The organism is Bradyrhizobium sp. ORS 111, from assembly GCF_045571485.1.
Lineage (GTDB): Bacteria > Pseudomonadota > Alphaproteobacteria > Rhizobiales > Xanthobacteraceae > Bradyrhizobium.
Genome location: NZ_CP120701.1, coordinates 3,812,995 through 3,924,611 on the forward strand (window position 1 = coordinate 3,812,995; position 111,617 = coordinate 3,924,611).

108 protein-coding genes (2 of these 108 only partly in view) are annotated in these 111,617 nt (G+C 64.2%); 64 read left to right on the forward strand and 44 right to left on the reverse strand.

Features of this window, described 5'->3' with window-relative positions; all coding sequences use genetic code 11:
- Positions 1 to 2,453, forward strand: partial view of an autotransporter domain-containing protein gene (locus P6U30_RS17780; RefSeq protein WP_407170179.1) — the 3' portion only. Its footprint begins 475 nt before the window's first position; the window shows 2,453 of its 2,928 coding nt (coding positions 476-2,928); the start codon falls outside the window, past its left edge; it ends in the stop codon at positions 2,451 to 2,453.
- A 251-nt stretch (positions 2,454 to 2,704) separates the two neighbouring features.
- Here P6U30_RS17780 and P6U30_RS17785 read toward each other — a convergent pair whose 3' ends face one another.
- The 6 genes from P6U30_RS17785 to P6U30_RS17810 all read right to left on the reverse strand — a co-directional run bounded on the left by P6U30_RS17785 (position 2,705) and on the right by P6U30_RS17810 (position 8,460).
- On the reverse strand, positions 2,705 to 3,190 hold the full coding sequence (locus P6U30_RS17785) for a transposase (protein WP_407170180.1): 486 nt from the start codon (positions 3,188 to 3,190) through the stop codon (positions 2,705 to 2,707).
- On the reverse strand, positions 3,085 to 3,948 hold the full coding sequence (locus P6U30_RS17790) for an IS4 family transposase (RefSeq protein ID WP_407170181.1): 864 nt from the start codon (positions 3,946 to 3,948) through the stop codon (positions 3,085 to 3,087). Before P6U30_RS17790 ends, P6U30_RS17785 begins: the two co-directional genes overlap by 106 nt.
- A gap of 403 nt (positions 3,949 to 4,351) precedes the next feature.
- The gene (locus P6U30_RS17795; RefSeq protein WP_407170182.1) at positions 4,352 to 5,386 is read right to left on the reverse strand and encodes an ABC transporter permease; all 1,035 of its coding nucleotides are present in this window, start codon (positions 5,384 to 5,386) and stop codon (positions 4,352 to 4,354) included.
- A 12-nt stretch (positions 5,387 to 5,398) separates the two neighbouring features.
- The gene (locus P6U30_RS17800; RefSeq protein WP_407170183.1) at positions 5,399 to 6,901 is read right to left on the reverse strand and encodes a sugar ABC transporter ATP-binding protein; all 1,503 of its coding nucleotides are present in this window, start codon (positions 6,899 to 6,901) and stop codon (positions 5,399 to 5,401) included.
- A 9-nt stretch (positions 6,902 to 6,910) separates the two neighbouring features.
- Positions 6,911 to 7,933, reverse strand: a complete 1,023-nt coding sequence (locus P6U30_RS17805; RefSeq protein WP_407170184.1) for a sugar ABC transporter substrate-binding protein — start codon at positions 7,931 to 7,933, stop codon at positions 6,911 to 6,913.
- A 119-nt stretch (positions 7,934 to 8,052) separates the two neighbouring features.
- The gene (locus P6U30_RS17810) at positions 8,053 to 8,460 is read right to left on the reverse strand and encodes a globin (protein WP_407170185.1); all 408 of its coding nucleotides are present in this window, start codon (positions 8,458 to 8,460) and stop codon (positions 8,053 to 8,055) included.
- Positions 8,461 to 8,915: 455 nt separating this feature from the next.
- On the opposite strand from P6U30_RS17810, the gene P6U30_RS17815 reads away from it, so the two are divergent.
- The 10 genes from P6U30_RS17815 to P6U30_RS17860 all read left to right on the forward strand — a co-directional run bounded on the left by P6U30_RS17815 (position 8,916) and on the right by P6U30_RS17860 (position 19,720).
- Positions 8,916 to 9,287, forward strand: coding sequence for a DUF2946 domain-containing protein (locus tag P6U30_RS17815; RefSeq protein WP_407170186.1), 372 nt, complete (start codon positions 8,916 to 8,918; stop codon positions 9,285 to 9,287).
- An 85-nt stretch (positions 9,288 to 9,372) separates the two neighbouring features.
- The gene (locus P6U30_RS17820; RefSeq protein ID WP_407170187.1) at positions 9,373 to 11,772 is read left to right on the forward strand and encodes a TonB-dependent receptor family protein; all 2,400 of its coding nucleotides are present in this window, start codon (positions 9,373 to 9,375) and stop codon (positions 11,770 to 11,772) included.
- Positions 11,769 to 13,010, forward strand: a complete 1,242-nt coding sequence (locus tag P6U30_RS17825) for an exo-alpha-sialidase (RefSeq protein WP_407170188.1) — start codon at positions 11,769 to 11,771, stop codon at positions 13,008 to 13,010. Before P6U30_RS17820 ends, P6U30_RS17825 begins: the two co-directional genes overlap by 4 nt.
- Positions 13,007 to 13,504 carry a TlpA family protein disulfide reductase gene (locus P6U30_RS17830; protein WP_407170478.1) on the forward strand — a complete coding sequence of 166 codons (498 nt, stop codon included), beginning with the start codon at positions 13,007 to 13,009 and terminating at the stop codon, positions 13,502 to 13,504. The genes P6U30_RS17825 and P6U30_RS17830 overlap by 4 nt, the downstream gene beginning before the upstream one ends.
- Before the next feature lie 37 nt (positions 13,505 to 13,541).
- Positions 13,542 to 14,069, forward strand: coding sequence for a copper chaperone PCu(A)C (locus P6U30_RS17835; protein ID WP_407170189.1), 528 nt, complete (start codon positions 13,542 to 13,544; stop codon positions 14,067 to 14,069).
- A gap of 8 nt (positions 14,070 to 14,077) precedes the next feature.
- Positions 14,078 to 14,602, forward strand: coding sequence for a YcnI family protein (locus tag P6U30_RS17840; protein ID WP_407170190.1), 525 nt, complete (start codon positions 14,078 to 14,080; stop codon positions 14,600 to 14,602).
- 4 nt (positions 14,603 to 14,606) lie between these two features.
- Positions 14,607 to 16,175 carry a copper resistance CopC/CopD family protein gene (locus P6U30_RS17845; protein WP_407170191.1) on the forward strand — a complete coding sequence of 523 codons (1,569 nt, stop codon included), beginning with the start codon at positions 14,607 to 14,609 and terminating at the stop codon, positions 16,173 to 16,175.
- Between the two features lie 166 nt (positions 16,176 to 16,341).
- Positions 16,342 to 17,661 (forward strand): proline--tRNA ligase, encoded by a 1,320-nt coding sequence (gene proS / locus P6U30_RS17850; RefSeq protein WP_407170192.1) that lies wholly within the window; start codon positions 16,342 to 16,344, stop codon positions 17,659 to 17,661.
- A 71-nt stretch (positions 17,662 to 17,732) separates the two neighbouring features.
- Complete coding sequence (locus tag P6U30_RS17855; protein WP_407170193.1) at positions 17,733 to 19,013, forward strand: lipoprotein-releasing ABC transporter permease subunit; 1,281 nt, start codon at positions 17,733 to 17,735, stop codon at positions 19,011 to 19,013.
- Positions 19,014 to 19,021: 8 nt separating this feature from the next.
- A complete protein-coding gene (locus P6U30_RS17860) occupies positions 19,022 to 19,720 on the forward strand; it encodes an ABC transporter ATP-binding protein (RefSeq protein ID WP_407170194.1) in 699 nt (232 codons plus the stop codon).
- 1 nt (position 19,721) lies between these two features.
- Here the strand turns inward: P6U30_RS17860 and P6U30_RS17865 are convergent, their stop codons facing one another.
- Positions 19,722 to 19,988, reverse strand: coding sequence for a DUF3551 domain-containing protein (locus tag P6U30_RS17865; protein ID WP_407170195.1), 267 nt, complete (start codon positions 19,986 to 19,988; stop codon positions 19,722 to 19,724).
- Between the two features lie 118 nt (positions 19,989 to 20,106).
- Entirely contained in the window at positions 20,107 to 20,400 is a 294-nt protein-coding gene (locus P6U30_RS17870) for a DUF3551 domain-containing protein (protein ID WP_407170196.1), read from the reverse strand.
- Between the two features lie 293 nt (positions 20,401 to 20,693).
- On the opposite strand from P6U30_RS17870, the gene P6U30_RS17875 reads away from it, so the two are divergent.
- Entirely contained in the window at positions 20,694 to 21,449 is a 756-nt protein-coding gene (locus P6U30_RS17875; RefSeq protein WP_407152306.1) for an outer membrane protein, read from the forward strand.
- 189 nt (positions 21,450 to 21,638) lie between these two features.
- Complete coding sequence (locus tag P6U30_RS17880; protein WP_407170197.1) at positions 21,639 to 21,845, forward strand: MJ0042-type zinc finger domain-containing protein; 207 nt, start codon at positions 21,639 to 21,641, stop codon at positions 21,843 to 21,845.
- Between the two features lie 208 nt (positions 21,846 to 22,053).
- Here the strand turns inward: P6U30_RS17880 and P6U30_RS17885 are convergent, their stop codons facing one another.
- Together P6U30_RS17885 and P6U30_RS17890 are read right to left on the reverse strand one after the other, a co-directional pair.
- Positions 22,054 to 22,536 carry a hypothetical protein gene (locus tag P6U30_RS17885; RefSeq protein ID WP_407170198.1) on the reverse strand — a complete coding sequence of 161 codons (483 nt, stop codon included), beginning with the start codon at positions 22,534 to 22,536 and terminating at the stop codon, positions 22,054 to 22,056.
- A gap of 18 nt (positions 22,537 to 22,554) precedes the next feature.
- The gene (locus P6U30_RS17890) at positions 22,555 to 23,691 is read right to left on the reverse strand and encodes a helix-turn-helix domain-containing protein (RefSeq protein WP_407170199.1); all 1,137 of its coding nucleotides are present in this window, start codon (positions 23,689 to 23,691) and stop codon (positions 22,555 to 22,557) included.
- 84 nt (positions 23,692 to 23,775) lie between these two features.
- On the opposite strand from P6U30_RS17890, the gene P6U30_RS17895 reads away from it, so the two are divergent.
- On the forward strand, positions 23,776 to 24,807 hold the full coding sequence (locus tag P6U30_RS17895) for an IS1 family transposase (RefSeq protein ID WP_407170200.1): 1,032 nt from the start codon (positions 23,776 to 23,778) through the stop codon (positions 24,805 to 24,807).
- A gap of 14 nt (positions 24,808 to 24,821) precedes the next feature.
- On the opposite strand, the gene P6U30_RS17900 is transcribed toward P6U30_RS17895, so the two are convergent.
- Together P6U30_RS17900 and P6U30_RS17905 are read right to left on the reverse strand one after the other, a co-directional pair.
- On the reverse strand, positions 24,822 to 25,055 hold the full coding sequence (locus P6U30_RS17900; RefSeq protein WP_407170201.1) for a glycine zipper domain-containing protein: 234 nt from the start codon (positions 25,053 to 25,055) through the stop codon (positions 24,822 to 24,824).
- Between the two features lie 12 nt (positions 25,056 to 25,067).
- Complete coding sequence (locus tag P6U30_RS17905; RefSeq protein WP_407170202.1) at positions 25,068 to 25,481, reverse strand: hypothetical protein; 414 nt, start codon at positions 25,479 to 25,481, stop codon at positions 25,068 to 25,070.
- 527 nt (positions 25,482 to 26,008) lie between these two features.
- Here P6U30_RS17905 and dnaE point away from each other — a divergent pair.
- The 12 genes from dnaE (at position 26,009) to fabZ (ending at position 41,593) form a co-directional block, all read left to right on the forward strand.
- A complete protein-coding gene (gene dnaE, locus P6U30_RS17910) occupies positions 26,009 to 29,527 on the forward strand; it encodes a DNA polymerase III subunit alpha (RefSeq protein WP_407170203.1) in 3,519 nt (1,172 codons plus the stop codon).
- A gap of 219 nt (positions 29,528 to 29,746) precedes the next feature.
- Positions 29,747 to 30,742, forward strand: a complete 996-nt coding sequence (locus P6U30_RS17915) for a 30S ribosomal protein S2 (RefSeq protein WP_407170204.1) — start codon at positions 29,747 to 29,749, stop codon at positions 30,740 to 30,742.
- Positions 30,743 to 30,867: 125 nt separating this feature from the next.
- A complete protein-coding gene (tsf, locus tag P6U30_RS17920) occupies positions 30,868 to 31,791 on the forward strand; it encodes a translation elongation factor Ts (protein ID WP_407170205.1) in 924 nt (307 codons plus the stop codon).
- A gap of 67 nt (positions 31,792 to 31,858) precedes the next feature.
- Positions 31,859 to 32,575: a UMP kinase gene (gene pyrH / locus P6U30_RS17925; protein WP_407152310.1), complete on the forward strand. Its 717-nt coding sequence runs from the start codon at positions 31,859 to 31,861 to the stop codon at positions 32,573 to 32,575.
- A gap of 51 nt (positions 32,576 to 32,626) precedes the next feature.
- Positions 32,627 to 33,190, forward strand: coding sequence for a ribosome recycling factor (gene frr / locus P6U30_RS17930; RefSeq protein ID WP_407152311.1), 564 nt, complete (start codon positions 32,627 to 32,629; stop codon positions 33,188 to 33,190).
- 78 nt (positions 33,191 to 33,268) lie between these two features.
- A complete protein-coding gene (locus P6U30_RS17935) occupies positions 33,269 to 34,027 on the forward strand; it encodes an isoprenyl transferase (RefSeq protein WP_407170206.1) in 759 nt (252 codons plus the stop codon).
- Positions 34,024 to 34,872 carry a phosphatidate cytidylyltransferase gene (locus P6U30_RS17940; RefSeq protein ID WP_407170207.1) on the forward strand — a complete coding sequence of 283 codons (849 nt, stop codon included), beginning with the start codon at positions 34,024 to 34,026 and terminating at the stop codon, positions 34,870 to 34,872. The genes P6U30_RS17935 and P6U30_RS17940 overlap by 4 nt, the downstream gene beginning before the upstream one ends.
- 4 nt (positions 34,873 to 34,876) lie before the next feature.
- Positions 34,877 to 36,100, forward strand: coding sequence for a 1-deoxy-D-xylulose-5-phosphate reductoisomerase (gene dxr / locus P6U30_RS17945; RefSeq protein WP_407170208.1), 1,224 nt, complete (start codon positions 34,877 to 34,879; stop codon positions 36,098 to 36,100).
- Between the two features lie 43 nt (positions 36,101 to 36,143).
- Positions 36,144 to 37,295: an RIP metalloprotease RseP gene (gene rseP, locus P6U30_RS17950; protein ID WP_407170209.1), complete on the forward strand. Its 1,152-nt coding sequence runs from the start codon at positions 36,144 to 36,146 to the stop codon at positions 37,293 to 37,295.
- Positions 37,296 to 37,470: 175 nt separating this feature from the next.
- Positions 37,471 to 40,038 carry an outer membrane protein assembly factor BamA gene (gene bamA / locus P6U30_RS17955; RefSeq protein ID WP_407170479.1) on the forward strand — a complete coding sequence of 856 codons (2,568 nt, stop codon included), beginning with the start codon at positions 37,471 to 37,473 and terminating at the stop codon, positions 40,036 to 40,038.
- Positions 40,039 to 40,073: 35 nt separating this feature from the next.
- Positions 40,074 to 41,135, forward strand: coding sequence for a UDP-3-O-(3-hydroxymyristoyl)glucosamine N-acyltransferase (lpxD, locus tag P6U30_RS17960; RefSeq protein WP_407170210.1), 1,062 nt, complete (start codon positions 40,074 to 40,076; stop codon positions 41,133 to 41,135).
- Positions 41,135 to 41,593 carry a 3-hydroxyacyl-ACP dehydratase FabZ gene (fabZ, locus tag P6U30_RS17965; protein ID WP_407152316.1) on the forward strand — a complete coding sequence of 153 codons (459 nt, stop codon included), beginning with the start codon at positions 41,135 to 41,137 and terminating at the stop codon, positions 41,591 to 41,593. Before lpxD ends, fabZ begins: the two co-directional genes overlap by 1 nt.
- A gap of 13 nt (positions 41,594 to 41,606) precedes the next feature.
- Here fabZ and P6U30_RS17970 read toward each other — a convergent pair whose 3' ends face one another.
- On the reverse strand, positions 41,607 to 41,927 hold the full coding sequence (locus P6U30_RS17970; protein WP_407170211.1) for a KTSC domain-containing protein: 321 nt from the start codon (positions 41,925 to 41,927) through the stop codon (positions 41,607 to 41,609).
- 137 nt (positions 41,928 to 42,064) lie between these two features.
- On the opposite strand from P6U30_RS17970, the gene lpxA reads away from it, so the two are divergent.
- From lpxA to P6U30_RS17995, 5 genes are all read left to right on the forward strand, one after another.
- The gene (gene lpxA / locus P6U30_RS17975; RefSeq protein WP_407170212.1) at positions 42,065 to 42,859 is read left to right on the forward strand and encodes an acyl-ACP--UDP-N-acetylglucosamine O-acyltransferase; all 795 of its coding nucleotides are present in this window, start codon (positions 42,065 to 42,067) and stop codon (positions 42,857 to 42,859) included.
- A 19-nt stretch (positions 42,860 to 42,878) separates the two neighbouring features.
- Positions 42,879 to 43,736, forward strand: a complete 858-nt coding sequence (locus P6U30_RS17980) for an LpxI family protein (protein WP_407170480.1) — start codon at positions 42,879 to 42,881, stop codon at positions 43,734 to 43,736.
- A gap of 2 nt (positions 43,737 to 43,738) precedes the next feature.
- Complete coding sequence (gene lpxB / locus P6U30_RS17985) at positions 43,739 to 44,917, forward strand: lipid-A-disaccharide synthase (RefSeq protein ID WP_407170481.1); 1,179 nt, start codon at positions 43,739 to 43,741, stop codon at positions 44,915 to 44,917.
- A gap of 111 nt (positions 44,918 to 45,028) precedes the next feature.
- On the forward strand, positions 45,029 to 45,595 hold the full coding sequence (locus P6U30_RS17990) for an SRPBCC family protein (protein WP_407170213.1): 567 nt from the start codon (positions 45,029 to 45,031) through the stop codon (positions 45,593 to 45,595).
- 94 nt (positions 45,596 to 45,689) lie between these two features.
- On the forward strand, positions 45,690 to 46,025 hold the full coding sequence (locus P6U30_RS17995) for an ArsR/SmtB family transcription factor (RefSeq protein ID WP_407170214.1): 336 nt from the start codon (positions 45,690 to 45,692) through the stop codon (positions 46,023 to 46,025).
- Between the two features lie 31 nt (positions 46,026 to 46,056).
- On the opposite strand, the gene gltA is transcribed toward P6U30_RS17995, so the two are convergent.
- Together gltA and gltX are read right to left on the reverse strand one after the other, a co-directional pair.
- Positions 46,057 to 47,358, reverse strand: a complete 1,302-nt coding sequence (gene gltA / locus P6U30_RS18000) for a citrate synthase (RefSeq protein WP_407170215.1) — start codon at positions 47,356 to 47,358, stop codon at positions 46,057 to 46,059.
- 161 nt (positions 47,359 to 47,519) lie between these two features.
- Positions 47,520 to 48,941 carry a glutamate--tRNA ligase gene (gltX, locus tag P6U30_RS18005; RefSeq protein ID WP_407170216.1) on the reverse strand — a complete coding sequence of 474 codons (1,422 nt, stop codon included), beginning with the start codon at positions 48,939 to 48,941 and terminating at the stop codon, positions 47,520 to 47,522.
- Positions 48,942 to 49,106: 165 nt separating this feature from the next.
- On the opposite strand from gltX, the gene P6U30_RS18010 reads away from it, so the two are divergent.
- Both P6U30_RS18010 and P6U30_RS18015 read left to right on the forward strand, forming a co-directional pair.
- Positions 49,107 to 50,789, forward strand: coding sequence for a glutamine--tRNA ligase/YqeY domain fusion protein (locus P6U30_RS18010; protein WP_407170217.1), 1,683 nt, complete (start codon positions 49,107 to 49,109; stop codon positions 50,787 to 50,789).
- Between the two features lie 119 nt (positions 50,790 to 50,908).
- Positions 50,909 to 53,194: a ComEC/Rec2 family competence protein gene (locus P6U30_RS18015; RefSeq protein ID WP_407170218.1), complete on the forward strand. Its 2,286-nt coding sequence runs from the start codon at positions 50,909 to 50,911 to the stop codon at positions 53,192 to 53,194.
- Here P6U30_RS18015 and P6U30_RS18020 read toward each other — a convergent pair.
- From P6U30_RS18020 to P6U30_RS18045, 6 genes are all read right to left on the reverse strand, one after another.
- Positions 53,191 to 53,421, reverse strand: a complete 231-nt coding sequence (locus tag P6U30_RS18020; RefSeq protein ID WP_407170219.1) for a hypothetical protein — start codon at positions 53,419 to 53,421, stop codon at positions 53,191 to 53,193. The two genes, P6U30_RS18015 and P6U30_RS18020, sit on opposite strands and share 4 nt — an antisense overlap.
- A gap of 146 nt (positions 53,422 to 53,567) precedes the next feature.
- Positions 53,568 to 53,996 carry a hypothetical protein gene (locus P6U30_RS18025; RefSeq protein WP_407152326.1) on the reverse strand — a complete coding sequence of 143 codons (429 nt, stop codon included), beginning with the start codon at positions 53,994 to 53,996 and terminating at the stop codon, positions 53,568 to 53,570.
- Positions 53,997 to 54,296: 300 nt separating this feature from the next.
- Complete coding sequence (lexA, locus tag P6U30_RS18030; protein ID WP_407170220.1) at positions 54,297 to 55,001, reverse strand: transcriptional repressor LexA; 705 nt, start codon at positions 54,999 to 55,001, stop codon at positions 54,297 to 54,299.
- Positions 55,002 to 55,224: 223 nt separating this feature from the next.
- Positions 55,225 to 56,436, reverse strand: coding sequence for a gephyrin-like molybdotransferase Glp (glp, locus tag P6U30_RS18035; RefSeq protein WP_407170221.1), 1,212 nt, complete (start codon positions 56,434 to 56,436; stop codon positions 55,225 to 55,227).
- Between the two features lie 28 nt (positions 56,437 to 56,464).
- Entirely contained in the window at positions 56,465 to 57,091 is a 627-nt protein-coding gene (locus P6U30_RS18040) for an HAD family hydrolase (RefSeq protein ID WP_407170222.1), read from the reverse strand.
- 526 nt (positions 57,092 to 57,617) lie between these two features.
- Entirely contained in the window at positions 57,618 to 58,682 is a 1,065-nt protein-coding gene (locus tag P6U30_RS18045; protein ID WP_407170223.1) for an ROK family protein, read from the reverse strand.
- 421 nt (positions 58,683 to 59,103) lie between these two features.
- Here P6U30_RS18045 and P6U30_RS18050 point away from each other — a divergent pair, with 421 nt between their 5' ends.
- Positions 59,104 to 59,784 carry a formate/nitrite transporter family protein gene (locus P6U30_RS18050; RefSeq protein ID WP_407170224.1) on the forward strand — a complete coding sequence of 227 codons (681 nt, stop codon included), beginning with the start codon at positions 59,104 to 59,106 and terminating at the stop codon, positions 59,782 to 59,784.
- A 231-nt stretch (positions 59,785 to 60,015) separates the two neighbouring features.
- On the opposite strand, the gene P6U30_RS18055 is transcribed toward P6U30_RS18050, so the two are convergent.
- A complete protein-coding gene (locus P6U30_RS18055; RefSeq protein ID WP_407170225.1) occupies positions 60,016 to 60,354 on the reverse strand; it encodes a DUF1236 domain-containing protein in 339 nt (112 codons plus the stop codon).
- 150 nt (positions 60,355 to 60,504) lie between these two features.
- Between P6U30_RS18055 and P6U30_RS18060 the strand changes: the two genes are divergently transcribed.
- Both P6U30_RS18060 and P6U30_RS18065 read left to right on the forward strand, forming a co-directional pair.
- Entirely contained in the window at positions 60,505 to 60,705 is a 201-nt protein-coding gene (locus P6U30_RS18060) for a CsbD family protein (protein WP_407168690.1), read from the forward strand.
- A gap of 223 nt (positions 60,706 to 60,928) precedes the next feature.
- Entirely contained in the window at positions 60,929 to 61,084 is a 156-nt protein-coding gene (locus P6U30_RS18065) for a DUF3309 family protein (RefSeq protein ID WP_407170226.1), read from the forward strand.
- 64 nt (positions 61,085 to 61,148) lie between these two features.
- Here P6U30_RS18065 and P6U30_RS18070 read toward each other — a convergent pair whose 3' ends face one another.
- The 6 genes from P6U30_RS18070 to P6U30_RS18095 form a co-directional block, all read right to left on the reverse strand.
- A complete protein-coding gene (locus P6U30_RS18070; RefSeq protein WP_407170227.1) occupies positions 61,149 to 61,622 on the reverse strand; it encodes a DUF3147 family protein in 474 nt (157 codons plus the stop codon).
- Positions 61,619 to 61,969, reverse strand: a complete 351-nt coding sequence (locus P6U30_RS18075) for a DUF3147 family protein (protein ID WP_407170228.1) — start codon at positions 61,967 to 61,969, stop codon at positions 61,619 to 61,621. Before P6U30_RS18075 ends, P6U30_RS18070 begins: the two co-directional genes overlap by 4 nt.
- Positions 61,966 to 62,583, reverse strand: coding sequence for a phosphatase PAP2 family protein (locus P6U30_RS18080; RefSeq protein WP_407170229.1), 618 nt, complete (start codon positions 62,581 to 62,583; stop codon positions 61,966 to 61,968). The genes P6U30_RS18075 and P6U30_RS18080 overlap by 4 nt, the downstream gene beginning before the upstream one ends.
- Positions 62,584 to 62,652: 69 nt before the next feature.
- Positions 62,653 to 63,072 (reverse strand): arsenate reductase (glutaredoxin), encoded by a 420-nt coding sequence (gene arsC / locus P6U30_RS18085; RefSeq protein WP_407170230.1) that lies wholly within the window; start codon positions 63,070 to 63,072, stop codon positions 62,653 to 62,655.
- Positions 63,069 to 64,124, reverse strand: a complete 1,056-nt coding sequence (gene arsB / locus P6U30_RS18090) for an ACR3 family arsenite efflux transporter (RefSeq protein ID WP_407170231.1) — start codon at positions 64,122 to 64,124, stop codon at positions 63,069 to 63,071. Before arsB ends, arsC begins: the two co-directional genes overlap by 4 nt.
- A gap of 40 nt (positions 64,125 to 64,164) precedes the next feature.
- Entirely contained in the window at positions 64,165 to 64,527 is a 363-nt protein-coding gene (locus tag P6U30_RS18095; protein WP_407170482.1) for an ArsR/SmtB family transcription factor, read from the reverse strand.
- 124 nt (positions 64,528 to 64,651) lie between these two features.
- Here P6U30_RS18095 and P6U30_RS18100 point away from each other — a divergent pair, with 124 nt between their 5' ends.
- The 4 genes from P6U30_RS18100 (at position 64,652) to P6U30_RS18115 (ending at position 68,631) form a co-directional block, all read left to right on the forward strand.
- Positions 64,652 to 64,969, forward strand: coding sequence for an ArsR/SmtB family transcription factor (locus tag P6U30_RS18100; RefSeq protein WP_407170232.1), 318 nt, complete (start codon positions 64,652 to 64,654; stop codon positions 64,967 to 64,969).
- A gap of 46 nt (positions 64,970 to 65,015) precedes the next feature.
- Complete coding sequence (locus P6U30_RS18105) at positions 65,016 to 66,383, forward strand: NAD(P)-binding domain-containing protein (RefSeq protein WP_407170233.1); 1,368 nt, start codon at positions 65,016 to 65,018, stop codon at positions 66,381 to 66,383.
- A 10-nt stretch (positions 66,384 to 66,393) separates the two neighbouring features.
- Positions 66,394 to 67,590 carry an MFS transporter gene (locus P6U30_RS18110; protein ID WP_407170234.1) on the forward strand — a complete coding sequence of 399 codons (1,197 nt, stop codon included), beginning with the start codon at positions 66,394 to 66,396 and terminating at the stop codon, positions 67,588 to 67,590.
- Positions 67,591 to 67,719: 129 nt separating this feature from the next.
- On the forward strand, positions 67,720 to 68,631 hold the full coding sequence (locus P6U30_RS18115; RefSeq protein ID WP_407170235.1) for an amino acid ABC transporter substrate-binding protein: 912 nt from the start codon (positions 67,720 to 67,722) through the stop codon (positions 68,629 to 68,631).
- A 91-nt stretch (positions 68,632 to 68,722) separates the two neighbouring features.
- Here the strand turns inward: P6U30_RS18115 and P6U30_RS18120 are convergent, their stop codons facing one another.
- Genes P6U30_RS18120 through P6U30_RS18130 form a run of 3 tightly spaced genes read right to left on the reverse strand, consistent with a single transcriptional unit; the run spans position 68,723 to position 72,968 of the window.
- Complete coding sequence (locus P6U30_RS18120; protein ID WP_407170236.1) at positions 68,723 to 70,219, reverse strand: efflux transporter outer membrane subunit; 1,497 nt, start codon at positions 70,217 to 70,219, stop codon at positions 68,723 to 68,725.
- Entirely contained in the window at positions 70,219 to 71,796 is a 1,578-nt protein-coding gene (locus tag P6U30_RS18125; protein ID WP_407170237.1) for a DHA2 family efflux MFS transporter permease subunit, read from the reverse strand. The genes P6U30_RS18120 and P6U30_RS18125 overlap by 1 nt, the downstream gene beginning before the upstream one ends.
- Positions 71,793 to 72,968: an efflux RND transporter periplasmic adaptor subunit gene (locus P6U30_RS18130; protein WP_407170238.1), complete on the reverse strand. Its 1,176-nt coding sequence runs from the start codon at positions 72,966 to 72,968 to the stop codon at positions 71,793 to 71,795. Before P6U30_RS18130 ends, P6U30_RS18125 begins: the two co-directional genes overlap by 4 nt.
- A gap of 178 nt (positions 72,969 to 73,146) precedes the next feature.
- Between P6U30_RS18130 and P6U30_RS18135 the strand changes: the two genes are divergently transcribed.
- The 3 genes from P6U30_RS18135 (at position 73,147) to P6U30_RS18145 (ending at position 76,619) form a co-directional block, all read left to right on the forward strand.
- A complete protein-coding gene (locus tag P6U30_RS18135) occupies positions 73,147 to 73,725 on the forward strand; it encodes a TetR/AcrR family transcriptional regulator (protein ID WP_407170239.1) in 579 nt (192 codons plus the stop codon).
- A 95-nt stretch (positions 73,726 to 73,820) separates the two neighbouring features.
- Entirely contained in the window at positions 73,821 to 74,993 is a 1,173-nt protein-coding gene (locus P6U30_RS18140) for an NADH:flavin oxidoreductase/NADH oxidase (protein ID WP_407170240.1), read from the forward strand.
- A 273-nt stretch (positions 74,994 to 75,266) separates the two neighbouring features.
- Positions 75,267 to 76,619 carry a S41 family peptidase gene (locus P6U30_RS18145; RefSeq protein WP_407170241.1) on the forward strand — a complete coding sequence of 451 codons (1,353 nt, stop codon included), beginning with the start codon at positions 75,267 to 75,269 and terminating at the stop codon, positions 76,617 to 76,619.
- A gap of 52 nt (positions 76,620 to 76,671) precedes the next feature.
- Here P6U30_RS18145 and moaC read toward each other — a convergent pair whose 3' ends face one another.
- The 4 genes from moaC to P6U30_RS18165 form a co-directional block, all read right to left on the reverse strand.
- Positions 76,672 to 77,190, reverse strand: coding sequence for a cyclic pyranopterin monophosphate synthase MoaC (gene moaC, locus P6U30_RS18150; RefSeq protein ID WP_407170242.1), 519 nt, complete (start codon positions 77,188 to 77,190; stop codon positions 76,672 to 76,674).
- 4 nt (positions 77,191 to 77,194) lie between these two features.
- Positions 77,195 to 78,013 carry an indole-3-glycerol phosphate synthase TrpC gene (trpC, locus tag P6U30_RS18155; protein WP_407170243.1) on the reverse strand — a complete coding sequence of 273 codons (819 nt, stop codon included), beginning with the start codon at positions 78,011 to 78,013 and terminating at the stop codon, positions 77,195 to 77,197.
- Positions 78,014 to 78,024: 11 nt separating this feature from the next.
- Positions 78,025 to 79,038 (reverse strand): anthranilate phosphoribosyltransferase, encoded by a 1,014-nt coding sequence (trpD, locus tag P6U30_RS18160; protein ID WP_407170244.1) that lies wholly within the window; start codon positions 79,036 to 79,038, stop codon positions 78,025 to 78,027.
- A 93-nt stretch (positions 79,039 to 79,131) separates the two neighbouring features.
- Positions 79,132 to 81,033 (reverse strand): SurA N-terminal domain-containing protein, encoded by a 1,902-nt coding sequence (locus P6U30_RS18165; RefSeq protein WP_407170245.1) that lies wholly within the window; start codon positions 81,031 to 81,033, stop codon positions 79,132 to 79,134.
- Between the two features lie 252 nt (positions 81,034 to 81,285).
- Here P6U30_RS18165 and tpiA point away from each other — a divergent pair, with 252 nt between their 5' ends.
- Complete coding sequence (gene tpiA, locus P6U30_RS18170) at positions 81,286 to 82,038, forward strand: triose-phosphate isomerase (RefSeq protein ID WP_407170246.1); 753 nt, start codon at positions 81,286 to 81,288, stop codon at positions 82,036 to 82,038.
- A gap of 162 nt (positions 82,039 to 82,200) precedes the next feature.
- On the opposite strand, the gene P6U30_RS18175 is transcribed toward tpiA, so the two are convergent.
- Both P6U30_RS18175 and P6U30_RS18180 read right to left on the reverse strand, forming a co-directional pair.
- Complete coding sequence (locus P6U30_RS18175) at positions 82,201 to 82,740, reverse strand: GNAT family N-acetyltransferase (protein WP_407170247.1); 540 nt, start codon at positions 82,738 to 82,740, stop codon at positions 82,201 to 82,203.
- A 3-nt stretch (positions 82,741 to 82,743) separates the two neighbouring features.
- Positions 82,744 to 83,310, reverse strand: a complete 567-nt coding sequence (locus tag P6U30_RS18180; RefSeq protein ID WP_407170248.1) for a helix-turn-helix domain-containing protein — start codon at positions 83,308 to 83,310, stop codon at positions 82,744 to 82,746.
- Between the two features lie 206 nt (positions 83,311 to 83,516).
- On the opposite strand from P6U30_RS18180, the gene secG reads away from it, so the two are divergent.
- The gene (gene secG, locus P6U30_RS18185) at positions 83,517 to 83,912 is read left to right on the forward strand and encodes a preprotein translocase subunit SecG (RefSeq protein ID WP_407152346.1); all 396 of its coding nucleotides are present in this window, start codon (positions 83,517 to 83,519) and stop codon (positions 83,910 to 83,912) included.
- A gap of 180 nt (positions 83,913 to 84,092) precedes the next feature.
- Positions 84,093 to 85,724 (forward strand): CTP synthase, encoded by a 1,632-nt coding sequence (locus tag P6U30_RS18190; protein ID WP_407152347.1) that lies wholly within the window; start codon positions 84,093 to 84,095, stop codon positions 85,722 to 85,724.
- Positions 85,725 to 85,753: 29 nt separating this feature from the next.
- Here the strand turns inward: P6U30_RS18190 and P6U30_RS18195 are convergent, their stop codons facing one another.
- The 3 genes from P6U30_RS18195 to P6U30_RS18205 all read right to left on the reverse strand — a co-directional run bounded on the left by P6U30_RS18195 (position 85,754) and on the right by P6U30_RS18205 (position 88,576).
- Entirely contained in the window at positions 85,754 to 86,422 is a 669-nt protein-coding gene (locus P6U30_RS18195; protein WP_407170249.1) for a class I SAM-dependent methyltransferase, read from the reverse strand.
- A 103-nt stretch (positions 86,423 to 86,525) separates the two neighbouring features.
- The gene (locus tag P6U30_RS18200; protein WP_407170250.1) at positions 86,526 to 87,905 is read right to left on the reverse strand and encodes a sensor histidine kinase; all 1,380 of its coding nucleotides are present in this window, start codon (positions 87,903 to 87,905) and stop codon (positions 86,526 to 86,528) included.
- Entirely contained in the window at positions 87,902 to 88,576 is a 675-nt protein-coding gene (locus P6U30_RS18205) for a response regulator transcription factor (protein WP_407170251.1), read from the reverse strand. Before P6U30_RS18205 ends, P6U30_RS18200 begins: the two co-directional genes overlap by 4 nt.
- 171 nt (positions 88,577 to 88,747) lie before the next feature.
- Between P6U30_RS18205 and P6U30_RS18210 the strand changes: the two genes are divergently transcribed.
- A complete protein-coding gene (locus tag P6U30_RS18210) occupies positions 88,748 to 89,074 on the forward strand; it encodes an NIPSNAP family protein (RefSeq protein ID WP_407152351.1) in 327 nt (108 codons plus the stop codon).
- A 67-nt stretch (positions 89,075 to 89,141) separates the two neighbouring features.
- Here P6U30_RS18210 and P6U30_RS18215 read toward each other — a convergent pair whose 3' ends face one another.
- The gene (locus tag P6U30_RS18215) at positions 89,142 to 89,477 is read right to left on the reverse strand and encodes a PAAR domain-containing protein (RefSeq protein WP_407170252.1); all 336 of its coding nucleotides are present in this window, start codon (positions 89,475 to 89,477) and stop codon (positions 89,142 to 89,144) included.
- 186 nt (positions 89,478 to 89,663) lie between these two features.
- Between P6U30_RS18215 and kdsA the strand changes: the two genes are divergently transcribed.
- From kdsA to P6U30_RS18230, 3 genes are read left to right on the forward strand one after another with little or no spacing between them, the layout of a single operon-like run.
- Positions 89,664 to 90,521 (forward strand): 3-deoxy-8-phosphooctulonate synthase, encoded by an 858-nt coding sequence (gene kdsA, locus P6U30_RS18220; RefSeq protein ID WP_407170253.1) that lies wholly within the window; start codon positions 89,664 to 89,666, stop codon positions 90,519 to 90,521.
- A gap of 34 nt (positions 90,522 to 90,555) precedes the next feature.
- Entirely contained in the window at positions 90,556 to 91,740 is a 1,185-nt protein-coding gene (locus P6U30_RS18225) for an MFS transporter (RefSeq protein WP_407170483.1), read from the forward strand.
- Between the two features lie 2 nt (positions 91,741 to 91,742).
- The gene (locus P6U30_RS18230) at positions 91,743 to 92,702 is read left to right on the forward strand and encodes a hypothetical protein (RefSeq protein WP_407170254.1); all 960 of its coding nucleotides are present in this window, start codon (positions 91,743 to 91,745) and stop codon (positions 92,700 to 92,702) included.
- 24 nt (positions 92,703 to 92,726) lie between these two features.
- Here the strand turns inward: P6U30_RS18230 and queF are convergent, their stop codons facing one another.
- Positions 92,727 to 93,203, reverse strand: coding sequence for a preQ(1) synthase (gene queF / locus P6U30_RS18235; RefSeq protein ID WP_407152355.1), 477 nt, complete (start codon positions 93,201 to 93,203; stop codon positions 92,727 to 92,729).
- Between the two features lie 176 nt (positions 93,204 to 93,379).
- On the opposite strand from queF, the gene eno reads away from it, so the two are divergent.
- Positions 93,380 to 94,663: a phosphopyruvate hydratase gene (eno, locus tag P6U30_RS18240; protein ID WP_407170255.1), complete on the forward strand. Its 1,284-nt coding sequence runs from the start codon at positions 93,380 to 93,382 to the stop codon at positions 94,661 to 94,663.
- 48 nt (positions 94,664 to 94,711) lie between these two features.
- Positions 94,712 to 95,851, forward strand: coding sequence for a zinc-binding dehydrogenase (locus P6U30_RS18245; RefSeq protein ID WP_407170256.1), 1,140 nt, complete (start codon positions 94,712 to 94,714; stop codon positions 95,849 to 95,851).
- Positions 95,852 to 95,861: 10 nt separating this feature from the next.
- On the opposite strand, the gene P6U30_RS18250 is transcribed toward P6U30_RS18245, so the two are convergent.
- Positions 95,862 to 96,977 carry a D-alanine--D-alanine ligase family protein gene (locus P6U30_RS18250; protein ID WP_407170257.1) on the reverse strand — a complete coding sequence of 372 codons (1,116 nt, stop codon included), beginning with the start codon at positions 96,975 to 96,977 and terminating at the stop codon, positions 95,862 to 95,864.
- Positions 96,978 to 97,317: 340 nt separating this feature from the next.
- Here P6U30_RS18250 and P6U30_RS18255 point away from each other — a divergent pair, with 340 nt between their 5' ends.
- The 10 genes from P6U30_RS18255 to P6U30_RS18300 all read left to right on the forward strand — a co-directional run bounded on the left by P6U30_RS18255 (position 97,318) and on the right by P6U30_RS18300 (position 106,659).
- A complete protein-coding gene (locus P6U30_RS18255; RefSeq protein WP_407170258.1) occupies positions 97,318 to 97,869 on the forward strand; it encodes an NADPH-dependent FMN reductase in 552 nt (183 codons plus the stop codon).
- Positions 97,870 to 97,936: 67 nt separating this feature from the next.
- The gene (locus tag P6U30_RS18260; RefSeq protein WP_407170259.1) at positions 97,937 to 98,254 is read left to right on the forward strand and encodes an FtsB family cell division protein; all 318 of its coding nucleotides are present in this window, start codon (positions 97,937 to 97,939) and stop codon (positions 98,252 to 98,254) included.
- Between the two features lie 161 nt (positions 98,255 to 98,415).
- A complete protein-coding gene (gene pdhA, locus P6U30_RS18265; RefSeq protein WP_407170260.1) occupies positions 98,416 to 99,435 on the forward strand; it encodes a pyruvate dehydrogenase (acetyl-transferring) E1 component subunit alpha in 1,020 nt (339 codons plus the stop codon).
- A gap of 45 nt (positions 99,436 to 99,480) precedes the next feature.
- On the forward strand, positions 99,481 to 100,884 hold the full coding sequence (locus tag P6U30_RS18270; RefSeq protein WP_407170261.1) for a pyruvate dehydrogenase complex E1 component subunit beta: 1,404 nt from the start codon (positions 99,481 to 99,483) through the stop codon (positions 100,882 to 100,884).
- 7 nt (positions 100,885 to 100,891) lie between these two features.
- A complete protein-coding gene (locus P6U30_RS18275; RefSeq protein ID WP_407152363.1) occupies positions 100,892 to 101,197 on the forward strand; it encodes a DUF5076 domain-containing protein in 306 nt (101 codons plus the stop codon).
- A gap of 2 nt (positions 101,198 to 101,199) precedes the next feature.
- Positions 101,200 to 102,567, forward strand: a complete 1,368-nt coding sequence (locus tag P6U30_RS18280) for a pyruvate dehydrogenase complex dihydrolipoamide acetyltransferase (RefSeq protein ID WP_407170262.1) — start codon at positions 101,200 to 101,202, stop codon at positions 102,565 to 102,567.
- Positions 102,568 to 102,579: 12 nt separating this feature from the next.
- Complete coding sequence (locus P6U30_RS18285; RefSeq protein ID WP_407152365.1) at positions 102,580 to 102,756, forward strand: hypothetical protein; 177 nt, start codon at positions 102,580 to 102,582, stop codon at positions 102,754 to 102,756.
- On the forward strand, positions 102,756 to 104,177 hold the full coding sequence (gene lpdA, locus P6U30_RS18290; RefSeq protein WP_407170263.1) for a dihydrolipoyl dehydrogenase: 1,422 nt from the start codon (positions 102,756 to 102,758) through the stop codon (positions 104,175 to 104,177). Before P6U30_RS18285 ends, lpdA begins: the two co-directional genes overlap by 1 nt.
- A 195-nt stretch (positions 104,178 to 104,372) precedes the next feature.
- A complete protein-coding gene (locus P6U30_RS18295) occupies positions 104,373 to 105,614 on the forward strand; it encodes a threonine synthase (RefSeq protein ID WP_407170264.1) in 1,242 nt (413 codons plus the stop codon).
- Positions 105,615 to 105,690: 76 nt separating this feature from the next.
- Positions 105,691 to 106,659, forward strand: a complete 969-nt coding sequence (locus P6U30_RS18300; RefSeq protein WP_407170265.1) for a tripartite tricarboxylate transporter substrate binding protein BugD — start codon at positions 105,691 to 105,693, stop codon at positions 106,657 to 106,659.
- 63 nt (positions 106,660 to 106,722) lie between these two features.
- Here the strand turns inward: P6U30_RS18300 and P6U30_RS18305 are convergent, their stop codons facing one another.
- Positions 106,723 to 108,963 (reverse strand): transglycosylase SLT domain-containing protein, encoded by a 2,241-nt coding sequence (locus tag P6U30_RS18305; protein WP_407170266.1) that lies wholly within the window; start codon positions 108,961 to 108,963, stop codon positions 106,723 to 106,725.
- Positions 108,964 to 109,193: 230 nt separating this feature from the next.
- On the opposite strand from P6U30_RS18305, the gene P6U30_RS18310 reads away from it, so the two are divergent.
- Together P6U30_RS18310 and ilvD are read left to right on the forward strand one after the other, a co-directional pair.
- Positions 109,194 to 110,048 carry an SMP-30/gluconolactonase/LRE family protein gene (locus P6U30_RS18310; RefSeq protein WP_407170267.1) on the forward strand — a complete coding sequence of 285 codons (855 nt, stop codon included), beginning with the start codon at positions 109,194 to 109,196 and terminating at the stop codon, positions 110,046 to 110,048.
- Between the two features lie 281 nt (positions 110,049 to 110,329).
- Positions 110,330 to 111,617 carry the 5' portion of a dihydroxy-acid dehydratase gene (gene ilvD, locus P6U30_RS18315; protein WP_407170484.1) on the forward strand. It continues 437 nt past the right edge of the window, so only the first 1,288 of its 1,725 coding nucleotides appear in the window; its start codon is at positions 110,330 to 110,332; its stop codon lies off the right edge, out of view.

The following is a 111,617-nucleotide window of genomic DNA, read 5'->3' on the forward strand; positions in this document are numbered from 1 at the left end:
CCCAGGCCAATGCAGTCGTCTTCACCGGCGGCACCAATATCCTGGAGATTCAGGCAGGCGCGAGCTTCGCCGGCAACGTTGTCGCCTTCAGCAGCGCCGATACGTTGCGGCTCGGCGGCGCGACCGACGCCACTTTCGACGTATCGCAGCTCGGTTCGCTCTATCAGGGTTTCGGCGTGTTCCGGAAGACCGGCGCCAGCACCTGGACGCTTGTGGGTTCGACGGCAGCCCTCACGCCGTGGAGCATCGACCAGGGCGTCTTGTCGATCTCATCGGACGGGGCTCTCGGCAGCGTCTCGGGAAAGCTGAGCTTCAATGGCGGCGTCTTGCAGACGACTTCCGCCATCTCGACCACGCGCGATGTCGCGCTGAACTCCGGCGGCGGCACGTTCCAGACCGATGCCGACCTGATACTCGGTGGCACGATCTCGGGCCAGGGCTCCCTCACCAAAAGCGGCGCAGGTACGCTGGTTCTCGCCGGCTCCAGCACCTATCAGGGAGCGACGGCCGTCAACGCCGGCAGGCTGCAGGCGGGCGCGGCCAATAGCTTCTCAGCCGGCAGTGCCTTTACGGTGGCGAGCGGAGCGGTGCTCGATCTCAACAGCTTCAACCAGACCGTCGGTTCGCTGGCCGGCGCCGGCGCAGTCGCGCTCGGTTCGGCGACATTGACGACCGGCGGCGACGGCACCAGCACCACGTTTTCCGGCAGTATCTCCGGGAGCGGCGGGCTGACCAAGAGCGGCGCGGGCATGCTGGTTCTCACTGGCAGCAGCAGCTATACGGGCGCGACCAACATCAATGGCGGCGTGCTGCAGGTCGATGGCGCGATTACAAGCTCCTCAGCGGTCAACGTCAGCGCCGGCGGCACTTTGACCGGCACCGGTCTTGTCGATCCTCCGAACACGGTGAGCATTGGCTCCGGCGCGACGCTCGCGCCCGGCAATGCCACGCCGGGGTCGTCGATGACGATCGCCGGCAATCTAGCCTTTCAGTCCGGCGCGCTGTACGTGGTCAATCTCAATCCGGCAACCGCGTCCTTTGCCAACGTCACCGGCACGGCGGCGCTCGGCGGGGCGACCGTCAATGCGATCTTCGCCAATGGCAGCTACGTCGCGAAGCAATACTCCATCCTGACGGCGAGCGGCGGCGTCAGCGGGACCTTCGCCGGCCCGGTCAATACCAATCTGCCTGCGGGATTCAGCTCCTCCCTCAGCTACGACGGTAACCACGCTTTCCTCAATTTGGTGCTGAACTTCACCGGCCTCACCATCCCCGGCGGATTGAACGCCAATCAGCAGGCCGTTGGAAACGCGCTCTCCAATTCCTTCGCCAGCGTCGGTACGATTCCGCTGGTCTTCGGTGCGCTCACGCCGGCAGGGCTGACGCAAGCCTCCGGCGAGCTCGCAACCGGCTCCCAGCAGACAACGTTCGATGCGATGAACCTGTTTGTCGGGTTGCTGACTGACCCCTTCATGGCGCGCAACGGAGGCAACGGCTCCGCGGGCGGCGCCACCGGTTATGCGGAAGATGCCTATGCGGCGGCGAGCCGGCGGACCGATGCCTTCGCGATGGTCACCAAGGCGCCGTCGCGCCTGCCGGTCGAGCCGCGCTGGAGTGTCTGGGTCTCCGGCTTCGGCGGCTCGCAATCGACCGACGGCAATGCCGCGACCGGTTCGAACAACGCGGCGAGCCGCATCTATGGAACGGCGGTCGGCGTCGATTACCTGATCTCGCCGAACACGCTGGCGGGTTTTGCGCTCGCCGGTGGCGGCACCAATTTCAGCGTCAACGGTCTCGGCACCGGCCGCTCCGACCTGTTCCAGGCCGGTGCATACGTCCGCCACACCAACGGCCCGACCTATCTCACCGCCGCGCTCGCCTATGGCTGGCAGGATATCACCACCGATCGCTTCGTGACGATCGCGGGCGTCGATCATCTGCGCGCGGAGTTCAACGCCAACGCCTGGTCCGGCCGCATCGAGGGCGGCTACCGCTTCGTGTTGCCATGGGCGGGCGGCATCGGGATCACGCCTTACGCCGCAGGCCAGTTCACCAGCTTTGAGTTGCCGGGCTACGCGGAGACGGCTGTCTCCGGCGCGAGCGCCTTTGCACTGGCTTACAACGCCAAGAGTGTCACCGACAGCCGCAGCGAGCTCGGCCTGCGCGCCGACAGGTCCTTCGTGATGCAGGACGGCATCCTGACGCTGCGCGGCCGCGCCGCCTGGGCGCATGATTTCAATCCGGACCGCTCGATCGCCGCGACCTTCCAGACGCTGCCGGGCGCGAGCTTCGTCGTCAACGGCGCCGCGCAAGCGTTCGACTCCGCGCTCGCCACCGCATCCGCCGAGATGAAGTGGATCAACGGCTGGTCGGCCGCCGCGACCTTCGAAGGCGAGTTCTCGAACGTGACGCAGAGCTACGCCGGCAAAGGCACGCTGCGTTACACCTGGTAGGCAGAGCCGCCACGCCCAGTCTCGCCGGGGCAAGCACGTATAAGCCGTAACCCATCGCGCAGGGAAAGCCGGAGTGTTATTGCACCCGGGCCCATGGGTGCGATCGGCACCCGGCTTTCCCTGCGCCCTCTACGAAGTGAGAGGGCAGAACGAAATGCAAAGCTCGGACAATCATGTCGCGAGAATGCGGAAGTTTGACTCACCAGCCGTGCAACACATTCAGTGTCGTCCCTGCGAAAGCACTATGGCATCTACACGTTTGCGGTGCCGTATACGAGGATTTGGAAGCGAGCCATCCCGATGTGGAAGGTGATTGGTCCAGGTGGGCGATGCGAGGCGTAGCCGGTCCATCCGCCGAGCTTTGCGATGATCCACGCCGCCCAGGCGACAGTGTTGGGGCGATGGTGGTTCTTCTGGAGCTCGGTGCGGCCTTTCAGGGTTTTATTGATGGCCTTGAGCGCGTCGATCTCGTCCGGCGTGAACACAAATTCGGCCGGCAATTCTTCACCGCCATTGCGGGCTTGGACAAGCTGGATGACGAGACATGCCACTCTGGTGGCGATCGCCACCAGTTTGATCAGGCCTTCAGCGCTGTCGAGCTGACTATCCTCGATGCGCAGACCCTGGCTCTTCAGCGAGCGGAAGAGCTGCTCGATGATCCAGCGCTGCTTGTACCAGAGACGATCCGCCAGGCATCGGCGGCGGTGGCGACCGGATGGGTGGTCAGGAGCAACCAATGAATGGGCTGGGCGCCCTTCGGGGGGTGCAACTCGACGACTTCGACGAAGCTGACTTTGACGCCCTCCGCCAAGTCTTTCACGCCGGGGCGCTGCGGCCGTTTGAGCACAACGGTTCCAAAGCACATGGAGAGGTGGGCCTGGCGAGCGCTGCGATCCATCCGCTGCGGCAGATCGATCACCGCCTTGCCGCAGAAGCCGGCCCGCCCGACTGCCTGATAAAGCGTGCCGCCATCGACCAGCGCATGGTCGTGCATGGCGCGCGACAGAAGGTGGACATTGTCAGCGGGCGTCAGCGCCCAGTGGGCGAAGAAATCTCCCTCGCGGTCGTTGACGACGGTGATCATACCAGCTGCGGCCAGAACATCGCGGCCTTGCTCAGCGGTCGTCACCCAGCGCGCCGACTCCTTGTCGGCCAAGGCTCGCTTCTCGTGAGCGATCTTCGCCGTGCGCTTGCGCGTCCACACCTTGCCGCCAGTGAGCCCGAGACAGACCCCGCTGTCGGCATCGACTGCCATCATGGCATGCAGCAGCACGCCACGCGCGTTGCCTTTGCCGACCTTGCCCAAGCCGCGCCGATGTCCCGGACGGGTGTGGAACTTGATCTCGCTGGTATCTTGGATTGCCAGCACATGTCGCCCGCTGACCGCGGCTGACGTCTGCAGGCTCCAGCCTTCAACCAGCTTGTCGGTCGTGACCCGTGGATTGTTCACAAACCGCCAGAACGCCATGTTCGCAGCCCAGTCGCCCTGCGCCATCTGGCGCAAACAGACGTTGCGCGTGCAAAGCACAGCCCGGAGAAGCGCCGCCCCCTTTTATCAAGGCGAACGTCTCCAAACTTGCCAAGGGACAAATCCGGTTCCTGCTGCATCTCTGGCGCTCCTTCGAATCAAAACGCCAGACAGAGAATCATACAAGTCGCTGCGGCGACCGCACATCATGCCGTCCCGAGTCAATCTGTCGCGCCCCAAAGATGTGTAGATGCCCTAGTGCGAAAGCAGGGACCCATAATCACAAAGGGTCATTGTTAGGCGAAGCTGGAACGACGAGTCCGTCCACAAGGCCCGCTGCGGAGTATGGGTCCCTGCTTTCGCAGGGACGACAACTGGAAAGAGCCGTGCCCTGACCTATTGTCGTCATGCCGAGCTGGCTTCGGCCAGGCTACTCCGCCGCCCGCTCGCGCAGCCGCTGCGCATAGACGTTGATGATCAGCGCGGCGAGCAGGATCAGGCCGCGGATCAGGATCTTCAGGAAGCTGTCGATATTGACATGGTCGAGGCCATTGTTGAGCACGCCGAGCACGAACAGGCCGACGATGGTGTTGCCGATGCCGCCGCGACCGCCGAACAGGCTGGTGCCGCCGACCACCACGGCCGCGATCGAATCCAAGAGATAGGTGTCGAACTCGTTCTGCTGCGCGCTGCCGAAATGCGCCACCCCGAGCATGCCGCCGATCCCCGAGCAGACCGCCGAGATCACCATCACGCTGCCGAGGATCAGCTTGACGTTGAGGCCGGAAAACTCCGCGGCCTCGCGATTGCCACCGACCATATAGACGTAGCGGCCGAACCGCGTGTAGGTCAGCACCAGATGGCCGCCGAGCAGCATCACGGCGGCAACGATCACGATCCAGGGAATGCCGCCGATCGAACCGGAGCCGAGCGTCGTGATCAGGTCCGGCACCTTGTAGGCGATCTGGCCGCGCACCAGCAGCGCGGAGACGCCGGCCGCGATCTGCATCATCGCCAGTGTCATGATGAAGGAGGGGATGCCGATCATGGTCAGCCCCAGTGCGTTGACGACGCCGAGCAACGCGCACAGCGCCAACGCCAGCAGGATCGCGGCCCAGCCGGGCATCGGAACGTTGGCGATGTTGACGTAGGACTCCTGCAGCGTGAAGTAGGCGACCGCGATGCCGGTCACGTTGGCGATGCTGGCGATCGAGAGGTCGATCTCGGCGCACAGGATCACGAAGGTGAGGCCGACCGCGATGATGCCGGTCACCGAGACTTGCGTGAGGATGTTGCCGACATTGTCGAGCGTCGCAAACGATGGGCTCGCGATGGCAAAGAAGGCGCTGAGAAAGATCAGCGTCAGGAACGGCGCGATGTTGCGCATCTGCGAGCGCAGGAAGGGCGCCAGCCCGCGCGACCGCTGGTGATCCGCTCGCGCTGTCGCGCTGTCACTGCTTGTCATCATGTATCCCCATCACGCCGCTTCCAACAGGCGGTCCTTGCTCACCGCCTCGCCGGCGAATTCTCGCACCACCGTGCCGCGCTTCAGGACCAGGATCCGGTCGGCCAGCGACAGCACCGTCTCCGGCTCCGTCGACAGCACGATGATCGCGAGCCCCTTGGCTCTGAGGTCGCGGACGATGTTGATCACGTCGTTTTTGGCGCCGACGTCCATGCCGCGGGTCGGTTCGCACAACACCAAAAGGCGAGGCGGGTAGGTCAGCCATTTTGCCAGCGCCACCTTCTGCTGGTTGCCGCCGGAGAGCATGCCGAGGTCGAGCCCCACGACCGGCGGCCGGATCTGCAATTGCTCGACCTGGCGCTGCGCGATCGCGCGCTCGCGGACCGGCTTGAGCAGCAGGGCGGAGATCCGGTCGAGAATGCTGATCGAGACGTTCTTGTAGACCGGCTCCTGGTGGAACAGCATCGCGCGCCGGCTTTCTGGCACCAGCGCGACACCGGCACGCCGTGCCGCTGCGGTGCTGTGGAATGTCCTGGCGGCGCCGTCGACCGCCAGCGTTCCGCCGTCCGGCCGCAGCTTGCCGAACAGGATGCGCGACAGCTCCAACTGGCCGCAACCCATGAAGCCGTAGATTCCGAGCACCTCGCCGGCGCGGGCCTCGAACGAGACGTCCTGGAGGCTGCGGCCGAGCGAGAGCTGGTCGACCTTCAGGACCACCGAACCGGCGCCCGATTGTGGCAGCATCAGGTCGTCGGTGTAGCTGTGCTCCAGCACTTCGCCGCCGCGGCCGATCATGGCCTCGATCAGGGCGCCCTTGCTGGTGCTGGCGGAGGCGGTCTCCGCAACTTTCCGTCCATTCCGGAACACGGTCACGGTGTCGGAGACACGCAGGATGTCTTCGATGAAATGCGAGATGAAGACGATGCTGGTGCCCTCGTCGCGCAGCCTGCGCAGCGTCGCAAACAGACGCTCGACCTCGGGCGGGGAAAGCGCCGAGGTCGGCTCGTCCAGGATGACGATGCGCGCGCCGGAGAACAGCACGCGGGCGATCTCGATGAGCTGTTGCAGGCCGATCGGGAGGTCGCCGAGCCGGCTCATCGGATCGACGTCGATGCCGAAGCGGGCGAGCTGCTCGCCGGCCTCGCGCGCCATCCGCCGCCATTGCACCAGCCCGAGCCGGTTGGTCGGCTGGTTGCCGAGGAAGACGTTCTCGGCCACCGTCAGGTCGGGCGCAACGCTGAGCTCCTGATGCACCATAGCGATGCCGGCTGCGTGCGCGTCGCGGGCCGAGTGGAAGCGGGTCTCCTTGCCATCGAGCATGAAGCGGCCGGAGAACTCCGGATGCACGCCGGCGATGATCTTCATCAGCGTGCTTTTCCCGGCGCCGTTTTCGCCGACGAGGCCATGGATCTCGCCGGCATAGAGCGAAAAGTCGACCCCACGAAGGGCTTCGACACCGCCGAAGGCCTTTGTGATCTGGTTCAACTCGAGGATCGGGGAACGTCCCTGCGACATGAGGGCCGCTCAGATCAGGAAGTGGTCCTCCATCCATTGCATGCCGGGGGCGTTGGCCTTGGTCACCACCGGGCCGTCGGTCACCACATTCTTCGGGATGCCCTGGCCGCTCTTCTCGCCGCTGACGACGGCAGCGACGCCCGCGATGATGGCGCCGCCATGGATGCGGCAGGATGGATTGCGGACGGTCGCGAACATGCGGCCTTCGCTGACCGCCTGGATTGCCGGCGGCATAGCGTCGACGCCGCCGATCAGGATGTTGGTGCGGTTATGCGCCTTCATGATGTTGTAGGCGGCGAGCGCCATGTCGTCATTGTGGAAGAAAGCCGCATCGATCTGCGGGTACTTGGTCAGATAGGTTTCCCAGAGGCGGGCAGTCTTGGAGACGTCCCAGTCGGCGGGCTGGGTGTCCAGCACCTCGATGTTCGGGAATTGCTTGACCACCGAGTTGAAGCCCTTGGCGCGGCCCTGCGCACCGGTGTGCCCGAGCGCGCCCTGGGTCATGATCATCTTGCCCTTGCCGCCGATCGCGTTGCACAGCGCTTGCGTCACCGAAGCGCCCATGAATTCGTTGTCGGGGGCAAGGAACGAGTGGACGTTGATTTGATCGAGAGGAGCAATCAGCGTGTCCATGTCGATCACGGGAATGCCGGCGTCGATCATCTTCTGCACGGGCTGGGTGAGGGTGCCGATGCCGAAGGCCTGGATCGCGACGAAATCCCATTTCTGCGATGCCATATTGTCGATCGCGGCGCGTTGCTTGACGGCGTCGAGCTGGCCGTCGAACCATGTGACGTCGACGTTGAACAGCTTGCCCCAGAACTCGGCCGCCTTCTTGCCCTGCGCGCACCACGTCGCCTGCAATCCGGCGTTGGAGAATGCGGCCTTCAGCGGCTTTTCCGAGCGGCCCATCTCGGCGGCAAGCGCCGGGTTGACGCCCATTCCACCGAACAATGCGGCTGCCGCTCCACCGGCTGCCGCCATCTGCAGAAGATCGCGTCGTGTCGTCGGAGTTTTATCCATCCCTGGCATTGGTGTTTGCTCCCTCTTTCATTTTTCTGGCCGTCGGCATCAGTTGCACGCGCCGCGGATAAAGCGAGTGTGTCACAATCGGAACGGCGACGCTACGCCCTCGCGGTGACGCGATGTTGCTAATCCGGCTGCTGCCGAACGATGGCCTCGAGGTCGCAGAGCAGCTTGTGCCACGCAGCATCGATCTCGTCAGACCATTGCTCGCCGAGAAGCTCGCGCAGGGTTGCGGCAATCACGCCGAAGAATGCGACGAACAGGTCGCGCGGCGTACCGTAGGCATCATGCGAGGACACCTCGCATTCGATCAGCCGGAAATGTCCGGTGCGCTCGCCGGCAAAGTCGAGGAGAGCCTCGATCGTGAGCGACAGCATCGAGCCCTTCACCGGCTCGCTGCCTTCGCTGCGAAACATCACCTGCGCCTCGGGGTGTTCGCGAAACAGGCGGCGATAGACCAGCGGCGTGAGATCATCGCAGGCCGCGGCGGCGAGCTCGAAGCTGTGTTCGATCGGGTTCGTTGATGAGGTCATTGCCGGTTGCGATCATCACACAAAAAAAGAGCAGGGCTCCGAGCCCTGCTCCAAAAATTGTGTCGACCCTATTGCCCCAAAAATACGATTTGATCTTGATTGATGGGGTGACGCTGCTTCTGCGCGCCGGGCTCCTCCCGAGACTTGGACCACCAAGACTAACCTTGCGGCTGGCCTAGGGCCGAATTGGTAGACCATCTTTCCAGGCTTGTCACCATTTTCGGCAACGAATGTTCAAAATTCGAGCAATTTGCGAAATGATTGGGATGATGCCACTGTCGGTTGCAGAATGAGCTCGAAAACGCGCGACCGGGTAAGGGGATATGGCGGCCGGCGCTGTCTGTGGCGCGATCGACACGGGGCGCGATTTCGTGCCGCCGGAATAGACTGAGGCCGTGCGGTGTCTCGACTTCCAGGGTCCGTGGTGGTTAGTTCCTTTCCGGATGGGTTTCGCGATGCGCCGGCGGCTTAAGAATTTCCTGCCCATAGTCCTGGTTGCCCTGCTGGTGCAGATTTTCGCACCGATCGGGGCCTGCTGGGCGGTGAGCCTCGCCGCGTCCGACCCGCTGGCCGCTGCCGGCATCTGCCACGCTGACCCGGGCTCCGGAGCGGGGCAGAGCGACCAGAGCAGTCAGCACGCCCATGACGGCTGTTGCGCGGTGTGCAGCGTGCTGCAGACCGGGGCCCCGATCGATACCCCGCAAGCATCGGCGTCGCCCGTCGAACGTGCGGCGAGCCAAGTCGCCTGGCACGATTTCGCGTCCGACGTCGTTAGGTCCGGCGCCGGCTCGCACGCCCAGGCGCGCGCTCCACCATTTCCTTCCTGACGACATTTTCGCAGCCGGTGCGTCCTGCGCGCCGGTGAATTGCCCTTGAGCAGACCGGCCCATCCGCCGGCGTCGGGATTCATCCATGTTTCGTCATCATGCCCGCGGTGGCATGAGCGTGCTCGCACTGAGCTCCGCGCTGTCCGCGACTCCATCTCTGGCGGGGGCCGAGACGCCGGCTGTCGCGCTGCCGCCGGTTACTGTCGAGGCACCCAATCCGGCGGCGCGGGCCAAGCCGGCAGCGCCGAAGCGGAGGGCGCGTACCGTGTCCGCCCCGAGACCAGCGCAGCCGCCGGGAGCGAGGGCTGTGGCGGCTACCTCGCCGCGGCAGGGGGGGACGCCGCTCGCGGCGCGCGAAAGCCTGAATCGGGCGCCCGCCGGCCAAACGCAAACCACGATCGACCGCAGCCAGTTCGACGATCGTCCGTCGTTCTCGGTCGCGGACGTGCTGCGGGATAGCCCGGGCATCTCGATCAAGCAGGGCAACGGGCCCCGCGATTTCGGCATCTCGATTCGCGGATCGAATGCACGGAATGGCTTCGGCATCCGGAACCTGGTGATCTTCGACGACGGGTTCCCGGTCACGCAGCCGGACGGCCTGTCCCGCAGCGATCTGATCGATCCGCACGCCTATGGCGCCATCGACGTGATCCGCGGGCCTTCGTCGGCACTCTATGGCAACTACGCGACCGGCGGCGCACTGAATTTCCGGACCCGGCCGGGTGCCTCGATCGACGGCGTCGAGTATGGCGTCGACGGGGGCAGCTTCGGATACCTCAATAACTATTTCGCCGCCGGCAAGAAGATCGGCAGCTTCGAAGGTTCACTGTTCGCAAGTGACGCGCGCGGCGACGGCTTTATCGGCAACAGCTGGTTCAACACCCAGACCGTCAATTTCCTCGGCACCTTGCAGGCGACGCCTGACGACCGCTTTACGGTGAAGCTCATCAACAACGATCTGACAGCGCGCCTGCCGATCCGGTCGTCGCTCAATCAGTTCTACCAGAATCCGTTCCAGCAGGGATGCACGACCGGAGCCACCGCCGCACCGGGATGCGGGACCGTCACGTTGTTCAACAACGGGTTCAATTCGGCAGCAGGAACCGACAAGGAAACCGCCCTCCAGGCCGGTCTCGGACGCGACGATCGTCGCACCATCGTTGGTGCTCGCTGGGAGCACGATTTCGACAACCAGACGACCTGGCGCAACCAATTCGTCTTCGATGACCGTAACATCAACCAGCCGACGGGATCGACGAGCGCGATCGGGGACTTCCCGTCCTACAACTACATGAGCGATGTCGTCAGACGTGGTGAGATATTCGGGATGGAGTCGACCGCCTATTTCGGCGGCTTCTACAATACGCTCTCGGCCTCAAGCGATACCCGCAACGTGATGCCGGGCGGCAACGCTACGCTCGGAAGGTTGTCCAGTAACCTGTTCAGCGACACGACGAACTATGGTCTTCGTGCGCGCGAGGAGCTGAAGCTCACGCCTGCTTTGACGGCGATCGCCGGCATCGGCTGGGAGACCACCAATCTGACCGGTCGAAACACTGCCTACACCTATACTGGTCCTGCCGGGGCCACCACTACAGCGATCACCACCGCAGATCGACAATTCCAGAATACCGCGCCCGAGCTTGCGCTGCTCTACAGGCTGAATAGCGAGTGGCAATTTCGCGGCCGGGTGGCGACCGGATATGGCACGCCGCAGGTCAGCAACCTCTTCGTGCTTCCGGACGGCTCCTCGGGCAACAACACCCAGCTTCGGACTCAGAAGAACCTCGGATACGATATCGGGGCGGACTGGACGCCGAACAATGCGCTCAAGCTGAGCGTCACGGGTTTCTACGAATTCTTCAAGGACGAACTCGTTTCGCAAGCGACGCCGCTCGCAGGGATCACCTATACCTTTAATGCGCCGCGATCCGAGCATCGTGGCGTCGAACTGGCTGCGGACTGGAAATTCCTGCCCGGCTGGCGGCTCTCCGCGGCCTACACCTATCTCGACGAGGTCTACACCGAATACACGGAAAATATCACCAACGGTGCGGTGTTCAGCTTCAACCGCGCCGGCAACAAGATTCCCGGCATTTCGCCCAATGAGCTAACGGCTCGGCTCGGCTACGACCAGTTCTCCGGTCCGTTGCAAGGGCTCGGTGGGTTCGTCGAAGTCCAATGGAAGGATGCCTTCTACATGGACAATGCGAACCTGCTGAAGGCGCCCGGCTACGAGCTGGTCAATCTGAACCTCCATTACAGGACCGATCTCGTCTCCGATTACTTCAAGGCGCTCAACCTGTATGTCGAAGTGCGGAACGTCTTCGATCGGACCTACGTGGCTTCGGCGAACAACATTGCGAACTCAGTGACTCCAGCAGGCGTTCAAAATCCCGCGAGTATATTGGCGAACACCACCGGCTCGATCTATGCCGGGTCGCCGCGCGCCTTCGTGGCGGGCATGAAGATCGCGTTCAAATGAGGAGCGCATCCGTGACATTTGGCAAACCCACGATCCGGGCGGCCTTGACGGCGCTCATCCTTGCGGCCTCGCCGGGCCTCGCTGTTGCGCAGATGAGCCATCAGCACGGCTCCGAAGCCGCGTGCGAGGAGACCACGCTGCGTTGCGCGACGAAGGTCACTCCCGCCTTTGGCCGGGACGGGACGTTGTGGCTCGTCTGGATGGCCGGCGGCCAGATTTCGGTAGCGAATTCCAAAGATCACGGCAGGAGCTTCTCTGCGCCTGTTCAAGTGACACAGGAGCGGCTTAATCTGGATTGGGGGCCCGATGCGCGACCCAAGCTCGCGATCGACGCGAAGGGCAACATCGCGTTGGCCTTTTCGATCTTCCGCGATCAGGCGTTCAACGGCGAGGTGCTCACCACGCGATCGACCGACGGCGGCCGGAGTTTTGCTCCGCCGAGGCCGATCACAGGGAATAAGGAAAGCCAGCGATTCGAGGCGATCGGCATCGATCCCAGTGGCACGGTGTTCGTTGCCTGGCTCGACAAGCGCAATCGTGTGCCGGCGCAGCAGAGCGGCCAGAAGTACGACGGTGCCGGGTTGTTCTTTGCGACCTCAGGTGATGCTGGTGCGAGCTATTCCGCGGCCCGGTTGGCCGCGGACAATACTTGCGAGTGCTGTCGTCTCGGGCTTGCATTCGATGGCGCGGGCCATCCGGTCGTTGTGTTCCGAAATATCTTTGAAGGCGGGGTGCGGGATCATGCGATCGTGACGTTCACCGATCTGGCGACGCCCGGAGAGGTGCACCGGGTCAGCCGCGACGACTGGCAGATCGCAGCATGCCCGCATCACGGTCCCAGCCTGACCATTTCGCCTGAAGGCACCTACCACGTGACATGGTACACCAACGGCAAGGCACGCAAGGGACTGTTCTACGCCCAGTCGCGCGACGGCGGGAAGACATTCTCGAACCCGCTGCCGGTCGGTCAGCCGAACCGGAGCCCGTCGCGTCCCCAGATCATCTCCGGGCCGCACGGGTTGGTAATGGTGTGGAAGGAATTCGACGGGCAAAAGACGTCAGTCAATTTGATGACGTCGCGTGATGATGGTGCGACCTGGTCGAACCCGAGGACAATCGCCGGCACCTCCGACAGTTCGGACCATCCGCTGCTCGTCTCGGACGGACAACGGACCTACCTGTCGTGGATGACCAAGGCCGACGGCTATCACTTTCAGGCAATCGAGGGCGAACCATGAAGCGTCATCTGCTTGCGTCGCTCATTATTGTGATCACACTGCAGTCCGGATCGGCTTCGGAGGAAGGCGTGCTGCGGCCGTTCGAACGCGGAAGCTGGCAGAAATTGCTGCATGACCATGCGGGACGTCCCACGCTTGTGCATTTCTGGGGCGTGACCTGCGGACCGTGCAAGGTCGAACTCCCGCAACTCGGCCAGTTCATGAAGGATCATCCGGCAATCGACGTCGTCACCATCAGCGCGGATCTGGTTCCCAACCTTCCGGAGGCGACGCGATCGATGTTGGCTCGGGCAGGGCTCTCGTCGGCGGAGAACTGGCTCTTCAATGATGGCTTCGCCGATCGACTGAGGTTTGAGATCGACCCTGCCTGGCAGGGCGACATCCCGCGTACGATGCTCGTCGCGCGCGACGGGTCGATTACGACGATCGAAGGATCGGCGGAGATCGCCGATCTGCAGCGATGGTCTGATGCGCAGGCCACAGCAATTCACTAGCAAGCCCGATTTAACCTAAACCAAGGAACTAATCAGCATGAACACCTTCTCACGCATCCTCGCTCTCGCAGCCTTCGCCGCGGCATTCGTTGCAATGCCTGCGTCCGCAGAGGACATCAAGGCGGGCGATCTCGTGATCACGCAGGCCTGGGCGCGTGCCACCCCGAACGGCGCGAAGATCGGGGGCGGTTACCTCACCGTCGAGAACAAGGGGACCGCGCCCGACCGCCTGCTCGGCGGCACCGGCGACATCGCGGGCAAGATGGAAATCCACGAGATGGCGATGGACAACGGTGTGATGAAAATGCGCCCGATCGAAAAGGGCCTGACCATCGAGCCCGGCAAAACCGTCAAGCTCGCACCCGGCGGCTACCACCTGATGATGTTCGACCTAAAGAGCCCACTGAAGCAGGGCGACAAGGTACCGGTCACGCTCGAATTCGAGAAGGCCGGCAAGGTCACGGTCTCGCTCGATGTCCAGGCCGTCGGCGCGCAGGCACCCGGCGGCGGTGATAAGTCCGGGCATGGCGATCATTCCGGTCACATGGACATGAAGAAGATGTGAGGACGAACATGAGACGTGTTCTTCTGGCGGGCGCCATCGCGGCGCTCGCGATGTCGCCCGCCGTCGCACATATCACACTCGAAGGAAAGCAGGCGGCGATCGGCTCTTATTACAAGGCGGTGTTCGCCGTACCGCACGGCTGCGCGGGCTCGGCGACGGTCAAGATCCGCGTGCAGATTCCGGACGGCGTGATCGCGGTGAAGCCGATGCCGAAACCCGGCTGGAATGTCGAGTCGATCAGCGGCAAATATGCGACCGAGTACGATTATCACGGACGGAAGTTCTCCGAGGGCGTGAAAGAGGTCGCCTGGAGCGGCGGCAAGCTCGCGGACCAGAATTACGATGAGTTCGTGATGATGACGTTCCTCACCGACACTTTGAAGCCGAATACCACGCTGTATTTCCCCGTCGTCCAGGAATGCGAGGAGGGTGTCAGCCGCTGGATCGACATTCCGGCTGACGGCTCGGGGAATGGCCACAGCCAAGGCAGCAAGACGCCGGCACCCGGCGTCAGGCTGCTGCCGAAGTCATAAAGCCATGCGGCTGGTCGCACGTCTTGTCGCGCTGCTGCTCGCAGTGTGTCTTGCGACCGCGGCCCATGCTCACGCGGTGCTGGTCGGCGCGGAGCCGGCAGACGGCAGCGTGCTGGAGGTGGCGCCGAAGACGGTGGAACTGCGCTTCAACGAGGCGGTGGCGCCGACTGCGGTCAGCCTGCTCGATGCCACTGGCAAGCCGCGCGACGTCGCGATTGAGGCCGTCGATCAATCGGTACGGGTGACGCTGCCGGCCGATCTGCCGCAGGGCACGCAGGTGGTCAGCTATCGCGTGGTGTCGCAGGACGGCCATCCTGTCGCCGGCTCGCTGTTGTTCTCGATCGGTGTCGTGACCGGCTCGGCGGCGCCGTCCGGCGACAGCGCGGTCGATCCGCTGATCTGGCTGGTGCGGATCGGCGTCTATCTCGGGCTGTTCGTCGGCGTCGGTGGCGCATTCTTCGCAGCATGGATCGGGCGGAAGCGCACGGGCAGCGCGGCGATCCTGGGATCGCTCGGCATCGGTCTCGTCAGTGCGATCGTCTCGCTCGGTCTTCTGGGGATCGATCTCTTGAACCTGCCGATCACGGGGCTCGCGACGCGCGCCCCGTGGGTCAGCGCGCTCGCCACCAGCCTTGGTCCCTCGATGCTGGTTGCGATCGCCGCGATGCTGATCGCCGCGATCGGCTGGCGACGCCCGTCGGGCGCAGCGACGTGGATCGCAACCGCCGTCGCGATGGCTGGCGTGGGCGCGACGCTTGCTACGAGCGGGCACGCGGCGACGGCATCACCGCAGTGGCTGACGCGGCCGGCGGTTTTCATTCATGGCGTCGGTCTGGCCTATTGGGTCGGCGCGCTCGCGCCGCTTGCGGCGATGATGTGGCGGCGGAATGACGACAGCCTTCCACAGACGCTCCGCCGCTTTTCCAACGTTGCGGTGCCGGTGGTCGGGTTGATCGCGCTGTCGGGACTCGCGCTCGCAATCGTTCAGCTCGAAAGTTTTGGTGCGCTGATCGACACACGATACGGCAACATCCTTGCATTCAAGCTCGGATTGGTCCTGTTGCTGCTTGTGCTGGCCGCGCTGAACCGGTTGGCGTTCACGCCGGCCGTTGTGCGCGATAGCCGCAAGACGAAGCCGCTGTTGCGATCAGTCGTGGGGGAGTGCGTGCTCGCGCTTGCGATTTTCGCGCTCGCGGCGGGCTGGCGCTTCACGCCGCCGCCGCGCGCGCTCGCGATGTCGACCGAGGATGTCCCGCTCGCGGTTCATATCCACGCCGATGCTGCGATGTTCCAGGTCCTGATCGGACCGGGCAAGGTCGGCCAGAACGATTTCGTGTTGCAGTTGATGAATGACGATGCGAGCCGTCTTGCCGCCAAGGAGGCGACGCTGACGCTCAGCCTGCCCGAGCGCGGCATCGAGCCGATGGAACACAGCGCGGCCCTTGGACCCGATGGCTACTGGCACGTCCGCAAGGTGCCCTTGCCGTTCCCGGGCCGCTGGCACATGCAGATCGACGCTCTTGTGACCGACTTCAAGAAAGTGACGCTGGAAGACGATTTCGAGGTGAGGTAAAGGCGACCCCGGTGCGACGGGCTGCGTTTGGAGGATGCCATGCGCTCAAATGGCTGAAAATCGCCTGATTTGACGGGTTTTTCGCAAGTGCTGGCCTTGTGTTTTCACACCCGATCCGGTTTCACTGCAGTTCTTCCGACGCTTTCCTGATTCTCTGAGTAACCCCATGCGATTGTCGCGGTTTTTTCTGCCCATCCTGAAAGAAAATCCGAAAGAGGCGGAGATCGTCTCGCATCGCTTGATGCTGCGCGCGGGCATGATACGGCAAGAGGCGGCCGGAATTTATGCCTGGCTGCCGCTCGGCTTCCGGGTGTTGAAGAAGATCGAGCGGATCGTTCGCGAGGAACAGGATCGTGCCGGCGCGCTCGAGCTCTTGATGCCGACACTGCAACTCGCCGACCTCTGGCGGGAAAGCGGCCGTTACGACGCCTATGGCCCGGAGATGCTGCGCATCGTCGATCGGCACAAGCGCGAGCTGTTGTACGGGCCGACCAACGAGGAAATGATCACGGAGATCTTCCGCACCTACGTCAAGTCGTACAAGAACCTGCCGCTCAACCTTTATCATATCCAGTGGAAGTTCCGCGACGAGCAGCGGCCGCGGTTCGGCGTGATGCGCGGCCGCGAGTTCCTGATGAAGGACGCATATTCGTTCGACCTCGACGAGGCCGGTGCGCGCCGCTCCTACAACAAGATGTTCGTGGCCTATTTGCGCACCTTCGCGCGGATGGGGCTGCAGGCGATCCCGATGCGGGCCGAGACCGGCCCGATCGGCGGCGACCTCAGCCATGAATTCATCGTGCTCGCGGCGACCGGCGAGTCCGGCGTCTACATCAATCGCGACGTGCTCGATTTGCCGGTGCCGGGCGCGGACGTCGATTATGACGGCGACCTGACGCCAATCATCAAGCAGTGGACCTCAGTCTATGCGGCGACGGAGGACGTGCACGATGCGGCGCGCTTCGAGCGAGAGGTGCCCGAAGCCAAGCGCTTGAACACCCGCGGCATCGAGGTCGGCCAGATCTTCTATTTCGGCACCAAATATTCCGACAGCATGAAGGCGCTGGTGGCTGGACCCGATGGCGTCGACGTGCCGATCCATGGTGGCTCCTACGGAGTGGGCGTGTCGCGTCTCGTCGGTGCGATCATCGAGGCCTGTCACGACGACGCCGGCATCAAATGGCCCGAGGCGGTTGCGCCGTTCCGCGCCGCGATCCTCAACCTCAAGCAGGGCGATGCCGCCGTGGATGGCGCCTGCGAGCAGCTCTACCGCGATCTCACGGCAAAGGGCGTCGACGTGCTGTACGACGACACCGATCAGCGGGCCGGTGCGAAGTTCGCCGCGGCCGATCTGATCGGCATTCCCTGGCAGATCCTCGTCGGTCCCAAGGGACTCGCGGATGGCAAGGTCGAGGTGAAGCGTCGCAGCGACGGTTCTCGCGACAACATGAGCCCTGCCGACGTGGTCGCGAAGCTCGCGGGTTAAAGTTTATCCACCTCGCGCCGTCCGCAGGGTAATGCGGCCACATTTGCCCCGAATCATGGGATTATCGACAGATGGATGAGACCATGAACGAGCCAGTCCGTACCCGGCCATTTGCGCCATTCGAATGGCTGCTGTCCGGACGCTACCTGCGGGCACGCCGCAAGGAAGGGTTCATTTCGGTCATCGCCGGCTTTTCCTTCCTGGGCATCATGCTCGGTGTCGCCACGCTGATCGTCGTGATGGCGGTCATGAACGGCTTCCGCAAGGAACTGCTGGACAAGATCCTCGGCCTCAACGGGCATATCCTCGTGCAACCGCTGGAATCGCCGCTGACCGACTGGAAGGATGTCGCCGACCGCATCGGCCAGGTCCCGGGTATCCGCCTGGCCGCGCCGGTCGTCGACGGCCAGGGGCTCGGCTCGTCGCCGTTCAACGCGGCCGGTGTCTTCATCCGCGGCATCCGCGCCGACGATCTCAACAACCTCACCTCGATCGCCAAGAACATCAAGCAGGGTTCGCTGGAGGGATTTGACGAGGGGCAGGGGGTTGCGATCGGCCGCCGGCTCGCCGACCAGCTCTCGCTGCATGCCGGAGACAGCATCACGCTGGTCTCGCCCAAGGGGGCCGTGACGCCGATGGGCACCACGCCGCGGATCAAGCCGTACAAGATCGCCGCGGTGTTCGAGATCGGGATGTCGGAATACGATTCGACCTTCGTGTTCATGCCGCTGGCCGAGGCGCAGGCCTATTTCAACCGCAACAACGATGTGTCTTCGATCGAGGTCTTCACCACCAACCCGGACAAGATCGGCACCTACAGCAAGCTGGTGACCGAGGCGGCGGGACGGCCCGTGTTCCTGGTCGACTGGCGGCAACGCAACTCGACCTTCTTCAACGCGCTGCAGGTCGAGCGCAACGTGATGTTCCTGATCCTGACCATGATCGTACTGGTGGCGGCGCTCAACATCGTCTCGGGTCTCATCATGCTGGTAAAGGACAAGGGCCAGGACATCGCGATCCTACGCACCATGGGCGCCTCGCAAGGCTCGGTCATGCGCATCTTCCTCATTACCGGCGCCTCGATCGGCGTGGTCGGGACGCTGACCGGCTTCCTCGTCGGCATGCTGATCTGCCTGAACATCGAATCCATCCGGCAGTTCCTGTCATGGCTCACCAACACCGAGCTGTTCTCGCCAGAGCTCTATTTCCTCTCCAAGCTGCCGGCGGAGGTCGATTTCGGCGAAACGCTGGCCGTCGTGATCATGGCGCTGACGCTGTCTTTTCTGGCGACGCTCTACCCGTCGTGGCGCGCCGCGCGCCTCGATCCGGTCGATGCGCTCCGGTACGAGTGAGGGCGCGCATGGCGGAGGGGGCGGAAGAAGTACCGGTCATCTATCTCCACGAGATCAGGCGGGAATACAAACAGGGCGAAGCGACGCTGACGATTCTGAACGGCGCGAAGCTCGCGCTGTGGCCGGGTCAATCGGTGGCGTTGGTGGCGCCGTCAGGGTCGGGCAAATCGACCTTGCTGCACATCGCGGGCCTGCTGGAAAGCCCTGACGACGGCGAGGTCTATGTTGCGGGCACGCCGACGTCGCAATTGTCGGATGTCGACCGCACCCAGATTCGCCGCACCGATATCGGCTTCGTCTATCAGTCGCACCGGTTGCTGCCGGAATTCTCGGCGCTCGAGAACGTCATGCTGCCGCAGATGATCCGCGGCCTCAAACGCTCCGAGACGGTCAAGCGAGCGACCGAGATCCTGGGTTATCTGGGCCTCGGCGACCGCATCACGCACCGGCCGGCTGAACTGTCCGGCGGCGAGCAGCAGCGGGTGGCGATCGCGCGCGCCGTTGCCAATGCGCCGCGCGCGTTGCTTGCGGATGAGCCGACCGGCAACCTCGATCCTGTTACCGCCGATCACGTCTTCAACGCGCTGATGCAGCTCGTGAAGGCGACGCGTGTCGCGATGCTGATCGCCACCCACAACATGGATCTGGCGGCCCGGATGGACCGCCGGGTGTCGCTGTCGAACGGACAGGTCGTCGAGCTCGATTAGCTCAATACGCAGGCCGGCGCCGTCTGAGCGGCTCACGCAGGTGATCGGCGGGTGGCCCGGCATAATAAGGATTGTTGAAGCACATCGCTGGAAGGCCGGAGGCCGTCGCCCGGCACTGCTCCATCGATGTGTAGCCACAATCGGTATCTTCGCCACCCCACCGGTAATTGGTTTTGCAGACCGGAGAGGTCGAATCGTATTTTTGCGCACTCGCCGGCGCGCCTGCGAGGACGCCTGCGGCAAACAACGCCAGAATCAAACTGCGCATCAGATATCTCCTGCCGATCGGGCGTTCGCAGCCGCGCCGATCGAACTCGCGGGAAGCAGTCCGTCCGGTACAGCCCGGCGTCAAATCACGTTCCCGAGCCGCTACGACCCGACCGGCGTCAATGGATGAACAGCTCGAAGAAATTGCCCTCGCGGCGCTCGCGCGGCGGGACATTGAGATAGGAGCGGGGGTCGCTGTCACCGGCATAGAAGGGGTTGGCGATGCAGTTCTGCCCGATCCCATCAGCGGTCGCCCGGCACTGCTGATACGATTCGTAGGCGCAGTTGCTGAGACCGGGATATCGATCGCCCTGCATGCAGAAGGGATAGCGGACGCCAACCGCGTACGCGGGAGTTCCGATGAACGATACCAGCGCGCTGACCGACGCTGCCGCAAGAATCAGTCTGCGCATGGGCATTCCCTTGGTGCGATGACGTGAAAGTTGCGGTGATCCAAACCGGACAAGCGGGTTCCCGTCAACACGCTCTCATGCGCACCGCGCACGCAGATTTGAATTGTGAAAATTGTGCGGCGATGGTGTGGCGAAATGTTCAAGAAGTGCCTGTAACACAACGTTAACTTACAATTTGAGCAAAGTCGTTTCGCCCTTCCTGTTGCAGCCAAGTTACAGCAATTCCGCACGAGGCTGATATGAGCATGTCCCGAGGCCTTGGGGGCCAGTAGAAAAGTTGGAACGGGAAAAAAATGAAGAAGGTTTTGCTTGTTACGGCCAGCCTGATCGCGCTCGGCGCGGTTGCGCCGGCCTCCGCGGCTGATCTCGCGGCTCGGCCTTACACCAAGGCTCCGCCGCCGGTGGTCGCCTCTGTCTATGACTGGACCGGCTTCTACATCGGTATCAACGGCGGTTGGGGATCGAGCCACAATAGCTGGACCAACACGGCGGTTGCCGGCGTTGCGTTGACGCCGTTCGGCGAAGGCAGCCATGACGCGTCCGGCGGCACGGTCGGTGGTCAGATCGGCTACCGCTGGCAGGCCGGTGGCTGGGTGTTCGGCCTCGAAGCTCAGGGCAACTGGGCTGACTTCAGCGGCTCGAACGCCAGCGCCGCTTTCGCGCTGCTCAACAACCGCACCAAGATCGACTCGTTCGGTCTGTTCACCGGTCAGATCGGCTACGCCTGGAACACCACCCTGTTCTACGTGAAGGGCGGTGCTGCGGTGACCGACAGCAAGTACGAAGGTCTGACCACGGCCGGTGCGCTGGTCGACAGCGCGTCCGACACCCGCTGGGGTGGCACCGTCGGCGTCGGTCTGGAATGGGCGTTCGCTCCGGGATGGTCGGCTGCTGTCGAGTACGATCACCTGTTCATGGGCAACAACAACTACACGCTGGTCACCCCGACCGGCCTCAACAGCCGCAACGACGACATCAAGCAGGATGTCGATCTCGTCACGGTCCGCCTGAACTACAAGTTCGGTGGCCCGGTCGTTCCGCGCTACTGATCGCTCGCTTAACTCAAGCGACATCGAAAGCCCCGGGCCTTGGCCCGGGGCTTTTTTATTGGCGTGACGGATTAACCATCCGTCTCGATCGCAGGACGGTCCGCCCGCGCGCGCTTGGGTCGTGGGCCAGTTTAATTGTGGCGGGGTTGCCCACTGGTACGTTGACGGTCAACGTCGCATATTGGCGGCATGGTACAGACTTGGAAAACCGGTCCCGGAGAGGACCATGCTTGCCCTCATTGCGGTGCAATATACGCGGTCACGATCAGGCGGCTTCCGGCTAAGGATCGCGACGACGCACCCTGTGTCGAATGCGGAAAGGAACTGGCGAGTTGGAACAGCACGTCAGTCCCCAGCTTCAAGCTAAAGACGCGAGCGGATGGGCGGCCTGCATGACGCCAAAGCGCCCCAGAGACCCCAACCAGCTCGCCAAGGCGATAATCGACAACGCCACCGGAAACGTCGAATCAGCCCCGGAGAGCGGGCTGACGAAGCGAGCCAAGGCTGGAGGGCGCAAGGGCGGTCCAGCGCGCTCTGCCGCCCTTACCCCGGAGCAACGCGCCGAGATTGCAAGGGCGGCGGCAGAGGCTCGTTGGACGAAAAGCTAGCCTGTTTCGTCTGAACTTTCGTCATCTGCGGCCTTGCGAAGCTCGACGTCAAACGTCAAGTCGAGCGGAAGCTCGATCTGCTCCTCGCTGGGATTGATGCTGTGCCAGTGATCCAGATCGAGCGTCAGCGAATAAGCATCAGTCACGATCTGCTCTCGACGATGATTGGTTGATTTCATCATCTGTGAGCGGGTCGCTTCGTCCGTATCGACATAGACGAACAGATTCAGTTGGCCACTTCTAACCGGGATAGCCTGGTAGACGCGGTAGGGCTTACCCGTCTGCTTGTCGTATTTGCGCTCAGCCTGCGCGTCGTCGGCGAACAGCTTTGCCAACATGTCCACGTCGGATGGAGGCGTAGGCATTTTCCATCCGTGGCTCTTGGCGAATGCAGCTACCTTGTGCATGTCGATTTCTTGTTCGCCCGTCACCTCTTTGTAGTGGCGGAGAAAACGCTGACGTTCTTGTCTCTTGCTCATAGTGTCCTGTCCGTCTCGTTAGATGCCAACAGGGGCGACATCGCCCCAGCCGTCTTTGATTGCGTTCGGCGAGATGATGGAGCGGACTTTGACGAGATGATCGCGAAAGCGATCATATCTGCCCGTCTTACGTTGGAGTTGCCCGGCTACAATGCCGGGGTGGACTTTCAATATGCGTGCAAAGGCAACTAGGTCTCGCTCAGCAAAGAACGGGGCTTTCCGGACTACAAAATCGTGCATGTATTTCGCTGGAACGCAGAACTCCTGTGCTGCGGCGTTCGCAACTCGCTCTTCCTCGGCAACGCCTTCGCCTGTGCCGGCGCGCTCACCTTCCAGTTCGGCATCAATCATTGTGCCGTGCATCTGGAGGACATGCTCGATCTCATGTCGAAGGACGAACCAAAAATTGTCGATGCGGTCATAGCGTAGTGACATGGCGATGACCGGAGACCGTTCATTCAGCCAAAAGCAAACGCCGTCGATCTTTGCCGAGGCGAGCGACTCGACAATCACGAACCTTACGCCGCACTCCATCATGATGCGGGGTACACGCGCTATCTCTTCAGCCGCGATCATTGATTTTCGCAATTTGCCGAGAGCTGCAACGAGCGCCTGCGGTGAGTAGGGCGCGACGAGCATGTCGCTTGCAATCTGCTTAACCCGATACAGCCAAGCTAGTTGCGCCGGCGTCGCGGGCGTATTGACTTCGGTTTTCTTCGCAGCGTGAGGCAGTATTTCAATGTCGTCGAGCCGGTTCACTCCAAAGAATTGGATCAATCCGGCCTCAACGTTTTTGGTGTCTCTGACATTCTCGGCGGCAATCCAGCCGCGCTTAATCATTTCGGCAACAGGAAGATCGCCGAGAAGCATGGCGCGGACCGCGCGGGCCGGGTCCGGGTTCGCAATGATCCGTGCCTGCGCGAGATCGAAGTCCTTTTGGAGCGTCAGAAATTGCTCCGCTGGAACCCTAAAAACCTCTTCAAGGATCAAGGCTAAGTCGGCGTCAATCGGCTGCTTGTTGCTGGCGATCTTATTGACGGTCGTTTCGCCAATATCGAGCACGACCGATAGGGTCCGCTGGGTCCAGCCACGATGGATCAACAGCGACTGGAGGAACTGGCCGGGGGAGCGGAAATTCTTGGGATCAGGACTCATATAGCTACACTATGCCGAATTGCGAAAAATCGCAAACTGACCTTTTATGCTTGACTAAAGTTCCAGCAGGGGTAATATCCCCTCATGAACAAGCTGGATCGAAAGACCCGCGCCCAAATCCTCCATCCCCTTTGCGAGGGGCGGTCGATCCGCGCCGTCACCCGGCTGACGGGGTGCAGCAAAAACACTGTTGCGAAGTTACTGGTTGAGGCCGGTCACGCCTGCGCCGCCTATCAGGACAAGGCGCTGCGGAACCTGCCGTGCAGGCGCGTCCAGATGGACGAAATCTGGTCGTTCGTTTACGCCAAGGCCGCGAACGTGGAGAAGGCCAAGGCCGCTCCGGAGGCCGCTGGCGACGTTTGGACGTGGACTGCGATCTGCGCCGACACAAAGCTGATTGTGAGCTGGTTGCTTGGCGCTCGCGATCAGGACGCCGCTCTGACGTTCGTCCATGATCTGGAGAGCCGGCTAGCCAATCGCGTCCAGCTTACGAGCGACGGTCACAGGCCGTACCTGTGCGCCGTTGAGGCAGCGTTCGCGGATCAGGTTGACTATGCGATGCTCATCAAGATTTACGGCAGCGATCCGCAGGCGGAAGTCCGCTACAGCCCGGCCAAGTGCCTTGGTGCTGATAAGAAGCCGAAGATCGGCAATTCTGATCCGAAGCACATCAGCACGTCCTACGCTGAGCGTAGCAACCTCACCATGCGCATGCACATGCGCCGGTTCACGCGATTGACGAATGCCTTTTCAAAGAAGGTTGAGAACCACGCCGCAGCGATTGCGCTGCATACGATGTATTACAACTTCGTGCGCATCCATCAGACGCTCAAGGTGACGCCTGCGATGGCTGCTGGCGTGACTGATAAGCTTTGGGAGATGGAAGACCTTGTCGTCATGCTGGAGCAATGGGAGCTGGCGAACTTCAAGCCTGAGTATCAGTTCGTCGTCCGCCAGTACGCCATCGGCAAGGGACATTCCGTGAGCGTGCTTTGGCGCGGCGGGGAGGTGGACAGCATCTTTGGTTTCCATAGCGAGCATGAAGCGCTGGAATGGGTCAGGGATAAATCGCAAGACTGGTTATTGGAGAACCGAAACAGAAAGGCCGCCAACTAGGGCGGCCGTTCGCTTCAAACTGCTGACTTCCCGTCGGTTGTTGATGTGCCGCCCGGAGTTTCGTGAGTCTGGTGTTGGTAAATCGATCTGCCGATCACAGATCCAAGTCCCGCGCCGACTACTGCCCCAACTAGGGGAGAAAGCACGGTTGACGACACGACAACGGTAGCGATCGCAGCACCAAGCGCGGCCCCGCCAGCGGCACCAGCACCAACGCTCTCATTCTTGAGGTCATTGTTTTCGGCCATTGCGCTCTCCGTTTAAACCTTCGCCGCTTCGTGACATACCAAAATTGATGCTCCTAAGAGGATCAGAGTTAGTACGTAGACATTGGTTCCTGGCTCGAACTTGTCGTTATGACGCCATATCACGATGAAGGAAGCGTATATAAGCACCGCTACAGCGTCCACCACTAGGAAGGCTGCGGTTGCCTGTCTTTGAGCTAGATCACTCCAAAGGTCATTAAATCCGCTTCCAATCAAAGCCATAGTAAAAAATGTTAAAGCCCATGGTGTTACGTCGACAATTACTTTCATATTCATATGGAAGCTTGGCTGACCGGACTCCCAAAGCAGGGCAACCAAGAAAGAGACAACAATCGGTCCAAGTAATGGCGCCAGTACCTGCCAGCTCAACCATTTCCATTTCCAGTCTTTAGGATTCCTCCAAAGCACGACTCCCCCTCCTGCCAGGTCGGGGAATGATTGAGCCTCAGCTTAGAGTAGTCAATCAGAAATGGACTGCTTAAAAGGCGAGTCTGTATTTCTACTGACCACTACTGCCGCCTCCCGCCACGATTAACCAAGGGCTTTATTTCGGGGTCAGTTTTCAAACTGACCCACTACCCTCGCTTGACTCCGAGAACAAAAAAGGAACAATGTTCTTCATACGTTCCAGTTCACGGAGGGCGGCCATGTTGAAGATTTTCGTGGAAGAGGCGGCGGCGCTGGCATCGATCACGCTGTTTGTCGGAATGATCGCCGTGTGGGCCCAGCTCTTCACCCAGTTCTGAAATGGGCGAACAAGAACAGCGGCATAGGGCACCCCTGGGGAAAAGCAGGAGGAGGGGCCTCCATGCGGCGTTCCGCGTGGACTTGGCTGAACGCAAGCGTCACCATGGCGCAGCGAGTCGGGCCTGACGTATCCAGGCGCTCGGGCCGACGCTTCGCCTCATCCCCGACGCAGTGATCCCTGAGCAGCCATGTCGAATGCCGGATTCGTTCATCTTCACGTTCATTCGGCCTATTCGCTGCTGAAGGGCGCGATCAAGATCGCCAAGCTCGGCGAGCTAGCGAAGGCCGACCGCCAGCCGGCGCTGGCGCTGACCGACACCGACAATATGTTCGGGGCGCTGGAATTCTCCGACAAGATGGCCGGCTACGGCATTCAGCCGATCGTGGGCTGCGAACTTGCGGTGGATTTCGGCGATGTCGATCCCAATGCACGCAGCGTGCTGGCGGCGGGGCCCGCGCGAATCGTCCTGCTGGCGGCGCGTGAGCGCGGCTATCGCAGCCTGATGCGGCTGAACTCGCGGGCGTTTCTCGAGACGCCCGTCAACCAGACCCCGCACATCAAGTTCGACTGGCTCACAGACGATGCCGAAGACCTGATTGCGCTGACCGGCGGCCCCGACGGGCCGATTGCGCTGGCGCTCGGCGCCGATCAGGCTGCGCTGGCGGCCAGCCGCTGCGATCGTCTGGCCAGCCTGTTTGGCGACCGGCTCTATGTCGAGTTGCAGCGCCACGGCGTGGACAAGGAGCGCCGCACCGAGGGCGGCCTGATCGATCTCGCCTATGGCAAAGGCCTGCCGCTGGTCGCGACCAACGAACCGTATTTCGCGACCACCGACGACTACGAGTCACATGATGCCCTGCTGTGCATCGCCGGCGGTCATCTGATCGCCGAAACCGATCGCGTGCAGCTCACGCCCGATCACCGCTTCAAGACCCGTGCGGAAATGGCGGTGCTGTTCGCCGACATTCCGGAGGCGCTGGCATCGACCGTGGAGATTGCCGAACGCTGCTCGTTCCGGCCGAAGACACGCAAGCCGATCCTGCCGTTCTTCACCGTCGGTGCCGCGCAGAGCTCGGATGCCGCTGCCGACGAGGCGGCCGAGCTGAAGCGACAAGCCGAGGAAGGGCTCGCGAAGCGCTTGAAAGTGCATGGCCTCTCGCCCGGAATGACGGAGCTGGATTACAGCAAGCGGCTCGCTTTCGAGCTCGACGTCATCACCCGCATGAAATATGCGGGCTACTTCCTGATCGTGTCCGACTTCATCAAATGGGCCAAGGCGCAGGGCATTCCGGTCGGGCCGGGCCGCGGCTCCGGCGCAGGTTCGCTGGTCGCCTGGGTGCTGACCATCACCGACCTCGATCCGATGCGCTTCGCGCTGCTGTTCGAGCGCTTCCTCAATCCTGAACGCGTCTCGATGCCGGACTTCGACATCGACTTCTGCCAGGATCGCCGCGGCGAGGTGATCCAGTACGTGCAAGAGCGTTACGGCCGCGATCAGGTCGCGCAGATCATCACCTTCGGTACGCTGCAGGCGCGCGGCGTGCTGCGCGACGTCGGGCGCGTGCTGCAGATGCCGTACGGCCAAGTCGACAAGCTGACCAAGCTGGTGCCGCAGAACCCCGCGGCTCCGGTCACGCTGGCGCAGGCGATCGAAGGCGAGCCCAAGCTGCAGGCGTTCCGCGACGAGGATCCGGTCGTGGCGCGCGCCTTCGACATTGCGCAACGGCTCGAGGGCCTGACCCGCCATGCCTCGACTCACGCAGCCGGTATCGTCATCGGCGATCGGCCGCTCAGCGAGCTGGTGCCGCTCTATCGCGATCCGAAATCCGACATGCCGGTCACCCAGTTCAACATGAAGTGGGTCGAGCCGGCGGGGCTGGTGAAGTTCGACTTCCTCGGGCTGAAGACCCTGACCGTGCTCGACGTCGCAGTGAAACTGCTCAAGCAGCGCGACATCCATGTCGATCTCGCGACCCTGCCGATCGACGACGCGGCGAGTTACCAGATGTTGGCGCGGGGCGACGTGGTCGGCGTGTTCCAGGTGGAAAGCCAGGGCATGCGGCGCGCGCTGATCGACATGCGGCCGGACCGGTTCGAGGACATCATCGCGCTGGTGGCGCTATACCGTCCGGGTCCGATGGCGAACATCCCGACCTACTGCGCGCGCAAGCACGGCGACGAGGAGCCGGAATATCTGCACCCGATCCTGGAGCCGATCCTGAAGGAGACGTTCGGCGTCATCATCTACCAGGAGCAGGTGATGCAGATCGCGCAGCAGATGGCGGGCTATTCGCTCGGCCAGGCCGACCTGCTGCGCCGCGCGATGGGCAAGAAGATCCGCGCCGAGATGGACAAGCAGCGCGATATCTTTGTCGCCGGCGCGATGAAGAACAACGTGCCGAAGGCGCAGGCGGAGACGATCTTCGAGCTGCTCGCCAAGTTCGCCGACTACGGCTTCAACAAGAGCCACGCGGCGGCCTATGCGCTGGTGTCGTACCACACCGCCTACATGAAGGCGCATTACCCGGTCGAGTTTCTGGCAGCGTCGATGACGCTCGAACTGAACAACACCGACAAGCTCTCGGAATTTCGTTCCGAGGCGCAGCGTCTCGGCATCAAGGTCGAGGCGCCCAATATCAATCGGTCGGGTGCGACCTTCGAGGTCGGCGACAAGACGATCTACTACGCGCTCGCCGCGCTGAAGGGCGTCGGGCTGCAGGCGGTCGAGCAGATCGTGGAGGAACGCAAGAAGGGCGCGTTCACCTCGCTGGCCGATTTCGCCGCGCGGGTGTCTCCGCGTGCGATCAACAAGCGGATCATCGAGAGCCTCGCGGCTGCGGGCGCCTTCGACACGCTCGAGCCGAATCGCGCCAGGGTGTTCGCCGGCGCGGACGCGATCCTCGCCGCCTGCCAGCGCGCCCACGAGGCCGCGACATCGGGACAAAACGATATGTTCGGCGGCGCGGCGGATGCGCCGAGCATCATTCTGCCTCAGGTCGAGCCGTGGCTGCCGGCGGACCGGCTGCGCCGCGAATATGATGCGATCGGCTTCTTCCTGTCGGGTCATCCGCTCGACGATTACGCGACCGCCTTGAAGCGGCTTCGCGTGCAGTCCTGGGCCGAGTTCTCGCGCGCGGTCAAAACCGGCGCGACCGCGGGCAAGGTGGCGGCGACCGTGGTGTCGCGCATGGAGCGCCGCACCAAGACCGGCAACAAGATGGGCATCATGGGCCTGTCGGACCCGACCGGCCATTTCGAGGCGGTGCTGTTTTCGGAGGGGCTCGCGCAATATCGCGATGTGCTCGAGCCCGGCGCTGCGGTGCTGCTGCAACTGGGCGCCGAACTGCAGGGCGAGGACGTACGGGCGAGGGTGCTGCACGCCGAACCGCTGGATCACGCCGCGGCCAAGACGCAGAAGGGTCTGCGCATTTTCGTCCGCGACACCAAGCCACTCGATTCGATCGCCCGCCGGCTCAACATGCCGGAAGCGGCTCCCGCCACGCCGGGCGCCGGAAAGGCGGTCGCGGCAAAGCCGGCGCCGGCAGCGCCGCCCGCGGCCGGCGCCGATGGCGACGTTTCGCTGGTGATGATGCTCGACCTCGAAACGGAGGTGGAGATGAAGCTGCCCGGCCGCTACAAGGTCTCGCCGCAGATCGCCGGAGCGATCAAGGCCGTGGCCGGTGTGGTCGACGTGCAAACGCTGTAAATGGGCCGCGGACCGGTCGAATAGGGGCCTTTCCGGCCGAATCCGGCCCTTCGGGGCGGCTTGGCCGGGCATATTTCCTTGCTTCTGGCGCAAATCGCGCTATATAGCGCGCCATCTCACACGGAAACATGGCTCTCAAAGGCCGTCCGGTGGCAACCGGGCCAGTCCAGGCGCGTTTGCTCACACGTTTCCGGAGGAACCAACCGGAGAATTAGATCTATGGCGCTGCCTGAATTCAATATGCGTCAGCTCTTGGAAGCTGGCGTTCACTTTGGCCACCAGTCTCACCGCTGGAACCCGAAGATGGCCGATTACATCTTCGGCGCCCGCAACAACATCCACATCATCGATCTCGCGCAGACCGTGCCGATGCTGCATCGCGCGCTGCAGGCCGTGAGCGACACGGTCGCCAAGGGCGGCCGCATCCTGTTCGTCGGCACCAAGCGCCAGGCCCAGGACGGCGTCGCCGATGCGGCGAAGCGTTCGGCCCAGTACTTCGTCAATTCGCGCTGGCTCGGTGGCACGCTGACCAACTGGAAGACGATCTCCGCCTCGATCAAGCGGCTGCGTCACCTCGATGAGGTGCTGTCGTCAGGCGAAGCCAACTCCTACACCAAGAAGGAGCGGCTGACGCTGCAGCGCGAGCGCGACAAGCTCGACCGTTCGCTCGGCGGCATCAAGGACATGGGCGGTCTGCCCGACATGATCTTCGTGATCGACACCAACAAGGAAGACATCGCGATCCAGGAAGCTCAGCGGCTCAACATTCCGGTCGCCGCGATCGTCGACACCAATTCCGATCCGAAGGGCATCACCTATGTGGTGCCAGGTAATGACGACGCGGGCCGCGCGATCTCGCTGTACTGCGACCTTGTCGCGCGCGCTGCCATCGACGGCATCTCGCGTGCGCAGGGCGACTCCGGGATCGATGTCGGCGCATCGGCCGAGCCGGTGCAGGAAGAGATCCCGTCTGCGGCGGGCACCGCGGGCTTCCAGGGCCTGGCCGGTCCGCGCGGCACCGCCGACAACCTCAAGAAGCTCACCGGCGTGTCCGGTGCGATCGAGAAGAAGCTCAACGACCTCGGTGTCTTCCACTACTGGCAGCTCGCCGAGCTCGACCACGACACCGCACACAAGATCGGCGAAGAAGTCGGTCTTCCGAGCCGTGCCGACGCCTGGGTCGCGCAGGCCAAGACGCTCGCCGAAGCGGAATAACGGTTACGGCGCGGCCGGGCTGGTCCCGGCCGCAGCCTCTATTCCACGAACAACGATTTCCCTGTCGCTGACAGCGGTGCCACCGGGCGCCGCGGTTTCTCCACAGGCAAGAAGGACATTGAACAATGGCAACGATCACAGCAGCGATGGTCAAGGATCTCCGCGAGTCGACCGGCGCGGGCATGATGGATTGCAAGGCGGCGCTGACCGAGACCGGTGGCGACATGCAGGCTGCACAGGATTGGCTGCGCAAGAAGGGTCTGTCCAAGGCCGCCAAGAAGGCCGGTCGCGTCGCGGCTGAAGGTCTGATCGGTGCGCTGACGTCGGGCACCAAGGGCGTGCTGGTCGAGGTCAACTCGGAGACCGACTTCGTCGCCCGCAACGAGCAGTTCCAGGGCCTCGTGAAGATGATCGCGCAGGTCGCGCTCCACAGCGGCGCCGACGTCGACAAGATCAAGGCCGCCAAGGTCGGCGATGTCACTGTCGAGACCGCGATCTCGGACGCGATCGCGACCATCGGCGAGAACATGACGCTGCGCCGCGCCGCTTCGCTCGAGGTGAGCAAGGGTGTGGTGTCGAGCTACGTCCATAACGCCGTCGTCGACGGCGCCGGCAAGATCGGTGTGATCGTGGCGCTGGAGTCCGCCGGCAAGGCCGACGAACTCGCGGTGCTCGGCCGCCAGCTTGCGATGCATGTGGCTGCGGCAAAGCCGCTGGCGCTCGATCCGGCCGGGCTCGATCCCGAGACCGTCAAGCGCGAGAAGGACGTGCTCGCCGACAAGTACCGCCAGCAGGGTAAGCCGGAGAACGTCATCGAGAAGATCGTCGATTCCGGCCTGAAGACCTACTACAAGGAAGTCTGCCTGCTCGATCAGGCCTTTATCCACGACAGCGGCAAGTCCGTTGCCCAGGCGGTGAAGGAAGCTGAGGGTAAGGTCGGCGGACCGATCAAAATCACCGGCTTTGTGAACTATGCTCTCGGCGAGGGAATCGAAAAGCAGGAAAGCGATTTCGCTGCCGAAGTCGCGGCCGCCAGCGGCAAGAAGTAACCGCTGACATCAGGCTTCCGGTCTGTGCCGGAAGCCTGCCTGCGCGGGACAAGGAAGCGATCGCATCATGGCTGAGCCGGTCTATCGTCGCGTGGTGGTCAAGCTGTCCGGCGAATATCTGGCCGGCTCCCAGGCTTTCGGTATCGATCAGCCGACCGTCGATCGCGTCGCCGACGACCTGATCGCGGCCCGCCAGCTCGGCGTCGAGGTCGCGGTGGTCATCGGCGGTGGCAACATCGTCCGCGGCGTGGAGGTATCCTCGCGCGGCGTGTCCCGGCCGACCGGCGACACCATGGGCATGCTCGCCACGATGATGAACTGCCTCGCGCTCGAGGCCGCCATCGAGCGCAAGGGCACGCCGGCGCGGACGCTGTCGGCGTTCGTGATGCCGGAGATCTCCGAGCTGTTCACCCGCAGTGCGACGCACAAATATCTCAGCGAGGGCCGGATCGTGCTGCTCGGTGGTGGAACCGGCAATCCGTTCTTCACAACCGATACCACCGCCGTGCTGCGGGCGGCCGAGATCGGCGCGGAGGCGGTTCTCAAGGCCACCAATGTCGACGGCGTCTACAGCGCCGATCCGAAGAAGGATCCCAAAGCCAAGCGTTTCGACCGCCTGACCCATTCCCAGGCGATCGAGGGCGGCTACAAGGTCATGGATGCGACCGCTTTCGCGCTTGCCCGCGAGACGTCGCTGCCTATCATCGTGTTCTCGATTGCAGAGCCCGGTTCGATCGGTGCGATTCTGCGCGGTACCGGACACGGCACGGTCGTCGCCGGCTGATTGCAGCGCCACCTGGCGTCGATAACCGGTTTCTTGAGAAGGGAGAACGTCATGGCCGCACCAGGTTTTGACATCAACGAAGTGAAGCGCCGGATGCAGGGCGCCACGCAGTCGCTCAAGCACGAGCTCGGTGGTCTGCGCACCGGTCGGGCTGCGGCTTCCATGCTGGAGCCGGTCCAGGTCGAAGCCTATGGCTCGCATATGCCGCTCAACCAGGTTGCGACCATCAGCGTGCCCGAGCCGCGGCTGCTCTCGGTGCAGGTCTGGGACAAGTCGATGGTGAAGGCGGTGGAGAAGGCGATTGTCGATTCCAACCTTGGCCTGTCGCCGGCGACCGAGGGGCAGGTCCTGCGGTTGCGGATTCCCGAACTCAACGCGGAGCGCCGCAAGGAACTCGTCAAGGTCGCGCACAAATACGCCGAGCAGGCGAAGGTCGCCGTGCGCCACGTGCGCCGCGACGGTCTGGATATCATCAAGAAGCTCGAGAAGAATCACGAGATCTCCGAGGACGATCAAGAGCGCTTGTCGAACGACGTGCAGAAGGCGACCGACGGCGTAATCGCCGAAATCGATCAGCTCCTTGCCGCCAAGGAAAAGGAAATCCTGACGGTTTGACGCGATCCTTGATTTGACGCGTTGTCTTCATGCGGGCCGGTATCGAGGTTCGCCTGAGGACGCTACGGAAAACAGCCGATGTCCAAAGCCACCGCCCCAGCAACTGACGTACCGGATCGCTCGGGCGGTCCGTTGCATGTGGCTGTCATCATGGATGGCAATGGGCGCTGGGCTGCCGCGCGCGGCCTGCCGCGCGCCGAGGGCCATCGTCGCGGCGTTGAGGCGCTGCGCCGCGTCGTGCGCGCGGCGCATGAACTCGGTATCCTCTATTTGACGATCTTCTCGTTCAGCTCGGAGAACTGGTCGCGGCCAGCGACCGAGATCGGCGATCTGTTCGGCCTGCTGCGCCGCTTCATCCGCAATGATCTGGCGACCTTGCATCGCGACGGGGTGAGGGTGCGCGTGATCGGCGAGCGCGACGGGCTCGATCCCGACATCTGCTCGCTGCTCAACGAGGCCGAAGAGCTGACCAGGGCCAACACCAAGCTCAACCTCGTCGTCGCCTTCAATTACGGCTCTCGGGCCGAGATCGCATCCGCCGCGCGGCGCCTGGCGCGCGAAGTCGCCGAGGGTAAGCGCGAGGCTGAGACGATCGATGCCGATACGCTCGGCAAATATCTCGATGCGCCCGATATTCCCGATCCCGATCTGATCATCCGGACCAGCGGCGAGCAACGCCTGTCGAATTTCCTGATGTGGCAAGCGGCCTACAGCGAACTCGTGTTTGTGCCGATTCACTGGCCGGATTTCGACAAGGCGGCACTGGAAAGCGCGATCGCGGAATACGGCAGACGCGAGCGCCGGTTCGGCGGCCTCGCTGCGAAAACCGGCTCGTGACCGAGGAAAAAGCCGCGCCGGCAGTGCCAGGCGAGCAGGGGTCGCGCAATCTCGTGATGCGCGTGGTTGCGGCGTTGGTGCTGGCACCGGTCGCGATCGCATTGGCCTATGTCGGCGGCATCGCCTGGTCTCTGCTGGTGACGCTGGCGGCGATCGGGCTGTTCGTGGAATGGCTGATGATCACGGGCCTTGTGCGCGAGCTTCGCGTCGTGGCGCCGGGCATCGTCGTTCTCCTCCTCGTCGGCCTTTGCCTGATGGTGGGCCGGAGCGAGGCGGCGTTGGTTGTTCTCGTCGTCGGCGCCGTCGCATTGGCGCTGATCTCGGGCACGCGACGCAACTGGGCGACCGCAGGCCTGATCTATGCAGGGGCCGCCGAGATCGCGGCGATCCTGGTCCGCCACGATCCGGCCAAGGGCTTCGCCGCGCTGATGTTCGTGCTGCTGGTCGTTTGGGTCACCGACATCGGCGGTTATTTTGCCGGCCGAAGCATTGGCGGGCCGAAGCTCTGGGTGCGGGTCAGCCCGAAGAAGACCTGGGCGGGCGCAATCGGCAGCTTCGTGGCGAGCCTGTTGGTCGCTGGCGGTTTCGCCGCCTTCGAGATCGGGACGACCGGGCCGCTGCTGTTGCTCGGCGCCGCGCTGTCGGTGGTTTCGCAGCTCGGTGATCTCTTTGAATCGGCGGTGAAACGGCGGTTCGGGGTGAAGGATTCGAGCCACATCATTCCGGGCCATGGCGGCCTCCTGGACCGCCTGGACGGATTTGTCGCAGCCGTCATCGTGGCGGCAATTTTCGGCTTTCTTCGCGGCGGCGCAGATGGCGTCGGGCGCGGTCTTATGGTTTGGTGACGAGATGAGCGCAGTTCCATTGCGTAACAACAAGGCCGCGGCGTCAGCCGTGCGGACCGTGAGCGTCCTGGGTGCCACCGGATCGATCGGCGACAGCACCATGGATCTCCTGCGCGGGGCTCGGGACCGCTATCAGGTCGAGGCGCTGACCGCGAATGGCAATGTCCAGGGGCTCGCCAAGCTGGCGAAGGAATTCGGTGCGCGCTTTGCCGCGACGGCCGATCCGGCCCGGTTGTCCGAGCTCAAGGAAGCGCTGGCCGGCACGCGCATCGAATGCGGGGCCGGGGAGAGCGCAATCATAGAAGCCGCGGCGCGGCCGGCGGATTGGGTGATGGCGGCGGTCAGCGGCGCCGCCGGACTGAAGCCCGCGCTTGCAGCCGTCGACCGCGGCGCGACTGTTGCGCTTGCCAACAAGGAGTGCCTCGTCTGCGCCGGCGATTTCTTCATGGAACGCGCGGCGAAGGCCGGGGCGCGCATTCTGCCGGCGGATTCCGAGCATAACGCGCTGTTCCAGGCGCTCAGTTCCGGCAACCGCGAAGAGCTCGTGCGGGTGATCATCACCGCGTCCGGTGGACCGTTCCGCACCTGGGCTCCCGCCGATATTGAGCAGGCGACGCTTGAGCAGGCGCTGAAGCACCCTAACTGGAGTATGGGCCAGAAGATCACCATCGATTCCGCATCGATGATGAACAAGGGCCTTGAAGTGATCGAAGCGTCCTATCTGTTCGGACTGGCGCCCGACGAGATCGACGTGCTGGTGCATCCGCAATCGATCATTCATGGGATGGTCGAATTCTCGGACCGCTCGGTGGTGGCGCAGCTCGGCACGCCCGATATGCGCATCCCGATCGCCCATTGCCTGGGATGGCCCGACCGAATTGTCGGACCGTCCGCAAAGCTCGATCTCGCCAAGATCGGCCAGTTGACCTTCGAGGCGCCGGACTTCGAGCGCTTCCCGGGGCTGCGGCTGGCCTACGAGGCGCTGCGAACCGGGCGGGGCGCGACGACTGTCTTCAATGCTGCCAACGAGGTTGCGGTGGCCGCCTTCATCGCGGGCAAGATCAAGTTCGGTGCGATCGCGCGCCTGGTCGAGGCGACCATCAACGATTGGATGCGGTCAGGGAATCTGGCACCGCTGGCATCGGCGGACGAGACGATTTCCGTTGACCATAACGCGCGAAATAGAGCTGCCGCCCTATTGCCTCAAATTGCCTTAAAGGCAACCTAGAGGGTTGGAGACGGAGCTTTCGGCTCTTGTCGAGAGGAAACGAATGCCCGAGTTTTTTCTTCATAGTTTCAATACGTTGAGCCATGGGCTCGTGGGCTACATCGTCCCCTTCCTGTTCGTCCTGACGATTGTCGTTTTCTTTCACGAACTGGGTCATTTCCTGATTGCGCGCTGGGCGGGCGTGAAGGTGCTGACCTTCTCGCTCGGCTTCGGTCCGGAGCTCGTCGGCTTCAACGACCGGCATGGCACGCGTTGGAAGATCTCCGCGGTTCCGCTCGGCGGCTATGTCAAGTTCTTCGGCGACGACACTGAGGCCTCCACACCCGCCGCGGCCACGCTCGCCGCGATGACGGCGGAGGAGAGAGAAGGCAGCTTCCATCACAAGAGCGTCGGAAGGCGCGCCGCGATCGTCGCGGCGGGTCCGTTTGCGAATTTCATCCTGGCGATTGCGATCTTCACCTGCCTGTTCACATTCTTCGGCAAGCCGAGCACCTCGGCACGGGTCGACAAGGTGGAAGCCAACAGCGCCGCGGCCGCCGCTGGGTTCCAGGTCGGTGACATCGTGACCGCGATCGACGGCACGAAGATCGACAGCTTCTCCGATATGCAGCGCGTCGTCAGCGTCAATGCCGGCGACGCGCTGACCTTTACGGTCAAGCGGGGCAATTCAACCGTGCAGCTCCACGGTACCCCGGAACTGCGCGAAGTGAAGGATCCCTTCGGCAATACTCACCGTATGGGTGTGATGGGCATCACCCGCGCCACCGCGCCCGGCGACGCCGTAACCGAGAAGGTCGATCCGGTGACCGCGCTCGGCCTGGGCGTCAAGGAAACCTGGTTCGTCATTGATCGGACCCTGGCCTATATCGGCGGTATCTTCACCGGCCGGGAGGCGGCTGACCAGGTCGGCGGGCCGCTTCGGATCGCCCAGATCTCGGGACAGGTCGCTACCATCGGCGTGGCGGCCCTGATCCATCTGGCCGCGGTCCTTTCAATCTCGATCGGTCTCCTGAATCTGTTCCCGGTTCCGCTGCTCGATGGCGGGCACCTTCTGTTTTACGCCGTCGAGGCCGTCCGCGGCCGCCCATTGTCGGAGCGGGCTCAAGAAATGGGGTTCCGAATCGGGCTGGGTTTGGTGTTGATGCTGATGGTCTTTGCTACCTACAACGACATCCTGCATCTGGCGGCGTCCTGAAGTAGGCTTTTTTGAGGCGTTGCTCTAGGGCAACGTCTTGGAACGAAAATGGAAATGCACTGCGGTAGTAAGTTTGCCCCCATGGCAAAGTTGGCTACAAGCTGGGCAGAAGGTTGGGAATCTGTCGGGGCGTTGGGGAACGACCCGGCATCGGAAGGATAAGGGCGCGTTGCGCATGATGTTTGGAATGCGAGTGAGGGGGGGCTTGTTCGCTGCCCTGGTCATGTTCGCCGTGCCGGTGGCTGCCACCTTGGCGGCCGTTGCTGTGTCTGCGCCTGCAGCCGCTCAAAATGTCAACGCGATCACGGTGGAGGGGAACCGGCGCGTCGAAGTCGAGACCATCCGCTCCTACTTCCATGCCGGCCCGGGTGGTCGGCTGAGCCAGGCCGATATCGATGACGGCCTGAAGGCGCTGATCGAGACCGGCCTGTTCCAGGACGTCCATATCGACCAGCGCGGCGGGCGTCTCGTCGTCGTCGTGGTCGAAAACCCGGTGATCGGCCGCGTTGCCTTCGAGGGCAACAAGAAGATCAAGGACGAGCAGCTCACCGCCGAAGTCCAGTCCAAGCCGCGTGGCACGTTCTCGCGTCCGATGGTTCAGTCAGATGCGCTGCGAATCGCCGAAATCTATCGCCGTTCGGGCCGCTACGACGTGCGGGTGAATCCGGAGATCATCGAGCAGCCGAACAACCGCGTCGACCTGGTCTTCGAGATCAATGAAGGCGTCAAGACCGGCGTTCGTTCGATCGAGTTCATCGGCAACAACGCTTATTCGGCGTCGCGCCTGCGCGACGTCATCAAGACGCGCGAATCGAACATCCTCAGCTTCCTTGGCGGCAACGACGTCTACGACCCCGACCGCGTCGAGGCGGACCGCGACCTGCTGCGCCGGTTCTATCTCAAGAACGGCTATGCCGACGTGCAGGTGGTGGCGGCGCTGACCGAGTACGACCCCGAGAAGAAGGGGTTCCTGGTTACCTTCAAGATCGAGGAGGGCCAGCAGTATCGCGTCGCATCCGTGAACTACACGTCGTCGATCGCAACCCTCAATCCGAACTCGCTGAGCTCGTTCTCGCGCGTCAGTGTCGGCTCGCTCTACAACGCGGAGGCGCTGGAGAAGTCGGTCGAGGAGATGCAGATCGAGGCATCGCGCCGCGGCTACGCCTTCGCGATCGTCCGGCCGCGCGGTGACCGCAATTTCGAGAATCACACCGTGTCGATCACCTTCGCAGTCGACGAAGGGCCGCGCACCTATATCGAGCGCATCAATATCCGCGGCAACACCCGCACGCGCGACTACGTGATCCGCCGTGAGTTCGATATTTCCGAAGGCGACGCCTACAACCGCGCGCTGGTCGACCGGGCCGAGCGCCGGCTGAAGAACCTCGACTTCTTCAAGACCGTGAAGATCACCACCGAGCCTGGATCCTCGAGCGACCGCGTCATCCTCGTCGTCGATCTCGAGGAGAAGTCGACCGGCGACTTCTCGGTTTCGGGCGGCTACTCGACCACCGACGGTGCGCTGGCCGAAGTCAGCGTCTCCGAGCGCAACCTGCTCGGAAGGGGCCTGTTCGCGAAGGCATCGGTGACCTACGGCCAGTATGCCCGCGGCTATTCGCTGTCCTTCGTCGAGCCGTATCTGCTCGATTACCGCGTCGCGCTCGGTCTCGACCTGTACCAGCGCCAGCAGTTGTCCAACAGCTACATCTCGTACGGCACCAAGACGCTGGGCTTCAGCCCGCGGCTCGGCTTCCAGCTCCGTGAAGACCTCTCGCTGCAGCTCCGCTACTCGATCTATCGGCAGGAAATCACGCTGCCGTCGACGCTGGCGAATTGTAACAACAACCCGGGCAACGGCCTGTTGGCGTTCAATCCGACCCCGGCCTATGCATTCGCGAACGGGTTCCCCGCGGGCGGCTCGGCGACGGTGGGTGGTCAGACCGCCACCGACAGCTCGGGCATCGGCCTGTGGTGCTTCAGCGATGGCGAAGCCTCGCTGCCGGTCCGCAAGGAGCTGGCAGGTGGCGCGACGCTGACCTCGGCGCTCGGCTACTCCTTGAACTACAACACCCTCGACAACAACAAGAACCCGACCGACGGCCTCCTGATCGACTTCAAGCAGGACTTCGCCGGTGTCGGTGGTGACGTCAGCTACATCAAGACCGCGATCGATGCGAAGTACTACACCCCGCTGGTCGCTGATATTGTCGGCGTGATCCACGCGCAGGGCGGTATTCTGAACAAGATGGGCAGCAACGAGCTGCGCATGCTCGATCACTTCCAGATGGGCCCGAACCTGGTCCGCGGCTTTGCGCCGAACGGCATCGGTCCGCGCGACATCAATCCCTACGGCACCCAGGACGCGCTTGGTGGCACCAAGTACTGGGGCGTGTCGGCGGAACTGCAGATGCCGTTCTGGTTCCTGCCGAAGGAAGTTGGCCTGAAGGGCGCGGTTTATGCCGATGCTGGCGGCCTCTACGACTACCAGGGACCGACCTCCTGGGCTGCGACGGGCGAAGTCAACACGCCCGGCTGTGTCAAGCCGACACAGAACCCGCCGTCTCCGGGAACCTGTCTTGGCTTGCAGTTTGACGACAGCAAGGTGGTTCGGACTTCGGTCGGTGTCGGCTTGATCTGGCAGTCGCCGTTCGGTCCGCTGCGCTTCGACTACGCCATACCGCTCACCAAGGGTCAGTTTGACCGCGTGCAAGAATTCCGGTTTGGCGGTGGTACAACGTTCTAAGGACGTCGTTTGCCGGCCGGACTGCGACGGATGGAATGGCGCAGCCGATCTTCTTTAAGAGTCCCCCTTCGTCGACGTTGGCTGACATCGCCGCGCTGACGAAGGCGCATTTGGTCGACCCCGCGAGGGGTGCGCAGCAGATCAGAGGGCTGGCTTCGCTCGACGAGGCCGGTCCGATGCATCTCGCCTTCTTCGACAACCTCAAATACGCCGATCAACTGGCGGCCACAAAGGCCGGCGCGTTGCTGGTCCAGCAACGCTTCGAGGCGCAGGTGCCGGAGGGGGTTGCTGTATTGCGGGCAGCCAAGCCGTTCCATGCCTTTGTCCAGATCGCGCGCGAATGGCACGGCGATGCGCTGCGGCCGCAATCTTGGTTCGACACCGAGGGCATCTCGCCATCGGCGATCATCGATCCCACCGCCCAGCTCGAAGACGGTGTGGTCGTCGATCCGCTGGTCGTGATCGGCCCGCGGGTCGAGATCGGCACGGGCACCGTGATCGGGGCCGGCGCGGTGATCGGGGCCGACGTCAAGATCGGCCGGGACTGCAATGTGGGGGCCAAGACCACTATCCAGTTCGCCCTGATCGGCAACAATGTCCTGATCCACCCCGGCTGCAATATCGGTCAGGACGGCTACGGGTTCATTTTCTTCGGGCCCGCGGGCCATGTGAAGGTGCCGCAAACCGGCCGCGTCCTGATCCAGAACAATGTCGAGGTCGGCGCCGGTTCGACCATCGATCGCGGTTCCCTGCGCGACACCGTGATCGGCGAGGGCACCAAAATCGACAACCAGGTCCAGATCGGCCACAATGTGACGATCGGTCGCCACTGCTTGCTGGCGGCCCAGATCGGGCTCGCAGGCAGCCTGACGATCGGCGACAATGTCGCACTCGGCGCCAAGGTGGGCATTAACAACCATCTCAAGATCGGTGATGGCGCCCAGGTGACGGCGATGAGTGCGGTGAAGGACGACATCCCGGCCAACGGCCGCTGGGGCGGGCACTTTGCCAAGCCGACCAAGCAATGGTTCAGGGAAATCATCGCGGTCGAACGCCTGGTGCGCGACAGCGAAACGAAGGGTGAGGGGAAGGAGTGATGGAGGAGGCACCGGTCAGATTCGAGCTCGTGGATATCAACGATATCCTGAAGACGCTGCCGCATCGCTTTCCGATGTTGCTGATCGACCGGGTCATCAAGATCCGCACCGACTACAGCGGTATCGGCATCAAGAACGTCACTTTCAACGAGCCGCCATTCCAGGGGCATTTCCCCGAGCGGCCCGTCTATCCCGGCGTGATGATGATCGAGGCGATGGCGCAGACCGCGGGCGTGATCGGCATCAAATCGGTCGAGGGCACCGAGAAGCCGCGCGCGGTCTATTTCCTCACCATCGACAAGTGCAAGTTCAGGAAGCCGGTGCTGCCCGGCGACACCATCGAATACCACATGCGTTCGCTCGGGCGGCGCAAGACGATGTGGTGGTTTCACGGCGATGCCAAGGTCAATGGGCAGATCGTTGCCGAGGCCGATGTCGGCGCCATGCTGACGGACTGAGCCGGCGCCGCCGCTATGTCCGGCAGGTGTATCGGCCGTCCGCGCCGGCGATCCGCAACACACGATTGAGATACAGGCCCATCGACGGAGCGTTCATCAGCGCATCGACCGTCGCGGCCGGGACACCACAATAATGTTGGTAGCTGCCCCTCACGGCGACCAGCAGCATTCGCTGCCGAGCGTCGTAGCAGATGCGCTGGACGATGGTGCTACGACCGATATCGCGGCAATCGAAGGTCGATAGATCGACGCGGCCGCCGTTGCCAATGTCGATCGTCTCGGGGCCGATCGGCGCTGCGAGCAGGCTGAAGATCAGCGCGGCGGCTCGGACCATGGATCGGCTGCGCTCCTGTCGGTTGCAACAGGCGGTCATGATACGTCACTGGACAGGGCGGGCAAAGTCGCGCTAACGACCGCCAAAGCCGACACTTTAGCGCCTTGGCGCCGTTAACGAATTCGGACGACACCTGCATGAGCATGATCGATCCCACTGCGCGCGTTGCGGATGGCGCCGTGATCGGAGCCGGCACCGAGATCGGTCCTTACTGCATCATCGGCCCCAACGTCGTGATCGGCGAAGGCTGCAAGCTGATCGCGCATGTCACGATCAGCGGGCATACGAGCATCGGCGCCGGTTGCATCATCTCGCCGTTTGCCGCGCTCGGCGGTGCGCCGCAGGACCTCAGCTATCGCGGCGAGCCGACCCGTCTCGAGATCGGCGAGGCCTGCACGATCCGCGAGGGCGTGACCATGAACATCGGCACCGTCAAAGGCGGCGGGCTCACGCGGGTCGGTAATCGCGGCTACTTCATGAACAACAGTCATGTCGGGCACGACTGCACCGTCGGCAATAACGTGATCTTCGCCACCTCGGCGACGCTCGGCGGCCATTGCGAGATCGGCGATTTCGTCTATATCGGCGGCCTGTCGGCGGTGCACCAGTTCACCCGCGTCGGTCCTCAGGTGATGATCGGCGGCGTCTGCGGCGTGCGCGGCGATATCATCCCGTTCGGACTCGCCAACGGTCAGTATGCCGTGCTCGAGGGGCTCAACATCATCGGCATGAAGCGCCGCCAGTTCACCAAGCAGCGGCTGGCGACGGTGCGGGCGTTCTATCAAAAGCTGTTCCACGGCCCGGGCATTTTTGCCGAGCGGCTGGCGTCCGCGCAGCCGCTGGCCGGCGAGGACCCTGCGATCGCCGAGATCCTCGCCTTCATCGACGGCGGCAAGCACCGCGCGCTTTGCCTTCCTGCGAATACCAACTGAGCGCGACATGGCCGCCAGCATGACGTCAGCGGCGCCTTCGATCTCCTCGCCGGTCGGCGTGATCGCCGGTGGTGGCGCCATGCCGTTTGCGGTGGCGGATTCGCTCGTCGCGCGCGGCATCACGCCGGTGCTGTTCGCATTGCGCGGCGCCTGCGACCCGGCGCGCGCGCAGCGGTTTCGTCACCGCTGGATCTCAGTCGGCCAGCTCGGGCGGGCGACGAGGCTGTTCCGCGACGAGGGCTGCCGCGACCTGATCTTCATCGGCACCCTGGTGCGCCCGGCGCTGTCCGAGATCCGGCTCGACTGGGGCACGCTGCGTGTGCTCGGCCATGTCGTACGCGCGTTTCGCGGCGGTGACGATCACCTGCTGTCGAGCGTCGGCAAAATTCTCGAGCAGCAGGGATTTCGCATGGTCGGAATCAAGGACGTCGCGCCGGATTTGCTGATGCCGGAAGGCGCCGTCACGCGTGCGGTGCCTGACGGCAGCGCGCTTGCCGACATTGCGCGGGGACGCGGCGTGCTGGATGCGCTCGGTCCGTTCGACATCGGACAGGCGGCCGTCGTGATCGATGGTCACGTGGTCGCGGTCGAGGACATCGAGGGCACCGACGGGCTGCTGGCGCGCGTGGCGCGCCTGCGTGCCGAGGGACGTATCCGCGCCAAGGCAGGTCGCGGCGTGCTGGTGAAAGCGCCCAAGAGCAGGCAGGATCTGCGCTTCGACCTGCCGACGATCGGCCCGCGGACGGTCGAGGGCGCGGCCGCAGCGGGCATCGCAGGCATCGCGGTGATCGCCGGCAATACGCTCGCCGCCGAACCACAGGCCCTGATCGAGACCGCCGATGCCAAGCAGATCTTCGTCATCGGGTTGGCCGGTTGACGATGCAGGCGAGCAATCCCGCCATTGTCCGGAAGATCTTCCTCATCGCGACCGAGGAATCCGGCGATCGGCTCGGCGCTGCGCTGATGAAGGTGCTGCGCCAGCGCCTCGGCGACGCCGTACGTTTCTCCGGCGTCGGTGGCCGGCAGATGACCGGCGAAGGCATCACGCCGCTGTTCCCGATCGAAGAGCTGTCGATCATGGGCCTTGCCGCGGTCGTGAAGCAATTGCCGAAGATCCTGCAATTGATCCGCCGCACGGCGGATGCGGTGCTCGACGAGGCGCCGGACATGCTCGTGATCATCGACAGCCCCGATTTCACCCATCGCGTTGCCCGCCGCGTCCGCGCGCGCAATCCGAACATTCCGATTGTCGATTACGTCTCGCCCTCGGTCTGGGCCTGGCGGCCGGGCAGGGCGCGTGCAATGCGCGGCTATGTCGATCACGTGCTGGCATTGCTGCCGTTCGAGCCCGAGGAATACCGCAAGCTGCAGGGGCCCCCATGCAGCTATGTCGGCCATTCCTTGACCGAGCAGTTGAGTTCGCTCCGGCCCAACGCGGAGGAACAGAAGCGACGCGACGCCGAGCCGCCGGTTCTGCTCGTTCTGCCCGGCAGCCGGCGCAGCGAGATCAGGCATCATCTGGCGCTGTTCGGCGCGGCGCTCGGGCAACTTGGCGAGCGCACGACATTCGAGCTCGTGCTTCCGACCATGCCGCATCTCGAGACGATGGTGCGCGAGGGTGTGGCGTCGTGGCCGATCGTGCCGAGGGTCGCGGTCGGCGAGACCGAGAAGCGCGCGGCCTTCCGCATCGCGCGCGCCGCGTTGGCCAAGTCGGGCACCGTGACGCTGGAGCTTGCGCTGTCAGGCATTCCGATGGTGACGGCCTATCGCGTCGGCGCGGCCGAGGCGTTCATCCTGCGCCGCGCGATCCGGGTGTCATCGGTAATCCTCGCCAATCTCGTGATCGGCAGCGAGATCATCCCGGAGTTTCTGCAAGAGAACTGCACCCCTGAGAAGCTCGCGCAAGCGCTTGGCGACGTGCTTGCGGATTCACCGGAGCGGCTGCGCCAGCTCGTGGCGTTCGGGACGCTGGATGCGAAAATGACGACCGGCAACCAGCCGGCAAGCGTGCGCGCCGCCGACATCGTGCTGGCGACAATGAGCCGAGCGTCAGGCTAGAAGCACACCCTCAGCAAGCCGTGGGCGGCATCTGGCCGCACGAGTTCGGCTTGCCCAAAATATTAGACTGTACTGATATTAGATACAGCTAATATTACCGCGAGACCGCCCATGAAAATCGATCCGATCGCCTATGCCGGAGCCGTCGTTCGCGAAGTCGCCGTCAGGGAGCGCGACGGCAAGCCGGCGCGCGCTGTGATCGCGACCCGGAGCTACGACACCGACATCGCGGATCTCTGGGATGCGCTGACCAATCCCGAACGTATTCCGCGCTGGTTCCTGCCGATTTCGGGCGATCTGCGACTTGGCGGGCGGTACAAGTTCGAGGGTCAGGCGGGCGGCGAGATCACGACCTGCGAGCCGCCGCGCCGGCTCGCAGTGACCTGGGAGGCCATGGGCACCCGGAGCTGGGTGACCGTGACGCTGGCCGATGATCGCTCCGGGGGAACGCGCCTTGAACTGGAGCATCTCTCGATGATCGAGGGTGACTTCTGGGATCGCTACGGACCGGGGGCTGTCGGCGTTGGCTGGGATCTCGCCCTGATCGGGCTCGCTCTCTATCTGGCTACGGGTGTCGGGCAGGAATTCGACCGCGCCGCAGCCGGGGCGTGGCCTGGCTCTGACGACGGCAAGGATTTCATCCGCCGCAGCAGATTGGTGCAGGGCGTCGATTGCTGAGGGCACGGAGGAAGCCGCCGCGCGGAGGGCCGCAGCCAACACGACGGCATTTTATTGCGGCGAGCCGGAGCCGGCGAGCGGAGACTAGCGATCCGTGCACGCCTTCGACATCCTCGGCGATCCCGTTCGCCGGCGCATTCTGGAATTGCTCGCCAGCGGCGAGCACAGTTCGGGTGACATCGTTGCCGTCGTGCAGCGCGACTTCGGGATCACCCAGTCGGCGGTATCGCAGCAACTGCGGATCCTGCGGGATGCCGGCTTTGCATCGGTGCGCGCCGACGGCACGCGCCGCATCTATGCGGTCGAGCCGGGGCGGCTGCGCGAGGTCGACGACTGGCTCGACAGGTTCAGGGCGTTCTGGCTGCCACGCCTCGACGCGCTCGCGACCGAAGTCGCGCGAGGCAAACGAAAACGGCGCCATCGGGAATGATGGCGCCGCTTGGAAGCGTAAGCGAAGGAGCTTACTTGCGCTTGTCGATCGGAACGTAGTCGCGGCGGGCGACGCCGGTGTAGAGCTGGCGCGGACGACCGATCTTCTGCTGCGGATCCTCGATCATCTCGCTCCACTGGCTGATCCAGCCGACCGTGCGGGCGACCGCGAACAGCACCGTGAACATCGAGACCGGGAAGCCCATCGCCTTCAGCGTGATGCCCGAATAGAAGTCGACGTTCGGGTAGAGCTTACGATCGATGAAATACTGATCGTTGAGCGCGATCTTCTCGAGCTCCAACGCGACCTTGAGCATCGGATCGTCACCATGCCCGGTCTCCTTGAGCACCGCGTGACACATCTTCTGCATGATCTTGGCGCGTGGGTCGTAGTTCTTGTAGACGCGGTGGCCGAAGCCCATCAGGCGGACTTCGCTGTTCTTGTCCTTCACCTTGGCGATGAAGTCCGGAATGTTTTCGACCTTGCCGATGCTGTAGAGCATGTTCAGCGCGGCCTCGTTGGCGCCGCCATGCGCCGGACCCCACAGGCAGGCAATGCCGGCGGCGATGCAGGCGAACGGATTGGCACCCGAGGAGCCCGCGATGCGCACGGTGGAGGTCGACGCGTTCTGCTCGTGGTCGGCATGCAGGATGAAGATCTTGTCGAGCGCGTCGGCGAGGACAGGGTTGATCTTGTAGTCCTCGCAGGGCACTGCGAAGCACATGTTGAGGAAGTTCTCGGCAAACGAGAGCTCGTTCTTCGGATACACGAAGGGTTGGCCGACCGTGTATTTGTAGGCCATCGCCGCGAGCGTCGGAATCTTGGCGATCATCCGGATCGAGGCGATCATCCGCTGCTGCGGATCATTGATGTCGGTGGAGTCGTGATAGAACGCAGCGAGCGCACCGACCGCTGCGACCATGATCGCCATCGGGTGGGCGTCGCGGCGGAAGCCCTGGAAGAAGCGGGCCATCTGCTCATGCACCATGGTGTGGTGCGTGACCGTGTAATCGAACTTCTTTTTCTGCTCGGGGCTCGGAAGCTCCCCGTAGAGCAAGAGGTAGCAGGTCTCGAGGAAGTCGCCATGTTCGGCGAGCTGCTCGATCGGATAGCCACGGTATTCGAGCACACCGGCGTCGCCGTCGATGTAGGTGATCTTGGACTGGCAGCTACCGGTCGAGGTGAAGCCAGGATCGTAGGTGAACACACCCGCCTGGCCGTAGAGCTTGGCGATGTCGATGACATCAGGCCCAACGGTGCCGCTCAGTATCGGGAAATCGTAGGTCTTGTTGCCGATGGTGAGTGTGGCTGTCTTGCTGGATTTTTCGTCCATCGTGATATCCCCGATGAATTCGTTGAGTAATCCGACCTGGCCCGGTCGCCGGTTTTGCGGCGCGTGGCGGTGCGGGACGGCTTGGCTAGAAAGCGTCCGAAGATGGGTAGCTTATTGCAATGTGCGCTGCAAGATGGACCCTGGAAGGGGTCCATGCAGGATTACGCCGCCTGATCGGCGAGGCGGGCAAGGCATTCCTGACGTCCCAGGACGGCGAGAACGTCGAATATGCCCGGCGACGTTGTACGTCCCGTCAATGCCACTCGTAGCGGCTGCGCGACAGCGCCGAGCTTCAGATTGTTCTGCTCGGCGAAATTCCGCATCGCGGTCTCGGTCGTCTGCGCGGTCCAGTCGTTCACCGCGTCCAGCGCCGCGCGCAGCCGGCCGATCAACGCACGCGTTTCCGGCGTCAGCAGCGCGGCCGCTTTCGGCTCGATGTCGAGCGGGCGATCGGCGAAAATGAAATAGGCGCCACTGATCAATTCGATCAGCGTTTTGGCGCGCTCCTTAAGGCTCGGCATCGCCCGCAGCAATTGCGCGCGTGTGGTGTCGTTGAGCTTGGCCTTCAGCGCGGCGCCCTCGGGAACGTAGTCCAGCACCTTCTCGAACTGGGTCACGAGGGATTGATCGTCGCTATGGCGGATGTAGTGGCCGTTGAGATTCTCGAGCTTGGCGAAGTCGAACCGAGCGGCGGAGCGGCCGACGCCGGAAAGGTCGAACGCGTCGATCATCTCCTCGGTCGAGAAGATCTCCTGATCGCCGTGGCTCCAGCCGAGCCGGACCAGATAGTTGCGCAACGCCGCGGGCAGATAGCCCATGGCGCGATAGGCGTCGACGCCGAGCGCGCCATGGCGCTTCGACAGTTTCGAGCCGTCGGGACCGTGGATCAGCGGAATGTGGGACATGCTCGGCAGCTCCCATTCCAGCGCGTCGTAGATCTGCTTCTGCCGCGCGGCATTGATCAGGTGATCGTCGCCGCGGATCACATGGGTGACGCCCATGTCGTGGTCATCAACCACGACCGCGAGCATGTAGGTCGGCGTGCCGTCGCCGCGCAGCAGCACGAGGTCGTCGAGGTTCTCGTTCTGCCAGACCACGCGGCCCTGCACCTGATCCTCGATCACGGTCTCGCCGGTTTGCGGCGCCTTCAGTCGGATGGTCGGCTTGATGCCATCAGGCGCCGTGGCGGGATCACGGTCGCGCCACATGCCGTTATAGAGGCGGGTGCGGCCCTCGGCGCGCGCTTTCTCGCGCATCGCGGTCAGCTCCTCCGCGGTGGCATAGCAGTAATAGGCGCGGCCCGAGGCAAGCAGGCTCTCGGCGACCTCGCGATGACGAGCGGCGCGGCTGAACTGGTAGATGACCTCGCCGTCCCAATCGAGCTCGAGCCACCGCAGGCCGTCCAGGATCGCGTCGATGGCTTCCTTGGTTGAGCGTTCGCGGTCGGTATCCTCGATCCGGAGCAGCATCTTGCCGCCGCGCTTCTTGGCATAGAGCCAGTTGAACAGCGCGGTGCGGGCACCTCCGATATGGAGGAAGCCGGTGGGTGAGGGGGCGAAACGGGTAACGACGGATTCGGTCATGATCGGACGAGGCGTATGCGTGAACGGCGGTGGTGTATAGCAGGAACCGGACATAACTAAAGCCTAGGTTGGGTCAACGGCCTCAAACCAGGCTTGGAAACGAGACTTGGCCCAGCGGCACGAATTTGGCAGAAGGTCGGCCAGACTCCTCCAGGGAACCTATAGATGACGACTGATACGGCGACGGCAGAGGCAGGGCGCGACTTCATCCGCGACATCGTCCAGGCCGATCTCTCCTCCCACAAGCACAGCCGGATCGTGACGCGCTTCCCGCCGGAGCCGAACGGCTATCTGCACATCGGCCACGCCAAGTCGATTGCCCTCAACTTCGGCATCGCCCAGGAGTTCGCCGGCCAGTGCAATCTGCGCTTCGACGATACCAATCCGACCAAGGAGGAGCAGGAATACATCGATTCCATCCAGGCCGACGTCCATTGGCTCGGCTACGATTGGGGAACCAACCTGTTCTTCGCCTCCGACTATTTTGAGCGGCTGTACGAGTGGGCCGAGGGCCTGATCAAAGCCGGCTATGCCTATGTCGACGACCAGTCGCAGGAGGAGATTCGTGCCTCGCGTGGCACGCTGACCGAGCCCGGCAAGAACTCGCCGTTCCGCGAGCGCTCCGTCGAGGAGAACCTCGACCTGTTCCGCCGCATGAAGGCGGGCGAGTTTCCGAACGGCGCCCGGGTCCTGCGCGCCAAGATCGACATGGCCGCAGGCAATATCAACCTGCGCGATCCCGTGCTGTATCGCATCCTGCACGCCCACCATCCGCGCACCGGCGACAAATGGGCGATCTATCCCAGCTACGACTACGCCCACGGCCAGTCGGACGCCATCGAGGGCATCACCCATTCGATCTGCACGCTCGAATTCGAGGATCACCGGCCGCTCTACGATTGGCTGCTCGACAAGCTGCCGGTGCCGTCGAAGCCGCATCAGTATGAGTTCGCGCGGCTGAACCTGACTTACACGCTGCTGTCCAAGCGCGTGCTGACCCAGCTCGTGCGCGACGGCCATGTCTCGGGGTGGGACGACCCGCGCATGCCGACCATCGCCGGCCTGAAGCGGCGCGGTGTGCCGCCGGCCGCGGTGCGTGAATTCATCAAGCGGATCGGCGTTGCCAAGGCCAACAGCGTGGTCGACGTCGGCATGCTCGAATTCTGCATCCGCGAGGAGCTCAACCGCACCGCGCTGCGCCGTATGGCGGTGCTGCGGCCGCTGAAGGTCGTGATCGAGAACTATCCGGACGGGCAGGTCGAGGAGATCGAGGCCATTAACCACCCGGACAATCCGGAGGCCGGCACCCGCAAGATCGCGTTCGGCCGCGAGCTCTATATCGAGCGCGACGACTTCATGGAGAACCCGCCGAAGAAGTTCTTCCGCCTCTCGCCCGGCAACGAGGTGCGGTTGCGCTATGCGTATTTCATCAAGTGCACGAGCGTGGTCAAGAACGACGCCGGCGAGATCGTCGAGCTGCGCTGCACCTACGATCCCGCGACCAAGGGCGGCAATGCGCCCGACGGCCGCAAGGTGAAGGCGACGATGCACTGGCTGCCGGCGGCACAGTCGAAGCCCGCGGAGATCCGCATCTACAACCAGCTCTTCGCCAATCCGAGCCCGAACGCGGCCGATTTCGCCGCCGACCTCAACCCGCAGTCGCTCGAGGTGCTGACGGACGCGCGCGTCGAGCCGGCGATCGCCGAAAGCAATTCGCCCGAGGCGATGCAGTTCGAGCGGCAGGGCTATTTCGTGCGCGATCCGGACTCCACCCCCGACAAGCTCGTGTTCAATCGGACGATCGGCCTGCGCGACACCTTCGCCAAGGAAGTCGGCGGGAAGGGCTAACCCTTCAATCCTCCCTTCTCGATCAGCAGTGGTGTCCCGCAGGCGTTTCCGCTTCGTTCCGCTAGTCGGCTGACTGCGGCATCCGCTAGCTTTGCGACCCGGCAGGGATCGCAAGCGAGATGGCGGAGCAGGGCACGACGCCGGGCGGCAAACGCGGCTACGCGGGGACATGGCCGCCGCGCGCGGCCATTCCGGCCGGTGGCTACGTCCCGGCGCGCCTCAGCGTCTGGCCGCCCGTCGTCGAGACATTGCGGCAGTGGGCCCGCGCCGAGGCCGGCGCCGGACGGCTGTTGCCATGGGTGCCGGTGGCATTCGGCACCGGCATCGCGTTCTATTTCGCGGCCGAGCATGAGCCGGTGCTGTGGGTCACCGGCGCCGTCGCGGTCGCGTTGTGTGTTCTCGCGTTCCTGCTGAGGCGGCAGCGGCTGTTTCCGGTGATCGTGATGGTGGCAGCGGTGGCCGCGGGCTTCGCCACCGCGACCTGGAGGACGGCGCGCGTCGCGCATACCGTGCTGGCGCGGCCGATGTTCTCGGTGGCGCTGACCGGCTTCGTCGAGACGCGCGATATCCGCGAGAAGACCGACCGCTTCGTGTTACGTGTCGTCTCGATCGAGAGCCCGCGCGACACGACGAAGCTCGAGCGCGTACGGCTTTCGGTGAAGAAGGGCACCGCCCCAGAAGTCGGCAGCTTCGTCCAATTGAAGGCGCGGCTGTTGCCGCCGCTCGGCCCGCAGCGCCCGGGCTCCTATGATTTCGGCCGCGATCTCTATTTCCAGGGCATCGGCGCCTCCGGCTTCGTGATGGGCTCGGTCAAGACGACGGAGCCGCCGGCGAGCGGCGGCCTCGCCTTGCGCTACTCCGCCCTCATGCAGGGCCTGCGCGACGCGATCGATGCACGCATCCGCACCACGCTCGACGGCGACCAGCGCGCGATCGCGACCGCGCTGCTCACCGGCCGGCGCGATGCGATCACGGCGCCGGTCAACGACGCGATGTTCATCTCGGGGCTTGGCCACGTGCTGTCGATCTCCGGCTACCACATGGCCGTCGTCGCGGGCGTGGTGTTCTTTGCCGTGCGCGCGCTGCTCGCGCTGTTCCCGGCGCTCGCGGCGGGCCATCCGATCAAGAAATGGGCGGCCGCCGCGGCGCTCGTCGCCGCCGCCTTCTACCTCATGCTGTCAGGGGCGGAGGTCGCGACCCAGCGATCGTTTTTCATGACGGCGGTGGTGCTGATCGCCGTGATCGTCGACCGCCGTGCGATCACCTTTCGCACGCTGGCGGTGGCTGCGCTGATCGTGCTCGTGATCGCGCCCGAAGCGCTGGTGCATCCGAGCTTTCAGATGTCGTTTGCGGCGACCCTCGGGCTGGTGGCGCTGGTGCAGATCGGGATGCCGAGCCTGCTCGCCTCACCCGATCATTCGGTGACGGCGCGGGTGGCGTTGTGGGGCGGGCGTGAGATCGCGATGCTGGTGTTGGCCTCGCTGGTCGCCGGGCTCGCGACCACGCCCTATGCCGCCTTCCATTTCCATCGCGTGACGCCCTACGGGCTGCTCGCCAATCTCGCGGCGATGCCGGTGGTGTCGGCGGTGGTGATGCCGGCGGGCCTGCTCGGGCTCGCAGCCATGCCGTTCGGGTTCGACGGCGTGTTCTGGGCGATCATGGGCGTCGGCATCGACTGGATGATCGTGGTCACGCAGTGGGTCGCGGCCCTGCCGGGCGCGGTCGGGCGGATGGCCGCGTTCGGCACCGGGCCGCTGATCGTGGCGAGCGCCGGCCTCGTCCTGCTCGGCCTGCTTCGGACGCCGCTGCGCTGGTCGGGCGCGGCCCTGCTTGCGGTGGCGCTGATCTGGGCGCTGCGGGTGCCGCAGCCGGACGTCCTGGTCTCCGCCGACGGCCGCAATGTCGCGGTCCGCGGCGGCGACGGGCGGCTGCATCTGATGCGAAGCGGCAAGGATGCCTTTCTGGTGAAGGAATGGCTGGCGGCGGATGCCGATGCGCGGACGGCCGCCGATCCCTCGCTCGCGGACGGGGTCTCCTGCGACGAGAGCGGCTGCGTGGCTGAGGGGACCGGAGGCATGCTGGTTTCGTTGGCGATGCGGCCCGAGGCGCTGGTCGACGATTGCGAGCGGGCGGCGCTGATTCTGACGGCCCGTCCGGTGCCGCAGGGCTGCGCGGCCTCCGTGATCGATGCCGAGCGGCTGCGGCGCCACGGCGCCCTGATGCTGCGCCGCACCGGCGGCGGCTTTGCCGTCGATGCGGTCAGGCCCGGCGGGATCGACCGGCCGTGGTCGCCGGCGGTTCCCGGCGATACCGAGGACGAGGCCACGCTGCGCGTACCCGGCCGCGCGCCGCGCCCGGCGGTCGACGCGACCCCGGCAGAGGCTGATCTGCAAGGCGACGACTAAGGCTGATCGGGCAGAGGAGTGGTGGTCGGCAGGTCAAAGGCGCCGAGATGGTACTCGTCCGAGTCCGGGTTCGCGTTTGGCTTTCTGACGAGGGTGAACGTCGCTTCGGGAAATTGCTGCCAGACCTTCAGGTCGTCGGCCGTCACCGTCAGCCAGCCGAACCGGAACATGTAGCGGCCCGGCTCCGTGACGCGTCCAGCCCTTTGCCATGTGACCTTGTCGACCACCGAGCACGTCCTTGTCCGTGTCCGATGATGCGCCAAGGCGCGGTCTAACGCAAATCCCCGATGCGCCCCGGAGCCTTAAGTCCGGGGTCGCTCGAAATCGCTTAGGTCACCGCCGCCGGACAATTCATCCAGCGGCCATGATGCGCTCAACCCAAAAACAGCGACGCGAATGCAGAGGGCCGCCGCTCGACCGCCTTCGGCTTCTCGACGACGGGCGGGTGGAGGGCAGGTAGCTGCAGCACGGTGACGCGTTGTCCTTCGACGAGCTGGGTCACCAGCACGTGGCTGCCGTCGGGGAATTCGACCGCATCATGATGACGATCGGGCACGTCGGGCTCGACTTCGTTGAACACGCCGACGCGGAAGCCGATTGTCTTGGTCCAGATCCAGCGGCTGTCGTAGCGGACGTTCTCGACGAACGCGAGCTCGGTGCCGGGCAGCATGCAGACCGCGACAGTCGGATCGCTCTCCGAAGCAAAGCCGCGGGTTGACGTGCCGCGGAATGTCGTGGTGATCAGCGTCTCTCCGACAATGGCGGGGCGCGATGCCACGGCGTGCAGACTATAGTCACACATCGGATGGCTCCTCATTTCGAGATAGCGACCCGTGCCTCTCCTGAGGCGTGGGCCTCTACCAGAGTGGACGACAGCAAACGAGGTTCTTCCCGTTTCTGGGCGATTGTACGACTGGCCGCGCGAGCCTCCGATCACAAACACGCTACACCGTCCCGGTGGTATCAGGACGCGCCGGAGGCACTCACGCAGCGCAGTCCATGAAGCAACGGCGTTGCGCGCTGCTCGTTCCCTCGCAATGGATGTGCGACTGCACATACGCACGACGCGCTGCACGCGGTCGCGCCTGGACCAGGGGCGCGGTCAGTATTTGCGATAGAGCCCGATCAGCTTGCCCTGGATTCGCACGCGGTTTGGCGGCAGGATGCGCACTTCATAGGCGGTGTTGGCCGGCTCGAGCGCGATCGATGCGCCGCGGCGCCGGAAACGCTTTAGCGTCGCTTCCTCCTCGTCGATCAGCGCCACCACAATGTCGCCGGTATTGGCGGTGTCGTTGCGCTGGATCAGCGCCATATCGCCGTCGAGGATGCCGGCGTCGACCATGGAGTCGCCACGCACCTCCAGGGCATAATGCTCGCCGGCGCCGAGCATGTCCGGTGGCACGCTGATGGTATGGCTGCGCGTCTGCAGTGCCTCAATCGGCGTACCGGCCGCAATCCGGCCCATCACGGGGACGGCGACCGGACGGTTGCCATCATCCTCGGCGATCGGCGGCGTGCTGCTGCGCTTGCCGAGCGTGCCCTCGATCACGCTCGGGGTGAAGCCGCGGCGGCCGTTGCTGCCGCCGGCCGACAGCTCGGGAAGCTTGATCACCTCGATGGCGCGGGCGCGGTTCGGCAGGCGGCGGATGAAGCCGCGCTCTTCCAGCGCTGTAATGAGGCGGTGGATACCGGACTTCGAGCGCAGGTCGAGCGCATCCTTCATCTCGTCGAAGGAGGGCGGGACGCCGGCCTCTTTCAGACGTTCATTGATGAAACGCAGAAGTTCGTACTGTTTGCGCGTGAGCATCTCGAGTATTCCCCCGGTTGATAGCGTCGTTCGATTCCGAGACCTTCAGGGAGCCTGATCGGGAGCGCGAAAACTTCTGACACTCCTCAGTGCGCTCCCATTCGTGGACACCAGTACTCGAAACAAATCATGAACGGACACTATATGTTCGATATGTGTTCCGCAACCACTTAATTTCCGGTGAATGCAGCCGACAGTGCCTGATCGGCGCGGCGGCAACGTCTCATTCGGGCAGTGTCAGAATCTCGCACGCCTCGCCTTGGACGGCCGCGGGTGCGAACGGCGGACGGATCACAAGTGCCCGTGCCGCAGCGAGATTTCCCAGCAGCGAGCTGTCCTGCTGGCTGACGGGTGTTGCGATCAACGTGCCGTCGCCACGCTCCTCGAGGCGGGCCCGGAGATAGTCCTCGCGCTGATCGTTGGCGGCGAGGTCATGGCCGAGCAGGGCGCTCTTGCGGACATGATGAATCACGTTTCGGCCGCTGAGGGCCCGAATCAACGGCACCAGAAACAGGAAGGCGCAGACATAGGACGACACCGGATTTCCGGGCAGGCCGATCACCCGCATCGTTCCCAATCGGCCGTGCATCATTGGCTTGCCCGGCCGCATCGCGATCCGCCAGAACGCCATCTGGACGCCCTCGGCCTCCAGCGACTGCTTGACGAGATCATGGTCGCCGACGGAGGCGCCGCCGGTGGTGATCAGGATGTCGGCGTCCGCCTCCCGTGCCCGGCGGATACCGGAGGTGGTGGCCGCCACCGTGTCGGCAGCGATCCCGAGATCGACGGTCTCTGCGCCCTCGGCGCGGGCCAGCGCCCGCAGCGCGTAGCCGTTGGAATAGACGATCTGGCCGGGGCCGGGGCTGCAGCCCGGCATCACCAGCTCGTCGCCGGTTGCCAGCACCGCGACCTTCGGCCGGCGGCGCACGGCGAGTTCCGGATAGTTCATGGCCGCGGCGAGCGACAGCGCGCGGTCGGAGAGGCGGCTGCCGGCCGCAAGGAGCACATCGCCCTCGCGGAAGTCGACGCCCGCGAGGCGGATGTGCCGTCCCTTCGCGGCGGCCTCGGTGATCGTGATGTGGTCGCCGTCAGTCCTGGTATCTTCCTGGATGATGACGGCGTCAGCGCCGTCGGGGATCACGCCGCCGGTGAAGATCCGTACCGCTTCGCCCACGCCGACCGTGCGCTCGAACGGCCGCCCGGCCGCGACTTCGCCGATCACCCGCAGCCTAGCCGACAGGTCGGACGCAGCGGCCGCGCGCACCGCATAGCCGTCCATCGCCGACATCGGCTGCGGCGGCTGCGTGCGCCGCGCGGCGACATCGCGTGCCAGCGTGCGGTGATAGGCGGCATCGAGCGCGACCGTCTCTTCCGGCAGCGGCTCGGCGCCGGCGAGAACGGCAGACAGGGCATCGGCAACCGGCATCAGGGCCACGGGCAGGGCTCCTCAAATCTCAAGGTCTTCATATTCCAAGTGCGGCGAGTGCCCTTGCCACGTCATCCGTCGATGTCACGTGGATGGCACGAAGGCCGCGCGCCCGCGCGCCCTCGATATTGGCCGCCGTATCGTCGAAGAACAGGATCCGCGACGCCGGCACGCCGATCGCTTTTACCACATGATCGTAGGCCTCGGCGTCCGGTTTTCGAAGGCCGATCGCCGACGACAGGAACACGTCGCGGAAATGGCTGAGCACGTCGGCATAGGCGACCGAGAAATGCGCGACATGGGCCGGGTTGGTGTTGGAGAAGGCATAGAGCGGCAGCCGCCGCGCGGCCGTCGCCAGCAGCGGCGCGATCCCCGGCATTTCGCCGGTGAAGATCGCATTCCAGCCCTCGAGGAACTGCGCATCGGTCAGGTCGATGCCGAGTGACCGGCGCAGGTTCGCGAAAAACGTTGCGTCGTCGACCTTGCCGATCTCGTGGTGCTTGAAGCTGTCGTCGACGACGAAGCGTCCGGCGAGATCGGCAGGCGCGCAGCCGGCGTCTTCCGCCCAGCGCGCCATCACCCTGTCGAAGCTGATATCGAGCACGACGCGGCCGATATCGAACAGCAGCACGTCGACGGAATTGGGGGAGAGTTGCGTGGTCATTGCACGACCGATGTACGAAAATTGCGGGTAGGCGGCAACGGTTTCGATCTCCGCGCGGAGCGCTCCTCGTGACGGGCTTTCGTCACATCCTTGCGAGCGACGGATTGCATTTGGTGCGTCGCAATCGACGATGTCGTCCTGGCGAAGGCCAGAACCCATAACCGCCGCACTTGGCGATGAATGGGACCGTGGCCCGGCGCCGCGCAACAATAAACATTTGGGGTAATGGGTCCCGGCCCCCTGCGCAATTGCGCACTCGGCCGGGACGACGCTGGGGATAGGCCTCGCCCGATGTCTCACCCCGTCATTGCGATGAGCCAACGGGTCGCGCGAACGCGCGCCCGATGACAGGCTCCGCGATGCACCCCCTCTCTCCGCCGTCATCCCCCCGCGCATGCGGGGGATCCAGTACGCTGCGGCCTCTCGGATCAATCACTGCTGCCTCTGGAATACTGGATCATGCTTCTGCCAGAGCCATCGGCGCCTTGTGTTGTTATTGGTTACGGGATCTCGCGCGGAGCGGCGGTTAACCCTTGCCATTTCGGTTGGTGAAGCGAGCATTGCCGAGACCGGTCCCGATGGTCAACACGCCCCAACGCTTCACGTCCCGCATGAAGGGCATTTCGGACAATCCCTGCACCACGCCGTCGTTGTGCATGACGATGGCGGTATCTTGCTCGCCGATCTGCGGGATGGCTTCGATCAGGTTGGCAGGCAGGTTGAACTTGCTGCTCTCCCAATTGCCAGGCAGGTTCTGCGCACCCTTCTCGATAGAGCCATCGCTTTTGATGACGCCGGGACAGGAGATGCCTATGAACGGCGCGAGTTCGAATCCCTCCTTCTCCGCTTTGGCGATCAGACCCTGGAGCATCTTGATCAGATGTTTGACTGCCCCGTCGCGGCTCGGCTCGTCGTGAGCAACACGCCAAAGCTCGAACTTCCAGACGGTCGCCTTGGAAAGGTCCGGAGACTTCTTTCGCCGCGTCTCTACAACGCCGCAGCGGATATTGCTGCCGCCGATGTCGACGGCCAGAATCGAGTCGTGGCCATCGAAGATCCAGGAGGGCGCAAGGTGCAGTGCGCCGATCAACCCGGCTTCGTCCGGGTGATGGCGGATCGGAACCATCTCAACTTTGAAGCCCTCTGCCTTGAGAATGATTTCGGTGCGGGCAATGGCGAGCTCGCCGAGTCGGCTGAGGCGGAAACCACCGCCCACGACGATGCGTTCGGTCTTCTCCCAGGCCTTCGACTTGAGGAGGCGTCGGGCCACATAGGCGAGCTCCCGAGCGAAGTCCTCAATGACGCTTTGCACGACTGCGGCCGCTTTGGTGTCCTCGCCGACCAATACGGCGTCCAGTACCTTCTTGCTGACGTTCTCCGAGGATTCCTCCCCGAAGGGGTCTTCGCCGGTCTTGCGTAGCGGCTTCCGCCATTTATCCAAGATGTCCCGGAAAGCACCCTTGCTGGCGCGGTCTCCAAGAAATCCGTCTTCGTCCTTTAGCTCGATGTTGAAGCTATCAATCTCGACCAATTGCAGGCGCGAGGCGCCGTGCGTGGCGATGCCGGAGGTCGTCATCGTTTCGTCTACCATCCTGATTCTCGAACAAGCCGTGCAAGGTGGCCTCCGTCAACACGCGCTGTGGGCCTCTGTTCCTCCGTCGGGCACGGCGGGATGCGTTGGTTGCGGATGAACGGGGCCGCTGGCTGGCCGCGTTCCAGTCATCCGGAGAGCGTGCGCGACCCACTTGAATCCCCGCGGCCACGCAAGAGGAACGGATCGTCATCAGAAGCTTTGGAGCTCCAAGACCAGCCCTCTTGAGCGCCAAGCGTGGAAAAGCCGAGCGAGCCAACCTCATTCAGCGCAGCGTCGAAGCTCGACGGCGTCTCGCCTCAGCAGACGAAGGAGATCGAGTCCCAAAGCAGACCGAGCGCCGCATTAATTCATGAGACGATCCGGGCGGAGGGCGAGCAGGAACTGAAGCGCCACTGGTGGGCCATCCTCATATCGGGGCTTGCCGCAGGTCTGTCGATCGGCCTGTCACTCGTGGTGCAGGGGAGAATTCCACGCCGCAATATCCGACGAGGCAGCACGGCGACTTTTCGCGCCGCTCGGCTATACCGTCGGCTTCCTCGTCGTGGTCCTGGGACGACAGCAGCTATTCACAGAGAACACGCTGACGCCGATCCTGCCGCTGCTTCATCGTCGCACTCTCGCAATTCTAGTGAAAGTGCTCAAGCTTTGGGGACTGGTGCTTGCTTCGAACATCGCGGGGACGTGGGCCATCGGATACGGTCTCGCGCATACCGAGATCTTCGAACCGAAGGTCACTGATGCGTTTCTTGAGCTTGGCCGGCGCACGGTCGAAGGTTCGTTCTCGGCAACATTCCTTCGCGCCGTGTTTGCAGGCTGGCTGATCGCACTGATGATGTGGCTTCTGCCAGCGGCGAAGGGATCGCGGGCGCATATCATCGTGGTCATGACATACGTGGTCGCACTGGGCGAATTTTCCCACATCATCGCAGGTTCGGTTGAGTGTGCTTTTCTGGTGGCGCGTGGGCAAGCATCACTTGGCCAATACGGTTATGATTTTTTCATCCCGACGCTGCTTGGCAACATTGTCGGCGGGACGACATTGGTTGCATTGTTGAACTACGGCCAGGTCGCGGCGGAGCTCGATAAAGCGGAGGAGTAGGCGACATCCTTGCCCAGCAGGGGGCAGCTCTGGCGACTGCGGCCGCTTGCCCCCATACGAGCGACAATGCTCCTGGCAGCGTCTCCGGCTCCGCTGCGTAACAGACGTCAGCACGCGCTCAGCACAATTTCGGCTTTGCCGCCAGACGACAATCTGGTTGGATTCGGATGGTCTCGTTTCAAACCGGGCGGACGGCGAGCCGAGTCAAGTCGACGGCCCGCCGAGCCCTTGTCACTCTACTTCCTGCACGACCGTACGAGTCGCGGGATCGACTAGCATCACGCGGTCGCCGGAGTACACGTACCGATATTTCGTGAGCGACGGCCCCCACTCGGGCGGCACGGCTTCCAGCTCGACGTCGCGCGGCACGGGTGAACCAACAACGATCTTCTCGCGCGTTTCAACCGGGCGGATCCTGTGCTCGGTAACGTAGGTGTGGATCCTCGTACGGTACTCCGGTTCAATCTGCACGACATGTCCGGTACCGGTCGTCGTGCCAACAGTTGACTGAGCCAGGGCGGCCGTCGATACGATCGCCGCGACCGCGGACGTTAGCAAAATCTTCTTCATGGCGTTCTCCTCACCGCAAAAATGCAGCCGGTGCCAGAACGCCACTCTACAGCGAATGTTCCGAACGCGAGCGATCTCCGCAGCAGGCACCCAAGGAACGTCCGCGGGCTGCGACTGTTGAGCGGCCATCAGCACTTCCAGGAGATGGTCATGGATTGGAACCGAATCGAAGGCAATTGGAAGCAATTCAAGGGCGCGGCCAGGGAGAAATGGGGCAAGCTTACTGACGACGACCTCAACACGATCGAGGGCCACCGCGAGCAGCTGGAGGGCAAGCTCCAACAGCGCTACGGCATGGCCAAGGATCAGATCCGCAAGGACGTCGATGACTGGCTCAAGTCGCTACACTAGCGACTATGCTCGCCCACGCCGCGGCTCGCGGCTTTTCATGTCGAAGTCACAGCGATTGCGGCGTTAGACTACAAGCGGTTGCAAGGGTAGCGGCGAAACGCGGCTGGCCGGCGGCGAAGCATGCCGCGCCGCGAGCGACAAGGTGCCTGACGTCGTAAGTCAGGAACCGGTGTGCAATTCGCCGCGTTAGCTTTTATCCCGAAACAACGGCGCGAGGCGCGCGATGTTGTCCACAATCCTCGTTATCATTTTAATCCTCTTGTTGATTGGAGCATTGCCAACGTGGCCTTACAGCGCTGGCTGGGGCTACTATCCCGGCGGTGGGATTGGCTTGATCCTCATTATCGTGGTCATTTTAGCCCTCATGGGGCGCATTTGAATATTTGGCTGCTGCACGCTCGCACTCGTCCGTTCGGTGGACCGCCGGCAAGCGCCGCAACGTCCTAGTGACTTCGCGACGCCGCACCGCCGATAGATCGCTCTGTTCCACGTACAGACCGGATCTTGCGGCGCGCGAACCAAGCCGCAACTGAGACCACAATCCACGCCAGCGAGGCCGCGGCGAACGCGCTGGGGACGTTGCTTTCGGCCAACGCCCAGAACACCGCCGCGAACGCCAGCATGCCGAGCGCCCCGAGGGCAGTGCCAGCCGCATCGAGCGCAGCCGCGTCCTGCCCGCGCCGCCGGCCCTCAAGACCTGCGTCCCGCTTGCGGCCAATTTCGTGTGCCTCAATCAGCGTGGCGCTGGCGCAGAAGATCGCAGGGAGCGCGAGAAAGAGACCGCCGACTGAGGCACCGTAGCGGCTGCTGACGATGCCGGTGAAAACGGTCGCAGCGCCGCCGAGCGCAAAGCGGACCAGGTGTTCGTACCAGCGGCTCTCTCTCAGGGATGAGGTCGACACGCGGATCGCGGTCATGTCTGTGCTCCGGAGAAGACGGTCCACAGGCCGAAGGCCGCGATCAGCCACAGCACGAGCGACAGCAGCGATGCGGGCAGGGCCCGTATCCGTGCGCGGACGAGAAGCTGGCAAACCGCAACGCTGTAGACCGCCAGCGCAATCGCGCCAGCCATCATCGAGAAACTTTGCAGGCCGGCATAGTCCGCGCCGTGCTGATGGATCGCGATTCCGAGCGTCGCGAGCGCGACCGATGGCGCGGCTCCGAACAGGCCCGCGAAGCTCTTGGGACGCAGCACGTCTCCAAGGATCGCGAAGGCGGATACCGCGGCGCCGCCGACGAGGAAGCGCACGACGTACTCGCTCACTTTCGCTGCCTCCGGAGTGTCGGCCGCGGTGCGTTCGGCCCTTCGGCGGAGTAGCCGGTCCACGGCCGCAGGAGCCGCTCCAAAATTGCTCCCAACGCGAATCCCACGACGACGTCGCTCGCCCAATGGGCTAAAATGGCAATGCGCGTCAGGGACAGACCAAGCGCGAGTGCCCGGATCGTTCTCCGCGGCCAGCAGGGCAGGCTTCCCGCCGCCGATGCCAACGCGCCCATATGCAACGCGTGACCCGACGGAAAGGCGTCATCATGCTTTCCAGAGAGCGGGACGCCGTGCAAGTGGCTGAGCACCATGACGCGATCAGGGCGCTCTTGGTTGAACAGCGACTTCATGACGTGCGGCAGGAGGGAAGCTGCGACTGTGACGAGCAGCGCGTGATTGCCAGCTCGACGCAGCGCTGTGCCGCCGCGCCGAGAGGCGAGCCATCCGACCGAGGCAAGTACCAGCAACATTTTCTCGTCAGCGCCCAAGGTCAGGGTGCGCGCGATATTTTCCGGAGCGGCCCTGGCATTGCGGGCAACAGCGCGCGCGATCGCCACGTCTGCCCCGGTCGGCTTGACAGTGATCGGGAAGCGATCTTCTCGAACTCCGGCCAATCGAGGCATCATGTGAGGAACCGAAAGCTATCCGCGGCTACGAAGGGTCATGCTTGTCAAGCACCGCTCTCAGAGATCGTTCCTATCTCTCCTCGTTTCGACCACTTCGCCGTCCTCCTTGACGAACCGTCCGACCGGATGCTCGAGCAGCTCGACGACGGCCTCCGACGGTCGACACAACCGTACGCCCTTCGGCGTCACCACGATCGGTCGATTGATGAGAATGGGGTAGGCCAACATGAAATCGAGCAATTGGTCGTCGGTCCATTTCGGATCGTCCAGGCCGAGCTCTTTGTATGGCGTGCCTTTCTCGCGCAGCACCGCGCGGACCGGAATGCCCATCGCGTCAATCAGCTCGCGAAGCGTCTCGCGTGACGGCGGTGCCTTGAGGTATTCAATGATGATGGGCTCGGTGCCGCTCTGGCGGATCATCGCCAGCGCGTTGCGCGAGGTGCCGCAGGCCGGATTGTGATAGATCGTGACGGTCATTGCTGCACCTCCATGGCCTGCGCGGCCGCGCCGGCTCCAGTTTCATACCAAGCTCTCGTCGCCCTGACGATACGGACGACCGAAAGCATCACCGGCACCTCGACCAGGACGCCAACGACGGTCGCCAGCGCGGCACCGGACTCAAGGCCAAACAGGCTGATTGCGGCGGCGACCGCGAGCTCAAAGAAGTTGCTGGCGCCGATCAGGGCCGCCGGGGCCGCCACGCACCAGGCGACGCCGAAACGCCGGCTCAGCCAGTACGCAAGTCCCGCATTCAGGTAGACCTGGAGGAGGATCGGCACAGCGAGGATGACGATGACCACCGGTTGTCGGACGATCTGCTCGCCTTGAAACCCGAACAGGAGGACCAGGGTTGCGAGCAGTGCGATCAGCGAGAGCGGTTGCAGAGTTCGCATCGTCCGCGCGAAGGCGGCGCCGCCCTCGCGCAGCAACGCACGCCGCCATGTCTGCGCCACGGCCACCGGCACCACGATGTACAGCACGACCGACAGCAGCAGCGTTTCCCACGGAACTGTAATCGACGCCATGCCGAGCAGGAATCCGACCAACGGCGCAAACAGGAACACCATGATCACGTCGTTCAGCGCGACCTGGCTGAGCGTGTAGTGAGGCTCGCCTTCACAGAGATTCGACCACACGAACACCATCGCGGTACAGGGAGCAGCGGCAAGCAGGATCAGGCCGGCGACGTAGGAAGGTATCTGTTCCGCCGGCAGCCATGGTGCAAAGACGTGACCGATGAAGAACGAGCCGAGCAGCGCCATCGAGAACGGCTTGACCGCCCAGTTGATGAACAGCGTCACGCCGACGCCCCGCCAGTGCTCACGCACCTGGCCCAGCGAGCCGAAGTCGATCTTCAGCAGCATCGGCACGATCATCAGCCAGATGAGCACCGCGACCGGCAGGTTGACCTTGGCAATTTCAGCGGCTGCAACCGCGCCGAAGACTCCGGGCATGGTGTGCCCGAGCGCCACGCCAGCGATGATGCAAAGCGCGACCCAGAGGGTGAGGTAACGTTCGAACATGTTCATGCGGATGCCACGTCTTGTGCGGAGTTGGTTGTGCTTGCGTTCAGCCGCGGGTTCGCTCTCTGCGTTTCGGAGGGCGGCAAGTTTGCAGGCTCTCGACGACCGGCGCGCAAACTTCCGGCCTGCCATTGCAGCAATCGCGGAGCAGGAACACTGCGACGTCGCGGAATTCGCTGAGATTGGCGCGATAAACGATCGATCGGCTTCGCCGCTCGAAGGTGACAAGACGTGCGCGGGTGAGGATTGCAAGATGCGCCGACAGGGTATTCGGAGGGACCTCCAACAGCCGTGCAAGATCACCGGCCGCAACACCGTCGGGCTCGTGCCTGACCAGGGCTCGGAACGCTTCCAGGCGGGTCGATTGTGCGAGCGCCGCGAGGGTCACAACTGCTTCTTCCGTTTCCATATATCCAGAGTTATGGAAGTAAATGCGTCGAGTCAACGCCAATGTCGATCCGCTCGATCCTGTATTTCGAAATTACTAGAAATATCGATTGACAGTGCTCGCAACCGAAGAGCATGCTTGCTCCATGAAGATCGATGACGCCGCAGCTCGTCTGGAAGCCCTGGGCAATCCGACCAGGCTAAAAATCTACAGGTCGCTTGTCCGGGCGGGGCGCGCGGGCATGCCGGTGGGGCGGCTTCAGGAGCGGCTCAGGATTCCCGCCTCGACGTTGTCACATCACGTCAAGGCGCTGGTCTCGGTTGGCCTGATCACGCAGGTGCGCGATGGGACGACGCTCGTCTGCCAGGCGGAATACGGCACGATGCAAGGCCTCGTGGATTTTCTGGTCGCTGAGTGCTGCGCGGAAGAATCGTCATGCAGTGGGGCACAGAAAGTCGCCTGACGGCTTTGCAAGGCTCTTTCGATCATTCTGGAATGACAGGAAAGAAATGGGTGCTGCAAAGACGGTCGCGATCATCGGAGCCGGACCTGTGGGGCTCGCCGCGGCGGCCCACGTGATCGAGCGCGGCATGACGCCGATCGTGCTTGAAGCCGGCGCCGAAGCCGGCCATGCCGTGCGGCAATGGCAGCATGTGCAGTTGTTCTCGCCTTGCGAATACAATGTCGACAAGGCGGCGGCGCGATTGCTCGCCCCGACGGGATGGAATTCGCCCGACCCGCAAGTCTATCCGACCGGCGCCGAATTTCTTGATCAATATGTCACGCCGCTTGCCGTCAAGACCCCGTTGCGAGACGTGATCCGCACGTCGAGCCGCGTTGTCGCAATCAGCCGGGCGGGCTTCGATAGGGCGAGGACGGCGGGACGAGAGGCTGCGCCGTTCGAAATCCGTTGCCAGAACGGGAAAGGGCCGGGGGTGCTGCGTGCCGATGCCGTCATCGATACGTCGGGAACGGGGGGATCGCCAAATCCGGCGGGTGCGAATGGACTGACCGCAATCGGCGAGCGCGAAGCTGCCTCGCAGATCTCATATGGTATGCCTGACGTTCTCGGCAGGGATCGTGCGCGCTTCGCGGGTAAGGTGGTCGCCGTGCTTGGGGCCGGCCATTCGGCGGTGGGGACACTCATCGATCTGGCGGCACTGGTGCGCCAGGTGCCGGGTACACAGCCGGTGTGGCTGCTTCGCGGCAATGATCCGGCCAAGGCTTTTGGAGGAGGCGCCAATGATAAGCTCGCTGCGCGTGGAGCGCTGGGTGCTGAATTCGCGGCGCTTGTCGCATCGCGCGATATCCACGTCGAGGTGAGCTTCCCGGTCACGACGATCGAGGAGAAGGGCGGCCGGCTCCGTCTGGCAACGACGTCCGGATGCTGCGGGCGCCAAGTTGAGGTCGACGAACTGGTCGTCGCGACCGGCTTCCGGCCCGATCTATCGTTCCTCGGCGAAATCCGGCTGCGGCTCGATCCGGCGATCGAGGCCCCGATTGCCCTTGCGCCCCTGATCGATCCGAACCAGCACTCATGCGGCACCGTGCGGCCACATGGGGCGCGGCAACTGGAGCAGGATGATCGCGGGTTCTATCTCGCCGGCATGAAATCCTACGGCCGGGCGCCGACATTCCTGATGATCACGGGCTACGAGCAAGTCCGCTCGATCGCCGCCGACGTTGCCGGCGACAGGGCGGCCGCCGAGCGGGTGGAGCTTGAACTGCCGGAGACCGGCGTCTGCACCCGCGGTGGTGTCGAGGGCGCAGCCGCATCGGGCTGCTGTGGCGGGCCGGCACCCGACGGCATCGCGGCTTGTTGCGCGGAAGATGCCTCGGCGAAGGCCATCGGACAGTCCGGCTGTGCCTGCTCGTGAGGGCACCGGAGTGGATCGGAGACGTCTGACGGTCGTTGCCGCGCTGGGCACCGCCCAGACGCTGGCGTGGGGATCGAGCTACTATCTGCCGGCCATCCTGGCCGATCCGATTTCGCACGAACTCGGAATATCCAGCACCTGGTTCTTCGCCGCTTTCTCGGCGTCGCTGGTGATCTCAGGGCTGCTCGGGCCGCGGGTCGGCCGCCAGATCGATCGGGTCGGGGGGCGGCGGGTGCTCTGCGCCTCGAACATCGTTCTAGCGGCAGGGCTAGCGCTGCTGGGCGCATCCGGCTCGGTGTGGATGATGTCCGCCGCGTGGCTGCTGCTGGGCGTCGGCATGGGACTCGGGCTCTACGACGCTGCGTTCGGCGCGCTGGGGCGGATCTATGGCAGGGATGCGCGCAGCGCGATCACGGGCATCACGCTGATCGCAGGCTTCGCCAGCACGGTCGGCTGGCCGCTGAGTACGCTCGGCCTGGAGACGATCGGATGGCGAGAGACCTGTTACGCCTGGGCGGTCGCCCACCTCGTGATCGGCCTGCCGCTCAACCTTCTGCTGCCGCGGACCGAAGCCGTCGCAACCACCGAGGCTCCGGTTGCGAAGCCCCACATCCCGATCGATCGGACCATGGTGATGTTATCGTTCGCGTTCGCGGCCGCCTGGACTGTTACGTCGGCGATGGCCGCGCATCTGCCGCGGATCGTGGAGGCGTTCGGCGCAACGCCTGCGCAGGCGGTATTTGCCGGGATGATGATCGGGCCGGCGCAAGTCGGTGCACGCGTGCTGGAAGCGAGCCTGCTGCGTCGTTTCCATCCGCTTGTCTCGACGCGGCTCGCCTGTATCACGCATCCGATCGGGGCATGCGTGATCGGCGTCTTCGGCGGCGGCGCCGCCGCGGCCTTCGCCCTGTTGCACGGTGCGGGCAACGGCATCCTGACGATCGCACGGGGAACGTTGCCGCTCGCGATCTTCGGACCCGAGAACTATGCCTACCGGCTTGGGCTGATCGGCGCGCCGTCCCGAATCTGCCAGGCGCTTGCCCCGTTGGCTTTCGGGCTGCTGATCGAGCCGATGGGACGGATGGTGGTCGCGGTGTCGGCAGGGCTCAGCCTGGCGGCGCTGGTCGCTCTCATGCTGCTGCCGCCATCGCGTTCAGCACCGGTACGCGCTTTGGATGCAGCGCCCCAGCATCGCAAAGCGCGATAGCTGGTAGATGTATCTTCATCTACCTCTTGCGCGCGACATCGGCTATCACGCGATGCTTGCACTCGGCTCAAGGCATTCACATGGCTCGGGCTCGAAATGCCCGCACCCATGATCGTACAGGAGCTGTCGATGCGCTTGCCCGCCGTCCTCTTCGTTGTCTCACTTGCCGCGAGCCCCGCGACGGCGGAAGAGCTGTCTGGAACCCTCCAGAAGGTCAAGGAAACAAAGAAGATCACGCTTGGCTATCAAGAGGCCTCCGTTCCCTTCAGCTATCTTGACGACAATCAGCGGCCGATCGGCTTCGCGCTCGATATCTGTCTCAAGATCGTCGATGCCGTGAAGGAGGACCTCGGCATATCAGACATCGCGGTCGACTATCTGCCGGTGACGTCGTCCAATCGCATTCCCCTGATGGTCAACGGCACGATCGACCTGCATTGCTCGGCGACCACCAACAGCGCCGATCGCCAGAAGCAGGTAACATTCACCAATACGCATTTCCTGAGCGCGACGCGATTTGCCGCCAAGAAATCGCACAACATCAACTCGATCGACGACCTGAAGGGAAAGGCCGTCACGGCCGTGGCCGGTTCGGTCAACCTGGCGCAGCTCATCAAGGTCAATGCCGAGCGCAAGCTGGGCGTCAACATTCTCCCCGCGAAGGACCAGGCCGAGGCGTTCCTGCTGCTGGAGACCGATCGCGTGCAGGCCTATGTGCTCGACGATGTACAGCTCGCCGTGGCGATCGCGCGGTCGAAGGAGCCGGCCACCTACATGATCAGCACCGAGACGTTCTCGAAGCCCGAGCCCTACGGGATCATGCTGCGCAGGGAGGACGCGCCGTTCAAGGCCCTGGCCGACCGCGCCACCGCCGAGCTCTACCGGAGCCCGGAGATCGAGGTCATGTACAAGCGGTGGCTGGAATCGCCGACCCCGCCGAACGGGATCAACTATAACGTCCCGATGTCGCCGGCGCTTCGCAATGCGTTCGCCAATCCTAGCTCAAGCTTCGATCCGGACGTCTACGCCGACGCCAAATAATGCCAACGAGCGTGAACGCCAGTATTCACCTTTGCCAAGGGAGAGGTGAGCCTCCGTTGCCGCTAGAGCTTGAGCCAATCCCGATCACGCCTTAGTTGCCCGCCTGCGCGATGGCGGGTCCGGGTGCGTCGGGGAAGGTCTGCTCCCAGCCGCCGCCGAGTGCCTTGAACAGCGTGACTAGGTTGAGCGACACATTGGTTGTGCTGGTGGCGTATTGCTGCTCGTTCTGCAGCAGGCTGCGCTCGGCATCGAGCACGCTCAGGAAGTCGGTGACGCCGTCATTATAGCGCGAGCGGGCGAGGTCGAGTGCTGCGCGGGTGTGATCGAGCTGGGCACGCAACCGCGTCCTGCGGGTCTGCTCGAGCCGGTGCGCGGCCATCGCGTTGACGACCTCATGCCAGGCCTGCAGCACGGTCTTGTGGTAGGTGATCGCGGCTTCTGCCTGCTGGGCGTCGCTGAGCTCGAGCATGCTCGCAAGCCGCGCGCCGTCGAAGATCGGCAGCGTCACGCTGGGGCCCGCCATGTATTGCAGGGACGATGCCTTGAACAGGTTGCTGAACTCGAGCGAATCCAGACCGACCGTGCCGTTGAGCTGAAACTTGGGATAGAAGTTGGCGACGGCGACGCCGATATTGGCCGTCGCCACGTGAAGTTGATCCTCGGCGATGCGGATGTCGGGGCGGCGGCGCGCCAGTTCGGATGGAATGCCTAAGGGGATGCGCGGCGGCGAGCGCGGGATCGCGCGCCGCGGCGCCAGTTCGGCGTTCAGCGTGGACGGCGGCAGGTCGAGCAGCAGCGCGATGGCGTTCATGTACTGGATCTGCTGCTGGTGCAGGTTCGGCAGTTGCGCGCGGATGCCTTCGACCTGGGCGGCGGCGTTCTCGGTATCGAGGCCGGAGCGCACGCCCTTCTGCTGAAGCTGCTGGGCGAGCTGCAGCACTTCGCGGTCGACCTTGAGATTATTCTCGGCGATCCGAATCTGCTCCTGCACGCCGCGAAGCTGGATATAGTCGCTGGCGAGCTCGGCGAGCACCGACACCAGCGCGTCGCGTCGGCGGTCTTCCGCCTGGTCGACCTGCGCGTCGGCGGCTTCGATCTGCCGCCGCACGTGGCCCCACAAATCGAGCTCCCAGGACATGTCGAGGCCGACATTGTACTCGTTGATCGGCTGGATGTTGATGCCGCCGGTCCCTGGCGGCAGCAACGGCGTGAGCAGGCTGACGATGCCGTTCTTGCTGTACAGCTCGCGCTGGTACTTCGCGTTGCCGTTGATGCTCGGGAATTCGGCGGAGGCGGTCGCGCTGCGCTGATAGCGGCTCTCGGCAATCCTGATCGTGGCGGTGCGCACGTCGAGATTGGCCTCGGCGACCCGGCTCTCCAGGTTGGTCAGCACGGGATCGCCGAATACCTTCCACCAAGTCGGATCGGTCGGTTTGGGCAGGTGGGCGTCGGAAAACGTCCGGCCGGCAAATGTCTTGTGATCGGGCAGGTGGGAATCCGGCTGGACGAAGTCGGGACCGACGGTGCAGCCGGCGAGCATCACGGCTGTCGCAAGACACAGCGCGAATGTGTAGATCGGTCGCGACATCAGTGGCCACCCTCCGGTCTCATACCGCCGATCTTCGCCGAAAGCAGGAAGCAGAACGGAACGACGGCGAAAGCGACGATCGCACAGTAGAAGAACACGTCCGCATAGGCGAGGACGGCGACCTGGGTTCTCATCACCTGATAGACGTGCCCGACGGCCGTATCGTGCGCCGTGGCTCCGGCGCGGCCCATCGCCCTGAGCGACTGCTCATACTGCGCCACCAGCGCCTGATAGGGCTGATGAAATGGTGTCGCCCATTCCGACAAATAGCTTTGACGGACCTGCGAGCGCTGCGTGACCTGCGAGGTGGCGAGCGAAATGCCGATCGAGCCGAACACATTGCGGAACATGGCGAACAGCGCCGAACCGTCGCCGTTGAGTTCGCGCGGCAGCGTCATGTAGGCCACCGTGCTGATCGGAACGAACAGGAAGGCCAGCGCGGACGACTGGAATGTGCGCATCATGACAAGGGTCTTGAAATCGATGTTTGGAACCAGCGTTGTCGCATACAACAGTGCGCAGCCCATGACGGTGAAGCCGAGCGCGATGACATATCGCGTCTGCATCACCGTCATCAGCCGTCCGATGACCGGGATCAGCAGGATCACCGCGACGCCGCCCGGCGACAGGATGAGGCCGGCCCAGGTCGGTGTGTACATCAGCACGATCTGCGCGAATTGCGGGATGATGACGGCGCTGGCGTACAGGATGGCGCCGGTGGCGCCGATCATGATGCAGCCGCCGGCGAAATTCTTGTCCTTGAACACGGACAGATCGACGATCGGCTTCTTCGCGATCAGGAGCCAGCCGATCGCACCCGATATTCCGAGGAAGGCGAGCAGCGCCATCAGGCGGATGAAGCCGGAGTTGAACCAGTCGGCGTCCTCGCCGCGGTCCATCATGATCTGCAGCGAGCCGAGGCCGATGGCGATCAGGCCGAGCCCGATGTAGTCGATGCCGCGGCTCCTGCGATTCTTCTCCCATGGTGGATCCTCGACCATGACCGAGACGAAGAAGGTGGCGATCATCCCCACCGGGATATTGATGAAGAAGATCCAGCGCCACGTCGCCTGATCGGTGATGTACCCGCCCAATGTCGGGCCCAGGATCGGAGCGACGACGGTCGCGATCGCCGCCACGCCGAAGGCGGCGCCGCGCTTGGCGGGCGGGAAGGTGTCGAGGATGATCGACTGCTGGTTCGGCTGCAGGCCGCCGCCGAAGAATCCCTGCAACAGGCGGAATACGATGAGCTGGGCCAGGCTCTGCGCGATCCCGCACAGGAACGAGCAGACCGTGAACATCGCGATGCAGATGATGAAGTAGCGCTTGCGGCCGAATAGGTCGCCGAGCCATCCGGAGATCGTCAAAACGATGCCGTTGGCGACGAGATAGGAGGTGAGGGCCCAGGTGGCCTCGTCGTTGCTGGAGGACAGGCTGCCTGCGATGTGCGGCAGCGCGACGTTGACGATCGTGGTGTCGAGAATCTCCATGAAGGCCGCAAGCGTCACCACCACGGCGATCAGCCAGGGATTATAGGCCGGTCTCCAGTCCTCGTGGTGGTCGACGCTCTCGCTCATCGCACCGTGACCGTCGGTATCACCGAAATTCCGAGCGGCAGGGGAATGTTCGGATCAAGGCCCTTGTCGATCACGATCTTGACGGGCACCCGCTGCACGATCTTGATGAAGTTGCCGGTGGCGTTCTCGGGCGGGAACGCGGTGAACTTGGATCCGGAGCCGAGCTGGATGCTGTCGACATGGCCCTCGAGCTTGAGGCTCGGATAGGCGTCGACCTTGATGGTGACGTGCTGGCCGGGACGCATGTCGGAGAGCTGGCTCTCCTTGAAGTTCGCGGTGATCCAGACCTCGGGCGCGACGATGGAAAAGAGCTGCTGTCCCGGCGCGACGTAGTTGCCCTTTTCGACATTGCGCTTGGTGATCCAGCCGTCTTGCGGTGCGACCACCGTTGTCCAGGACAGATTCAGATCAGCCTGATCGAGCCGCGATTGCGCCTGTTCGACCTGGCCCTTGAGTTGGCCGACCTGGGCATCGGTCTCGCCGATCCGCTGCGGCACGGGCGAGTTCTGCGTGATCTGGGCTTCCGATAGCGCGACCTGGGCTTCGGCCTGCTTCAGCGCCGCGGCCGCAGCGTCGACTTCCTGTTGCGACGTTGCGGCCTTCGGGAGCGCCCGCTGTCGCTCGAAATCGGCGCGCGCCTTCGCGCGCGCAGCCTTGGCATTCTCGAGTTGCGCATTGGCCTGCTCGAGCAGGGCGGGGAAGTTCTTTTTGGCGATTTCCAATCCGAACTGCTGGCCGCGATATTGCGCCTGTGCGGTTGCCAGCGCGCCTTCGGCCTGTTCGCGGTCGATCCGGTACTGCCGCGGATCGATATGGATCAACGGTTGGCCCTGCTTGACGAACTGGTTGTCGGTGACGTCGAGCGACACCACGACGCCGGACACTTGCGGGGCGATGGTGATCGCGCGCCCATCGGTGTAGGCGTCGTCGGTGCTCTCGATGTTGCGGGTGGATAGCCAGTAGTAGATGCCACCGATGATGAGCAGTGCCACAACGATGCCACCGACGATGAACACGATCGGGCGCCGCTTCGCCCTCGCATCGTCGTCTTGTTCGCTCTTTCCGGAGTCGTCCTTTGGTGCAGCATCAGCAGGGACGGGCTCGGGTTGCTGCGCCTTCTTTGCCGGCTGCTCCTTCGGTGGGGCATCATCCTGCAACTGGTCGACGGACATCGCACGCGACTCCCGACAGGGCGGAGCTATTCGATTGTTCCGGCTCCGGCCCAATGGATATATTAACCGTACCGATTAGTTCGCATGTGCACAACACCGGGCAGGAAAGCAAGGCGGAGCCTGTGGCATGGCTACACCAGTTCCCTCTCGAAAGGTTCCACGCGGAGAACGTCGCAGGATGGAGTTAATCGACGTCGCCGAGCGGTTGTTCCTTGAGGGCGGGTTCGCCGAGACCACGATGCAGATGATCGCGGAGGCCGCCGGCGCTTCGAAGGAGACGCTGTACCGGCACTTCTCGAGCAAGGAACTGTTGTTTGCCGGGATCGTCGATCGCAAGGCGCGCGAGCTTTCCGGTCCTGAATCCACGCTGGCGCGCGGCGGCAGCCCGGAGGTTGTACTGTTCGATCTCGGGATCGGGCTGTTGCATTTGGTGCTGCGTGGGCCAGCGTCGTCCCTGTTCAGGATCCTGGTGGCGGAGGCGCCGCGCGCGCCGGAACTTGGCGATCTCTTCTACAACAGGGGGCCCGGCCGCACCGTGCGGCGGCTCGCAGGCTATCTGGCCGCCGCGACCGAGCGCAGCGAGCTGCGCTGCGAGGACCCGCAAGGCGCGGCGCGGCTGTTTCTCGGCGCTGTGGTGGCGCAATATCATCTGCACCTGCTTGTCCAGCCCAACTGGAAGCGACCCTCGGAACGCGAGATGCGGGCCCACGTCAAATCCGCGGTCGCGATGTTCCTGGCGAAATACGGCCCCTTGTGACGGCGCCTCTATCGGCCTTCGCGCGGCACGTATATCGTCCGGCGCGACAGAAGATCGGCCCGGCAAGCCGGGTAACGACGCCACGTGGAGAAGCCATGTCAGGAGAGCTGCTGTTTTCGCCGATCACGATCCGCGGTGTGACGCTCAAGAACCGCATCGTGGTGCCCCCGATGCATCAGTATTCGGCTGAAAACGGCTTCCCGACCGACTGGCACCTGATGAATGCCGGCAAGTTCGCGGCCGGCGGCGCCGGGCTCGTGATCGTCGAATCGACCAAGGTCGAGCGGCGCGGCTGCGGCACGGTCGGCGATCTCGGCATCTGGGACGACAAGTTCGTCGCGCCGCTCAGCCGTCTCGTCAGCTTCATCAAGCAGCAGAACGCGGCGGCCGGCATCCAGCTTGGACATTCCGGCCGCAAGGCACGCGCCACGCGCCCGTGGGAGGGCGATCGTCCGCTTGAGCGCACGCCCGACATCGAGGATTGGGATGCCTGGACTCCGGTGGCGCCGAGCGCCATCGCCCATAGCGAGCGCTGGCCGGTGCCACGGGCGCTTGAGACGCACGAGGTGAAAGACCTCGTGCAGGCTTGGGGGCAGGCCGCGCGACGCGCCGATGCGGCCGGCTTCGACGTGCTGGAGCTGCACGGCGCCCACGGTTATCTCGTGCACGAGTTCCTCTCCGAGCGCGCCAACCAGCGCAGCGACGCGTATGGCGGCTCGGAATCGAACCGCATGCGTTTCCTGATCGAGGTGACGGAAGCGGTGCGAGCCCATTGGCCTGATCACAAGCCGTTGTTCGTGCGGCTGTCGGTCGAGGACAATGCGGGTTGGGGACCCGAACAGAGTGCGCGGCTGGCGAAAATTCTCAAGACGAAGGGCGTCGACGTGATCGACTGCTCCTCGGGCGGGATCACGGAAATGGCGCCGATCCTGGGCAAGGAGATCAAATACAGCTACCAGGTGCCACTGTCGGAATATGTCAGGCGCCACGCCGATATCATGACCATGGCGGTGGGCCTGATCATCCATGGCGACCAGGCCGAGCAGATCCTGCACGATGAACAAGCAGATTTGATCGCCATCGGTCGGGAAATCCTGAATAACCCGAACTGGCCGATGGATGCTGCGCTAAAGCTCGGGGTAGAGGGTCCGTTCCGCAACGTGCCTCCGCAGTTTGGCTATTGGCTCGGCACGCGGGCGAAGCGCGGGTTCGGGACGAGACCGTCGACCTGGCAGAACGGGTTGGAGGAGGCTGGCAAGGCATCCTAGAGGAAGGCGTCAGAGATGAGGGCGTCCAGGACCGAGGGCGTTCTGGATCATGAGGCGATCGTCGGATCCGCATCACCTTCCCATCTCTTTGTTTGAGCTTGAGCTTTCCGGAAAGCTGCCGTGCGCCTTTCCGATCGAGCTTCAAGGCCCGTAATGGTCCGGTCAGGTTGCGGCCTTGATCCGACCAAAAAGCCGTTGTGTGGTGCCCCGTCGGGGTGAGGCGGCCGAATGTTGCGAAACATTGCCGGCCATAGCGAAAAGGGATCGCGGATGATGCGCAAGAACGTTGGCTTTTTCCTCGGGACGGTTGCGGGGGCGTGTCTCACCCTTCTCGTGACCTCGCCGCAGGGTGGCGCGCATCTGCTCGGGATCGCCAAGGCCGCCGCACGCTCCGACAACACCTATTCGCAGCTCAATCTGTTCGGCGAGGTGTTCGAGCGGATCAGGACCGACTATGTCGAGAAGCCCGACGACGGCAAGCTGGTCGAGGGCGCAATCAACGGCATGATCTCCTCGCTCGACCCGCACTCCCGCTACATGAACGAGAAGGGCTGGGCGGAGATGCAGGAGACCACGCATGGCGAGTTCGGCGGGCTCGGCATCGAGGTCACGATGGAGGACGGTTTCGTCAAGGTGGTGGCGCCGATCGACGACACACCGGCCTCGCGTGCCGGCATCATGTCCGGCGACGTCATCACCGCGATCGACGACGAGACGATTCAGGGCATGACGCTGGATCAGGCCGTCAACAAGATGAAGGGCGCGCCGAACAGCTCGATCCGGTTGAAGATCATCCGCAAGGATGCCGACAAGCCGATCGAGGTCGCAATCACCCGCGAGGTCATTCGCGTGCGCCCGGTCAAGTATCACACCGAAGGCGGCGACATCGGCTATATCCGCATCACCTCGTTCAACGAGCAGACCGCCGATGGCCTGCGCAAGGCGATCACGGATATCCAGAAGGAGATCCCGCAGGACAAGCTCGACGGCTATGTCATCGACCTCCGCAACAATCCGGGCGGCCTGCTCGACCAGGCGGTCTCCGTCAGCAGCATGCTGATGCAGCGCGGCGAGGTGGTCTCGACCCGCGGCCGCAATCCGGGGGAGACCCAGCGCTTCACCGCGCATGGCGGCGACCTGACCAAGGGCAAGCCGCTCGTCGTGCTGATCAACGGCGGTTCGGCGTCGGCCTCCGAGATCGTCGCCGGCGCACTGCACGACCACAAGCGCGCGACGCTGATCGGCACCCGTTCGTTCGGCAAGGGCTCGGTGCAGACGATCATTCCGCTCGGCGCCGGCAACGGCGCGCTGGCGCTGACCACGGCGCGTTACTTCACGCCGTCGGGCCATTCGATCCAGGCCCAGGGCATCACGCCCGATATCGAGGTGCTGCAGGACGTGCCCGACGAGTTCAAGACCCGCTCGGAGATCAAGGGCGAGGCCTCGATGCGCGGTCATCTCGCGGCCGAGGGCACCGAGCAAAGCGGCTCGCAGTCCTACGTCCCGCCGGACGAGAAGAACGACAAGGCGCTGAACGCGGCTCTAAAGCAGCTCCGCGTGACCGTGAACGCCGACGCCAAGAACGCCGAGACCAAGACGGCGCAGAAGCGTGCGGTGCCGAATTAGCGCTTCAGACGCGCCGTATCCCTGAAGTGACGGGATGCGTCAGCGCGGGCGATCAGTCGCCCGCGCGATAGTGTCCGGACTTGCCGCCGATCTTCTCGACCAGATGGATGCCCTCGATGCGGACGCCGCGCTCGACGGCCTTGATCATGTCGTAGATCGTCAGGCACGCGACCGACACGGCGGTCAGCGCCTCCATCTCGACGCCGGTCGGCCCGGTCACCTTCACGCTGGCACGGACGATGCAACCCGGCAGTTTGCCGTCGGTCTCGATGTCGATCGTGACCTTGCTCAGCGCCAGCGGATGGCAAAGCGGGATCAACTCCGAGGTCCGCTTCGCCGCCATGATGCCGGCGATCCGCGCGGTGGCCAGCACGTCGCCCTTCTTGGCCTGGCCTGATGCGATCAGGTCGAGAGTGGCCTTGCTCATCACGACGCGGCCTTCGGCGACTGCGGTGCGCCCGGTCGCGGGCTTGGCCGAGACATCGACCATCCGGGCATCGCCCTTTGCGTCGATATGGGTGAGGGCAGGGCCGGACCCTGACGATCTGGCCTTGGATGGCTTCCGTGCCATCGCGTCAGCGCGTGCCGGTTGCGCGCGGCGCCTGCCGCATCAGCAGCGCGCGCGTCGCCGCGGTGACGTCCTGCTGCCGCATCAGGCTTTCACCGACCAGGAAGGTCGACATACCGACGCGCTCGAGCCGCGCGAGGTCGTCGGGCGTGAATATGCCGCTCTCGCCGACCATCAGCCGCTCGCGCGGGATCAGCGGTGCCAGCGCCTCGCTGGTGGCGAGCGTGGTCTCGAAGGTGCGCAGGTTGCGGTTGTTGACGCCGATCATCGGCGAACGGAGTTTTAGCGCGCGATCAAGCTCGGCGCGGTCGTGGATCTCGATCAGCACGTCCATGCCATGCGCGATCGCGGCGTCCTCGAGATCCTTGGCGGCCGCATCGTCGAGCGCGGCCATGATGATGAGAATGCAGTCGGCGCCGTGGGCGCGGGCTTCCGCCACCTGGTAGGTGTCGAACATGAAGTCCTTGCGCAGCACCGGCAGGCTGGTCGCCGCGCGCGCGGCGACCATGAAGTCGAGATGGCCCTGGAACGAAGGCGCGTCGGTGAGAACCGACAGGCAGGCCGCTCCGCCGGCCTCGTAGGCTTTGGCAAGCACGGGCGGGTCGAAGTCGGCGCGGATCAGCCCCTTCGAGGGCGAGGCCTTCTTCACCTCCGCAATCAGCGCATAGTCGCCGGCGGCATGCTTGTTGCGGATCGCCCGGACGAAGCCACGCGGCGGCGATGCCGCCTTCGCCTGCGCCTCGACCTCGGCGAGGGGGCGCGCACGCTTGGCGGCGGCGATCTCCTCGCGCTTGTACGCCTCGATCTTGGTCAAGATGTCGGACATCGCAGGGACCCTCAACCGTTCGAAACCGCGACCAGATGCTTCAGCCGCGCGGCGGCCGCGCCGCTGTCGAGCGATTGCGCGCCGATCGCAACACCGTCCCTGAGGTCCTTGGCGCGGCCGGCCACGATCAGCGCAGCGGCGGCGTTGAGCAGTGCGACGTCGCGATAGGCGCTCGGCTTGCCGTCGAGCACGCTTGCGAGCGCAACCGCGTTGGCGTCGGCGTCGCCGCCCTTGAGTGCTTCGCCCGGGACGCGCCCGAAGCCGACTTCCTCCGGCGTCACCTCGAAGGTGGTGACCTGACCGTTCTGCAGCGCTGCCACGAAGCTCGGGCCCGTCAGGGTGATTTCATCAAGGCCATCGGAGCCATGCACCACCCAGATCGATTCTGCGCCGAGGTTCTGCAGCACCTGGGCCAATGGCTGGACCCAATGCCGTGAAAACACGCCGACCATCTGACGCTTGACGCCGGCCGGGTTTGACAGCGGTCCCAGCAGATTGAAGATGGTGCGAGTGGCAAGCTCGACGCGGGTCGGGTTGACGTTCTTCATCGCAGGATGATGCGAGGGCGCGAACATGAATCCGATGCCCGCCTCCTTGACGCAACGTCCGACCTGATCGGGCGTCAGATCGATCTTGACCCCAAGCGAGGCCAGCACGTCGGCCGCACCCGAACGCGACGACAACGCGCGGTTGCCGTGCTTGGCAACCGGGATGCCGGCACCGGCCACGATGAAGGCCGCGCAGGTCGAGACGTTGACCGAGCCCGAGCCGTCACCGCCGGTGCCGACGATATCGACGGCCTCTGGCGGGGCGTGGACCCGCAGCATCTTGCCGCGCATCGCCGCGACCGCGCCGGTGATTTCCTCGACGGTCTCGCCGCGCACCCGCAGCGCCATCAACAGGCCGCCCATCTGCGAGGGGGTGGCTTCGCCCGACATCATGCTGTCGAAGGCGGATGCCGCCTCCTCACGCGTCAGCGTGGCGCCGGTGGCGACTTTTCCGATGATCGATTTCAGGTCGTCCATTCGCTGGTCCAGGTCTCTCGTTGGAGCTTGATCTCCGCACAGACGCGTCGCGTGTGCTGCGCGGAGAACCGGCGTCCCGTTTCCGGATCATGCTCAATTATTCGCGCCTGTCACCTGTGCGAAGGCGGCCTCGTTGATGCTCATGCCGATATCGGACTCGATTTTCGTGACGTATTGCGCGACCTGCTCGTCGCTCATCGAGCGCCGCACGGCCTCGGTGAGCTGCTTGACCGCGTCGGAGGCGAAGTCGACCGGCGGGTCGGTCACATTGGTGACGCGGAAGACGATCCACTGGCTGCCGCCGGCGACGGGCGTCTGCGCGCTGCCGTCCTTGGCGGTGCGGAACGCCGCGGTGACCACCGCGGCCGGCACGCCGGGCGGTGTCGCATCGCGGCGGAAGTCGGCAGCGGTCTCGACCTTGACGCCGGCAGCGGCGGCTTCATCGGCGAGCTTGCTGCCGCTGTCCAGCTTCTGGACAATGTCGGTCGCCTTGGTCCGCAGCCTGCTCGAGATCTGGTCCTCGCGCCACTTCGCCTCGACCTGCGGGCGGACCTCGTCGAGGTTGCGCTCGCGCGACGGCGTGGTGCCCAGCACGTCGTACCAGACATAGCCGCCTTCGAACTGGATCGGGTCATTGTCGACGCCGACGTCGCTGTTGAAGGCCTGCGAGACCACGTCGAGGCCGTTTGGAATGTTGGGCGCGGGCTGGCCGTTCGGCAGGCGCCCCGACCGGTCGACCGCGTCGACTGTGACCGGCGTCAATCCGAGCTTCTGCGCCGCCTCGACGACGCTGGCGCCGCCGCCGCGCTCGTCTTCCATCTTGTCGCGCAACTCGGCGACCTTAGCGCGGGCGCGCTCGGTAGCGATCTCGCTCTTGATCTTCGCGGCGACGTTTTCATAGCTCGACGTTACGCCGGGCTCGATCTTGCCGATCTTGACCAGCGCTACGCCGAATTGGCCCTGCACCGGCTGGCTGACCTCGCCCGAGGCCATCGAGAAGGCGGCGTTGCCGACCTCCGGGTCGAGGATCGCCGACTTCGGCACCAGGCCGAGATTGACGTCGGACAGGTTGAGCTTGCGCTCTTTGGCGATGTCGTCGAACGTCGTGCCCGACGTGATGCGGGCGCGCGCGGCCTGTGCTTCCTCGACGTTCGGAAACACGATCTGCGACACCTCGCGCTTCTCCGGCGTGCTGAGCTGGTCGCGACGCTGCTCGAAGATTTTCTTGGCGTCGTCGTCGGAAACGGTTTCCCACCTGCCGATCGCCTCGGGCGTGATCGCCACGAAGGAAATCTTGCGGTATTCGGGCGCGCGGAACTGAGTCTTGTGCTCCTCGAAGTACGCGGCGAGCGCTTCGGGCGAGGGCGGATCGATGGTCCCGGCCTGGGCGGCGCCGAGGCTGATGTAGTCGATCGAGCGCTGCTCGTTCTGGAAGCGGGTCAGCGCCTCGACCATCGATTTCGGCGGCGCGACCCCAGCCGAGACGGTGCCGGCGATCTGCCGACGCAGGCCGACGTGACGCTGCTCGGCGATGAAGCGGCCCTCGGTATAGCCGTAGTTGCGGATCACCGCCTGGAAGCGCTGCGGATCGAACTGACCGTTGAGGCCCTTGAACGTCGGATCGTTGTAGATCGTGCGTAGCACCTCGGCATCGGACTGGTTGAGACCCATGCGGCGCGCTTGCTCATCCAACGCGGCCTCGGCGAGCGTCTGTTGCAGCACCTGACGGTCGATCCCGAAGGCGCGCGCCTGCTCGGGCGTCAACGGACGGCCGAACTGGCGGCCGAGCTGCTGCAGGCGGTCGGTGTAGATCTGGCGGAACTGCTCGGCCGAAATCTCGGTCCCGCCAACCTTCGCCAGCGTCGATTGTCCAAAACCCCTGAAGATGTCGGCAATGCCCCAAATTCCGAAACTGACGATCAAAACGCCCATCACAACGGCCATAATCGTCTTGCCGAGCCAGTTTGATGAGGCTTTCCGCATTCCTCGAAGCATGGGTCCAACTTGTTTTGCAGGAGGGGAACCGGGTCGTGCCCAAGTGGGGAGCTCAAGTCGAAGCTGATGTCCCGCAGCAGGGCGTCACCGAATTGAAAAGCCATCATAAAGTGACGGCCGTCCCCCCGCAACCTTGGGCGCGCGGCCGGATTGAAGCGGTCAATCGCCGCGCGGCGGGGGCGAGGCGCTCTCTGGAAGTCCGCCACAGCCTCTGCTAGCGCATGGGGACGCTTGATCGATGGGAATCCTGACATGACCAATGCCATCCGGCCGCTGATCGCCGGCAACTGGAAAATGAACGGCCTGAAATCCTCCATGGCCGAGTTCGAGGCTGTCCTGGCCGGAGCCGGCGACTTGGCGGGAAAGGTCGACCTGCTGGTGTGCCCGCCGGCGACGCTGGTCGGGGCCTTTGCCGAGCAGGCGCGTAGCGGAAAGGTCGCCATCGGTGCCCAGGATTGTCATCCCAAGCCGTCCGGGGCGCACACCGGCGACCTGTCGGCGGAGATGTTTGCGGATCTTGGCGCGGTCGCCATCATTGTCGGCCATTCCGAGCGCCGCGCCGACCATGGCGAAACCGATGCGCTGGTCCGGCAGAAGGCGGAGGCGGCCTGGCGGGCGGGCCTGACAGCGATCGTCTGCATCGGCGAGACGCGGGAGCAGCGCGACGGTGGCAAGACCCTCGATATCTGCGGCACCCAGCTCAAGGGCTCGCTACCTGACGGATCGATCTCGGCCAATCTGGTGGTGGCCTATGAGCCGGTCTGGGCGATCGGCACTGGCCTCACTCCGACCGCGAAGGATGTCGAGGACGTTCACCGGTTTATTCGCGGCGTGCTCACCGATCGGTTCAAGGACGAGGGCGAGAAGATCCGGATCCTTTACGGTGGCTCGGTCAAGCCGTCGAATGCCGCGGAGCTGATGGCCGTCGCCAATGTCAACGGCGCGCTGGTCGGCGGCGCCAGCCTGAAAGCGTCCGATTTCCTCGCGATCGCCGCCGGCTGCTGACGGGTCGGCTCCTCGGCTGGTTCGGTGTCATCACTCGCGCGTGCGGGTGATCCAGTATTCCAAAGGCCGTAGTGCTTGAGCCGAGGGGGCGCGGCGTACTGAGTCGCCCGGTCAAGCCGGGCGATGACAGCGTTGGATTGAGGACGTAGTCCCAAGATCTTCTCAGGACGACGGGATTGCCACCGCGCCGATCCGCTTCCAGTAGACCATCGTGCCGGTGAGGCCGCCATGCGGCTTGAGCGCGTAGTCCGGAATGATGCCGGTGAGCTGAAAGCCGAGCTTTTCATAGAGCGGGGCGGCACCGTCCTCGACGGCGGTGTCGAGCACAAGCAGCGTGCGGCCGTGCGCGACCGCAAGCTGTTCGGCGGCGCGCATCAACGCCGTCGCCGCGCCACGATGGCGATGGCTGACGCGCGTCATCATCTTGGCGATCTCGGCGCGATGCGGCTGGTTCGGCGGCAGCTTCAACACCAGTGTCACGGTGCCGATCAGCGCCTCGCCGTCGAATGCACCGAGCACAACGCGTTCGCCGCGTGCCGCTGAGCCAAGCGAATCCTTCCAGAACACACAGGCGTCGTCGAACAGCAGCGGATGCACGAAGCCGACGGAGCCGCCGCTCGCGACGGTTTCGATCAGTAATTCGCCGAGCCCACTGCGTATCTGCGGTGTGTCATCGAGTGGTTTGATAGCAAAGGGCGACATGCTTCAGCTCCGGGCCAGGGCCACCACATAGGTGCAGGCGGCGTTGGTCTCGTTGGCGAAGGTTGTCTCCGCCGGCGGCCCGAAGCCGAGACAGTCGCCGGCGGCGAGCACGTGGCGGGCACCGCCCTCAGTGATGACGAGGCTGCCGCTCAGCACCCAGACCAGTTGGCGGATATGGGCGTAGGAGGAGGCGGGCAGGGTGACGGCCTGCTTGGGCGGCAATTCGACCCGCACGAGCTCGACCGGGTGGTCCGGACGGCTGAACACCTGCCGGCGCAGGTAGCCGGTTTCCGGATCACGCCAGACGGCTTGCGCGGCGGTGCGTGACAGACGTTCGCCCTGGCCCTCGGCGCGCAGCATCAGCCCGGCCAGCGTGAGGTCGAAGGCGGCGGCGAGTCGCACCAGCACAACGGCGGTCGGGCTGACTTCGGCGCGTTCGATCTTGCTGATCGTGGCCTTGGAGACGCCGGAGCGTTCGGCAAGCTCCGCCAGCGACCAGCCGCGGCCGTCGCGCTCGAGCTTGATGCGCTGGGCGAGGCGCTGACTGAGGTCGTCTATCAAAACGTCCATTTGTCTATTATAATAGAAATCGGCGATCCCAATCAAGGGCTGGCCGGGCCGCGGTCGGGGATCGCTTGTGCTCTCTGACGCTGCGACTATCTCGGGGGTGACAATGCCCGGTCCAATCGTGTAACAGGGCGCGACTTCACGAAAACCCGTAAAGCCGATAGCGCCGATTGTCCGGCCGCTTCCGGGCTTGTGACGGAAGGCTCGCAATGCAGACTGTTGCTATCGTCATCCACCTCATGATCGTCGCCGTGCTGATCGGCGCCGTGCTGCTGCAGAAATCGGAAGGCGGCGGCCTTGGCATGGGGGGCGGTGCCGGCTTCATGTCGAGCCGTGGCACCGCGAATCTGTTGACCCGGACGACGGCCGTCCTCGCGGTCGGCTTCTTCGTGACCAGCCTGTTCCTGTCTTGGTACGCGGGCTACGACCGCAAGCCGAGTTCGATCATCGGCACCGGCGCGCCGACGCAATCGCAGCCGGCCGGCACGCCGTCCGCTCCGCTGAGTGCGCCGACCTCCGGTGGCATCCTCGATTCGCTGAAGAAGGCGGACGAGCAGCAGGGCCAGCAGGCCCCGGCCGGTCCGCAGGCGCCCAAATCGCAGTAACAGGTCGCAATAAAGCAGGGTGGCCATGCAGGACGACGCTCTGGCGTCCTGCATTAAAAACCCCCATTAGTGCACTGAAATCGCTTCCAATTTAACGTCACCCACAGCCCGGCAGGTTGTTTGTCGGGAGCAGCCGATTCGTTTTGCGAATCGCTGGAGTCGGATTAAAGGTAAAGTCCCATGGCGCGGTACATCTTCATCACCGGCGGCGTGGTTTCTTCGCTCGGAAAGGGTCTGGCATCAGCGGCGCTTGGCGCACTGTTGCAGGCTCGCGGGTACAAGGTCCGCCTCCGCAAGCTCGATCCCTATCTCAACCTCGATCCCGGAACGATGTCGCCGTATCAGCACGGCGAAGTGTTCGTGACCGACGATGGCGCCGAGACCGATCTCGATCTCGGCCACTATGAGCGCTTCACCGGGCGGCCGGCCACCAAGGCCGATAACATCACCACCGGGCGGATCTATCAGGACATCATCTCCAAGGAGCGCCGCGGCGATTATCTCGGCGCCACCATCCAGGTGGTCCCGCACGTCACCAACGCGATCAAGGAATTCGTGCTCGACGGCAATGACGGGTACGACTTCGTGCTCGTCGAAATCGGCGGCACGGTCGGCGACATCGAGGGCCTGCCGTTCTTCGAGGCGATCCGCCAGCTCAAGAACGAGTTGCCGCGGGATCATGCGGTCTACATTCACCTGACACTTTTGCCCTACATTCCAAGTGCTGGCGAACTCAAGACAAAGCCGACGCAGCACTCGGTGAAGGAGCTGCGCTCGATCGGCATCCAGCCGGACATCCTGCTGTGCCGCACCGATCGCGAAATCCCGAAGGAGGAGCGGCGCAAGCTCGGCCTGTTCTGCAACGTGCGCGAGAGCGCGGTGATCGAGGCGCGCGACGTCGACAACATCTACGCAGTGCCCGAGGCCTATCACGCCGCCGGCCTCGACGACGAGGTGCTCGCTGCGTTCGGCATCACCGCCAAGGTCCCGCCGGCGCTGCAGAGCTGGAACGTCATCAACGAGCGCATCCGCAATCCGGAAGGCGCGGTGACGATTGCCGTGGTCGGCAAGTACACCGGCATGAAGGATGCCTACAAATCGCTGATCGAGGCGCTCTCGCATGGCGGCATCGCCAACAAGGTGAAGGTCAATCTCGACTGGATCGAGAGCGAAGTGTTCGAGAACGAAGACCCGGCACCGTTCCTCGAGCACGTCAACGGCATCCTGGTGCCCGGCGGCTTCGGCCAGCGCGGCGCCGAGGGCAAGATCCGCGCGGCGCAGTTCGCGCGGGAGCGCGACGTGCCGTATTTCGGCATCTGCTTCGGCATGCAGATGGCCGTGATCGAGGCGGCGCGCAATCTGGTCGGTATCGAGGAGGCCAACTCGACCGAGTTCGGCCCGACCAAGGAGCCGCTGGTCGGTCTGATGACCGAATGGCTGCGCGGCAACGAGCTCGAAAAGCGCTCGCAGAGCGGCGATCTCGGTGGCACCATGCGGCTCGGCGCCTATCCTGCGGCGCTGACACGCGGCAGCCGAGTCTCGCAGGTCTATGGCGGCGCGACCGAGATCTCGGAGCGGCATCGCCATCGCTACGAGGTCAACACCGCCTACAAGAACCGGCTCGAACAGCATGGTCTGCGCTTCTCGGGCATGTCGCCCGACGGCGTGCTGCCGGAGATCGTCGAGTACGAGGATCACCCGTGGTTCATCGGCGTCCAGTTCCATCCCGAACTGAAGTCGCGGCCGTTCGAGCCGCATCCGCTGTTTGCATCCTTCATTCAGGCCGCGCTGGTGCAGAGCCGGCTGATGTAGCCGCCCCTCTGCCGGCCGCTTGCCGAGCGTCAGACCGACGTGACGCAGTCGCGGTCGACCTGACGTTTGCTCTCATCCCCTGAAGCACCAGGGTTCGCCTTCCGAGTGACGTCGCGGACGACGAACCGCGATTGCGGACGTCGCGTCAGCCGGTACACCGCGGCGGGCGGCACGTTGAGCAGCGCGCGATCGACCAGCGTGGCGCGCAGGCCGAGCCGGTCGAGGATCGGCCGCGGCACCGGGCAGCGCACGCCATAGGTGAATTGATAGAAGGCGCCGCCGGGGCGCAGATAACTGAACGCGCCGCTGACGATCGAGATCACCTTGCGCGGCGACATGTTGAGCAGTGGCAGCCCGCTGATGACGGCGCCGACCGGCGCGCCCCGATACAGCCGCTCGGAGGCCAGCCGCGATGCGTCCATCCACAGCACGCGGGTGCCGGGAAAGCGAAGCTGCAGCAGCCGAATGAAATCCGAGCCGTACTCCACCAGTGTGAGATCCTGCTGACGCACGCCGCGCTTCAGCAACTGATAGGTGAACGCGCCGGTCCCCGGCCCAAGTTCCAGGATCGGTCCGGTGTCGGCGGTGATGTCGCGGGTGATCAACTCGGCGAGTGCTGCACCCGACGGCGCGATCGCGCCGACGCGGCTAGGTGCCGCCATCCAGGCCGTGAAGAAGGAGAGGAAATCGTGTGACATGGGCATTCCCGGCAATGTGTCGTCGCGCCCCGATTCGATCGCGAGGCGTGATCCGTTTTGCGGGGTCTGCATTGCAACAGCATTGCGTGATGGGCGCGGGGCGTCACTTCGTGAGCGGAGCCGGTGGCAATGTCAGGCGGAAGCACGCGCCGCCCGTCGGGCCGTCAAGCACCGAGACGTCGCCGCCATGCAGCCGGGCGATCTCGCGCACCATGTTGAGCCCGAGACCGGCACCGCGATCGAGCGGAGCCAGGCGGTAGAACGGATCGAAGATCAGCGCGCGCTGGTTCTGGGGAATGCCGCTGCCCTCGTCGGTCACCTCAATCGTCGCAGGCTTGGCGACGCGGACGGTGATCGTGCCGCGCCGGCCGCCATGCTGGATCGCATTCTGCACCAGATTGGTCAGCGCGCGCTCCAGCGCGGCGCGGTCGCCGAGCGTCTCGACGCAGTTACCCTCGGTCTCGACCGACAGCTCGTAACCGGCCGCGATCGCGAGCGGCGCGAGGTCTGCTGCCACATTCTGCGCGACCGTAACCAGATCGATGCGGGTAAACGGATCGCGGCACTGGTCGAAGCGCTGGATGTCGAGCAACTGCTCGGCGAGCGTGGCGAGGCGCGCGGCATCCTCGAGCAGCCGCGTCTTCTCGGGACCGGAGGGGAGCGACTCCAGTCGCGTGTTGAGGATTGCGATCGGCGTGCGCAATTCATGCGCAGCATCGGCGACGAAGCGCTGGTGGCGCGAATAGCCGTCGTCGAGCCGCTTCAGCGCGTCGTTGATGGCGGTGACCAGCGGCGCGACTTCGAGCGGCAGGTGGTCCGCCGACAGCCGGCTGCCGCGCTCGCGGAAATCGATCTGGCGTGCCTGGTCCGCCGTGGTGTCGAGCCCCGCAAAGGCGCGCCGCACCACGATCGGCGTCGCCACGAAGGTCGCAGCCGCCATCAGCAGCAGGCCGGGCAGGGCGATGGCCATGAAAGCCAGCGCGGTCGCGAGCACCGTCTTGGCGCCGGTCATCGGTCCCTGTGTCGCGGTGAGCACCTGCACCGGGCCGGCGTCGGAATTGACCCGCTTCAACCGCGCCGGCGGTTTGCGCGGATCGTCCTCGAACATCTGCCAGCCGAGTCGAGCCTGGCTGATCTGGTCGAGCGCGTCCCCGATCCGGGCGAATTCGGGCGGCACTGTGCCTTCCGACAACGAGTGTCCCTGGCGGTCGCGCACCAGGAACCATAGGTCGGGCGTGTTCTCACGAAGCTCCCTCAGCTCCGCCGTCGGGCGTAGCGCCAGGCCGCCCTGTGCGTCACGCGTGACCGCGCGCTGCACGATGGCGATGACGTGATCCTCGTCGCGCGGAACGACCAGGACCCCGGTCGCGCACAGAGCGGCGATTAGGCAAACGACGAGCATCGTCAGCAACAGCGCCTGCAGCGCGACTAGGCGCCAGCTCAATTGCGAGCGCAGGCAATAGTGATCGGCCTGTTCGCTCATGACGTCTGTTTCAAGAGATAGCCGACACCGCGAATGCTGTGGATCTCGACGCCCGCATCGGCGTCGGCAAGCTTTCGTCTGAGCCGCGAGACGTGGGTATCGAGCGCGTTCGACTGGATCGCGTCGTCGAAATTGTAGACGGCTTCTTCCAGCGCCGAGCGCAGCACGGTGCGGCCCATTCGCCGTAGCAGTGCCTCGAGCACCAAGAGTTCACGCCGTGGCAGCTCCAGCGGGCGGCCGCCGACGCTGACCTCGCGATGGCCGGTGTCGAAGGCGATACGGCCAGCCCTGATGATGTCGAGCTGCAGGCTGGCGGGCCGGCGCAGCACCGCGCGCAGCCGGGCCAGCAATTCCTCCACCGCGAAGGGTTTGGCCAGGTAGTCGTCGGCGCCGCAGTCGAGACCCGCGACGCGATCGGCGAGTTCGCCGCGCGCGGTCAGCACGATGATCGGCACGCCGTCGGCCCGGGCGCGCAGCTTCGGGATCAGCGCCAGTCCGTCGCCATCCGGGAGCTGGCGGTCGAGCAGCACCGCGCCGTGCACGTCGGCGGAGATCGCCTCTTCGGCCTCGGCCAGGGTCGGCACATGGTCGACCACCATGTCGTAGCCCTTCAGCGCCTGTGCCAGCGCCGCGGCCATCTCCGCCTCGTCTTCAACCAGCAATATCCGCATGTCCTCGCGATCCAGGTCGGCAACAGTCCCTTCTAGGGCAGGTAACATTGCCGCAGCATTGCGGAAAATGGTCCGCCTGCGGCGGGCAGGGGTGCCATGTTGCCACCCCTCAAGACAGCCGGGAACCCGCCCGCTATAACCGCCGGCTCAACACATCAGGGAGGATCGCCAATGATCTACGAGACCCGCGTCTATCGCTGCCTGCCGGGCCGGCTGCCGGCGCTGCTCAAGCGCTTCGAGACCATCACGCTCAAGCTTTGGGACAAGCACGGCATCAGGCAGGCCGGCTTCTTCACGACGCTGGTCGGCGAATCCAACCAGGAACTGACCTATCTGCTGGCGTGGGAATCGCTCGCCGAACGGGAGAAGAAATGGACGGCGTTCCAGAACGACCCGGAATGGATCACGGCGCGCGCCAAGACCGAGGAGGACGGCCAGATCGTGCTCAACATCGTCAACCAGCTCCTGGTGCCGACCGCGTTTTCGGCGGTCAAGTGAGGCGGCGCTGAGCGACCGCGCTGAACTTGTCTGATGCGACCGGATCGCATCGTGGTTCTTGGCAGCGCTAGTTCGCGCAGCCCGACGTCTGATCGCCTTCGCGGACCATCGGCTTGCCGTTGATGAAGACGCCGTGGCTGCCCGAGGTGGCCTTGCCGCCGCAACGCGTGCGGCCGCCGATGACGACGGCCGGCTTGCCATTGATCAGGACGTTGGGGACGCCCTCCACGAGCAGGCCGCCGTTGCTGGTGGTGTCGCCGCTGCGCGCGGCCGGCTTGCCGTTGATGGTGACCCCGGCGGAGCCGCTCGTGACCAGGCCGGGCGGGCTGCTGCTCTGCGCGCAGGCAAGGCCTGAAACCGTGGAAAAGGCCGCGGCGGTAACTAGTCCAAGCGATCTGCGCACTGATCCCTCATGCCAAGGCCTCCACGGCAGCGTATAAGGGCGGTTATGGCAGGAATGTCCTGCCCAGAGAACATCAAACCGAGCCCGACCGAGCCCACGGCGCCTGCGCAACCCCGCTAATCGCGCGGGACGGCTTGATCCATCGCGGGCCAGACTGCATGGTCGCCGGCAAAAGGATACAGCATTTTGACCAATCAAGTTTCCGCGCAGGGCGCCGCGCCCGTCGTTGCCGTTGGGTCGGTCCGGTTCGGCAATGCACTGCCGCTACAGATCATCGCCGGTCCGTGCCAGCTCGAGAGCCGGGCGCATGCGCTCGAGGTTGCCGCTGCCCTGAAGGAGATCGCTGCGAGGCTCGGAATCGGGCTGGTCTACAAGACCTCGTTCGACAAGGCCAACCGCACCAGCGCGTCCGCCGCGCGCGGCATCGGGCTTAAGCAGGCGCTGCCGATCTTCGCCGAGATCCGCGCCTCGCTTGGACTGCCTGTGCTGACCGACGTGCATGAGCCGGGCCAGTGCGCCGACGTGGCGCAGGCGGTCGACGTGCTGCAGATCCCGGCTTTCCTGTGCCGGCAGACCGATCTGCTGCTGGCGGCGGCGGCAACCGGCAAGGTCGTCAACGTCAAGAAGGGCCAGTTCCTGGCGCCGTGGGACATGGCCAACGTGGTCACCAAGATATCAGGCGCCGGCAACGCCAATGTGCTCGTCACCGAGCGCGGCGCCTCGTTCGGCTACAACACGCTGGTCTCCGACATGCGCGCGCTGCCGATCCTAGCGCGCACCACCGGCGCGCCCGTGATCTTCGATGCCACCCATTCGGTGCAGCAGCCGGGCGGGAAGGGCACCTCGTCGGGTGGCGAGCGCGAATTCGTGCCGGTGCTGGCACGCGCGGCGGTTGCCGTCGGCGTTGCCGGCGTGTTCATCGAAACACATCCGGACCCGGATCACGCACCGTCCGACGGCCCGAACATGGTGCCGCTGCGCGATTTCGAATCGCTCGTCAAACGACTGATGGCCTTCGACACGCTGGCGAAGTCGACAGCCTGACCGGGCGGATGCAGAGGTGACCGCAACGAGCGGCATGCCGCCGGTCCTCAATGTCATCACGCTGGCGACGTTCGCTGCGAGCCTGTCGGTGCGCGCGCTCGATCCGGTTCTGCCGCATGTGGCCGAGGACTTCGACGTGAGCATCGCGACCGCCGCGAGCTTCGCTGCGGTGTTCGCCTTCACCTTTGCGATCGTGCAGCCGGCGATCGGCGCCGCCGCGGACCTGTTCGGCAAGGCACGGCTGATGACGATTTGCCTGATGCTGCTCGGGCTCGCCAACGTGCTCGGCGCACTCTCGACGTCGTTTCCGATCCTGTTCATCACCCGTGTGCTGGCCGGTATCGGTTCGGGCGGCGTGTTTCCGGTGGCGCTGTCGCTGACCAGCGATCTCGTCGGGCCCGACAAGCGGCAGATCGCGATCGGGCGGACGCTCGCGGGTTCGATGACCGGCAATCTGCTCGGTGCAACGGCCTCCGGGTTGATCGGCGACTTGCTGGGCTGGCGCGGCGTGCTCGCCGTGCTCGGCGGTCTCGTGATCATCGTCGCGCTTGCGGTGGCCGCGGGCTTTCGCGGCGCCGCGCTGAGCCATGCGCCGCGAACGAGCCTCACCGCGCTCCGTCATGGCTACCGCACGATCTTCACCAATCCCAATGCGCGCTTCTGCTACTCGGCGGTCTTTATTGAAGGCTGCTGCGTGCTCGGGCTGTTTCCTTTCATCGCCTCGTTCCTATTCCAGCTCGGCGAAACCTCGCTGTCGATTGCCGGTATCGTCATTGCCGGCTTCGCAATCGGCGGCCTGTTCTACACGCTGACGGTGTCGCGCCTGCTGCCGCGGCTCGGCGTCAGGGGGATGATGGTGGTCGGCGCCACGCTGGTCGGTTTGCAGCTTGTCTTCGTCGCGTTCGGACCAGGCTGGAAGCTGCAAATGCTCGGCCTCCTGGTGATGGGCTGGGGCTTCTACATGATCCATGGCTGCCTGCAGGTGTTCGCCAGCGAGTTGTCGGTCGAGGCGCGCGCCACGGCGCTGTCGCTGCATTCGTTCTTTTTCTTCATGGGGCAGACCGTCGGGCCGATCGCCTACGGGTTTGGCCTGCAGCATGCCGGCAAGACGCCGACGCTGGTCGCGGCGGCGACGGTGATGGTTGTGCTCGGCTTTGTCTGTGCGAGATTTCTGCGGCAGCGCGCGCCCGCCGACGCGTATGGGACGATTGAAGAATAGTCATGGGCTGGCTTGCATTTCTCGGCAGACAGGGGGCAACCGGGATGAGCGTCTCGCTCTTGATCTCCGCCGCGCTGCCGCTCTTCGTTCCCGGAGCCGGCACGGCTTTGCGGCCGGGCCTTCCCGCCATGATCATGGTCTTCCTGGTCAACGCGTTCGCGCGGATCGACGTCGGCGACGCGCGACAAATTCTGGCTCGCCCCACCAAGCTCCTGTGCGGCCTGGTGTGGGTGGTCCTGGTCATCCCGATCCTGTTCTGGGCGGCGCTTTCGATGGTGGGTCGTGAGAACCTCGACCCGGGGCTCGTGCTGGCGCTAAGCCTTCAGGCTGCTGCCGCACCAATCATGGCGACGCCTGCGGTGGCGATGGTGCTCGAGATGAACGTGACGTTCTCGGTGCTGCTACTTCTGGCCACCATGATCATCCAGCCGTTCACGGCGCCATTGGTCGCGCCGTGGGTGGCCGGATCAGCCATCCAGGTGGACGGCCTTTTGCTGGGACGCAATTTGCTGCTCATGATTGGCGGATCGGTGATGATCTCGGCCGTCATACGACGAGTAGTCGGCCTGGCAACGCTCGAGAAGTATCGGTTTGAGACCAGCGGCGCCAATCTGATCGTGTTCACGCTCTTTGGTCTCACAATGTTTGACGGAGTTGTCGTTCGAGCCTTCACGGACCCCTGGCTCGTCGCCGGCCTCTCGGCCACAGCGTTCCTGATCGCTCTGGGCAGCATTGCAGCCGCCTTCATCGTTCTTCGCGCTTTTGGCCGCGACGACGCGTTCATCACGGGATTCGCGGCGGGACATCGCAACGTCGGACTGATGGCCGCCGCACAATCAGGTTCGCTGCCCGACATGACCTGGCTGTATTTCGCGCTGGTCCAGCTTCCGATCTATCTGACGCCGCAGATCGTCCGTCTGATTGCTCGCTTCGGGCGTCGCCTCGCGCGGCTGCGTAGTTGAAGCCCTCGTTTGTTGCGGATCGGGCTAGCCGCGTCCGCGATAGGGCGCGACACCCTGATCGGGAACCCAAAGGCCTTTCGGCAATCGCCCGGTCTGGAAGAACACATCGATCGGGATGCCGCCGCGTGGATACCAGTAGCCGCCAATGCGCAGCCATTTCGGCTTGATCTCGTCTGCGATCCGGCGGCCGATCATGACGGTGCAATCTTCATGGAATGCGCCATGGTTGCGGAAACTTGCGGCGTAGAGTTTCAGCGATTTGGATTCGAGCAGCCAGCGGCCCGGCGCGAAGTCGATCACCAAATGTGCGAAATCCGGCTGTCCCGTCACCGGGCAGATCGAGGTAAATTCGGGGATGGTGAAGCGTACCAGATAATCGGTACCAGCCTGGGGGTTGGGAACGCGATCGAGCTTCGCCTTCTCCGGCGCGTCGGGCCATTCCACCGCACGGCCGAGTTGCAGGTCGGGGGAGGTGGTTGATTTGCTGGGCTTCTTCGCCATTAGGGTCTCCGTTTGGCTCTCATAGAGCATGATCCGACAAAGTGGAAATCGGTTTTTCTGCAAATCAACCCCATGCAAAGGACGGCAATGGCGGAGCAGTCACCCGGCCTTTTCCCCCTCGATGCATTGCGCTAGAAGCAGCGCCATCCGACCCCTCACTGCCAGAAGAGGTTCACATGACTGCCATCATCGACATCATCGGCCGCGAAATCTTGGACAGCCGGGGCAATCCCACGGTCGAGGTCGATGTGGTGCTGGAGGACGGGTCGATTGGCCGCGCGGCGGTGCCGTCGGGCGCCTCCACCGGCGCGCATGAGGCGGTGGAACTGCGCGATGGCGACAAATCGCGCTATCTCGGCAAGGGCGTGCAGAAGGCGATTGAGGCCGTCAACGGCGAGATCTTCGAGGCGCTGAGCGATTGCGCCGTCGAAGACCAGGTCGCGATCGACCAAGTCATGATCGATCTCGACGGCACGCCGAACAAGAGCCGGTTGGGTGCCAATGCCATCCTCGGTGTGTCGCTCGCCTGCGCAAAGGCTGCGGCCGAAGCCCACGATATGCCGCTCTATCGCTACGTCGGCGGCACTTCGGCGCGGACGCTGCCGGTGCCGATGATGAACATCATCAATGGCGGCGTGCACGCCGACAATCCGATCGACTTCCAGGAGTTCATGATCCTTCCCGTGGGCGCCAGCACCTTCGCCGAGGCGCTGCGCTGCGGCTCGGAAATCTTCCACACGCTGCGTGCCGAACTGAAGAAGGCCGGCCACAACACCAATGTCGGCGACGAGGGCGGATTCGCGCCGAACCTGCCGACCGCCGATGCTGCGCTTGACTTCATCATGAACGCGATCGGCAAGGCCGGCTACAAGGCGGGCAACGACGTCATGCTGGGCCTCGACTGCGCCTCCACCGAATTCTTCAAGGAAGGCTCTTATGTCTATGGCGGCGAGAACAAGACCCGCTCGCGCTCGGAGCAGGTCAAATACCTCGCCGATCTCGTCGGCCGCTACCCGATCGTCACCATCGAGGACGGCATGTCCGAGGATGACATGGATGGCTGGAAGGAATTGACCGACGCCATCGGCAAGAAGTGCCAGCTCGTCGGCGACGATCTGTTCGTCACCAACGTGGCGCGCCTTGCCGACGGCATCAAGAACGGCCGCGGCAATTCGATCCTGATCAAGGTCAACCAGATCGGCACGCTCACCGAGACGCTGGCCGCGGTCGAGCTCGCGCACAAATACGGCTATACGTCGGTGATGTCGCACCGCTCCGGCGAGACCGAAGATTCCACCATTGCCGATCTCGCGGTCGCCACCAATTGCGGGCAGATCAAGACCGGTTCGCTGGCCCGTTCAGATCGCACCGCCAAGTACAACCAGTTGCTGCGCATCGAGCAGCAGCTCGGCCCGCAGGCGAAATATGCCGGCAGGTCGGCCTTGAAGGCGCTCGCTTAGCGCCCCAACTGATCCAAACTTGAACAAACACAAAAAGGGGAGGTCGGGATGAGTGACGGTAAAAGCGGTCTGCAATTGCGCTCGCTGCTCAAGCGGAACGGTGAGCTTGAACTATCGCTCGTGAACATCCCGACCCCCGAGCCGGGCCCCGACGAGGTCGTGGTCCGCGTCGAGGCGACGCCGATCAATCCGTCCGACCTTGGCCTCCTGATCGGCCCAGCCGACATGTCGACCGCGAAAGTCTCTGGTACTCGTGAGCTGCCGGTGGTGACGGCCCGGGTTCCCGAGGCGGCGATGGGCGCCATGGCGGCGCGGCTCGACGACTCCATGCCTGTCGGTAATGAGGGCGCCGGTGTGGTGATCCGGACCGGGTCTTCAGACAGCGCCAAGGCGCTGATGGGGCGCACGGTCGCGATGATCGGCGGCGCGATGTATGCGCAATACCGCACGCTGCGGGTCAACGAATGCCTGCCACTGCCCGATGGCACCACCGCGGCCGAAGGCGCATCCTGCTTCGTCAATCCGCTGACCGCGCTCGGGATGACCGAGACCATGCGGCGCGAGGGGCACAAGGCGCTGGTGCACACTGCGGCAGCATCCAATCTCGGCCAGATGCTCAACAAGATCTGCCTCAAGGACGGGATTGGTCTCGTCAACATCGTGCGCAGCAAGGAGCAGGCCGACATCCTGCACAAGATCGGTGCGAAGCACGTCGTCGATTCCACCGCGCCGGGCTTCACCGACGATCTCACCAACGCGCTGGTCGAGACCGGCGCGACCATCGCCTTCGATGCGATCGGCGGCGGCAAGCTCGCAGGCCAGATCCTGGTCGCAATGGAGGCCGCCATCAACAGGAGCGCAAGGGCCTACAGCCGTTATGGATCCAGCGTGCACAAGCAGGTCTACGTCTATGGCAGCCTCGACACCCGGTCGATTGAACTGCCGCGCGGCTTCGGCATGGCCTGGGGCGTCGGCGGCTGGCTGCTGTTCCCGTTCCTGATGAAGATCGGACCGGAGGCGGGCAACAAGCTGCGCCAGCGCGTGCTGGCGGAATTGAAGACCACCTTCGCCAGCCACTACACCAAGGTGGTGTCGCTGCAGGAGGCCTTGCAACTCGACAACATCGCCGTTTACGGCAAGCGCTCCACCGGCGAGAAATTCCTGATCAATCCGAACAAGGCGATGTAGAGCGACAAGATCACTCGCGCTGGAAGGTGAGGCTCCTGGAGCGCCTGTGACGCTCCAGGGCGTGGCCGATCAACACATCCATGAGCGCAGACTGCGGCAGTCCGCTCGCTTCCCACAGCCGTGGATACATGCTGATGTTGGTGAAGCCGGGAAGGGTGTTCGCCTCGTTCACGAATGCCTGCTCGCCGTGCAGGAAGAAGTCGATCCGCGCCATTCCTTCGCAGCCCAGCACGCGAAACGTTGTGATGGCGAGCTCCCGGATGCGATCTGCGACCGGCGACGGAACGTTGGCCGGCACCTGCAGCAAAGCGCCCTCCGCGTCGAGGTACTTCGCGTCGTAAGAATAGAAGCCGTGCTTGTCGGACGGCACGATCTCGCCGAGCTGGGAGGCGCGGACGGCGCCATCGGCATGTTCGAGGACCGAGCACTCGACCTCCCGTATCGGCGCGATGCATCGCTCAACCAGGATCTTGCTGTCGAAGCGAAACGCCAATCTGCAACAGGCGTCGAATTCGGCGGCCGTTCGCGCTCTCGACACGCCGACCGATGATCCCATGTTGGCCGGCTTGACGAACACCTCCGGCGACCCAACGGCAGCGACCGCATCGTCATAGCTGAGTGGGGCTGCCGCCGACATGGCGACGTATGGCACGATCGGCAAGCCAGCGTCGCGCATCAGCCGCTTGGCGACATCCTTGTCCATTGCGGCCGCTGAACCCATCACGCGCGAGCCGACATAGGCCACATCGGATAGTTCAAGCGCGCCCTGCACCGTGCCGTCCTCGCCGTTGGGCCCGTGCAGAACCGGGAAGACGACATCGAATGCCGGCAATTCCCGAACCCCAGCCGCATCACCGTCGAGTACGAGCGTGCGGCCTTGTCCTCCCGGCAGCAGGACCAGTCGCGGTCCATCGTCCGGAATGGTCAGCGCACTGCCTCCGGTGCCTATGCCGTTTCCCACGCGGGCGACGATCCAGCGGCCATCCCGGGTGATGCCGACCGCCGTGACGTCATACCGATCCGGATCAAGCGAGCGCAACACGTTGGCCGCGGAGGCCCGCGACACGTCGTGCTCGGCGGAGCGTCCGCCGAACAGGATCGCAACTCGTGTCTTGCGTTCTGCCATCGTCTCGCGTCCCGTCGGTAGCCCGCATGGTACGACAACGTGCTTGCAATATATTGAGACGAACATGTCGATAATTTGCCACCCGCACGAAACCTACCCGGCGGATATGAGAGTTTGGGTCGGCATTGCCGCCTCGTCTCCACGGGCTTGTCGCGCGACCGACGGGGCTGCGCGACAAGCGCGCCTTGGCAAGCCGGGCGGCCTGAGTGATGGTGCAAGCACAAATCCAAAAACGCTGCGTTTCCGGAACTGCGCAATCCATGCACTTGCATCTTTATGACCGCACCGGTAGGTGAGGGCCGCCGGTCCCGTTTCACGCGCACAATCCGAGGAAAATGCTATGGCCTATAACATCGTCACCATCGTCGGCAGCCTTCGCAAGGAGGGCTGGTCGCTCAAGATCGCCAACGCGCTGGCCAAGCTCGCGCCTGGTTCATTGAAGCTGGACGTCACGACGCTCCACGGCATTTCCTTCTTCAATCAGGACCTCGAGGCGGCGCCGCCGGCGGACTGGCTCGCCTTTCGCGAGAAGCTCCAGAAATCGAACGGCGTGCTGTTCGTGACCCCCGAATACAACCGATCGATCCCCGGCGTGCTGAAGAACGCCATCGACGTCGGCTCGCGCCCCTATGGCAAGAGCTCGTTCAACGGCAAGCCGACCGGCATCATCTCCAACTCGCCGGGTCCGCTCGGCGGCGTCAGCGCGGCCAAGCACCTGCAGAACATTCTGCCGGGTATCGCAGGACCGATCCTGCAGCAGCCGGAGATCTATCTGAACGGTATCGGCGACGCCTTCGACGACAAGGGTGAACTGGTGAAGGAATCCCTCAAGACCGTGTTGCAGCAGTACCTCACGGCGTATGCGGCCCACATCGAGGCGCACAACAAATAGGCGGCCAAGCCGGCTCCAAAGTCAGCCCTTAAGTCTCCATTAACATGGCCGCCGCAAGGTGGCGGCCATGGTTTCCCGCACACGACTCAAATCGTTTCTGACCGGGCTCGCCCTCTACACGCTGGCGGCGCTGATGGTCGGCTATTTCGGGGTCAATGCCTATACCGGCAAATACGGCCTGAATGCCCGGCAGGAGCTCGACCAGGAGATCATCGCGCTGACCTCGGAGCTGGCTCGGCTGAAGAAGGAGCGCACGGAGGGTGAGCAGCGGGTGTCGCTGTTGCGCTCGGACCGAGTCGATCCCGACATGCTGGATGAGCGTGCGCGCTTCCAGCTCGACTATGTCAACCCGCACGATCTCGTTCGGATCAACAAGCCGAACTGACGCGCTCTCAAAATTTCAAAATTCGATCGCGTGACATCACAAAAATGTCGTGCCGCGTTGCACTGCGGCATGGCAACATTCCGTCCGGCGAACGCAATCCTTCCAAGGCGATTTGAGTTGGGTTAGAGAGGGTTCATCGACTTCTCTCATCCGGAATTGCCATGGCCGCACCCAAGAAAAGCGTCGCAAAGGAAGCAGCACAGGACAAGGCAGGCTCTCCGCCCGAATTCACCAAGGAGCAGGAACTCAAGGCGCTGCGCGACATGCTGCTGATCCGGCGCTTCGAGGAGAAAGCCGGCCAGCTTTACGGCATGGGTGCGATCGGAGGCTTCTGCCATCTCTACATCGGCCAGGAAGCGGTCGTGGTCGGCATGCAGATGGCCTTGGAGCTGGGTGATGAGGTCATAACCGGGTACCGGGACCACGGTCACATGCTGGCGACCGGCATGGAAGCCAAGGGTGTGATGGCCGAATTGACCGGACGCCGCGGTGGTTATTCCAAGGGCAAAGGCGGCTCCATGCACATGTTCAGCATGGAGAAGCACTTCTACGGCGGTCACGGCATCGTCGGTGCGCAGGTGTCGCTCGGCACTGGGCTCGCATTCGCCAACCGCTATCGCGGCAACAACGCCGTCAGCGTGACCTATTTCGGTGATGGCGCGGCCAACCAGGGCCAGGTCTACGAAAGCTTCAACATGGCGGAGCTCTGGAAGCTGCCGGTGATCTATGTCATCGAGAACAACCGCTACGCGATGGGCACCTCGGTGTCGCGCGCGTCCGCGCAGCAGGATTTTTCCAAGCGCGGTGCCTCCTTCAACATTCCCGGCAGGCAGGTCGACGGCATGGACGTGCGTGCGGTGAAGGCCGCCGGTGACGAGGCCGTGGCGTGGTGTCGCGGCGGCAACGGCCCCATCATTCTGGAGATGCAGACCTATCGCTATCGCGGTCACTCGATGTCCGATCCGGCGAAGTACCGCACGCGCGAGGAGGTCGAGAAGGTCCGCCACGACCAGGATCCGATCGAGCAGGTGCGCAACCGTCTGCTGGCCGGTGGCGCGAGCGAGCAGGAGCTCAAGGCGATCGATGCCGAGGTGCGCGAGATCGTCAACCAGGCCGCCGACTTCGCGCAGCACGATCCGGAGCCGGATCCGTCCGAGCTCTACACCGACGTCTACCGCTGATCCCACCCGCGCAGAAGAACTTTCAAGACCGATTTCGGAGCTGATATGCCCATTCAAGTGCTGATGCCTGCGCTGTCGCCCACCATGGAGAAGGGCAACCTCGCCAAATGGCTGAAAAAAGAAGGCGAGACCATCAAGTCCGGCGACGTCATCGCCGAGATCGAGACCGATAAGGCGACGATGGAAGTCGAGGCCACCGATGAGGGCACGCTCGGCAAGATCCTGATTCCGGAAGGCACTGCCGACGTCGCGGTGAATACGCCGATCGCGACCATTTTGGCCGACGGCGAAAGCGCCGCCGATCTCGCCAAGGCACCGGCCACGCCGGCGCCGCAGCAGAAGGCTGCTGAATCGGCACCTCCCGCCGAGGCGAAGGCGGAAGCGCCGCAACCGAAGCCCGAGACGAAGGCGCCGGCCGCGCCCGCCGCCGAGGCGCCGCCGGACCTCGACATCCCCGCCGGCACCGAGATGATTACGCAGACCGTCCGTGAGGCCTTGCGCGACGCGATGGCCGAGGAGATGCGTCGCGATGGCGACGTCTTCATCATGGGCGAGGAGGTCGCGGAATATCAGGGCGCCTACAAGGTGACCCAGGGGCTGTTGCAGGAATTCGGCGCGCGGCGCGTGATCGACACGCCGATCACCGAGCATGGCTTCGCCGGCGTCGGCATCGGTGCGGCAATGGCCGGCCTGAAGCCGATCGTCGAATTCATGACCTGGAATTTCGCCATGCAGGCGATGGACCAGATCATCAACTCCGCCGCCAAGACGCTGTATATGTCCGGCGGCCAGATGGGCTGCTCGATCGTGTTCCGCGGCCCGAACGGCGCCGCCGCCCGCGTCGCCGCGCAGCACAGCCAGGATTACGCCGCCTGGTATTCGCAAATCCCGGGCCTCAAGGTGATCGCGCCGTATTCGGCCGCCGATTACAAGGGCCTGCTCAAGGCCGCGATCCGTGATCCCAATCCTGTGATCTTCCTCGAGAACGAGGTGCTCTACGGCCACACCGGCGAGGTGCCGAAGCTCCCCGACTTCGTGGTGCCGATCGGCAAGGCGCGGATTGCACGCGCCGGCAAGGACGTCACCATCGTCTCGTGGGCGATGGGCATGTCCTACGCGTTGAAGGCCGCCGACGAACTCGCCAAGGAAGGCATCGAGGCCGAGGTCGTTGACCTCCGCACCATCCGTCCGATGGATACGGAGACCATCGTCGCGTCGGTGAAGAAGACCGGCCGGGCCGTGACGGTGGAGGAGGGCTGGCAGCAGAGCGGCGTCGGCGCCGAGGTTGCCGCGCGGATCATGGAGCACGCCTTCGACTATCTGGACGCGCCGGTCGCGCGCGTCTCCGGCAAGGACGTGCCGATGCCCTATGCCGCCAATCTGGAGAAGCTCGCATTGCCCTCCGTCGCCGAGGTGGTCGAGGCCGCCAAGGCCGTCTCCTACCGGTAAGAACCCGATGGCCGGTCCCCAGGAACAGCCGCTTCCGCCCGATGTGATGGGCCGCGATGACGCGATCGAGGTGCTGCGCGCCTTTGTCGTCGACGGCGGCCTGTCGATCGCATTTCAGCGCGCCTTCGAGGAGCCGGACATGTGGGGGCTGATGCTCGTCGACATCGCCCGCCACGCTGCGCGCGCCTATTCGCGCGAGAGCGGATACACCGAGGACGAGGCGCTCGCGCGCATCGTCGAGATGTTCGAAGCCGAAATCGCCCGGCCGACCGACATGGGCAAGACCATGCCGCGGTCGCAACAAGGTCACTGACAATGCCGATCAACATTCTCATGCCCGCGCTGTCGCCCACGATGGAGAAGGGCAACCTCGCCAAGTGGCTCAAGAAGGAGGGCGACAAGGTCAAGTCCGGCGACGTGATCGCGGAGATCGAGACCGACAAAGCGACGATGGAAGTCGAAGCGGTCGACGAAGGCACGATCGCGAAGATTTTGGTGCCCGAGGGGACGCAGGACGTGCCTGTCAACGACGTGATCGCGGTCATGGCCGGCGATGGCGAGGACGTGAAGGCGGCGGCCAGCGCGGGCGCTGCCGCGGGCGGCGGCGCGCCGGCGCCGAAGCCGGCCGAGGCGCCCAAGCCCGCGGCGGGTGAGCCTGCAGCCGCCCCCGCACCGGCGGCTGCGCCGAAACCTGCACCCGCAGCCACACCGGCGCCCCAGGCCGCCGCCGCTCCAGCCGCGCAGGCCAACGGTCATGCCCGGATCTTCTCGTCGCCGCTGGCGCGCCGTCTGGCAAAGGATGCGGGCATCGATCTCGCCCGCATCACTGGCACCGGCCCGCACGGCCGGGTCATCGCGCGCGATGTCGAGGAGGCCAAGTCAGGCAAGGGCCTGAAGGCACCGGCGGCCGCGCCTGGCGCTGCACCGAGCATCGCACCGTCGATGTCGGACAAGCAGATCCTGGCGCTGTTCGAGCCCGGCTCCTACGACGTGGTGCCGCATGACGGCATGCGCCGCACCATCGCCCAGCGCCTGACCGCCTCGATCCAGAACGTCCCGCACTTTTATCTCACCATCGACTGCGACATCGGCAAGCTGCTTGCCGCGCGCGAGGAGATCAACGCGGCGGCGCCAAAGGACAAGGAGAAGAAGCCGCTCTACAAGCTCTCGGTCAACGACTTCGTCATCAAGGCGATGGCGGTCGCGCTGCAGAAGATCCCGAACTGCAATGTGAGCTGGACCGAGAGCGGCATGCTCAAGCACAAGCACTCCGACGTCGGCGTCGCGGTGGCGATGCCGGGCGGCCTGATCACGCCGATCATCCGCAAGGCGGAGACCAAGACGCTGTCGGCCATCTCCAACGAGATGAAAGATTTTGCGACGCGCGCCCGCGCCCGCAAGCTGAAGCCGGAGGAATATCAGGGCGGCACCACGGCAGTGTCCAACCTCGGCATGTACGGCATCAACCACTTCACGGCAGTGATCAATCCGCCGCATGCGACCATCCTCGCGGTCGGCACCTCGGAGGAGCGCCCGGTCGTGCGCGGCGGCAAGATCGAGATCGCGCACATGATGAGCGTGACGCTGTCCTGCGACCATCGCGCGATCGACGGCGCACTCGGCGCCGAGTTGATCGGCGCGTTCAAGCAGCTCATCGAAAACCCCGTGATGATGATGGTCTGACGAGAAGCAGCCATGTACGTGATGTCAGGTCCGTACGTCCTGCTCGCCGTCATCGCCATCGCGTTGCTCGTCGCGGTTAACCGCGACCTCATATCCACGATCCAGTTCAGGATCATGATCATCGGGACCGGCGTGCTTGCGCTGGTTTGGTCCGTGCTGCTCGGCGCGGTCTGGCAGGAGTACAGGTAATGGCCGATACATCGTTCGACGTCATCATCATCGGCTCCGGGCCAGGCGGCTATGTGACGGCGATCCGCGCCGCGCAGCTCGGCTTCAAGACCGCGATCGTCGAGAAGGCCTATCTCGGCGGCATCTGCCTGAACTGGGGCTGCATCCCGACCAAAGCGCTGCTGCGCTCGGCGGAGATCTTTCACTACATGCAGCACGCCAAGGACTACGGGCTGTCGGCGGAGAAGATCTCCTACGATCCGAAGGCCGTGGTGCAGCGCTCGCGCGGGGTCTCGAAGCGCCTCAACGATGGCGTCGGCTTCCTGATGAAGAAGAACAAGGTCACCGTGATCTGGGGCGACGCCACGATCGACGCGCCCGGCAAGATCACGGTGAAGAAGTCGGCGGTCGAGGCGCCGAAGGGCGCCAGCGGCGAGGGCACTTATCAAGCTAAGCACATCATCGTTGCGACCGGTGCGCGTCCGCGCGTGCTGCCGGGTCTCGAGCCGGACAAGAAGCTGGTCTGGACCTATTTCGAGGCGATGGTGCCGGAGCGGATGCCGAAGTCACTCCTGGTGGTCGGCTCCGGCGCGATCGGGATCGAGTTCGCCTCGTTCTTCCACACCATGGGCGCGGACGTCACCGTGGTCGAGGTGCTGCCGCAGATCCTGCCGGTCGAGGACGCGGAGATCGCAGGCCTCGCGCGCAAGCGCTTCGAGAAGATGGGAATCAAGATTCTCACCTCGACCAAAGTGACAAAGCTCGAGAAGAAGGCCGATAGCGTGGTCGCGACCATCGATGACGGCAAGGGTGAGCCGCAAACCAAGGAGTTCGAGCGCGTGATCTCCGCGGTCGGCGTGGTCGGCAATATCGAAAATCTCGGGTTGGAGAAGCTCGGCGTCAAGACCGACCGCGGCTGCATCGTGATCGACGGGCTCGGCAAGACCAATGTCCCCGGCATCTATGCGATCGGCGATGTCGCGGGTCCTCCGATGCTCGCGCACAAGGCCGAGCATGAAGGCGTGATCTGCATCGAGGCGATCAAGGGCCTGCATCCGCACCCGATGGACAAATTGATGATCCCGGGCTGCACCTACTGCAACCCGCAGGTCGCCTCCGTCGGCCTGACCGAGGCCAAGGCGAAAGAGGGCGGCCGCGAGATACGCGTCGGCCGCTTCCCGTTCGTCGGCAACGGCAAGGCGATCGCACTGGGCGAGGACCAGGGCCTGGTCAAGGTGGTGTTCGACAAGAAGACCGGCCAGCTCTTGGGCGCCCACATGATCGGCGCTGAGGTCACCGAGCTGATCCAGGGCTATGTCGTCGCGATGAACCTGGAGACCACGGAAGAGGAACTGATGCACACCGTGTTCCCGCATCCGACATTGTCCGAAATGATGAAGGAAGCGGTGCTCGACGCTTACGGGCGCGTGTTGAATATTTGACGGGTGGAGCACGGCGACGCTCCGAAAGACGGTGGCAATCCCGTCATCCTGAGGCGTTCGCGCAGCGGGCCTCGAAGGATTGCACCGCCCAGATCGAACAGCGGGGCTCGTCGCCCTTCGAGACGGCCGCTTCGCGGCCTCCTCAGGTGACGGGACCGGCAGCGGTGAACACAAGAGCAAGAAAGAGCGCATCTCGTGAAAGACAACGACAACCTCACCATCGAACGCCCGACCTTCGTCACCCATCTCGAATGTGCGATGGAGGGCGATCATTATCCGGCGGATCAGGTGCACAACCTCTCCAAGGCCGGCAAGCCGCTGTTGGTGCGCTATGACCTCGCGGGCGTGAAGAAGGCGCTGACCAAGGACGCGCTGGCGCAGCGTCCGGCCGACATGTGGCGCTATCGCGAGCTGCTGCCGGTGCGCAAATGCAAGGATATTGTCAGCCTCGGTGAGGTCACGACTCCGCTGATCCGGTTGCCGAAGCTTGGGGCCAAGCTCGGCGGCGGCGAGATCATCGTCAAGGACGAGGGGCGGCTGCCGACCGGCTCGTTCAAGGCGCGCGGCCTGGTGATGGCGGTGTCGATGGGCAAGGCGCTCGGCATCAAGCACATGGCGATGCCGACCAACGGAAATGCCGGCGCGGCGCTGGCCGCCTACGCCACCTCCTGTGGCATCAAGACGACAATCTTCTGCCCGGCCGATACGCCGGAGGTGAATGTCAGCGAGATCGAGCTGCAGGGCGCGACGGTCTACCGCGTCAACGGCTATATCGACGACTGCGGCAAGATCGTCGGCGAGGGCAAGGCCAAGGTCGGCTGGTTCGATACCTCCACGCTGAAGGAGCCGTACCGGATCGAGGGCAAGAAGACGATGGGCCTCGAGCTTGCCGAACAGCTCGGCTGGGAGGTGCCCGACGTGATCTTCTATCCGACCGGCGGCGGCACCGGCCTGATCGGCATGTGGAAGGCGTTCGACGAGCTCGAGGAGATCGGATTCATCGGCGCCAAGCGCCCCCGCATGGTCGCGGTGCAGGCCTCGGGCTGCGCGCCGATGGTGCGCGCCTATGAGGCCGGCACTGAGCATGCGGCGCGCTGGGAGGATGCCCACACCATCGCCTCCGGCATCCGTGTGCCGCAGGCGATCGGCGACTTCCTGATCCTGCGCGCCGTGCGCGAGAGCAAGGGTTTTGCGATCGCCGTCGACGACGACAAGATTTCCGATGCGCTCAACGAGGTCGCGCGCGAGGAGGGCCTGCTGCTGTGCCCCGAGGGTGCCGCGACTTATGCCGCCTATAAGCAGAGCCTTGCCGACGGCCGTGTGACCAAGAATGACCGCGTGATGCTGTTCAATTGCGCGAGCGGCCTGAAATATCCGTTGCCGCCGGTCACCCGGACGCTGGACCGGTACAAGCCGATCGACTTCTCGCAGTTCTGACGCATCATCCGAAGGGCCATCTTGTCGAAAGGTGGCCCTTCAAAAATGATAGAATAAACACATCGGGGAGAGGGTGATGCGGAGACTGGTTCTGGCTGCGCTGGCAATTCTGGCACTCACCGGCAGCGCCTCGGCGGAAAAATATCCCTCGCATCCGATCACCATCGTGGTGCCGTTTGCCGCCGGCGGGCCGTCGGACGCCATGGCGCGCATTCTCGGCGAGCGCATGAAGCAGGCGCTCGGCGAGGTGTTGCTGATAGAGAACGTGACGGGGGCGGGCGGCTCGATCGGCGTCGGCCGCGCAGTGCGCGCGGCGCCGGACGGCTACACCATCTCGTTCGGCCATCTCGGCACCCACGTCGCGAATGGCGCGATCTACAAGCTCGGTTACGACCTCGTCGGCGATCTGGAGCCGGTGGTGCTGCTGCCGAGCAATCCGATGATCATCGTCAGCAAGAACGCGGTGCCGGCGAAATCCCTGAAGGAACTCCTGGAGTGGCTGAAGTCACGGCCGTCGCCACCGACTGCGGGCACCGCGGGCGCCGGCAGCGGCAGCCACATCGCCGGGCTGTATTTCGAGAATGTCTCGGGCATCAAGCTGCAATACGTGCCGTATCGCGGCACCGGACCCGCGCTGAACGATCTCGTCGCCGGCCAGATCGACATCATCGTCGATCAGACCTCGAACTCGATCAACCAGGTCCGCGCCGGCACCATCCGCGCCTATGCGGTGACCGACTCCAAGCGGGTCGAGAACACACCCGACATTCCGACCGTCGATGAGGCCGGGCTGCCCGGATTGCATATGACGCTGTGGTCGGGCCTCTGGGTGCCCAAGGGCACGCCGAAGGAGATCGTCGCCAAGCTCAACGCCGCGGCGGTCGAGGCGATGAACGATCCGGCGGTGAGGAAGCAGCTCGAAAATCTCGGCCTGCAGATGCCGCCGAAGGACGAGCTCACGCCGGAGGCGCTCGGCGCCTGGCAAAAGGCGGAGATCGCCAAATGGTGGCCGATGATCAAGGCCGCCAATGTGAAGGTGGATTGAGGTGCGGTCTTTCCACGCGTGGTCCCGACGAAAGCCCTGCTTCGTCGGGACAACATCGCTGGTTCACTGCGACGGGATCGCCGTATCCGCCGGCGCCGCATTCGTTTCCTGCGTCACGACGCCATCGCCGGTCTTCGCCACCGCGGAGTCGGCGTCTTCGAACCGCGCGCGATAGACGGCGAGGTTCTCCATCACCCGCTGCACGTAGTTGCGCGTCTCCGAGATCGGAATCCGCTCGACCCAATCGACAGCATCGACGTTGGGGTCGCGCGGGTCGCCATAGGCCTTGATCCAGTCGCGGACGCGGCCGCGGCCGGCGTTGTAGCCGGCGAAGATCATGACGTGACAGCCGCGATATTCCGACTGCAGCGCGCTCAGCTCGGCGGCGCCCATCTGGGTGTTGTAGACGGGATCGGAGACCATCCGACCCCAGTCATAGCTGACGCCGAAGCGCTTGGCGGTGTCGCGGCCGGCTTCCGGCGTCACCTGCATCAGCCCGACCGCATTGGCCGACGACTTGTCGCGCTGGTCGAACGCGCTCTCGGTGCGCGCCACCGAGTAGGTCATGCTGCGCCCGATATCAGGTGCGATCGGGCTGTGCTTGGGGATGCCGATGATCGGGAACGCGTAGCGGTCGAGGGCAAGGCCGCGCGCGAGCGCGATCTTGCCGATCTGCAGCATGGCGCGGGCATCGTTGCGGCGGCCGGTCAACTCGCCCAATGCCTGCAGCACATCGACGTCGGAGCTTTGCTCGGCAAGATCGGCGACGAAGTAGAGCACGACGTCGGGTTCGCCGATCTCGTAAAGCATCTCGGCGGCGCGGACCCGCTCGTCGCCGGCGGCCCGGGCGGCCAGCGCAGTCGGCGAGGGCGCGTGCAGGCGGATGCTGTCGCGCCCGAGCTTCGCAAGCGCGAGCTGACCGTAATAGGCGGTGGGATAGCGCGCTGCGGCCTCGTAGTCGGCGCGTGCGGCCGTCGTGTCGCCCAGCGCCTCGGCGGCCCGGCCGCGCCAATAGGCGGCGCGTGACAGCACGGTCGGATTGATCTGGCCTTCATCGATCCGCGCGAAATGCGCCGCGGCGGTCTTGGGGTCACCGAGATAGCGCAGCGCGATCCAGCCCAGCATGAAGTGCATGTCGGATCGGTAGTACGGGTTGTCGGGCAGCGCCGCGGGGCGGATCACGTCGTAGGCGGTCTGGAACTTGCCCTGGTCGAGCAGCTTGCGCGCGAGCAGGCGCCGCTCGCGCCACCACTGATCCGTATCCTGCTGTGCCATGGTCTCCGGCGCCGCCGCGATCGTCACGCGGGCCGCGTCGTCGATCCTGTTCTGCGCCATGAGCCACTGGATCCGGCAGAGCGTGTAGCCGAGATCATGGCGGGCATCGGTCGGGACGTCGTCGAGGGCGTCCTCCGCATCCTTCGATTGCGCGCGCACGGCGCCACAGGCTTTCACGATCGCTAGGTCGTCGCTGCCGAGCCGTTTCGCGGCGCGCCGGGCGCCGGCCAAATCCTTGGCGCCGATCCGCTTGTCCATTTGCGCGCGATGGTCGTCGCTTGTCAGCAGATCTTGGAATGCGGCGTAGGCATCGCTTTCGGTGCGATCGGTGAGTTCGTCCGACCGCCAGGCCTCACGGACTAGCCTTGCTGCACCGTCGCGGTCGCCCTCGGCGAGCCGCACGCGCGCGAGTGCGAACTTGCCCTTGGCGCTGATCGGCTGATCCAGTGTGAAACTATGGACCGTCGCAGCGTCGCTGCGCTCCTGCCATAGGCGTGCTTCCGACTGACGGCGCAACTGCGGCATGCTCGGCCAATCCGGATTGGTGGCAATGAACGCAGCATAGCGACTGAAATTCGCCTGAGACTCGGAGTGGCGCAGCAGATACCACTCGACGAGCTTGCGCCCGACCGGGTCGGTGATCCTGGACTGGATGTCTGTTGCGTCGCTGGTTTTACCCCTGCGCGCCGCGAGGATCGCGTCCTTGATCGAGGCAAGATCGCCTGAGAGCTGTGGAGCCGCGGGCTTCTCTGGAGAGATGGCCTTGTTGCTGTCTGCAGACTTCGCCGAGCTGGACTTGGCGTTCGCGGATTTGCGCTTGGCGCCGCCGCGCTTCGCATGCCGGCGCTTGCCGGATGTCGTTTCATGCGCCTCCTTGTCCTGCGACGCGTTGGCGCCATGCACCGTGTCAGCGGCCTTCGAGCTCTTGGCTGGGTGCTGGTGATGCGGCTTCGCGTTCACCTTGATCGGAAGCACGGCGAATACGGCGGCGGTGGCGACGCACGCCAGCGGACGTAGGCAATGGTTCATTCCCTGGTCCCCCCTGCGAAACCATCAGGCACAAACACGCTTCATACGCGGCACGATCGACCGCAGATTATCAGACCCCGATCCACAACCCCTTAAGACTGCCGCAACTCAACAGGGAAAACGCGGCGAAATGTGGAATTTGAAATACGGAACCTGGGGGAACCCAAAGTTCCATCCTGGTAGAACCGACAGGAGCCTGTGAAGGTCGGTGGAGCGATGCTGGAGGATCCATGACGAGCGAGCGGCGACTGAAAACCATCCTGGACGGCGGCCGCTATTTCGAGGGGCCGCGGTGGCACAACGGTCGGCTCTGGTTCGTCGACTGCATGGCGCGGACGCTGCTCAGCACGAGCCCGTCGGGCGAGCGGCAGGAACATGCCGCCGTGACCGACGACACGCCGTGCGGGCTCGGCGTGCTGCCCAACGGCGACATCGTGGTGCTCACGATGTTCAGGAAACGGCTGCTGCGCTTTGCTGACGGCAAGCTCTCGCTCTACGCCGATCTCTCGCAACTCGCGACTGGCACGATCGACGACATGATCATCGACGGCCAGGGCCGAGCCTATGTCGGCGATCTCGGCTTCGATCTGCCGCCGCCGGATGGACGCGGCGCGGTCGGCCGGATCATCCTGGTGATGCCGGATGGCAGCGCGCGCGTCGTCGCCGATGGCTTGCGCTTTCCCAACGGCATTGCCGTCTCGTCCGATCATCGCCGGCTCGTCGTCGCCGAAATGGACGGCGCGTGCCTCGCCGAATACGACGTCGCGCCGGACGGCAGCCTGCGGCTGCGCGGGCGGCTTGGCCGCACGAGCGAGCCCGACGGCATCTGTCTCGATCGCGAAGGATCGGTCTGGGTCGCCTCCTTCACCGAGGATACCTTCATCAGGATCGGTCGCGATGGCGCCGAGCGGGAGCGCATTGCCGTCCCCGGTCGCCGCGCGCTCGCCTGTGCGCTCGGCGGGACCGAGCGGCGAACATTGTTCTGCCTGAGTGCCGCGACCTCGTATGAGGACCTGCGCAAAGGCAAGTCGGCGTCGCGGATCGATGTCGTCGAGGTCGAAACGCCGGGGGACGGTTATCCCTAGGATCAGCACCATCACGCGCGGTCATACGCCTGGCTGCTCCACAGCAGCATAAGTACAGGTAATACATGGTTGCTCGGCGGCCACGATTGTGTCGCTCACGCAACAGTTCCTGAACATTTAACCTTACATTGAGCTGACCTTAGTGCTCGCCGCTTTTTAGCCGCACCCCTCCATGAGAGCATGCTCATAAAGTGAATTTCGCCAGTGTTCACGACGACGCCGGGACATTTTTGATCCTTCCGGCGTTTGGGCGTGAGGAGGCTGGGAAACAGGTTCGCGCGATGGACGCCAAGACGAACATCAAGGCCAGGCTGCCGAGCCGTCACGTGACGGAAGGGCCGGAACGCGCGCCGCACCGCTCGTATCTCTACGCCATGGGGCTGACGACAGCCCAGATTCATCAACCATTTGTCGGCGTTGCTTCATGTTGGAACGAAGCGGCTCCGTGCAATATCTCGCTGATGCGTCAGGCCCAGGCGGTGAAGAAGGGGGTGGCGTCGGCCGGTGGCACGCCGCGGGAATTCTGCACCATCACGGTCACCGACGGCATCGCCATGGGCCATGACGGCATGCGTTCGTCGCTGCCGTCGCGCGAATGCATCGCCGACTCAGTTGAGCTCACCGTCCGCGGCCATGCCTATGACGCGCTGGTCGGGCTCGCCGGTTGTGACAAGTCGCTGCCGGGCATGATGATGGCGATGGTGCGGCTGAACGTCCCCTCGATCTTCATCTATGGCGGCTCGATCCTGCCCGGCAACTTCCGCGGGCAGCCGGTGACAGTGCAGGACATGTTCGAGGCGGTCGGCAAGCACTCGGTCGGCGCGATGTCGGACGAGGATCTGGACGAGATTGAGCGGGTGGCGTGCCCCTCCGCGGGCGCTTGCGGTGCCCAGTTCACCGCCAACACCATGGCGACCGTGTCCGAGGCGATCGGTCTGGCGCTCCCGTATTCTGCCGGGGCCCCGGCGCCTTACGAGATCCGGGACTCCTTCTGCGCCGCCGCCGGCGAGAAGGTGATGGAGCTGATCGAGAAAAACATCCGCCCGCGCGACATCGTGACCCGGGAATCCCTTGAAAATGCAGCGGCTGTCGTGGCGGCCTCCGGCGGCTCGACCAATGCTGCACTGCACCTGCCGGCAATCGCGCACGAGTGCGGAATTAAATTCAATTTGTTCGATGTTGCCGAAATCTTCAAAAAGACTCCTTACGTCGCGGATTTGAAGCCGGGCGGCCGTTATGTTGCCAAAGACATGTTTGAAGCTGGCGGCATTCCGCTGCTGATGAAGACGCTGCTCGACAATGGCCACCTGCACGGGAATTGCCTGACCGTCACGGGCCGAACGATCGCCGAAAACCTCAAAAGCGTGAAATGGAATCCGCACCAGGACGTGGTGCGGCCAGCCGATAAGCCGATCACCGTGACAGGTGGCGTTGTCGGGCTGAAGGGTAATCTCGCTCCGGAGGGTGCGATCGTGAAGGTCGCGGGTATGTCCAATCTGAAGTTTACCGGTCCGGCCCGGTGCTTCGATCGCGAGGAAGACGCCTTCGAGGCCGTCCAGAAGCGCACCT

What these genes read in the sequence shown, in the direction of transcription:
- P6U30_RS17790 (WP_407170181.1), bottom strand. Translation starts at nt 3,948, where the DNA reads ATGGCGCAGGGCGACTGGGCTGCGAACATGGCGTTCTGGCGGTTTGTG.
- P6U30_RS17795 (WP_407170182.1), bottom strand. Translation starts at nt 5,386, where the DNA reads ATGACAAGCAGTGACAGCGCGACAGCGCGAGCGGATCACCAGCGGTCG.
- P6U30_RS17800 (WP_407170183.1), bottom strand. Translation starts at nt 6,901, where the DNA reads ATGTCGCAGGGACGTTCCCCGATCCTCGAGTTGAACCAGATCACAAAG.
- P6U30_RS17805 (WP_407170184.1), bottom strand. Translation starts at nt 7,933, where the DNA reads ATGCCAGGGATGGATAAAACTCCGACGACACGACGCGATCTTCTGCAG.
- P6U30_RS17810 (WP_407170185.1), bottom strand. Translation starts at nt 8,460, where the DNA reads ATGACCTCATCAACGAACCCGATCGAACACAGCTTCGAGCTCGCCGCC.
- P6U30_RS17815 (WP_407170186.1), top strand. Translation starts at nt 8,916, where the DNA reads ATGCGCCGGCGGCTTAAGAATTTCCTGCCCATAGTCCTGGTTGCCCTG.
- P6U30_RS17820 (WP_407170187.1), top strand. Translation starts at nt 9,373, where the DNA reads ATGTTTCGTCATCATGCCCGCGGTGGCATGAGCGTGCTCGCACTGAGC.
- P6U30_RS17825 (WP_407170188.1), top strand. Translation starts at nt 11,769, where the DNA reads ATGAGGAGCGCATCCGTGACATTTGGCAAACCCACGATCCGGGCGGCC.
- P6U30_RS17830 (WP_407170478.1), top strand. Translation starts at nt 13,007, where the DNA reads ATGAAGCGTCATCTGCTTGCGTCGCTCATTATTGTGATCACACTGCAG.
- P6U30_RS17835 (WP_407170189.1), top strand. Translation starts at nt 13,542, where the DNA reads ATGAACACCTTCTCACGCATCCTCGCTCTCGCAGCCTTCGCCGCGGCA.
- P6U30_RS17840 (WP_407170190.1), top strand. Translation starts at nt 14,078, where the DNA reads ATGAGACGTGTTCTTCTGGCGGGCGCCATCGCGGCGCTCGCGATGTCG.
- P6U30_RS17845 (WP_407170191.1), top strand. Translation starts at nt 14,607, where the DNA reads ATGCGGCTGGTCGCACGTCTTGTCGCGCTGCTGCTCGCAGTGTGTCTT.
- proS (WP_407170192.1), top strand. Translation starts at nt 16,342, where the DNA reads ATGCGATTGTCGCGGTTTTTTCTGCCCATCCTGAAAGAAAATCCGAAA.
- P6U30_RS17855 (WP_407170193.1), top strand. Translation starts at nt 17,733, where the DNA reads ATGGATGAGACCATGAACGAGCCAGTCCGTACCCGGCCATTTGCGCCA.
- P6U30_RS17860 (WP_407170194.1), top strand. Translation starts at nt 19,022, where the DNA reads ATGGCGGAGGGGGCGGAAGAAGTACCGGTCATCTATCTCCACGAGATC.
- P6U30_RS17865 (WP_407170195.1), bottom strand. Translation starts at nt 19,988, where the DNA reads ATGCGCAGTTTGATTCTGGCGTTGTTTGCCGCAGGCGTCCTCGCAGGC.
- P6U30_RS17870 (WP_407170196.1), bottom strand. Translation starts at nt 20,400, where the DNA reads ATGCGCAGACTGATTCTTGCGGCAGCGTCGGTCAGCGCGCTGGTATCG.
- P6U30_RS17875 (WP_407152306.1), top strand. Translation starts at nt 20,694, where the DNA reads ATGAAGAAGGTTTTGCTTGTTACGGCCAGCCTGATCGCGCTCGGCGCG.
- P6U30_RS17880 (WP_407170197.1), top strand. Translation starts at nt 21,639, where the DNA reads ATGGTACAGACTTGGAAAACCGGTCCCGGAGAGGACCATGCTTGCCCT.
- P6U30_RS17885 (WP_407170198.1), bottom strand. Translation starts at nt 22,536, where the DNA reads ATGAGCAAGAGACAAGAACGTCAGCGTTTTCTCCGCCACTACAAAGAG.
- P6U30_RS17890 (WP_407170199.1), bottom strand. Translation starts at nt 23,691, where the DNA reads ATGAGTCCTGATCCCAAGAATTTCCGCTCCCCCGGCCAGTTCCTCCAG.
- P6U30_RS17895 (WP_407170200.1), top strand. Translation starts at nt 23,776, where the DNA reads ATGAACAAGCTGGATCGAAAGACCCGCGCCCAAATCCTCCATCCCCTT.
- P6U30_RS17900 (WP_407170201.1), bottom strand. Translation starts at nt 25,055, where the DNA reads ATGGCCGAAAACAATGACCTCAAGAATGAGAGCGTTGGTGCTGGTGCC.
- dnaE (WP_407170203.1), top strand. Translation starts at nt 26,009, where the DNA reads ATGTCGAATGCCGGATTCGTTCATCTTCACGTTCATTCGGCCTATTCG.
- P6U30_RS17915 (WP_407170204.1), top strand. Translation starts at nt 29,747, where the DNA reads ATGGCGCTGCCTGAATTCAATATGCGTCAGCTCTTGGAAGCTGGCGTT.
- tsf (WP_407170205.1), top strand. Translation starts at nt 30,868, where the DNA reads ATGGCAACGATCACAGCAGCGATGGTCAAGGATCTCCGCGAGTCGACC.
- pyrH (WP_407152310.1), top strand. Translation starts at nt 31,859, where the DNA reads ATGGCTGAGCCGGTCTATCGTCGCGTGGTGGTCAAGCTGTCCGGCGAA.
- frr (WP_407152311.1), top strand. Translation starts at nt 32,627, where the DNA reads ATGGCCGCACCAGGTTTTGACATCAACGAAGTGAAGCGCCGGATGCAG.
- P6U30_RS17935 (WP_407170206.1), top strand. Translation starts at nt 33,269, where the DNA reads ATGTCCAAAGCCACCGCCCCAGCAACTGACGTACCGGATCGCTCGGGC.
- dxr (WP_407170208.1), top strand. Translation starts at nt 34,877, where the DNA reads ATGAGCGCAGTTCCATTGCGTAACAACAAGGCCGCGGCGTCAGCCGTG.
- rseP (WP_407170209.1), top strand. Translation starts at nt 36,144, where the DNA reads ATGCCCGAGTTTTTTCTTCATAGTTTCAATACGTTGAGCCATGGGCTC.
- bamA (WP_407170479.1), top strand. Translation starts at nt 37,471, where the DNA reads ATGATGTTTGGAATGCGAGTGAGGGGGGGCTTGTTCGCTGCCCTGGTC.
- lpxD (WP_407170210.1), top strand. Translation starts at nt 40,074, where the DNA reads ATGGCGCAGCCGATCTTCTTTAAGAGTCCCCCTTCGTCGACGTTGGCT.
- fabZ (WP_407152316.1), top strand. Translation starts at nt 41,135, where the DNA reads ATGGAGGAGGCACCGGTCAGATTCGAGCTCGTGGATATCAACGATATC.
- P6U30_RS17970 (WP_407170211.1), bottom strand. Translation starts at nt 41,927, where the DNA reads ATGGTCCGAGCCGCCGCGCTGATCTTCAGCCTGCTCGCAGCGCCGATC.
- lpxA (WP_407170212.1), top strand. Translation starts at nt 42,065, where the DNA reads ATGAGCATGATCGATCCCACTGCGCGCGTTGCGGATGGCGCCGTGATC.
- P6U30_RS17980 (WP_407170480.1), top strand. Translation starts at nt 42,879, where the DNA reads ATGACGTCAGCGGCGCCTTCGATCTCCTCGCCGGTCGGCGTGATCGCC.
- lpxB (WP_407170481.1), top strand. Translation starts at nt 43,739, where the DNA reads ATGCAGGCGAGCAATCCCGCCATTGTCCGGAAGATCTTCCTCATCGCG.
- P6U30_RS17990 (WP_407170213.1), top strand. Translation starts at nt 45,029, where the DNA reads ATGAAAATCGATCCGATCGCCTATGCCGGAGCCGTCGTTCGCGAAGTC.
- gltA (WP_407170215.1), bottom strand. Translation starts at nt 47,358, where the DNA reads ATGGACGAAAAATCCAGCAAGACAGCCACACTCACCATCGGCAACAAG.
- gltX (WP_407170216.1), bottom strand. Translation starts at nt 48,941, where the DNA reads ATGACCGAATCCGTCGTTACCCGTTTCGCCCCCTCACCCACCGGCTTC.
- P6U30_RS18010 (WP_407170217.1), top strand. Translation starts at nt 49,107, where the DNA reads ATGACGACTGATACGGCGACGGCAGAGGCAGGGCGCGACTTCATCCGC.
- P6U30_RS18015 (WP_407170218.1), top strand. Translation starts at nt 50,909, where the DNA reads ATGGCGGAGCAGGGCACGACGCCGGGCGGCAAACGCGGCTACGCGGGG.
- P6U30_RS18025 (WP_407152326.1), bottom strand. Translation starts at nt 53,996, where the DNA reads ATGTGTGACTATAGTCTGCACGCCGTGGCATCGCGCCCCGCCATTGTC.
- lexA (WP_407170220.1), bottom strand. Translation starts at nt 55,001, where the DNA reads ATGCTCACGCGCAAACAGTACGAACTTCTGCGTTTCATCAATGAACGT.
- P6U30_RS18040 (WP_407170222.1), bottom strand. Translation starts at nt 57,091, where the DNA reads ATGACCACGCAACTCTCCCCCAATTCCGTCGACGTGCTGCTGTTCGAT.
- P6U30_RS18045 (WP_407170223.1), bottom strand. Translation starts at nt 58,682, where the DNA reads ATGGTAGACGAAACGATGACGACCTCCGGCATCGCCACGCACGGCGCC.
- P6U30_RS18055 (WP_407170225.1), bottom strand. Translation starts at nt 60,354, where the DNA reads ATGAAGAAGATTTTGCTAACGTCCGCGGTCGCGGCGATCGTATCGACG.
- P6U30_RS18060 (WP_407168690.1), top strand. Translation starts at nt 60,505, where the DNA reads ATGGATTGGAACCGAATCGAAGGCAATTGGAAGCAATTCAAGGGCGCG.
- P6U30_RS18065 (WP_407170226.1), top strand. Translation starts at nt 60,929, where the DNA reads ATGTTGTCCACAATCCTCGTTATCATTTTAATCCTCTTGTTGATTGGA.
- P6U30_RS18070 (WP_407170227.1), bottom strand. Translation starts at nt 61,622, where the DNA reads ATGACCGCGATCCGCGTGTCGACCTCATCCCTGAGAGAGAGCCGCTGG.
- arsC (WP_407170230.1), bottom strand. Translation starts at nt 63,072, where the DNA reads ATGACCGTCACGATCTATCACAATCCGGCCTGCGGCACCTCGCGCAAC.
- arsB (WP_407170231.1), bottom strand. Translation starts at nt 64,124, where the DNA reads ATGAACATGTTCGAACGTTACCTCACCCTCTGGGTCGCGCTTTGCATC.
- P6U30_RS18095 (WP_407170482.1), bottom strand. Translation starts at nt 64,527, where the DNA reads ATGGAAACGGAAGAAGCAGTTGTGACCCTCGCGGCGCTCGCACAATCG.
- P6U30_RS18100 (WP_407170232.1), top strand. Translation starts at nt 64,652, where the DNA reads ATGAAGATCGATGACGCCGCAGCTCGTCTGGAAGCCCTGGGCAATCCG.
- P6U30_RS18105 (WP_407170233.1), top strand. Translation starts at nt 65,016, where the DNA reads ATGGGTGCTGCAAAGACGGTCGCGATCATCGGAGCCGGACCTGTGGGG.
- P6U30_RS18115 (WP_407170235.1), top strand. Translation starts at nt 67,720, where the DNA reads ATGCGCTTGCCCGCCGTCCTCTTCGTTGTCTCACTTGCCGCGAGCCCC.
- P6U30_RS18120 (WP_407170236.1), bottom strand. Translation starts at nt 70,219, where the DNA reads ATGTCGCGACCGATCTACACATTCGCGCTGTGTCTTGCGACAGCCGTG.
- P6U30_RS18125 (WP_407170237.1), bottom strand. Translation starts at nt 71,796, where the DNA reads ATGAGCGAGAGCGTCGACCACCACGAGGACTGGAGACCGGCCTATAAT.
- P6U30_RS18130 (WP_407170238.1), bottom strand. Translation starts at nt 72,968, where the DNA reads ATGTCCGTCGACCAGTTGCAGGATGATGCCCCACCGAAGGAGCAGCCG.
- P6U30_RS18135 (WP_407170239.1), top strand. Translation starts at nt 73,147, where the DNA reads ATGGAGTTAATCGACGTCGCCGAGCGGTTGTTCCTTGAGGGCGGGTTC.
- P6U30_RS18140 (WP_407170240.1), top strand. Translation starts at nt 73,821, where the DNA reads ATGTCAGGAGAGCTGCTGTTTTCGCCGATCACGATCCGCGGTGTGACG.
- P6U30_RS18145 (WP_407170241.1), top strand. Translation starts at nt 75,267, where the DNA reads ATGCGCAAGAACGTTGGCTTTTTCCTCGGGACGGTTGCGGGGGCGTGT.
- moaC (WP_407170242.1), bottom strand. Translation starts at nt 77,190, where the DNA reads ATGGCACGGAAGCCATCCAAGGCCAGATCGTCAGGGTCCGGCCCTGCC.
- trpC (WP_407170243.1), bottom strand. Translation starts at nt 78,013, where the DNA reads ATGTCCGACATCTTGACCAAGATCGAGGCGTACAAGCGCGAGGAGATC.
- trpD (WP_407170244.1), bottom strand. Translation starts at nt 79,038, where the DNA reads ATGGACGACCTGAAATCGATCATCGGAAAAGTCGCCACCGGCGCCACG.
- P6U30_RS18165 (WP_407170245.1), bottom strand. Translation starts at nt 81,033, where the DNA reads ATGCTTCGAGGAATGCGGAAAGCCTCATCAAACTGGCTCGGCAAGACG.
- tpiA (WP_407170246.1), top strand. Translation starts at nt 81,286, where the DNA reads ATGACCAATGCCATCCGGCCGCTGATCGCCGGCAACTGGAAAATGAAC.
- P6U30_RS18175 (WP_407170247.1), bottom strand. Translation starts at nt 82,740, where the DNA reads ATGTCGCCCTTTGCTATCAAACCACTCGATGACACACCGCAGATACGC.
- P6U30_RS18180 (WP_407170248.1), bottom strand. Translation starts at nt 83,310, where the DNA reads ATGGACGTTTTGATAGACGACCTCAGTCAGCGCCTCGCCCAGCGCATC.
- secG (WP_407152346.1), top strand. Translation starts at nt 83,517, where the DNA reads ATGCAGACTGTTGCTATCGTCATCCACCTCATGATCGTCGCCGTGCTG.
- P6U30_RS18190 (WP_407152347.1), top strand. Translation starts at nt 84,093, where the DNA reads ATGGCGCGGTACATCTTCATCACCGGCGGCGTGGTTTCTTCGCTCGGA.
- P6U30_RS18195 (WP_407170249.1), bottom strand. Translation starts at nt 86,422, where the DNA reads ATGTCACACGATTTCCTCTCCTTCTTCACGGCCTGGATGGCGGCACCT.
- P6U30_RS18200 (WP_407170250.1), bottom strand. Translation starts at nt 87,905, where the DNA reads ATGAGCGAACAGGCCGATCACTATTGCCTGCGCTCGCAATTGAGCTGG.
- P6U30_RS18205 (WP_407170251.1), bottom strand. Translation starts at nt 88,576, where the DNA reads ATGCGGATATTGCTGGTTGAAGACGAGGCGGAGATGGCCGCGGCGCTG.
- P6U30_RS18210 (WP_407152351.1), top strand. Translation starts at nt 88,748, where the DNA reads ATGATCTACGAGACCCGCGTCTATCGCTGCCTGCCGGGCCGGCTGCCG.
- P6U30_RS18225 (WP_407170483.1), top strand. Translation starts at nt 90,556, where the DNA reads ATGCCGCCGGTCCTCAATGTCATCACGCTGGCGACGTTCGCTGCGAGC.
- P6U30_RS18230 (WP_407170254.1), top strand. Translation starts at nt 91,743, where the DNA reads ATGGGCTGGCTTGCATTTCTCGGCAGACAGGGGGCAACCGGGATGAGC.
- queF (WP_407152355.1), bottom strand. Translation starts at nt 93,203, where the DNA reads ATGGCGAAGAAGCCCAGCAAATCAACCACCTCCCCCGACCTGCAACTC.
- eno (WP_407170255.1), top strand. Translation starts at nt 93,380, where the DNA reads ATGACTGCCATCATCGACATCATCGGCCGCGAAATCTTGGACAGCCGG.
- P6U30_RS18245 (WP_407170256.1), top strand. Translation starts at nt 94,712, where the DNA reads ATGAGTGACGGTAAAAGCGGTCTGCAATTGCGCTCGCTGCTCAAGCGG.
- P6U30_RS18250 (WP_407170257.1), bottom strand. Translation starts at nt 96,977, where the DNA reads ATGGCAGAACGCAAGACACGAGTTGCGATCCTGTTCGGCGGACGCTCC.
- P6U30_RS18255 (WP_407170258.1), top strand. Translation starts at nt 97,318, where the DNA reads ATGGCCTATAACATCGTCACCATCGTCGGCAGCCTTCGCAAGGAGGGC.
- P6U30_RS18260 (WP_407170259.1), top strand. Translation starts at nt 97,937, where the DNA reads ATGGTTTCCCGCACACGACTCAAATCGTTTCTGACCGGGCTCGCCCTC.
- pdhA (WP_407170260.1), top strand. Translation starts at nt 98,416, where the DNA reads ATGGCCGCACCCAAGAAAAGCGTCGCAAAGGAAGCAGCACAGGACAAG.
- P6U30_RS18270 (WP_407170261.1), top strand. Translation starts at nt 99,481, where the DNA reads ATGCCCATTCAAGTGCTGATGCCTGCGCTGTCGCCCACCATGGAGAAG.
- P6U30_RS18275 (WP_407152363.1), top strand. Translation starts at nt 100,892, where the DNA reads ATGGCCGGTCCCCAGGAACAGCCGCTTCCGCCCGATGTGATGGGCCGC.
- P6U30_RS18280 (WP_407170262.1), top strand. Translation starts at nt 101,200, where the DNA reads ATGCCGATCAACATTCTCATGCCCGCGCTGTCGCCCACGATGGAGAAG.
- P6U30_RS18285 (WP_407152365.1), top strand. Translation starts at nt 102,580, where the DNA reads ATGTACGTGATGTCAGGTCCGTACGTCCTGCTCGCCGTCATCGCCATC.
- lpdA (WP_407170263.1), top strand. Translation starts at nt 102,756, where the DNA reads ATGGCCGATACATCGTTCGACGTCATCATCATCGGCTCCGGGCCAGGC.
- P6U30_RS18300 (WP_407170265.1), top strand. Translation starts at nt 105,691, where the DNA reads ATGCGGAGACTGGTTCTGGCTGCGCTGGCAATTCTGGCACTCACCGGC.
- P6U30_RS18305 (WP_407170266.1), bottom strand. Translation starts at nt 108,963, where the DNA reads ATGAACCATTGCCTACGTCCGCTGGCGTGCGTCGCCACCGCCGCCGTA.
- P6U30_RS18310 (WP_407170267.1), top strand. Translation starts at nt 109,194, where the DNA reads ATGACGAGCGAGCGGCGACTGAAAACCATCCTGGACGGCGGCCGCTAT.